Consider the following 108,440-nt stretch of genomic DNA (forward strand, 5'->3'; position numbering starts at 1 on the left):
CCCCGTGTCCAGACGGGCCACCACCGCGTCCAGCGCCTCCGCGAACACCGGGAAACGCTCGTACAACTCCCGGCCCATCCCCGCACGCTGCGAACCCTGGCCCGAGAAGAGCAGGGCGAGGCGGCGTTCCGAGGCGCGGTCGCGGACGGTCTCCAGGGGTTCGCCCCCGGAGGTGACCAGGTGGACGGCACGGTGGGCGAAGGCCCCTCGGCCGGTGGCCAGGCTGTAGGCGGTGTCGAGCGCGGGGACCTCGGGCCGGGCCTGTGTGAAGGTGGTCAGCCGCGCGGTCTGGGCCGCCAGGGCGTCCTCCGAGCGGGCCGAGACCAGCCAGGGCACGACGGACGGCTCGGTGACCGGTTCCGGGGTCTCGGCGGTGGCCGGTTCGGGCTGCTCCAGGATGACGTGCGCGTTGGTGCCGCTCACGCCGAAGGCGGAGACGCCCGCCCGGCGCGCACGGCCCGTCTCGGGCCAGGCGCGGTGCTCGCGGAGCAGTTCCACGGTGCCGTCGGACCAGTCGACGTGCGAGGACGGCGCGTCGACGTGCAGGGTGCGCGGCAGTTCGCCGTGGCCCAGGGCGAGGACGGTCTTGATGACACCGGCGGCGCCCGCGGCGGCCTGGGTGTGGCCCAGGTTGGACTTGACGGTGCCGAGCAGCAGCGGCTGCGCCGGGTCGCGGCCCTCGCCGTAGGCGGCGATCAGGGCGTGGGCCTCGATCGGGTCGCCCAGGGTGGTGCCGGTGCCGTGCGCCTCGACGGCGTCGACCTCCGCCGGGGTGAGGTGCGCGTCGGCCAGCGCCTGGCGGATGACGCGCTGCTGGGCGCGGCCGTTAGGCGCGGTGAGGCCGTTGGAGGCGCCGTCCTGGTTGACGGCGGAGCCGCGCAGCACGGCGAGGACGGGGTGGCCGTGGCGACGGGCGTCGGAGAGCCGCTCCAGGACGAGGACGCCGGCGCCCTCGCCCCAGGCGGTGCCGTCCGCGGCGTCGGCGAACGCCTTGCAGCGGCCGTCGCCGGCCAGGCCGCCCTGCGCGGTGAACTCCACGAAGGCGTCCGGGCTCGCCATCACCGAGACGCCGCCGGCGAGGGCCAGGGTGCACTCGCCGGAGCGCAGCGCCCCGGCGGCCATGTGCAGGGCCACCAGTGCCGAGGAGCAGGCGGTGTCGACGGTGACCGCCGGGCCCTCCAGGCCCAGGGTGTAGGACAGGCGGCCGGACATCACGCTGGCGGTGGTGCCGGTCGCGGCGTGGCCGCGCACGTCGGTGGTGCCGCGCCGCAGCACGGTGGCGTAGTCCTGGCCGTTGGTGCCGACGAAGACGCCGGTGGCGCTGGAGCGCAGGCCCTGCGGGTCGATGCCGGCCCGCTCCAGGGCCTCCCAGGAGGTCTCCAGCAGCAGGCGCTGCTGCGGGTCCATCGCGAGGGCCTCGCGCGGGGAGATGCCGAAGAACGAGGCGTCGAAGAGTCCGGCGCCCTGGAGGAAGCCGCCCTCCAGGGTGGCGGAGCCGCCACGGGCCAGCGAGTCCAGGTCCCAGCCGCGGTCGGCCGGGAAGCCGGAGACGGCGTCGCGGCCCTCGCCGAGGAGCTGCCAGAGCTCCTCGGGCGACTCGACACCGCCGGGGAACCGGCAGCCCATGCCGACCACGACGACCGGGTCGGTCTCCGTGGCGCGGGGAGCCTCGCCGGCCGCGTTCCCGCCCGCCGCCGGCTCGGGCAGGTCGCCCAGGATCTCGGTCAGGAGGTGAGCGGCCAGGTCGCGGGCGGTCGGGTGGTCGTAGACGAGGGTGGCGGGCAGCCGCAGGCCGGTGGTGGCGCCCAGGGTGTTGCGCAGTTCGACGGTGGTGAGGGAGTCGAAGCCGAGGTCGGTGAAGGCCTGGTCGGCCTCGACGGCGTCCGGGTCGGGGTGACCGAGGACGGCGGCGACCTGGGCGCGCAGGAAGTCCAGCACGTACCGCTCGCGGGCGGGGCCGGTCAGGGCGGCGACCTGGCGGCGCAGCGCCGGTTCGGTGTCGCCGTGGGCGGTGGCCGCGCCGCCGGTGGCGCGTACCTCGGGCAGGTCGCCGACGAGGGCGCGGTGCGGGGCGAAGACGGTGGCGTAGCGCGGCCAGTCGATGTCGGCGACGAGGAGCGCGGTGTCGCGGTGGCCGACGGCGGCGTCGAGGGCGGCGAGGGCGTCCTCGGGGCTCATCGGGGTGAAGCCGCCACGGCGGACCCGGTCCTCTACGCCGGTGCCCTCGCCGGCCATGCCGGTGCCGGACCAGGGGCCCCAGGCCACCGAGGTGGCGGGCAGGCCCTGTTCGCGCCGGTGTTCGGCGAGGGCGTCGAGGTAGGCGTTGGCGGCGGCGTAGTTGGCCTGTCCGGCGGCGCCGAGGGTGCCGGCGGTCGAGGAGAACAGGACGAAGTCGGTGAGGCCGAGGTCGCGGGTCAGCTCGTGCAGGTGGGCGGCGGAGCGGGCCTTGGCGTCGAGGACGGCGGCGAACCGCTCCGGGGTGAGGGTGTCCAGGAGGCCGTCGTCGAGGACGCCCGCCGCGTGCACCACGGTGGTGAGGGGGCGGTCGGCGGGCACCTCGGCCAGGAGCGCGGCGAGCGCCTCCCGGTCGGCGGTGTCGCAGGCGGCCAGGGTGACCTCGGCGCCCAGTTCCCGCAGCTCGGCGGCGAGTTCGGCGGCGCCGGGGGCGTCCGCGCCGCGCCGGCTGGTCAGCAGCAGGTGCGGCGTGCCGCGCCCGGCCAGGAGCCGGGCGACGTGGGCGCCGAGGGCGCCGGTGCCGCCGGTGATCAGGACGGTGCCCTCGGGGGCGAACGGACGCGCCGGTTCCTGGGGCGCCGGGTGGTGGGCGATCCGCCGCGCGTAGGTGGCGGAGGCGCGGACGGCGAGCTGGTTCTCCGTGCCGGGCACGGCCAGGAGGTGCGCCAGCCGGCGGGCGACGCGGGTGTCGAACTGCTCGGGCAGGTCGACCAGGGCGATGCGGCGCCCGGGGTTCTCCAGGGCGGCGACCCGGCCGAGCCCCCACACACCCGCCTGCCCGGGACGGGTCAGCCGGTCGGCGCGTCCGGTGCTCACGGCCTGCCGGGTGATGATCCACAGGGGCGCGGTGATCCCGGCGTCGTCCAGGGCGTTCAGGGCGGCGGCCGTCGGCGCCACGGCACCGGTCCCTGCCACGTCGTCGGCGGTGGCGGCGGTGTCGAGGGCCGGCAGGGCGAGGACGCCGGTGAAGCCCTCCTCGGGGCGCGGCAGCCGGCGCAGGGTGTCGGCGAGCGCGGCACGGTCGGGGGCCGCGAGGTCGACGGTGACCTCGGCGGTGTCCAGGCCGAGGGTGTCCAGGAGCGCGGCGGTCTCGGGCGCGGCCGTACCGGTGGGACGCAGGACCAGCCAGGTGCCCTCGGGCCGTCCGGTGGGGGCGCCGTCGAGCGGCTTCCACACGATCCGGTGGCGGCGGCCGTCGGCGGCGGCCTGTGCGGTGCGGCGGCGGCGCCACGAGGACAGGGCCGGCACCAGGGCGGACAGCGTGTCGTCGTCCAGGCCGAGGTCGGCACCGAGCGTGGGCAGGTCGGCCCGCTCGACGGCCGACCAGAACGCGGCGTCGGCGCCGGTGTCGGCGGGGCCCGCGGCCGTGGCCGGGGTGAAGGTGGTGTCGGGCCAGTAGCGGCTGCGCTGGAAGGCGTAGGTGGGCAGGTCGACGCGGCGGGCGCCGGTGCCCTCGAAGGCGCCGGTCCAGTCGACGGCGGTGCCGTGGACGTGCAGCCGGGCGAGGGCGGCGGTGAGGGACGGCACCTCGTCGCGGTCGCGGCGCAGCGCGGGGACGACGGTGACGGGCCGGGCGGCGGCGTCGGCCGGGTCGGCGTCGAGGACGTCGCGGGCGGCGGCGGAGAGGGTGCCGTCGGGACCGAGTTCCAGGCAGGAGGTGACGCCCTGGCGGGCGAGGGTGCGTACGGCGTCGGCGAACCGGACGGTGGCACGGACCTGGCCGACCCAGTACTCGGGCGAACGCAGTTCCTCGGGGGTGGCGGGGGCGCCGGTGACGGTGGAGACCACCGGCACGAGCGGCGTCTCGTAGGTGAGGCCGCGGGCGACGCGGGCGAAGTCGTCGAGCATGGCGTCCATGCGCGGCGAGTGGAAGGCGTGGCTGACCTTCAGCGCGCGGGTGCGGCGGCCGTCCTCGGCGAGGCGGGCGGCGACGGCGGCGACCGGCTCCTCGTCACCGGCGATCACCACGGCGCGCGGGCCGTTGACCGCGGCGAGGGAGATCCGGTCCTCGCCTCCCTCCAGGAGGGGCAGTACCTCTTCCTCGCTCGCCTCGACGGCGACCATGGCGCCGCCCGCCGGAAGGGCGGCCATGAGGCGGCCACGGGCCGCGACGAGGGCGCAGGCGTCGTCGAGGGAGAAGACCCCCGCCACGTGGGCGGCGGCGATCTCACCGACGGAGTGGCCGGCGACCTGGTCGGGGCGTACCCCCCAGGACTCGACGAGCCGGTACAGCGCCACTTCGAGGGCGAACAGGGCGGGTTGCGTGTACGCCGTGTCGTCCAGGAGCGCGGCCTCGGCGGTGCCCTCCTCGGCGAAGAGCACCTCGCGCAGCGGGCGGTCCAGTTCCTGGTCGAAGCGGGTGAGGACCGCGTCCAGGGCTTCGGCGAAGACCGGGTGACGCTCGTACAGGTCCCGTCCCATGGCCGGGCGCTGGCTGCCCTGGCCGGTGAAGAGGAAGGCGAGCCCTCCTCGTGCGGGGGCGCCGGTGAGCAGCGAGGCGTCGGGGGTGCCCTCGCGCAGCGCGGTGAGCGCCCGCAGCAGGCCGTCCCGGTCGCCGGTGAGGACGGCGGCGCGGTGCTCCAGGACGCCACGGGTGGTGGCCAGCGAGTGGGCCAGGTCCACCAGCGGTACGTCCGGACGGCCGGCGAGGTGTCCGGCGAGCCGCTCGGCCTGCTCGCGCAGGGCGGCCCGGGTCCGGGCGGAGAGCACGACGGGGACGCCCGGGGGCAGGGTGGCCGGGTCGCCGGCGGGGGCCGGGGACGCGGAGGGCTCGGTCGCGGGCTCCTCGGGCGCCTGCTCGACGATGGTGTGGACGTTGGTGCCGGAGAGGCCGAAGGAGGAGACGGCGGCCCGGTGCGGGCGTCCGGTCTCGGGCCACGGCACGGTCTCGGTGGCCAGGTCGATGGCGCCGGAGCCCCAGTCGACGTGGCTGGAGGGGGTGTCGACGTGCAGGGTGCGCGGGACGATGCCGTGCCGCATCGCCATGACCACCTTCATGACACCGGCGATGCCGGAGGCCATCTGGGTGTGGCCGATGTTGGACTTCACCGAGCCGAGCAGCAGCGGCCGGTCCCCGGGCCGGTCCTGGCCGTACGTCGCCAGCAGGGCCTGGGCCTCGATGGGGTCGCCGAGGGCGGTGCCGGTGCCGTGGCCCTCGACCACGTCCACCTCGCCCGGGGTGAGCCGGGCGTTGGCGAGGGCCTGGCGGATGACGCGCGCCTGGGAGGGGCCGTTGGGGGCGGTGAGGCCGTTGGAGGCGCCGTCCTGGTTGACGGCGGAGCCCCGGATGACGGCGAGGACGGGGTGGCCGTTGCGGCGCGCGTCGGACAGCCGCTCGACGAGGACCAGGCCGACGCCCTCGGCCAGGCTCATGCCGTCGGCGCCCTCGGCGTACGCCTTGCAGCGGCCGTCGGGGGCCATCGCGCGCTGGCGGCTGAAGCCGGTGAACGCCTGCGGGGTGGCCATGACGCTGACGCCGCCCGCCAGGGCGAGGGTGGACTCGCCGTTGCGCAGCGACTGGCAGGCCAGGTGGAGCGCGACCAGGGAGGAGGAGCAGGCGGTGTCCAGGGTGACGGCCGGGCCCTCCAGGCCGAAGGTGTAGGCGAGCCGGCCGGACATCACGCTGGAGATGGTGCCGGTGATCAGGTGGCCCTCGGCGCCCTCGGAGCCGGCGCCGCCCGCGGTGTAGTCCTGGTAGCTGGCGCCGATGAAGGTGCCGGTCATGCTTCCGCGCAGGGTCGCGGGGTCGATGCCCGCGCGCTCGATCGCCTCCCAGCCGGTCTCCAGCAGCAGGCGCTGCTGGGGGTCCATCGCCAGTGCCTCACGCGGGGAGATCCCGAAGAAGCCGGCGTCGAAGTCGGCGACGTCGTGGAGGAATCCGCCCTGCGTGGAGTAGGTGGTGCCGGGCCGGTCGGGGTCCGGGTCGTAGAGGGCGTCGGCGTCCCAGCCCCGGTCGGCGGGGAAGCCGGTGATGGCGTCGGCGCCGGCCGCGATCAGCTCCCACAGGGCCTCGGGCGAGGTGACGCCGCCCGGGTAGCGGCAGCTCATCGCGACGACGGCGATCGGCTCGTCGTCGGTGGCGGCCGTGGTGCGGACCGGGCCGTCGGAGTCGGCGGCGGGACCGCCGGCCAGGCCCCGCAGGTGGCCCACGAGGGTGAGCGGGTCCGGGTAGTCGAACACGAGGGTGCTCGGCAGGGTCAGGCCGGTGACGGAAGCCAGCCGGTTGCGCAGGTCGACCGCGGTGAGCGAGTCGAACCCGATGTCACGGAAGGCGCGACGCTCCGACAGCACCTCCGGGGAGGCGTGGCCGAGGACGGTGGCCGCCTCCGAGCGGACGAGTTCCAGCAGGAGGCGGTCCTGCTCGCCGGCGGGCAGGGAGCGCAGGCGGTGGATGAACTCTCCGGCCTCGCCGGCGCGGGCCTCCTGCTGCTCGGTGAGGCGGCGGACCTCGGGCACGTTCTCGAAGAGCTCGGTGGGCCGCGAGGAGGTGAAGACGGGGTGGTAGCGGTCCCAGTCGACGTCGGCGACGGCGACGGCGCCCTGGTCCCCGTCGAGGACCTGCCGGAGCCCGGCGAGGGCGAGGCGCGGGTCCATGAACTCCAGGCCGCTGCGGCGGATCTGGCCGGGGTCGACCCGGCCGAGCTTCATGTCGTCGGCCCAGATGCCCCAGGAGACGGCGGTGCCGTGGGCGCCTCGGGCGCACCGGTGCTCGGCGAGCGCGTTGACGTGGGCGTTGGCGGCGACGTACGCGGCGTGCCGGCCACTCCCCCACATACCGGCGGTGGACGAGTAGAGGACGAAGGCGTCGAGCTGGTCGTCGTCGAGGAGTTCGTCGAGGTGGGCGGCGCCCGCGGTCTTGGCGTGGACGACCTTGGCGAACGCGTCGAGGCTGGTCTCCTCGATGGACTGGAGCTCGATGACGGCGGCGGTGTGGAAGACGCTGCGGACGGTGCGGCCCTCGGCGGTGAGGCCGTCGAGGAGCGCGGCGACCGCCTCGCGGTCGGTGACGTCGCAGGCGGCGACGGTCACCCGGCAGCCGCGTTCGCCGAGTTCGGCGGCGAGTTCGGCGGCGCCGGGGGCGTCCGCGCCGCGGCGGCTGGTGAGGACCAGGTCGCGGGCGCCCTGGTCGGCGAGCCAGCGGGCCAGGTGCGGGCCGAGCGTTCCGGTGCCGCCGGTGACCAGGACGGTGCCGCGCGGGCTCCAGCGGCCGGTGCCGGTGGGCGCCGGGGCCGGGGAGACACGGCGGGCCAGGACGCCGGAGGCGCGGACCGCCAGCTGGTCCTCGCCGGTGGTACCGGACAGGACGGCGGCGAGGCGTTCGCCCGCCCGGCGGTCCAGGGTCTCGGGCAGGTCGACGGTGCCGCCCCACCGGTCCGGGTGTTCCAGGGCCGCGGTCCAGCCGAAGCCCTGGACGAGGGCCTGGGCGGGCCGGGTGAGGCGGTCGGCGCGCCCGGTGGAGACGGCGCCGCGGGTCAGCGCCCACAGGGGTGCCTCGATCCCGGCGTCGCCGAGGGCCTGCGTCAGCGTGACGCTGAGGGCGAGACCGGTGGTGAGGACCGGGTGGGCGGCGCCGGTGGACTCGTCGTCGGCCAGCAGGGAGACCACCGCGGCCGGCTCGGGCAGGTCGCGCAGCCGCTCCGTGAGAGCCGCCCGGTCGGCGTCGACCCCGGTCAGCGCGAGGGGCACGGTCCGCGCGCCGTGCGCGGTCAGCTGCTCCGCCACGGCGGCGGCGTACTCGGGGTCGGTGCCCTCCGCGGTGGCGAGCAGCCAGGTGCCGTCCAGGGTCGCGGAGGGGAGCGCGCCGAGCGGCTTCCAGGTGGCGCGGTAGCGCCAGGACCCGACGGTGGAACGGTCGCGCCTGCCACGGCGCCAGGTGGAGAGGGCGGGCAGCAGCGGGGCGAGCGCCTCCCGGTCGAGTTCCAGCCGGGAGGCGAGGGACTCCGCGTCCTCCTGCTCGACCTCGGCCCAGAACTCGGCGTCGGCGGGGTCGCCGTCGCCGGAGCCCTGCGGGCGGGCGGAGACGGCCCACAGGTGCTCACGCTGGAAGGCGTAGGTGGGCAGGGGTGTCCTGCGGGCGCCGGTGTCCGCGTAGACCGCGTTCCAGTCGGCCCGGCCGCCGCGTACCCACTGTTCGGCGAGGGAGGTGAGGAAGCGCGCGGTGCCGCCCTGTTCGCGGCGCAGGGTGCCGACGGCGGCGGCCGGGCGGCCGGCCTCCTCGGCGGTGGCCTGGACGGCCATGGTCAGCACGGGGTGCGGGCTGATCTCGACGAAGAGCGTGTGTTCGGTGTCGAGCAGGGCGCGCACGCCGTCCTCGAAGCGGACGGTCTGCCGCAGGTTGCGGTACCAGTAGGCGGCGTCCATGCCGGTGGTGTCGAGCGTGGCGCCGGTGACCGTGGAGTGGAACGGGACCCGGGCGGCGCGCGGTGCCACCGGGGCGAGCAGGTCGAGGAGTTCGGCCTCGATCCGCTCCACCTGTGCCGTGTGGGAGGCGTAGTCCACGGCGATCCGGCGGGCCCGCAGGTCGCGGGCGGCGAACTCCGCCTGGAGGGCGTCCAGTGCCTCGGGCGTACCGGCGAGGACGACGGAGCGCGGGCCGTTGACGGCGGCGACGGAGACCGCGCCCGCGTGGGGGGTCAGGTACTGCTTGGCCTCGACGGCGGAGACCTGGACGGACATCATGCCGCCGGCCCCGGCCAGGACCCGGCGGATCGCCTGGGAGCGCAGGGCGACGACGCGGGCGCCGTCGTCGAGGGTGAGGGCGCCGGAGACGACGGCGGCGGCGATCTCGCCCTGGGAGTGGCCGATCACCGCGTCGGGGGTGACGCCGTGGGCCCGCCACAGCTCCGCGAGGGAGACCATCACGGCCCAGGTCGCGGGCTGCACGACGTCGACCCGGTCCAGGGTCGGCGCGCCGTCGGCCTGGCGGACGACGTCGACGAGGTCCCAGTCGGTGTACGGGGCCAGGGCGGCCGCGCAGGCGTGGAACCGCTCGGCGAACACCGGTGACGTGTCGAGGAGTTCGGCACCCATGCCGGCCCACTGGGAGCCCTGGCCGGGGAAGACGAAGACGGTGCGGCCGTCGGTGTCGGCGGTGCCGTGGACCACCTGGCCGGTGGACTCGCCGGCGCCGAACGCGGCGAGCGCGTCGGTGAGTTCGCCGGTGTCCGCGCCGAGGGCGACGGCGCGGTGCTCCAGGACGGAGCGTGCGGTGATCAGGGTGTGGCCGACGTCGGCGGGGTGCGGTGCCGCGCCGGAGGTGACGTGGGCGGCGAGGTTGGCGGCCTGCTCGCGCAGGGCGGAGGGGGCGGCGGCCGAGAGGATCCACGGCAGGGTGCCGCCCGTGGGCTGGGCGGGTCCGGCGGCGGGGGCGGGCTCCTCGGCGGGGGCCGCCTGTTCCAGGATGGCGTGCGCGTTGGTGCCGCTGATGCCGAAGGAGGAGACGGCGGCGCGCAGCGGGCGGTCGTCCCGGGCCCAGCCGGTGTTCTCGGTGACGAGGCGGACCGTGCCGCCGGACCAGTCGATGTGGCTGGAGGGCTCCGTGGCGTGCAGGGTGCGCGGCAGGGTGCCGTGGCGCATCGCCATGACCATCTTGATGATGCCCGCGACGCCGGCGGCCGACTGGGTGTGGCCGATGTTGGACTTCACCGAGCCGAGCAGCAGCGGGTTCTCGGGGTCGCGGTCCCTGCCGTAGGTGGCGTGCAGGGCCTGGGCCTCGATGGGGTCGCCGAGGGCGGTGCCGGTGCCGTGTGCCTCGACCGCGTCGATGTCGTCGGTGGTGAGGCCGGAGGCGGCCAGCGCCTGGCGGATCACGCGGACCTGGGAGGGGCCGTTGGGGGCGGTCAGACCGTTGGAGGCGCCGTCCTGGTTGATGGCGGAGCCGCGGACGACGGCGAGGACCTCGTGGCCGTTGCGGCGGGCGTCGGAGAGCCGCTCCAGGACGAGGATGCCGACGCCCTCGGCGAGGGTCATGCCGTCGGCGCTCTCGGAGAAGGCCTTGCAGCGGCCGTCCCGGGCGAGGGCCCGTTGCCGGCTGAAGGCGATGAACGGCATCGGGTTGGTCATGACGGTGGCGCCGCCCGCCAGGGCGAGGGTGGTCTCGCCGTTGCGCAGCGACTGGCAGGCCAGGTGGAGCGCCACCAGCGACGAGGAACAGGCGGTGTCGACGGTGACGGCCGGGCCCTCCAGGCCGAAGGAGTAGGCGAGGCGGCCGGAGAGCACGCTGGGGCTGGAGCCCGTGACGGCGTGGCCCGCGGACCCGTCGTCCATGGAGACGCCGTAGTCCTGGTAGGTGGAGCCGATGAAGGTGCCGGTGGGTGTGGAGTGCACGGCGGCCGGGTCGATGCCCGCGTGCTCGAACGCCTCCCAGGTGGTTTCCAGCAGGAGGCGCTGCTGCGGGTCCATGGAGACGGCCTCGCGCGGCGAGATGCCGAAGAACCCGGCGTCGAACTCGCCCGCGTCGTGCAGGAATCCGCCCTGCGTGGAGTAGGTGGTGCCGGGCCGGTCGGGGTCCGGGTCGTACAGCGCGTCGCCGTCCCAGCCCCGGTTGACGGGGAACTCCGAGATCGCGTCGGTGTTGTCGGCGACGAGCTGCCAGAAGGCGTCGGCGGAGCGGGCGCCGCCGGGGAAGCGGCAGCTCATGCCGATGATGGCGATGGGCTCGTCGGTGACGGCGGGGCCGGTCGCCACGGGGGCGGTCTCGACCGTGCCGAGGAGTTCGGCACGCAGGTGGCGCGCGAGGGCGAGCGGGTTGGGGTAGTCGAAGACCAGGGTGCTCGGCAGCGCGAGTCCGGTGAGGTGGGCGAGGCGCTTGCGCAGTTCGACGGCGGTCAGCGAGTCGAACCCGGCGTCACGGAACGCCTTCTTGACCGGCACCCCCTCGGCGGAGGTGTGCCCGAGCACCACGGCGGCCTCGGCCCGCACGAGGTCGACGAGCAGCCGCTCCTGTTCCTGCTCGGTGAGGCCGCCGAGGCGCTCCGCCAGCCCGGAGACGGCGCCGGTGCTCCCGGGAGCACCGAGGGCCGCGACGGTGTCGACGGTGTCGAAGAGGCGGCTGGACCGGGCGGCGGTGAAGACCGGGTGGTACTGCTCCCAGTCGACGTCGGCGACGGTCACGGTGGTCTCGCCGCGTACGACGGCGCGGCGCAGCTCCGTCATGGCGGTGGCGGGGTTCAGCAGCCGCAGGCCGGCGCGTTCCAGGTTCTCCGAGACGGTCCGGTGGGCGCTGGCCATGCCGACCTCGGCCCAGGGGCCCCAGGCGACGGAGGTGGCGGCGAGGCCGCGCGAGCGGCGGTTCTCGGCGAGCGCGTCGAGGTAGGCGTTGGCGGCGGCGTAGGCGCTCTGGCCCGCGCTCCCCCAGACGCCGGCGACGGAGGAGACCAGGACGAGGAAGTCGAGGTCGTGGCCGTCGAGGAGGGCGTCGAGGTGGGCGGCGCCGAGGGTCTTGGCGGCCATGGCGGCGGCGACCTGGTCGAGCGGGGTGTCGGCGAGCGGCGCGGCCTGGCCGACGCCGGCGGCGTGCACGACGCCGGTGAGGGGGGCGTCCTCGGGCACCGCGGCGAGGACGGCGGCGAGGGCGTCGCGGTCGGCGCTGTCGCAGGCGGTGAGGGTGACGCGGGCGCCCAGTTCCTCCAGTTCGGCGCGGAGTTCGGCGGCGCCGGGGGCGTCGGGGCCGCGGCGGCCGGTGAGGACGAGGTGGGCGGCGCCGGAGCGGGCGAGCCAGCGCGCGGCCTCGGCGCCGAGGCCGCCGGTGCCGCCGGTGACCAGGACGGTGCCGGAGGCGGTGAACTCGTCCTCGCGGGGCAGGGCGTCGCCGGGGTGCCGGACGACGCGGCGGGCCAGGGTGCCGCCCGCGCGGACGGCGAGCTGGTCCTCGCCGTCGCGGGTGGCGAGGAGGCTGACCAGCCGCTGGGTGGCCGGGGCGTCGAGGACCTCCGGCAGGTCGACCAGTCCGCTCCACTGCTCGGGGCGTTCCAGGGCGGCGACCCGGCCCAGGCCCCAGGCGGCGGCGCGGGCGGGGTGGGTGAGCGGGTCGCCGGGGCCGGTGGAGACGGCGCCGCGGGTGACCGTCCACAGCGGGGCGGTGACGGCGGCGTCGCCGAGGGCCTGGGCGAGGACCACGCCGAGGGCGAAGCCGGCCGGGAGTCCGCCGGCCGGTGCGTCGGGGCCGGTGGCCTCGGGGCGGGCGGCGTCGGCGAGCGGCAGCAGCGACAGGATGCCGCGGACACCGGTGGCACCTTCGGCCGTGGCGTTCTCGACGGCGGCGCGCAGGGTGGTGGTGAGGAGATCGCGGTCGAGGTGGGAGGCGTCGAGCACCAGGCGCTCGACGACGGCGCCGTGGCCGCGCAGGGCGGCGAGGACGGTGTCGGCCGCGCCGTCGTCCTCGGTGGTGACGGCCAGCCAGGTCCCGTCGAGCACCGGGGCGCTCTCGGTACCGGCGGGCTGCCAGGCGATCCGGTAGCGGGCCGCGTCGAGGACGGCGCGTTCCTGACGGGCGCGGCGCCAGGAGCTCAGCGACGGCAGCAGCGCGTAGAGGGAGGCGTGTTCCTCGTCGCGCAGACCGAGGAGCCCGGCGAGCCCGGTGGCGTCGCCGCGTTCGACGGCGGTCCACAGCTCGGCGTCGGCCGGGTCGCCGGAGCCGTCACCGGTGCGGCGCACGGTCGGCGCGGTGGTGTCCGGCCAGTAGGTCTCGTGCTGGAAGGCGTACGTGGGCAGCTCGACGGTGCCGGCGCCGGCCGGGTGGACCGCGCCCCAGTCGACGCGGACGCCGCGGACGTGGAGCCGGGCGAGGGCGGTGAGGACGGACTCGTCCTCCGGCCGACCGGTGCGCAGCGTCGGGACGGCGTCGGCCTCGGTGTCGTCACCGAGGGTGTCCTGGGCGGCGGCGCACAGGGAGCCGCCGGGGCCCAGTTCGAGGTAGGTGGTGGCGCCGGCCTCGTGGGCGGCGCGCACGGCGTCGGCGAAGCGGACGGTGGAGCGCAGGTGGCGGACCCAGTAGTCGGCGGTCCGCAGGTCGTCGCCCTCGGCGAGGCGGCCCGTGAGGTCGCAGGCCACGGGGACGGTGGGCTCGTGGTACGTCAGGCCCTCGGCGACCTCGCGGAAGGCGTCCAGCACGGCGTCCATGCGGGGCGAGTGGAAGGCGTGGCTGACCCGCAGCCGGCGGGTGGCGCGGCCGAGGCCGGCGAAGTGCGCGGCGATGGCCGCGGTGGCCTCCTCCTCGCCGGAGACGACGATGGCCGACGGCCCGTTGACGGCGGCGAGGGCGGCCACGTCCTCCTGCCCCTGGAGCAGGGGCAGGACCTCGTCCTCGGACGCCTGGAGCGACCACATGGCGCCGCCCTCGGGCAGGGCCTGCATCAGGCGGGCGCGGGCGGCGACCAGCGCGCAGGCGTCGTCCAGGGAGAGGACGCCGGCGGCGTGGGCGGCGCCGATGCCGCCGACGGAGTGGCCGAGGAGCACGCCGGGGCGCACGCCCCAGGACCGCACCAGCCGGTACAGCGCGGTCTCCAGGGCGAACAGGGCGGGCTGGGTCCAGCCGGTCTCGTACAGGGCGGCGGCGCCCGGGGTGCCCTCCTCGGCGAACATGACGTCCTTGAGGGAGCCGTGCGGGGTGCCGGCGGGAGCGTCGACGAGGAGCGGGTCCAGGCGCGCGACGACCTCGTCCAGAGCCTCGGCGAAGACCGGGTGACGCTCGTACAGTTCGCGGCCGGTGCCGGGGCGCTGGCTGCCCTGGCCGGTGAAGAGCAGGGCGGTGCGGCCGGTGCCACCGGTCTCGCCGAGGACGAGCGCCGGGTCGGGCCGGTCGGCGGCGAGGGCGGCCAGGGCACGGCGGGCGTCGTCGGCGGTACCGACGACCACGGCGCGCTGCTCGAAGGCCGGGCGGGTGGTGGCCAGCGAGTGGGTGAGGTCGGCGGGGGCCTCGTCGGGGCGCGCGTCGAGGTGAGCGAGCAGCCGGGCGGCCTGGGCGCGCAGCGCGGGCCGGGTGCGACCGGAGAGGGTCCAGGGCAGGACGGTGGCTTCGGCGGGCGCGGTGCCGGTGGACCCGGCGGGGGCGGACTCGCCCTGTTCCAGGACGACGTGGGCGTTGGTGCCGCTGATGCCGAAGGAGGAGACACCGGCGCGGCGGGGGCGGCCGGTCTCGGGCCACGCCTCCGGCTCCTGGAGGATGCGGACGTCGCCGGTCTCCCAGTCGACGTGGCGGGAGGGGCTGCCGGCGTGCAGGGTGCGGGGAAGTTCGCCGTGGCGCATCGCCATGACCATCTTGATGATGCCCGCCACACCGGCGGCGGCCTGGGTGTGGCCGATGTTGGACTTCACCGAGCCGAGCAGCAACGGCCGGTCCCCGGGCCGGTCCTGGCCGTACGTGGCGAGGAGGGCCTGGGCCTCGATGGGGTCGCCGAGGGCGGTGCCGGTGCCGTGTGCCTCGACCGCGTCGACGTCGGCGGTGGTGAGGCCGGCCGTGTCCAGGGCCTGGCGGATGACGCGCTGCTGGGAGGGGCCGTTGGGGGCGGTCAGGCCGTTGGAGGCACCGTCCTGGTTGACGGCGGACCCCCGGACCACGGCGAGGACGCGGTGCCGTGACGCCGCCGGCCAGGGCGAGCGAGCACTCGCCCGAGCGCAGGGCCTGCATCGCCCAGTGCATGGCGACCAGGGAGGAGGAGCAGGCGGTGTCGACGGTGACCGCCGGGCCCTCCAGGCCCAGGGCGTAGGAGACACGGCCGGAGGCGATGCTGGGGGCGGTCCCGCTGCCCTGGTGGCCCTCGAAACGCTCGTCGGCGAGGGTCGCCGAGTAGTCGCTGTACATGACGCCGGCGAAGACACCGGTACGGCTGCCGCGCAGGCCCACCGGGTCGATACCGGCGTGCTCGACGGCCGTCCAGGACGCCTCCAGCAGCAGTCGCTGCTGGGAGTCGGTGGCGAGCGCCTCACGGGGGCTCATGCCGAAGAAGCCCGCGTCGAACTCGCCCGCGTCGTGCAGGAATCCGCCGTAGCGGGTGTACGAGGTGCCGGGGTGGTCCGGGTCCGGGTGGTAGAGGGAGTCGAGGTCCCAGCCTCGGTTGACGGGCAGGCCGCCGATCGCGTCGGTGCCCTCGGTGACCAGGCGCCACAGGTCGTCGGGCGAGCCGACGCCGCCGGGGTAGCGGCAGCTCATGCCGACGATGACGATCGGGTCGTCGGCGGTGGCGGGCGTCCGCGGGGCGGGGGCGGGGGCCTCGGCCTCGGGGGCGTCGGTCAGTTCGGCCAGGAGGTGGCCGGCCAGGGCCGCGACGGTCGGGTAGTCGAAGATGACGGTGGCGGAGGTGCGCAGGCCGGTGGCGGCGGCCAGCCCGTTCCGCAGCTCGACAGCGGTCAGGGAGTCGAACCCGAGCTCCTGGAAGGGGCGTTCGGGGTCGATGTCGGCGGCGGAGGCGTGGCCGAGGACGGCGGCCGTCCGGTCGCGCACCAGGTCGACGACGGCCTCCGTGCGGGCCTGTTCGTCCAGCCGGGCGAGCCGCTGGGCGAGGCCGAGGGCGGCCTCGGAACCGGTGCGCACCGTGCGGCGGGCACGGGTGCGGACCAGGCCGCGCAGGAGCGGGGGCACCTCGCCCCGGCCACGCAGGGCGGCCAGGTCGAGGCGGACGGGCAGGACGGCGGCGCGGGGCAGGGCGAGGGCGGCGTCGAAGAGGGCCAGGCCCTGTTCGACGGTGAGCGGCGGCGTTCCGGAGCGGGACATGCGCTCCAGGTCCCGCTCGGAGAGTTCGCCGGTCATGCCGCCGTCGACGGGCACCCAGGGGCCCCAGCCGAGGGAGAGGCCGGGCAGCCCGGCGTCGCGACGCAGGCGGGCGACGGCGTCCAGGAAGGCGTTACCGGCCGCGTAGTTGGCCTGGCCCGGGGCGCCGGTGGTGCCGGCGAGGGAGGAGAACACCACGAAGGCGGCGAGGTCGAGGTCGCGGGTGGCCCGGTGCAGATGCCAGACGGCGTCGGCCTTGGGCCGCAGGACGGCGGCGAGCCGCTCCTCGGTGAGGGATTCGACCAGTCCGTCGTCGAGGGTGCCGGCGGTGTGCACGACGGCGGTGACGGGGTGGGCGGCCGGTACGGCGGCGAACAGCCGGTCCACGGCTTCCGGGTCGGCGACGTCGCAGGCGGCGAGAGTGACCTCGGCGCCCAGCGCGCCGAGGTCGGCGGCGAGTCCGGCGGCGCCGGGGGCGTCGGGGCCGCGCCGGCCGGCGAGCACCAGGTGGCGTACGCCGCGCTCGGTGACGAGGTGGCGGGCGAGGGCGGCGCCGAGGCCGCCGGTGCCGCCGGTGACGACAACGGTCCCCTCGGGGTTCCAGGCGGCGGCGGTGGTCTCGCCGTCGGGGCGGACGCGGGCGAGCCGGGCGGCGAACACGGTGTCGCCCCGCAGCGCGGTCTGCGGTTCCTCGGCGGCGAGGGCCGCGACGAGCCCGGCGGGGTCGGTCCCGGCGACGGGGTCGAGGTCGAGCAGGCCGAAGCGGTGGGGGTGTTCGGCCTGGGCGGAGCGGACCAGGCCCCAGACGGCGGCGGCGGCCGGGTCGGTGAGCGGCCCTTCGCCGACGGCGACGGCGCCCCGGGTGACGAACACCAGGCGCGCCCCGGGCCGGGTGTCCTCGGCGAGCCAACGCTGGATGTGCCCGAGGACGCGGGCGGTGCTCGCGTGGACCTCGGCGGGTACGGCCTCGGGGTCGCCGCCGCCGACGGGGACGAGCACCAGGGCCGGCGTGTCGGGTCCGGCGGCCTCGGTGAGCGGGCCGACGGTGACCCCGGCGGCGGTGAGGGCGGCGCCGAGCCGGAGGGGGTCGGGGCCGAGCAGACCGACGGTGCCGGGGGTTTCGGGGGCGTCGGCGCCGTGGAGGCGGGTCCAGTCGAGGTGGAAGAGGGCGTCGCGCTCCAGCACGCCGGCGGCGGCCCGGCGCGCGTCGGGGGCGGAGCGCAGCACGAGGGAGCCGACCGAGGCGACGGGTGCCCCGGTGGTGTCCGCGACGGTGAGGGTGACGGCGTCGTCGCCCGCGGGGGTGATGCGGACGCGGGCCTCGGTGGCGCCGGCCGCGTGGAGGGTGACGTCCTGCCAGGCGAACGGCAGGCCGCCGCGGGCGTCCTCGCCGAGCGGGGCGAGGGCGGTGGCGTGCAGGGCCGCGTCCAGCAGCGCCGGGTGCAGGCCGAACGAAGAGGCGTCGCCCGCGGGTCCCGCGTCGAGAGCCACCTCGGCGAAGGTCTCCTCGCCCCGGCGCCAGACGGCGCGCAGGCCGCGGAAGGCGGGGCCGTAGGCGAAGCCGGACTCGGCCAGCCCCTCGTAGAAGCCGTCGAGGCCGACACTCTCGGCGCCGGCGGGCGGCCAGACCGCCGCGTCGAACTCCTCGCCGTGGTGGGCGCCGGAGGCCAGGGTGCCGGCGGCGTGCTGGGTCCAGGGCCGGTCGTCGTCGCCGTCGGGGCGGGAGTACAGGGTCAGGGCGCGGCGGCCGGTCTCGTCGGGGCTGCCGATCCAGACCTGGACCTGGACGCCGCCGTCCTCGGGCAGGGCGAGCGGGGCGGCGAGGGTGAGTTCCTCGACGCGGTCGCAGCCGACCTCGTCGCCGGCGCGGACGGCGAGTTCGAGGAAGGCGGTGCCGGCCAGCAGCACGGTGCCGCGCACCGTGTGGTCGGCGAGCCAGGGATGGGTGCGCACCGAGAGGCGGCCGGTGAGGAGCAGGCCGTCGGAGTTGGCGAGGGTGACGGCGGCGGCGAGCAGCGGGTGGTGGGCGGCGCCGAGCCCCGCGGAGCGCATGTCGCCGGTGAGCCCCGTGACGCCCTTGGGCCAGAAGCGGCGGTGCTGGAAGGCGTAGGTCGGCAGGTCGGTGTGGCCGGCGCCGGTCCCCTCGAACCAGCGGTCCCAGCGCACCGGGACGCCGCGCAGGTGGAGTCCGGTGGCGGTCTCGGTGAGGGTGGCGGCCTCGGGGCGGTCCTTGCGGAGCGCGGGCAGCACGGCGGCGCGCTCGTGCCCGGCGGCGTCCAGGACGGTCCGGGTGAGGGCGGCGAGGGTGGCGTCGGGGCCCAGTTCGAGGAAGAGCCCGGTGCCGTGGCCGGCGAGCCAGGAGACTCCGTCGGCGAAGCGCACGGCGTGGCGGACGTGATCGGTCCAGTAGCCGGCGGAGGTGAGCTGCTCGACGGTGGCGGGGGCGCCGGTGAGGTTGGAGACGACCGGGACGGTGGGGGCCTGCGGGGAGAGTCCGGCGACGACCGCGCGGAACTCCTCCAGCATCGGGTCCATGAGCGGCGAGTGGAACGCGTGGGAGACCCGCAGCCTGCGGGTGCGGCGCCCGAGGGCCGCGACGCGGGCGGTGATGGACTCGACGGCGTCCTCGGCTCCGGAGACGACGACCGCGGCCGGGCCGTTGACGGCGGCGACGGAGACCTGTCCGGCGTGTTCGGCGACGAGCGGCGCGACCTCGTCCTCGGTGGCCTCCAGGGAGACCATGGCGCCGCCCTCGTCCAGCGCCTGCATGAGGCGGCCACGGGCGGTGACCAGGGTGCAGGCGTCGGCGAGGGTGAACACCCCGGCGACGTGGGCGGCGGCTATCTCGCCGACGGAGTGTCCGGTGAGGTGGTCGGGGGTGACGCCCCAGGACTCGACGAGCCGGTACAGGGCCACTTCGAGGGCGAACAGGGCGGGCTGCGCGTACTCGGTGCGGTCGAGGAGCGCGGCCTCCTCGCTGCCCTCCTCGGCGAGGATCAGGGGCTTCAGCGGGCGGTCGAGCCCCGCGTCGAGGTGCTCCAGGATCTCGTCGAGGGCGCGGGCGAAGACGGGGAAGCGGGCGTGAAGGTCGCGGCCCATGCCGGGACGCTGGGAGCCCTGGCCCGAGAAGAGCACGGCGAGCTTGGTACGGCCACGCAGCTGGTGGGTGGTGAGACCCGGGGCGTCCGCACCGGCGGCGAGCGCGGTGAGGACGGCGACGGCGGTGTCCCGGTCGGCGGTGGTGAAGGCCGCGCGGTGCTCCAGGGCGGAGCGGGTGGTGGCGAGCGCGTGGGAGACGTCCAGGGCCGACGGCGCCGGCCGGGCGGCGAGGTGGTCGAGGAGCCGGGCGGCCTGGGCGCGCAGGGCCTCGGGGGTACGGCCGGAGAGCAGCCAGGGCAGCGCCCCGGCGTCGACGGCCGGGGCGGCCTCGTCGTCGGCGGCCGGCTCCTGGGGAGCCTCCTCGATGATGGTGTGCGCGTTGGTGCCGGAGAGGCCGAAGGAGGAGATGCCCGCGCGACGCGGTGCGTTCTCGCGGGCCGGCCAGGGGGCGGGCTCCGTCAGCAGGCGGACGGAGCCCTCGCTCCAGTCGACGTGGGTGGAGGGCTGGTCGACGTGGAGGGTGCGCGGCAGCAGGCCGTGGCGCATCGCCATGACCATCTTGATGACGCCCGCGACACCCGCCGCGGCCTGGGTGTGGCTGATGTTGGACTTGACCGAGCCGAGCAGCAGGGGGCTGCCGGCCTCGCGGCCCTGGCCGTAGGTGGCCAGCAGCGCCTGGGCCTCGACGGGGTCGCCGAGGACCGTGCCGGTGCCGTGCGCCTCGACGGCGTCGACGTCGGCGGCGGTGAGCCGGGCGTTGACCAGGGCGGACTCGATGACGCGCTGCTGGGAGGGGCCGTTGGGGGCGGTCAGGCCGTTGGAGGCACCGTCCTGGTTGACGGCGGACCCCCGGACCACGGCGAGGACGCGGTGACACCGGCGGCCAGGGCCAGGGAGCACTCCCCCGCGCGCAGCGACTGGGCGGCCAGGTGCAGGGCCACCAGGGAGGAGGAGCAGGCGGTGTCGACGGTCACGGCCGGTCCGACGGCACCGAAGAAGTAGGAGAGCCGACCGGAGAGGATGCTGGTGGCGTTGCCGGTGAGCTGGAAGCCCTGGACGTCGTCGTCGGGGCCGACCCGGTAGTCCTGGGGCATGGCGCCGACGAACATGCCGGTGCGGCTGCCGCGTACGCCCGCGGGGTCGATGCCGGCCCGTTCGAAGGCCTCCCAGCCGGTCTCCAGGAGCAGGCGCTGCTGCGGGTCCATGGACAGCGCCTCGCGGGGCGAGATGCCGAAGAAGTCCGGGTCGAAGGCGGGCGCGTCGTGCAGGAAACCGCCGGCGAAGTCGGCGGGGCCCTCGCCGAGGGCGGCCTCCCAGCCACGGTCCTCGGGCATGCCGGTGATGCCGTCCTCGCCGGCGACCAGCATCTTCCACAGGTCCTCGGGGCTGCTCACCCCGCCGGGGTAGCGGCAGCTCATGCCGACGATCGCGATGGGCTCGGTGGCCGCCGCCTCCAGCTCGGTCACCCGCTGCCGGGAGCGCTTCAGATCGGCGCTCGCCCGCTTCAGGTAGTCCCGGAGCTTCTGTTCCTTGTCCATATCAACGCAACCCATCTGGATGAAGACCGGCGGACGGCTGGCGGTCCGGCGTGGACACCGGGCGCCCGGGACGGCCGGAGGGGGCCGGGCCGGGCGGGGTGTCCCGAGGAGGGGAAAGGGCGGGGGGCGGGGCCTGGGCGGCCTGCCGGGCGCGGTGTCTCACGTGCCTGCGGGGGCGGCCCGGGCGCCGCTCCGCGGACCGGAGGACCAGGGCGGCTCTCCGGCACGCGGGCGGGCGGGCGGCGCCACCGCCGCTCCCTGGGAGCACACGCCGAGCACGCGTGCCGTGCCCTCAGTTCCGCTGACCATGGGGCCCAGTCTGCGGCGGGTGGGGCTTTGGAAATCCCTAGTGTGTGCGCGGGTGACGGGGCCGCAGGTTCGCAGGTCACGAGCGGCCCCGCCCCGGTCCCCGGACGGAGCCGGCCTACCAGCTGCCGGTGGCCAGGAGCTGGCTGTAGTCCCGCTCCCGCGATGCCTGGCGCAGGTCGGACTCGACCATCATGCGCATCAGCTGCTCGAAGTCGACCTCGGGCTCCCAGCCCAGTTCGCGCCGGGCGTTGCCCGAGTCGGCGCAGAGGGTCTCGACCTCGGCGGGGCGCACCAGGCCGGGGTCGACGACGACGTGCTCCTGCCAGTCGAGGCCGACGTGCTCGAAGGCGATCCGGGCCGCGTCGCGGACCTGGTGCATCGCCCCGGTCCCCACCACGTAGTCACCGGCCTGCTCCTGCTGGAGCATCAGGTGCATGGCGCGGACGTAGTCACCCGCGAAGCCCCAGTCGCGCTCGGCGTCGAGGTTGCCGAGGTGCAGCTTGTCCATCTGGCCCAGTTTGATCTGGGCGACGGCCAGCGAGATCTTGCGGGTGACGAACTCGGCGCCACGGCGCGGCGACTCGTGGTTGAACAGGATCCCGGAGACCCCGTACATCCCGTACGACTCGCGGTAGTTCTGGGTGATGTAGTGGCCGAAGGCCTTGGCCACGCCGTACGGGCTGCGGGGGTGGAAGGAGGTGGTCTCCCGCTGCGGGCTCTCCGCCACCTTGCCGTACATCTCGGAGGAGGACGCCTGGTAGAAGCGGATCTGGCCGCGGGGCGAGCCGCCGGAGGACTTGGTGAGGCCGGAGACGATGCGGACCGCCTCCAGCATGCGCAGCACGCCGGTGCCGTTGACCTCCGTGACCAGTTCGGGCTGTTGCCAGGACATCGGCACGAAGGAGATGGCGCCCAGGTTGTAGACCTCGTCGGGCTGGACCAGGTCGACCGCCGAGACCAGGCTGCCCTGGTCCATCAGGTCGCCGTCCACGAAGGACAGCTCCGGGATCAGCTTGGCGATCCGGTCCTTGCGGGGGTTGGCCTGGCCCCGGCAGAGCCCCCAGACCTGGTACCCCTGGTCGAGGAGGTGTTCGGCCAGGTACGAACCGTCCTGTCCGGTGATTCCGGTGATGAGTGCACGCTTGGACATCTTTCCTCTTTCCACCGCCACGGTGAGGACCGGTCGGGCGGGTGTCCGCGCCGGCGGGGGCGGACTGATGGACCCCCCATGCGTACTGACACGCTCCGGCGGAGGGCAGAGCCTTGCCCCCCGCCGGAGCACGAGACGCACGGCTGCGCTCACGAGCCGTCCTCGTCGCGGACATGCAAGCACGGGCAGAGCTAAGGGATTTGCGAGTCTTCACGGCCGCGTCCCGCGCACGGGCCGACGGAAATCACCGCATAACGCGGCACACCCGCCGGGTTCAGCCGGCGCCGTCGGCCTGGCGGCGGGAGCGCTGGTCCTTCTCGTGGGCGAGCAGTTTCGCGTCGCCCTGGAGGCGGGCGGCGCCCTTGCGGAGGGCGGGGAGCAGCTGCATGAGGGCGTCGCCCGGGCAGTTGGTCTCGTAGGCGTCGATGTGGCCGAAGACGGCCGGCATGGTGACGGTGGTGTTCTTGGCGAACCGGCTGTCGCTGTTCCTGGAGAGCAGGTGGGTGTTGGCGACCGGGTCGGCCTGGGTGAGGGCCAGCTTCCAGGCGATGAGTTTCTCGATGGAGCGGCGCATCGGCTCGGGCACGGGGGTGCCGGCCGTGAAGGTGCCGATCGCGGCGATCCCGGTCGTGCCGGTGTTCAGCCCGACGGTGTGGGCGCCGATCACGGCGCGGTCCGCGCCGCCGAGGCGGCCCTCGAAGATGGTGCCGCAGGTGTCGACGAGGAAGTTGTAGCCGATGTCCCCCCACGCCTTGTTCACGGCGTGCGCCTCGTAGACCTCGCGGACGAGGTCGGGGCTGTCCGCGCAGTCGTAGCCGTTGGGGTGGCCGGTGTGGTGGATGACGACGGCGCGGACGCTGTCGGCGTAGTGGGGCTTCTGGTCGAGCAGCTTGGGGTCGGCGCCCCACTGCGCACGCGTGACGATGGGCGGCTTCAGCGTCCCGGCCCACACGAGGGGGCTGGTCGGGGCCGCGGGGGTCCGGGTGCCCTGGGCCGGGCCGACACCGAACGGGGGGACGCCGGCGAGGGGCAGCGCGAGAAGGACGGCAGCGGCCACCGCTCCGGAGCCCGCTGCCACCCAACGCACGCGATACCCGCGCCGGCCAGCACCTCGCACATCGCTCATGTCTCCCCCAGCCTGCGCCCCCGGGACCCCGGCCGCCTCTCCGGCTACTCCGGATGAACCGGGGGCGCGCAGGTCAGGGGGCGATGCCCACGCCGTCGATCCGGCTCCACGCCCGTTCCTGGGCGGCGGTCATGGCGGGCCAGCCCAGACCGCCGGGGCGGGGGCGGACCCGGGAGGCGTACGGCGCGGGGTGGTGGCCGGGGTCGTAGAAGCACCCGGTGCCGTAGGTGGCGTCGAAGGCCGGGCAGGAGGCGGCGACCGTGCGCGGGGTGGGGGCACGCCCGGTGCGGGCCCAGGTGTCGAGTGCGGCGAGGGAGGTGGCGTACTCGGCGTCGCTCAGGCCGCTGTGCTCGCTCTCCTTCGTGAACGTCTGGACCAGGTTTCCGGCGCGGCCGGCGCCGTGGAGGGTGGCGCGGTAGGCGGACTCGTGTTCCACGAAGGCCGTCGGGTCGTCGATGGCGTGCAGGGTGAGGACGGGGAGGGAGACCTTGCCGGTGAGGTCGCTGTCCCAGGAGAGGTCGCGGCGGGCGGTGGGGTCGGGGGCGAACCGTTCGACGCCCGCGTTGAGGGCCTTGTCGTCGTGGGAGCCGGTGTAGCGGACGCCCTGGTTGCCGAAGGGGTTGCGGCCGTCGAGCCGGCTGGTGACGAGGTCGCGGAAGGTGAAGGTGGCGAATCGCAGGTGTGCTTCGAGGCTCCGTTCGGGGATGCGGGTGACGGCCAGGATGTCGTCGAGGTTGCGCTGTTGCAGGGCGGTGCGGTCGGCGGGGGCCGAGGTGAGGCCGGTGCACTCGTCGAGGCGGGCGCGGAGTCCGGCCGAGGTCAGGGTGGAGCCGGCGCGCAGGCCCTTCCACAGGGGGTACTGGGGCTCGGTGGGACGGGGGTGGTTGCGGCAGTAGTACTGGTAGACGACGCGCAGGTCTACGCGGTGGTCGTAGCCGCGTGAGCCGCCGCCGAGGACGCCGTTGGTCAGGAGGACGCCGTCGTAGGCGCCGGGCTTGGTGCCGTAGGTCTCGGCGGTCTTCGCGGCGACGTTGCCGCCCCAGGACTGGCCGTGGAGGTAGGTGCGCCCGGGCCGGCCGAAGTGCTCGGTGAACAGGCGGCGGACGTTCTCGGTGTCGGCGGCGGCCATGCGGGTGCCGTAGCCGCCCCGGCGGTAGGCGGAGCCGGCCCAGGCGTACCCCTCCTCGACCATCACGGCGAAGCGTTCCAGGTCGCCGGTGCTGCGCTCGGGGTCGGAGGTGTCGCCGAGGTCGGGGCCGCCGTGGGCGTGGACGACGAGTGAGCCGTTCCAGTCGGCCGGTACGGCCATGGTCCAGGGGGCGCCGTTGTCGTCCTGGCCCGTCCAGCAGCGTGCGGTGGAGGCGAGCCGGGGCGGGCACTCGGCGGCCGTGGGCGGCGCCGGGGTGCCGCTCGCGTGGCTCACGGGGGCGTTGCCGAGGCTGCCGAGGAAGAGGGCGGCGAGGCCGGCGGTGAGCACGGCGTGCCCGTACCGGCGGCGGGCGGACCGGCCGGGGGTACGGGTGCGGTGGTCGGGGGTGGTCAAGGGAGCGGCTCCTGTACGTGCTCTGCTGCTGCGCGATGTCGCGCTGTGAGCCGGGATGTTAGGAAGCCGCCGGGGCCGGGGACACCCCGCCGGTCATTGCGTTCATAGTGTTTGCCGCTTCGCCGGGGCACAGCCTCGGGAAGGGCTGTCCAGGGACCAACGGCCCCCTCCGGCAGGGCCCTTGGGGCATATCACCGCAATGCCATACTGACCTGCGGTTTCACCCGGCGGGGACCGGCGGACGGGTGTGTGTCCGCCGGCGGCCCTGTCCTTTCCGCCCCCACATCCGTCAAGGAGCCCAGCCATGCCCCGGTCCACCCAGCTCGCGGGGAGCACCAGCACGGAGAACGGCGCGTACCACGCGCTTCTCGCCCGCCACGACGCGATGCGGCTGCGCCGCCGGATGCTGTCGCCGGAGGGCGGGGCGGGGGTGCGGGGGGCGGCCGGGGAGGCGTACGACGGGGCGGCCGACCAGCGGGTCATCCGGGCTCATCTGGGGCTGGTGGGCCCCTTCGAGGAGCTGATCACCCAGCTGTACGAGGTGCTGTTCACGCGGCATCCGGCGCTGCGGGGTCTCTTCCCCGGTGAGATGGCCTTCCAGGAGGCCCATCTGGCCCAGGCGTTCCGGTACCTGCTGGACCGTCTGGACCGGCCGGAGGAGATCGCGGAGACGTTCTCCCGGCTGGGCCGCGACCACCGGAAGCTGGGGGTGCGTCCGGCGCAGTACGCGGCCTTCGAGGAGGCGCTGCGTACGGCGTTGCGCGTGCGGACCGGTGGGCGCGGGGAGGCGGGGCTGGAGGAGGCGTGGGTGCGGATGGTGCGGTTCGGTGTGACGGCCATGGTGCGGGGAGCGGAGGCCGCCCTGCACGAACCGCCCTTCTGGCGCGCGACAGTGACGGGGCATCAGCTCGTCGGCGACGATCTCGCGGTGCTCCGGGTGGTGCCGCACGAGACCTTCCGGTACGAGGCCGGGCAGTACACCGATCTGGAGTCGTCGTTGCTGCCGCACACCTGGCGTCCGTACTACCTGGCGGGTGAGCCGGACGCCGCTGGTGCGGTGGAGCTGCACGTCCGGTGCACCGGACCGGGCGGGGTGAGTGAGGCCCTGGTGCACCGCACGGCCGTCGGGGACGAGGTGCGGCTCGGCCCGCCGAAGGGGAACCTGACGCTCGGCGAGGAGCCCGCCGGGGATCTGCGGCTGGTCGCCTGGGACACCGGGTGGGCCGCCATGAAGGCGCTGCTCCAGGAGGTGGACCGCCGGGTGCGGACCTCACCCGGTCACGGGGTGCGGCGGGTGCGGCTGTTCCTGGGCGCCCCGGACGTGGCCGGTCTGTACGACACGGAGTACCTGGCCGGGCTGGAGCGCCGCCGCCCGTGGCTGTCGGTGGTGCCGGTGACGGGCGCGGCGCCGGGCGGGGAGGGGTACGGGCGGCTGGCCGCCGCGGTGACCCGCGCCGCCGCTCCCCCGGGCGGCCGGGTGCTGGTCTCGGGGCCGCCCGCGATGGTCCGGGCCGTGGGGGCCTCGCTCGCGCGGGCCGGGGTGGCGGGCGAGGACGTCCGGCACGATCTGCTGCCGACCGGGGCGGAGTCCGGGCACGCCGCGACGGGAGCGGTGCCCGCCTGACGGGCGGGTGAGCCTCCCCCGGCCTCCCCGCCCCGGCTCCCTCACTCCTCGGTGGGCAGCCAGGTGCCGTGCAGGCCGAGGGGGACGCGGACGGGGATGCGGACGCGGGCGACGGGGCCTTGCGCGGGGTCGTCGCCCGGCAGGACGAGGAGCCAGCTGGTGTCGTCGGTGCGGTCGGTGGCGAAGGTGAGCCAGTGGCCGTCGGTGGCGTCGTGGGTGCCGGGGGTGGGGGCGAAGACGGGCTCGCCGACGGAGAGGTCACCGGCCGGCCAGAGGCGGGCGGCGGCGTGGCCGTCCTCGATGTCGTACCAGCACAGGGCGTCGTACTCGCCGGTGAGCAGGCCGGGGGTGCGGCCGCTGGCGGCGGCGGTGGCGAGGCGGTGGTGGGGGCGGCCGGTGCCGCGGTCGTCGATGCGGGGCAGTTCCACGCGGGTGTCGTCGAGCTGGGTGCGGCGGACCGTGCCGGTGGCCGGGTCGACGAGGGCGCGGGTCAGGCCGCTGTGCGCGCCGTGCCCGGCCGGGGCGGGTTCGGGGCTGCGGCCCAGCGAGAGGGCGGGCCACTGGACGTAGTCGAGGACGACACGGCCGTCCGGGGTGTCGTAGGCGTTGACGGTGTGCCACAGCCAGAACGCCTCGTCGTCGGCCCAGCGGACGGGGCCGCCGTCGCGCGGGATCAGGGCGATGCGGGTGCCCCGGTCGGGGCGCCAGGCGAGGAAGGAGCCGCCTTTCATGGCGGCGTACAGGTCGAAGAGGGCCGGGGCGCAGACGAGGACGAGGTAGCGGTCGGTGAGCGCCATGTCATGGATCATCCGGGGTTCCACGGCGCCGTCGACGGGAGTGGGGCCGCGGCGGACCGCGCCGTCGGGCCCGATGACCGACCAGGTCAGGTAAGGGGGTTCCAGGGCGTAGCAGAAGACCGCCAGCTCACCGGTGGCCGGGTCGGTCTTGGGGTGGGCGGTGATCCCGGCGGGGAGGTGGCCGTCGAAGGTCTCCTCGCCGCGGGTGTCCAGCTCCGGACTCATGCGGTACGGGCAGTCGGACTCGGCAAGGGCGAGGAGGCGTCCGGCGTGGTGGACGACGTTGATGTCGGGCAGGGGTTTGAAGCTGCCCGCCAGTGCCTCGCCGACCTGGTCGGCGCCGGGGGTGATCAGGGACTGGAGGCCGCCCCAGAGGGCGTGTCCGGCTCTCTCCTCGGCGCGCATGGCGGGGGTCCGGACGAAGCGGTTGCGGTAGCGGGCTCTGCCCTGGGAGAGCCACACCCCGTGGATCATGCCGTCGCCGTCGATCGGGTAGAGGTAGCTGCCGACCGGGGTGAAGCGGGGGTTGGGGCCGTTGCGCAGGTAGACGCCGTCGAGGCTGTCGGGGAGGGTGCCGGTGACCCGCAGCTCCGTCTCGTCGACCTCCTCGGTGACGGGGGCGAACCGGCCGTTGAGGTGCGGGACGCGGGCGGGGTCGAAGGGCGTTCCTTGCGAAGTCATACGGGCCTCCCGGGCGGGAGCGGGTCCGGCGCCGTCGGCCCGCCCCGCCACGCGCCGGGGTGGTGCGCGCCGCGGGCGGGCCTTCGCCGGGCGGGGCTACTTCTCGTCGTAGTCCTCGGGTCTCACGTCGGCGTCCTGGAGCGCCTCGCCCATGGTGCGGCCCTCGCTGCGTGCCTCGTCGTGGCGGCCGCGCCGGGGCTGCTTCCGCTCGATGTTCCCTCCGGTGGCCGGGGCGGTCCTGCCGGTCTTCCGGCGGTTCTCCTCTGGCACGCTCATCAGGCGCTCTCCTCGCGTCAGGGCAGATGCCGGCCACCGCCGTCCTGCGGCCGCCGGATACGTCCATCGTGCGGGAGGCGGGGCGACTCCGCACGGGATGGCGGGGGCCGTCACCAGGCGCGGTCGAGGAGGGAACCGACGAGGGCGTCCAGGTCGCGGGCGGCCGCCGGGGCGGGCCGGGTCGCCGCGAGGCAGGCGCGGGCCGCCTCCAGATGCGTGCTCGCCTCGGCGCGGGTGGCGGCGCGGCCGCCGGCCTCGTCGACGAGGGCGGCGGCGTGGGCGGCCCGCGCGCCCTCCAGGGGCTCGGCGGAGTCCAGGAGGGCGGCCAGTTCGCGGCGGGCGGGCCCGGCTCCGGCCAGCGCGGCGAGAAGGGGAAAGGTCTTCTTGCGCTGGCGCAGGTCGCTGTGGACGGGCTTGCCGGTGAGCGCGGGGTCGCCCCAGATGCCGAGCAGGTCGTCCACGGCCTGGAAGGCGATGCCGAGGTGGCGCCCGGCCCGGTCCAGCGCGGTGACCGTCGCCCCGGGCGCGCCGCCCAGTTCGGCGCCGAGGGCGGCGGCGCAGCCCAGCAGGACGCCGGTCTTCTGCTCGGCCATGGCGCGGTACGCCGCGAGGCCGGGGGCGTCGGGGCCCGTCCAGGGCAGTTCCTCGAACCGCAGGTCGTCGGCCTGGCCCCGGACGAGGGCGGTCAGGGTGCGGCTCAGGTGGCGGACGGCTGCCGGTGCCCGCTCCCCCGGGGCCTCGGCGAGGGTCTGCACGGCGAGGGCGTGCAGGGCGTCGCCGGCCAGGACGGCGGGGCCGACGCCGTACGCGCGCCAGACGGCGGGCCGGCGGCGGCGCAGCGGGTCGCCGTCCATGATGTCGTCGTGCAGCAGGGAGAAGGTGTGCACCAGTTCCACGGCGACCGCCGCGGGCAGGGCCGTGGTGCCGCTCGCGCCGACGGCTTCGGCGGAGAGGACGGCGAGGGCCTGCCGCAGCCCCTTGCCGCCCGATCCGGTGGGGTCGGGGGCGCCGCCGGGGTCGCGCCAGCCGAGGGCGTAGGCGGCCATCCGCCCGGTCCACGGGTCGAGCTGTCCGACGGCGTCGACGAGGGCGGGGTGGGTCAGCGCCCGGCAGCGTGCGAGGACGGCGCCGGCGCGGGCGGTGTCGGCCGGGGGCCGGGTGAAGGGGTGGCCGGGGGTGGTGAGGGCGGCTTCGGGGGCGAGGGGCGCGGTCCGGGCGGCGCGGCTCATCGCAGGCCCGCCACGTCGGTGGCGCGCAGCGCCTCGGTGCGGTAGGCGTCGGGCGGGGTCGCGGCCGCCGTCCCGGGGCCGGGCAGGGGGCCCACGCCCAGTTCGGCTGCCGCCTTGTCCACCATCTCGCGGGCGTGGTGGAGGCCGATACGGTTGAACTGGTCGCGCAGGGTGGCGAGTTCGGCGGCGGTCTCGGCGCTGTCGCGGCCCAGCCGAGCGCGCGCCTTGGCCAGTCCGAGGCGGGAGAGAGCGGTGCCCCGGGGTTCGGTCATGTCGCGGAACTCGGCGAGCGCCCGGGTGTACAGGTCGCGGGCCTCCTCGTAGCGGCCGGCGCGGTAGAGGACGTTGCCGCGCATCTTGTGGTTGAAGGCGAGCGCGCCGCGCAGGTCCATCGCCTGGCAGGCGGCCTCGGCGCGGGTGAGGAGCGCGAGGGCCTGTGCCACGTCGCCGTCGCGTACGGAGACCACGTCGGCCATGCCGCGCAGGGCCCAGGCCCAGCCCCGGTGGTCCTCGGCGCGCTCGGCGATCTCCGCGGCCTCCGCGAAGAGGGCGTGGGCGCGGTCGTAGGCGCCGGTGTTGCGGTGCATCTGGGCGATGCCTTCCAGGGCCCAGACGGTGTGACGGGCCTCGCCGCGCCGGCGGGCCTCGGCCAGCAGTTGTTCGTGGAGTTCCTCGACGGCCGCGTAGTCGCCCTGGATGCGTCCGGTCTCGGCGAGTCCGGCGAGCGAGTAGCCGCGGACGACGATGTCGCCGCCGCGCTCGCCCCACTCGGCGGCGAGGGCCAGCAGCCGGTAGGCGAGGCGGAAGGCGCCGCGCTGGCGGGCGAGGGTGCCGCCGCTCCACAGGGCCCAGGCCATGGATCCGGCGTGGCCCGCCGCGCGGGCCGTGCGGTAGCCGGCCTTCCACGCCCGGTCGGCCTCGTCGGTCCTGCCGAGGCGCCGGCTGGCCTCCGCGACGGCCAGGTGGCAGCGGGCGGTCTCCTTGAGGTCCCCGGCCGCCTCGGCGGCGCGCAACTCCTCGATGCCGCGGGCCAGCACGTCGGTCAGGGACGCGTTCACCGACAGGGCGCCGAGCGCCCCCTGGTACTCGGGCGCCGACGCCTTCCCCGCGTCGCCCGCCTCCGGGGTCGCCACCTGCTCCGCCAGACCTGCCATCAGGTCCACCTCCGGTCCACTCGCTGCCGATCTTGACACTGGCCAAGACGCCTGCGGGCGTGGGCGGTTCCGGCGACGGAGCGATCTCCTCCGCCGTGGGGGCGGGGGTGTCCTCCTCAAGTGCTACGCGGGTGGTCCGGGTGGCACCGGAGGCGTACGGGGCGGGGGCGGAGGTACTCCGGCGCCGCTCACCCGGTGGCACCATCCGGCCGTGCCGCCGTGGGGCCCGCGTGGTCGACTGGCCGGAATACGGCGGCGTGGCGCGCGTCCCGGTGCGGTGAGGAGGGCGGGTATGGACGGGGCCGGGCGGATCGCGGTGGTGACGGGGGCCGCACGCGGCGTGGGGGCGGCGACGGCGCGGCGGCTGGCGGAACGCGGGCTCAGGGTGGCGCTGCTCGGGCGGGAGCTGGCGACGCTGGAGGCGGTGGCGCGGTCGCTGCCCACCGACTCCTGCTCGCTGGAGGTCGACGTGACCGACGAGGCGGCCCTGCGGGGCGCCGCCCGCAGCGTGGCGGAGCGGATGGGACCGGCCTCGGTGGTGGTCGCCAACGCGGGCATCGCGGCGGCGGGTCCCTTCGCCACCACGGAGGCCGCGCTGTGGGACCGGGTGGTCGCCGTCAATCTCCTGGGCAGCGCGGCCACCGCCCGCGCCTTCCTGCCGCAGCTCCTACGGACCCGGGGGTACCTGCTCCAGGTGGCGTCGACGGCGGCGTTCGGGTCGGCGCCGCTGATGAGCGCGTACTGCGCGTCGAAGGCCGGCGTCGAGTCGTACGCGCAGGCGCTGCGGACGGAGATGGAGCCCGAGGGGGTGGGGGTGGGGATCGCCTATCTGCACTGGACGGGCACCGGGATGATCGAGGGGCTGGAGGCCCATCCCGTGCTGCGGGAGCTGCGGGCGCACCAGCCGGGTCCGGGGAGCAGGGTGCACTCGCCCGAGCAGGTCGCCGGGTGGCTGGTGCGGGGGATCGAGCGGCGGGCGGCGAGCGTGTACGCGCCGTGGTGGCTGCGGCTGGTCCAGCCCGTGCGGCCGGTGCTGCCGATGGTCGTCTCGCGTGTCTCCCGGCGGAGTCTGCGGGGGCTGCCGGCGGAGGAGCTGCGGGAGATGACCGGGGTGCTCGGGCCGGGCGGCCGGGCCGACTGGGAGGCGCGGGGGCCGGTGGGGCCGGTGGTTCCGGTCCGGCCGCCGCAGAGTTGAGCGGACACACCGGGGCCCGGTCCATACTCCAGGGTGTGAACGCGGCCCCGGGACGTGCCCGGAGCGCCGGCGGCAGGGGCGAAGGGGTGGGCCGGTGACGACGGGTGACCTTGCGGAACCGGCGGAACCCGCGCGGCGCGGCAGGGGACGGCGCGTGGCGGGGATCGTGGTGGCGGTGCTGGCCGGGCTCGTGGTGCTGGCGCTCGCCGCGACGGCGGTGCTGAGCGTGCGGATCGACGGCGACAGCATGGAGCCGACCCTGCACGACGGCGAACGGGTGCTGCCGCTGCCGGTGGCGTCGGGCGAGGTCGGCCGCTTCGACGTGGTCCTGATGCGCACTCCGGGGCGGGACGTCCTGCTGGTCAAGCGGGTGGTGGCGCTCCCCGGCGACCAGGTGCGGATCGCGCCGGGGCCCCAGCAGGGCCACCAGCGGGTGCTGGTCCGGCGGGCGGGCGCCGGGCGGTGGTACGAGTTCACGGTGCCGGGCGCGGCCGACGCCGGTCTGGTGACCCCGTGCTGCGCCGCCGACGGCAGGCGTTCGGCGGCCCCGGCGGCGCGGACGGTGCCGAAGGGCAAGTTCTTCTTCCTCGGCGACCACGCCGACCGCTCGGACGACGCGCGGACCTACGGCTGGGCCGACCTGGACGCCGTCTCCGGCCGGGTGTGGATGCGGACGTGGCCGCTCTCGTCGGCCGGGGCGGTCGACGCCGGGGTGCGGCTGCGCCCCTCGCGCGAGGTGTGAGCGCGCCAGGTCAGCGGAGGGGCCCGGCGATCCGGGCGACGCATTCGGCGATACGCCGGGCCGACTCCTGCGGGGTGGTGTCGGCCTGCATGACGTGGCTGGCGGTGAGGCGGACGGCCGCCTCGACGGCGAGGCCGCGCGAGGCGGGGTCGATGCCGGGCCAGGTCTCGGCGACGTAGGCGTCGGCGGCGCCCTCGGCGGTGACGAAGGCCGCCTCGGAGCTGGTGGTGAGGTAGCGCAGGAGGCCGCTGTCGACGCCGCCGGTGAGCATGGCGCGGACCAGGGGGTTGCGGGCGGCCAGGGTGAGGGTGAACTCCACGGCCTCGGCGACCGCCGCGCGCAGGTCGTCGCGGTGCTGGTCGAGGCGCTGCTCGATACCGAGCATGCACCGCTCCACCTCGCGCTGGAACAGGGCCTCGCCCACGGCGTCCTTGGAACCGAGTTCGTTGTAGACGGTCTGTCTGCTGACGCCGACGGCGACGGCGAGCTGCGACATCCGCAGCCGCTCGAACCCCTTCTCGGCGACCAGTTCGTACGCGGCGTCCAGCAGCCGCTCGCGCAACAGGGACCGCACCGTCTCCCGAAACCTCACCATCAGCCGATCCTACGACTCCCTCCGGCGCACTGCGGCTTCCCCGAACTACCAGACGTACGCGGGCCGTTCGCGATCAAGGCGAGGGCGGCGGCCGCCGGAACCATCCCGTGCAGCGGTATTGACACCTACTGACAAGGTGTCCAATTCTCAGACACGTAGCGCACGAATGTCATGTGCCGTGCACACCGGGGCGCGCCGGGCCTTTCCGCGTCTCCCCCGCCACGGCCACAGCCCGGTCCGCGCGGAGCGCGGCTGACGGACGGAGAGCACATGCGAGACACATCCGGGGGCGTCACCCGCTGGCGCAGATCGGTGGTCCTGGCCGCGCCGGCGGGTCTGGCGGTGGCGGGGATGGCGGCGGCGATGCTCCAGGGCGCGCTGGCGGCCAACCTCTCCCTGACCAACGTCCCGTTCACGCTGTCCTCGAAGACGGTCGCCGCGCCGGGCGGGATCGCGGCCGCGCTGACCACGGTGGACACCGGGAAGAACACCACGGCGACCTCCGTGGGCATCCCGAAGGCCGGGCTCGACGGCATCTGCGTGCACGCCGCGCAGAAGATCGGGCTGCCGGTCGTCGGCGACCTCGGCACCTGGTCGCTGAACATCTCCTCACCGGAGGCGAAGACGCCGCTCACCACCGGTGAACTGGCGTCCGGCAAGGGGCTCCAGGCCAACAAGCTGGTGCTCGACGCGCAGGCGGTGAAGGCCGCCCAGGCGAAGCTGAACGCCTCCGAGTCGAGCCCCAACGTCATCGGCGCGGCGGCCGACAGCCCCAACATGCGCGGGGCCGGGATCAAGGACGGCGTCCCCGGCCAGTTCGGCCTGGACGCCACCGGCGGTCTCACCGACATCCGCCGGCTGCACGCCGACGCCAACGGCGCGACCCTCTCCGGCACCATCACCCTGCCCGACCTCACCATCGGCCTGGCGCACGGCGACAAGAGCTGCTGAACCGCGCACCGCCACCCTCCCGCATCCCGGCTCAGGTACTGCGAGGTCATCCATGGCACCCGAAACCCCGCCCACGGCGAAGTCGCCCGCCCCGGCGGCCCGCGCCCGCACCGCCTTCCGCACCTGGCGGCGGTCACGGCCGTTCTGGGGTGCGCTGTGGACGGGGCTCGGCGGCTTCGTCATCCTCTTCCTCCCGCTGGCGCCGCTCGGCCGCATCCTCCAGGTGGGGATCGGCGGGGTGGCGGGGATGGCGGCGGGCGCGCTGCTGATGGCGATGGCCCTGCTGATCCTGCTGATGCCGGGACAGCGGTACGCGGCGGGGATCGTGGCCGTCGTCGTCGGCGTGGCCTCGTTCCCGCTGACCAATCTCGGCGGGCTGGTGATCGGCATGGTCCTCGCCGTGCTGGGCGGGTCGATGGCCTTCGGGTGGCTGCCGGAACGTCCCGAACGCAGGGCGGGGCGGGGCCTGTCGCCCCGTCGCCGACGGCCCGGTGGCAAGACGGCCGAGCCCGCCGCCTGACGGCCCCTTCCCCCTCCCCCGCCGGGCGACCGCTCCCGGCCGGACACCCGCGACCGACTGGAGCCTCACCATGAAACTCAGCGACCCCTGGCGCTCCACCGCCTCCCGTCTCGGCCGTCTCCGTGCGGCGGGGGCGCGGCAGGCCGCCGCCTGGAACGAGCGGATGCTGGCCGAGGACGCGGACGAGACCCGGCGCGGTACCCGCTGGGGCCGCAGCACGCTGGCGGCCCTCCCGGCGGTGGTCGCCATCGGCGCCCTCGGCAGCGCGCTGGCGGGCGGGGCGCTCGCCGCCGGGTTCAACGTCACCCACCAGCCGTTCACCCTGACCTCCAACGGCGTGGCCGGCGACGGGTTCGGGCTGATCGTCAACACGCCGGCGCTCGGCGGCCCGGACGGCAAGACCCGCACCGACACCGGGATGACGCGGGTCGGCTTCTCCGAGGCGCGGCTGGCGGGCCTGTGCGGCGTGGTCCACCAGAGCTTCGCGGGGCTCCCGTACAGCCTGCTGCTGACGGCGGGCCAGGAGGTGAAGGGCGGCTCGGACGGCGGTTTCACGCCCGACATCGCGGCGAAGAACCTGTACCTCCAGGCGACCGGGCTCCAGTCGCGCGGCGCGACCCGGCTGGAGAACACCGTCATCGGCCAGCCCGCCGACCAGGTCGAGGTGGCGGGCGAGCCGCTGGCCGGGGCACAGCCGGGCGGCTTCGGGCTGGGCTCGGCGGGCGGCAAGGGCGGGGCCTCCATCTCGCTGCGGGGCCTGGACGCCCGGGCGCACGCGGCGGAGATCGCCGGGTCGATGGAGCTGCCCGGCCTGAATCTGCGCGTCGTCCCGGGATCGGCGAAGTCGTGCTGAGCCGGGCGGTGGCGGACACGGCCGCCACGGAGCGCGTCCGCGCACAGGACGGCGCGGCGGAGTCCGGGACCCGGGGCGCCCGGCTGCGGGCCGGGCTGCGGCAGGGCCGGGCGTGGTTCCGGGCGTTCCGGCGGACCCGGCCCTTCTGGGGCGGGGTGTGGCTGGTGGCGGGCGGGTGGACGGTGCTAAAGTTCTCCCTGGCGCCGATGCAGTTGGTGGTGAGCACCGGGTTCGACGGGATCGCCGGATACCTGCTGGGCGGCGGGATGATCCTGAGCGGCCTGGTCCCGCTGGCCGCGCCGCAGCAGCGGTACACCTTCGGCATCATCGGGGCGGTCCTCGCGGTGGTCTCGCTGGTCGCCTCCAACCTGGGCGGCTTCCTGCTCGGGATGGTGCTGGGGGTGCTGGGCGGTTCGATGATGGTCGGCTGGGGACCCAAGCGCCCCGCCCGCGCGGAACGCCGCCCCGCCGCCGGTTCCGGTCCCGATTCCGGTGCCGGTTCCAGGGAGGCGGCGTGAGACGCCCGCGCCTCAAACGGGCGCTGTGGGTGGCGACGGTGCTGACCGTGGTGGCCGGGTCGGCGGTGGGTCCGGGCCGGGTCGCCGAGGCGGCCGGGTCGCTGTGGCGGGCGGAGCCGGCGCCGCCCGGCAGTGACGCGCCGTTCCTCCCCTCGCCGCAGCCGCTGCGCGTCACCATCGACGAGATGGTGGCCAAGTCGATGCGGGTGAAGAACGACGTGACCATCCGGCTCGCCGACGGCACCACCCGGGTGACGACCCGTTACACCTTCAGCCAGCTGGTGGTGAAGGACCACATGAAGGTGGTCCACCCCGGCAGTGACGGCGGGCCCGAGGTGACCATCGACGTACCCGACCAGGGGACGCTCGGCGGCTACGACGGGCTGTTCCAGCCGCAGGAGACGGTGATGTGGGGCGACATCCACCAGGTCTGCCTCAACGTGGTGGTCCGCATCTGCGGTGTGCAGGGCCTGCTCAACGCCTTCGGTTCGGTGATCCCGCTGACCGCCGGGGCCTCGGACTTCGACGGGACGATCTACGCCATCCGCGCCACCGGCAACCGCCCGGGCCTCGGCAGCACCGACAACCCGGTGCACCTGCCCGGTTCGATCTCGGTGGCACCGTGAGCGGCGGCACGCGGGCCGGGCGGCGCGAGGGTCGGACGCACTGGCGCCGGACGCCGCTGCTGGCCGCCCCCGCGACCGCCGCCGCGGGGGCGCTGCTGTGGCAGCTGGGGACGGGCGCGCTGGCCGTGGACTTCCGCGCGCAGGAGAAGCCGCTCCAGCTGACGACGAGCAGCCTGTACGGGACGGCGTACGCGGCGGCCACCGTGGACCAGCCGGTGACCAGGGCGGACGGGTCGGCCGGGAGCGTGCCGGTGCTGCGCATGGGGTTCCGGGAGGGCCGGGTGAACGGCCTCTGCCTGAGCCGGCAGCGGGAGGTGCTCGGGGTGCCGTACTCGATCGTGCTGGAGCTGGGGGACGACGACCCGGCGACGTGGGAGGTGCGGACCGGGGAGACCGTCATCGACCTGGTCTCGGCCGACGGGGTGCTCGACCTGGACGGCGTCGTCGACATCAATGTGAACGGGTCGGCGGCGGGGGCGGACGGGAAGGGCCCCTCGGGTGGTCTCGGCAGCGGGCCGGACCGGTTCGGGCTGCGGGCCGACTACGCCAAGTTCCACTCCATCGACGCCCGGACGCAGGACATCCAGATCCCGGGCTTCCTCACCACGCCGGGACTGGCGATCCGGGTCGAGCCGGGCACGGTGCGCTGCCCGGAGCCGAAGCCGCCGCGCGGGACGCCGGTGGGGTGACCGGCCTGCTCAGGCGGCGTGCCGCCGGGCCGGCGCGGCCTCGGCGGCGGCGGCCGGCGCCGGTTCGTCCACCGGATCGGGGACCAGCCTCAGATGCCGTCCCCGGCGCCGGGGCGGGCCGAGCATCAGCTCCTCGTACCAGCCGAGCGCGAGCAGGGCGCCGAGCAGGACGGGCGGCAGCAGAACGGCGACGAGGGCCACGGTGACTCCCTGGCGATGGGGGGAGGGGTACGGGGGCGGGTATCCCCTCGCCGGGGTTTCGAACGCGACGGCGGGTGAAGAAGGCGTGCCGGTCAGGTCACAGGGAAGTCTCCCGGCCACCCCGGACGGTCGACGGTGGCCTGTTCTCGTCCCTGGCGTCATCCGGAAGATACCTTTCCGAAACCCTTGACGCCGCTCGTCCCCGCTTCTTACTGTCGCTGCGTACTTCACTGCCGCGGCTGTGACCGCGGTGTTTGGGCAGGCACAGACTCAGACCACCTGTCGGTGGTCTCGTCGTGCCTGTTTTTCTTGCTGCCGTGCCGCCGTCAGGTCTTTTTCGAAGGCGGATACATGGCACCACGTCCAAGCGTCAAAGGCGTCGCCGACGTTGTCGCGCTCATCGACTCGCTGAGCAGGATCGCCGGGCGGGCGCGCGTCATCTGGTTCCTGGTGTTCGGCGGGCTCTTCCTCGACGCGTACTCGAACGCAGCGCTGAGTGCCGGGCTCGGTCCGATGACGACGCAGATGGAGCTCAGCAGCACCCAGATATCGGTGCTCACGGCGACCGCGCCGGCCCTGGCGATCGTCTTCAATCCGGTGGGCGGCTGGCTGGCCACCCGGATCGGCCGGGTCCCCCCGCTGCTGCTCGCCAAGGTCTTCGCGGTGGCGGGCGCGCTGCTCGCCGCGTTCGCCGGGGACTTCTCCACGGTCTGGCTGGGCCGGGTGCTGGTGGGCGTCGCGTACGGCATCGACTTCGCGGTGGCGATGGCGCTGCTGGCCGAGTACACCCCGGCGAAGTTCGGCGGCCGGCTCAATCTGTGGCAGGCCGTCTGGTACACGGCGACCACCAGCAACCTGGCGCTCGCCCTGGTCTTCTTCCACCTCGACGTGGGCGCCGACATCTGGCGCTGGTCGGTCGGTTCGGCCGCCGTCGTCGCGCTGGCGCTGCTGGTGGGCCAGTGGCTGATGCTGAGCGAGAGCCCGACGTGGCTGGCGAGCAAGGGACGCCTGGAGGAGGCGGTCACCAACCTCGACCGAATCTACGGCATCAAGGCCGAGGCCGGGACGCCGGACGCGCGGACCCGGGCGGCCACCGCCGCCCCGGCCATCGGGATGCGCCAGGCGGGCGTGCTGTTCCGGGGCGAGTACTTGCCGCGCACCATCCTCTCCTCGGTGATCTCGCTGGGGCAGTCGATGCAGTACTTCGCGGTCGGCTGGTACCTGCCGGTGATCTCGCTGACGATCTTCGGGGAGAGCTTCGAGAAGGCCACCGTCGGCTCGATGGTCTTCAACGCCTTCGGCATCGCGGGCGGTCTCGCCTCGGCCTACTTCGGCCGCAAGCTCGGGCTGCGGCTCAGCTCGGCCGCCGGTTTCGCCGGGGTCTTCGTGGCGCTGCTGCTGATGGGGCTGACCTTCGGGCGGATCCCCACCGCCATGGCCTTCCTGCTGCCGGTCGCCTTCATCCTCTGCCACTCGGCGGGCCCCGGCGCCAACGGCAAGTCCATCGCGGCCCTCTCCTACAGCAGCGACGTGCGGGCACTGGGCACCGGCGTCACCGGCATGGTCGGCAGTTTCGGCAGCGTCGCCGGGCTGTACGTCTTCCCGCAGATCAAGGACTCGCTGGGGCTCGGCAACACCTTCCTGGTGCTGTCGGTGGTGCCGCTGCTCGGCCTGATCACGTGCCTCGCCATCAAGTGGGACCCGATGCGCAGCGAGGTCTCCGTCGACCAGGAGGGGCCCGCCGCGCCCGGCGCCGGCGGTTCCCACCCGGATGCCACGGCCGCCACGGCCGCGCGCTGACCCTCCCCTGCCCCGCCGCCGCACACGATGAGGCCGTCCCCCGGCCCCAGGGCGTGTCCGCAAAGTCCCGTACGGCGGCGAGGGGACCGTACCGCCGTCAAGCTCGCAAGGAAGGCCGCCATGACGCAGACGTCCAACGAAGGGGTCCGCCGGCGCGGAGTGCTGGCCATCGACGAGGGCACCACCGGGACCAGGGCCGGGGTGGTCCTCGACTCGGGCGCCGCCCACGAGGTGTTCTACCGGGCGATCAAGGTCGACCACCCGGACGATCTCTCGGTCGAACAGGACCCGCTGGAGATCTGGGACGCCACTCTGGAGGTGGCCCGCCGCGCCGTGCGCCGGGCCCACGAGGACGGCATCACCGTCACCTCGGTGGCGCTCTCCACCCAGCGGGCCACCGCGATGCTGTGGGACCGCGTGACCGGGCTGCCGCTGCTGCCGGCCGTGGTCTGGCAGGACCGGCGGTACGCGCAGGAGCTGACCGCCTACGAGGAGCGGTGGGACGCGGTGCTGCTGGCGCGGCAGGGCCGGCCGGTGGGGGCCCGCGCGCCGTTCCTGTGGGCGGCGCGGCAGATCGCGGAACACCCCGAGGTGGCGGCCGCGCACCGGGCCGGGCGGCTGGTCTTCGGCACCGTCGACACCTGGCTGATCTGGCGGCTGACCGGCGGCGCGGTGCACGCCACCACCCCGACCAACGCGGCCTCGGCCGGCGGCTACCTGCTGGAGCGGCACGCCTGGGACGAGGAGTGGATCGGCGCGCTGGGCTTCCCGCCGGAGCTGCTGCCCGAGCTGCGCTCCGACGACGCCGGGTTCGGCACCACCGACGCGGACGCCCTCGGTCTGCGGGTGCCGGTGGCCGCCTCCATGGGCGACCAGCACGCGGCGCTGGTCGCGCTCGGCGGGCTCGCCGCGGGCCAGGGCATGTGCGTCTACGGCACCGGCGCCTTCGTCGACGCGGCCACCGGCACCACCCCGGCCCTCCCGCGCCCCGACATCGCGGGCGTCCTCGCCCAGCCGGGCCGCCGGCAGGGCGAGGTGAGCCACTACAGCCTGGAGGCGTACACCTCGACGGCCGGTTCGGCGCTGCGCTGGCTCTGCGACGACCTGGGGCTGTTCGCCTCCCCGGCCGAGCTGGGCGAGGAGGCCGCGCGGGTGCCCACCCGGCCGGGCCGCACGCCGCGATTCGTCCCGGCGCTCGCGGGCGTCCGTACGCCCGCCTGGCGCCCGGAGGCGACCGCCGCGCTCAGCGGGCTGACGCTCGCCACCACCCGGGCCGACATCGCGCGGGCCGTCCTCGACGGGATCGCGCACTCGGTGTGCGACCTGATCGACGGGGTGGCCGCCACCATGGGCACCCCCTTCACCCGGCTGCGGGTCGGCGGCGGGGTCTCCTCCAGCGAGCCGCTGATGCGCATCCAGGCCGACCTGACCGGGCTGCCGCTGGAGCGGGTCGCCGACTCGGCCACCGCCAGCCTGCGCGGCACCGCCTACCTCGCCGGGGTCGCGCAGGGCCTGTGGGACTCGCTGGAGGAGGTGGTGGAGGCCCAGCCGCCCGGCGAGGTCTTCGAACCCGCCCTCGGGCCCTCCGCCCGCGAGGCCCAGCGCGCGGCGTGGCGGGCGACCCTCGCCGCGCACCTGGGGGAACCCGTGCCACCCCGCTGACCGGCGCGCGCCCGCGGCCCCTCCCCCGGCGTGCGGCGGGCGCGACGCCTCCCCTCTTTTCCGTGTACGCGCCCCGCGCGCACCCCCCACCGGTGGCCGGCACCCCGGCCGCCGTACCGCAAGACCAGGAGTTGATGTTGTGATCACCATGCCCGCCAGGAAGCCGCGGCGCGGCGCCGCGGCGACCCGCCGGACGCCGTTGCTGCTGGACCGTGCGGCGCTCAAGCGCGACCTCGCCGACGACACGTACGACGTGCTCGTCGTCGGCGGCGGGGTGACCGGCGCCTATGCCGTGCTGGACGCGGTCTCGCGGGGGCTGCGGGCCGCCCTCGTGGAGAAGGACGACTTCGCCTCGGGCACCTCCTCGAAGTCCTCGAAGATGGTGCACGGGGGGCTGCGCTACATCGAGCAGGGCAACGTCAACCTGGTGCGCCACTCGCTGCTGGAGCGGCACCGGTTCCGCCGCAACGCCCCGCACCTGGTGCACCGGCTGCCGTTCCTCTTCCCGGTCCTGGAGAAGGAAGGGGTCTTCGACGCCCGCCTCGCCAAGGGCTTCGAGGGCCTGCTGTGGACCTACGACCTGGTCGGCGGCTGGCGCATCGGCAAGCTGCACCAGCGGCTGACCGTCCCGGAGGTGCTCGCGCAGGCGCCGACGCTGCGCGCGGAGAACCTCAAGGGCGGCCTGATGTACTTCGACGCCCGCACCGACGACGCCCGCCTGGTCCTCACCCTGGTGCGGACGGCGGCGGCGCTGGGGGCGACCGTGCTCAACGGCGCCAAGGTCGACTCGCTGCTGACCCGTTCGGGCCGGGTGTGCGGCGCCCGGGTCGCCACCGGCGAGGGCGAGACGCTGGAGGTGCGGGCGCGCACGGTGGTCAACGCGACCGGGGTCTGGACCGACCAGGTCGACTCGATGGCCGACGAGGGCCACCGCCCGCAGGTCCGCCCGGCCAAGGGCGTGCACATCGTGGTGCCGTGGGAGAAGGTCCGCATCAACTGCACCGTCACCGTGCCGATACCCGGCCGGGCGCGGCGGGCGACCTGCACCCGCTGGGGCAACGCCGTGGTGCTCGGCACCACCGACGAGGACTACCAGGGCTCCGCCGACGACGTGCACTGCACCCGGCAGGAGATGGAGTTCCTGCTGGAGGGCGCCAACACCGCCTTCGAGGGGAAGCTCGGACCCCAGGACGTGGTCGGCTCCATCGGCGGGCTGCGCCCGCTGGTCGGCGGCAAGGAGGGCGCCACCCTCGACATGCGCCGCGACCACCACATCACCGTCGGCGCCTCCGGCATGGTCACCGTGACCGGCGGCAAGCTCACCACCAGCCGCCACATGGGCGAGCTGGTCGTCGACAAGGTGATGGCGCTCCTCGGCCGCAAGGGCCGCAGCCGCACGGCGAACCTGCCGCTGCTCGGCGGCGCCGGGTACGACGCGGAGGCCGTCGCCGCCTCCGGCGGCCTGGCCGCGCACCTCGGCGAGCGGTACGGCACCGAGGCCCGCTTCGTCGGCGACCTGATCGCCGAAGACCCCTCGCTGGCCGAACCGGTCGTCGCCGGCCAGCCCTACACCAAGGCCGAGGTCGTCTACGCGGCCCGCGCCGAACTGGCCCGCTCGGTCGACGACGTGCTGTCGCGCCGGACGCGGGCCCGGCTCTTCGCCCGGGACGCCTCCGCCGAGGCGGCCGCCGCCGTCGGCGCGATCCTCGGCCGCGAGCTGAACCTCACCGAGGCCGAGGTGGACCGCTCGGTCACCGCCTACCTCGACGCCGTCCAGTACGAGAAGTCCGTCCTCCTCGAAGGAGCAGCAGCATGATCAGCCGTCAGACCATCACCCACCCGTTCAACCGGGGCGACTACACCGTCGGCGCCCCCAGCCAGGCCAAGTGGGCCCGTCACACCCCCGTCGGCGACGGGCCGGCCGCGCTGCAGGGCGCGACGGTCACCGTGCCCGACCGTGTCCTCGCCGAGCTGCGGGAGGCCGCGGCGGCCGTGCACGTGGAGCGGGCCGAGGTGGTCGCCCGGACCCGGGACTGGTGGGCGGGTTCGATGATCGGGGAGACCGAGGGCCGCCCGGCCACCCCGGACGCGGTGGTCGTGGAGGCGGCCGACGCCGGCCAGGTCGCGGCCGTGCTGCGGATCTGCCACGCGGCCGGGGTGCCGGTGACGCCGTCGGCGGGCCGCTCCAACGTGACCGGGGCCGCGCTGCCGGTCTTCGGCGGCGTCGTCCTCGACGTCTGCCGGCTCGACCGCATCACCGGTTTCGACGCGGAGTCGAACGTGGTGGACGTGGAGGCCGGCATGTTCGGCGACCTCTTCGAGAAGCAGCTCCAGGAGGAGTACGGGGTGACGACGGGCCACTGGCCGTCGGCGTTCGCCGTCTCCACGGTCGGCGGCTGGATCGCCTGCCGGGGCGCGGGCCAGCTCTCCACCCGCTACGGCAAGATCGAGGACATGGTGGCCGGCGTCGACGTGGTGCACGCCGACGGCACCCGCGCCACCTACGGCGACTACGCCCGGGCGGCGGTCGGCCCCGACCTGCGCCAGCTCTTCGTCGGTTCGGAAGGCACCCTCGGCGTCATCGTCTCGGCCCGGCTCCGCGTCCACCCGCTGCCCGCCTACGCCAAGGCCGTCGCCTACGGCTTCCGCTCCTTCGCCGAGGGGCTGGACGCCTGCCGGGCGATCATGCAGCGCGGGGCGACCCCGGCGGTGCTGCGGCTCTACGACCGGCTGGAGTCGGGCACCCACTTCGGCCACCCGGAGACCAACCTGCTGCTCATCGCGGACGAGGGCGACCCGGCCCTGGTCGACGCGGGCCTCGCGGTGGCCTCCGAGGTGTGCGCGGCGAGCGGCACCGAGCTGGACGGCGAGGCGGTCTTCGCCCGCTGGCTCGACGAGCGGATGCTGGTCGGCAAGTCCTCGGACGGCTTCACCCCCGGCCCCGGCTTCGTCGCCGACACGCTGGAGATGGCGGCCTCCTGGGCGGCGCTGCCGGTCATCTACGACGAGGTGGTCGAGGCGATCGAGTCGGTGCCGGGCACCCTGGCCGCCTCCGCCCACCAGTCGCACGCCTACACCGACGGGGCGTGCGTCTACTTCTCGCTGCGGGGCGACGTGGAGCCGGCGGCGCGCCGCGACTGGTACCGCGCGGTGTGGGACGCGGCCAACGCGGTCCTCCTGCGGCACCGGGCGGCGCTCAGCCACCACCACGGCTGCGGTCTGCTGCGCGGCCCCTACCTGGCGGAATCTCTCGGCGCGGGCTTCGCCACCTTCGCCGCGGTGAAGGCGGCGCTGGACCCGGAGGGCATCCTCAACCCTGGCAAACTGGGCCTTCCCAGCCGATTCGGCACCTCGCCGCTGAGCTGAGCCAGCCGGCTCGGCACCGCCGCCACCGGGCTCTCCCGCCCCGGTGGCGGCGGCCCTCCTCGTCCCCGCAAGGCAGGCCATGTCCCCCTCCCCCCCCGTTCCGGTGCCCCGCTCGACCCCCGGCTCGTCGCGGCCCTCGCCGAGGTGCCCGTCGTCGCCTCGGTGGTGGGCACGCAGTTGCTGCGCCAGTTCCTGACCGCGCCGGCCAGGGTGTGCATCCTGGCGTCGTTCGCCGTGGGGCAGCTGCCCCAGGTGGTGCCTGCGCTGGGCCGGGCGGGCAAGACCGTCTTCGTCAACGTCGACTCCAGCCCGGGTCTGGCCCAGGGCCGGGGCGCGCTGGAGTTCCTGAAGAACATGGGCGCCCACGGCGTGGTGAGCACCCGGCTCTCGCTCATAGAGAAGGGCCGCCCGCTGGGGCTGCTGACGATGATGAAGGTCTTCGTCACCGACCGGTCCAACCTGCGCCGCAGCATGGACGCGATCGCCCGGGGCGGCCCCGACCTGGTCGAGGTCATGCCGGCGCCGATCGTGGCCCGGATGAGCCCGCAGGCGCAGCGCGCCATGTCGCCCTCGGTGGCCGCCGGTTTCGTGGAGTCCCCGGCGGACGTGGCCACCGCCCTGGCGCTCGGCTCGACCGCCGCCGCCACCTCCGATCCCCGCCTCTGGCACCTGCGCCGCGACCAGCTCCCGCCGGTCCCGGCCGCCGCCCTGAAGAGGCCCTCCGCATCCCAGGAGTGATCCCCCGTGAGTTTCACCGTAGTCGCCCGCTACCGCACGCTGCCCGGACGTGAGGACGCCGTCCTCTCCGTCCTGGACCAGGTGGCCGCCGCCTCCCGCCAGGAGCCGGGCTGCCTCGGCTACCGCGTCCACCAGGGCACCGAGGACCCGCGCGCCGTCGTCCTGTACGAGGAGTACGCCACCGAGGCGGACTTCACCGCGCACTGCGACACGCCCCACTTCCGGCAGCTGGTCCTCGGCGAGGTGGTTCCCCAGCTGGAGAGCCGCGACGTGGTGCGCTGCGCGCCGCGCCCGGAGGTGTCGGCATGAGGACCCGCGCCGTGGTCCTGCGGGAGGTCTCCACCCGCAGGCCGTACGAGCGGACGGCGCCGGTCGCCGTCGAGGAGCTGGAGCTGGGCGCGCCCCGCGAGGGGGAGCTGCGGGTGCGGATAGCCGCGGCCTCGCTCTGCCACTCGGACCTGTCGGTGGTCAACGGCGACCGGGTGCGACCGCTGCCGATGGCGCTGGGGCACGAGGCGGTCGGCGTCGTCGAGGAGACCGGGCCCGGGGTGCACCGGGTGGCGCCCGGCGACCATGTGGCGCTGGTCTTCGTACCGAGCTGCGGCTTCTGCGCGGCGTGCGCCGAGGGCCGCCCGGCCCTGTGCGCACGGGCCGCCGAGGCCAACGGCTCCGGGGGCCTGCTGCACGGCCCGCCGCTGCTCACCGACGCGGCCGGGCAGCCGGTCCACCATCAGCTGGGGGTCTCGGCGTTCTCCGAGTACGCGGTGGTCGCGCAGGAGTCGGTGGTGCCGATCCCGGCGGACGTGCCGTTCACCGTCGCCTCGATGTTCGGCTGCGCGGTGCTGACCGGCGCCGGGGCCGTCGTCAACACGGCCGCACTGCGTCCGGGCCAGAGCGCGGTCGTCTTCGGTCTGGGCGGTGTCGGGCTGGCGGCCGTGCTGGGGGCGCGGGCGGCGGGCGCCTCGGTCCGCGTCGCCGTCGACCCGGTCGCCGGGAAGCGCGAACTGGCCCTGCGGCTGGGCGCCACCCACGCCTTCACCCCCGAGGAGGCCCCGGAGGCGGTACGGGAGCTGACCGGCGGCGGGGCGGACGTGGCCGTGGAGGCGGTGGGCAGCCCTGGGGTGATGGCGGCGGCCCTGGCGGCGGTCGGCCGGGGCGGCAAGGCCGTCTCGGTGGGGCTGCCGGCGCCCGGCCGGTCGCTGGAGGTGCCGGCGCTGGCCTTCGCCGGTGAGGGCAAGAGCCTGCTCGGCTCGTACATGGGGGACGCGGTGCCGCGCCGCGACATCCCCCGCTTCCTGGGCCTGTGGCGGTCCGGGCTGATGCCGGTCGAGCTGCTGCACACCGGCACCGTGCCGCTCGGCGGCGTCAACGCCGCGCTGGAGGAGCTGGCCTCGGGCCGGGCCATCCGGCAGGTCCTCGACCCCTCGGGGATGCTCGCCGCCTGAGCCGGTCCCCGGCTGGCCGGGAGAGCCGGGGCGTGCTGTCCTCGACCTGGGGGCGGCACGACACGGAGGAGCTGGTCATGGGCGGGAGCCGGGACGGCCGAGGGGCGCTGTGGCGACCCGCACGGTGAGCCGTGCGGGTCCCGCCGCGCCGGAGACCGCGTGGGAGAGGTACGCGCGGCCCGCGCTCTGGTCGCAGTGGGCCCCGCACATCAGGCGGGTGGAGACGGACGCCGGCCGGATCGCGCCGGGGGTGCGCGGGCGGGTCTTCTCGTACGCCGGGGTGCGGGTCCGGTTCACCGTGGAGCGGGTGGACGAGGAGCAGCGGAGGTGGACGTGGCGCGTCGGGCTGGGGCCGCTGGTGCTCCGGCTCGGCCACGAGGTGACGGCCGCGCCCGGGGGCGGCAGCCGCACGCGGCTGACCGTCTCGGGCCCCCTGCCCGTCGTGGTGGTGTACCGGCCCGTGGCGGCGTGGGCGCTCGGGCGGCTGGTGGCCCCGGCGCCCTGAACGGTCCGCACCGCGCCCTTGGCACGGGCCGCCTCCCCTGTCAGCGTGTGCGCATGACGGATGCGGATGTCCTGGCCGTGACGGGTTCCGTGGCGGGTGGCGAACGCGAAGTGCTGGAGACCTTTCTCGACTACCAGCGCGGTGTCGTGCGGCGCAAGGCCGCCGGGCTGACGGAGGAGCAGGCGCGGCGTCGCCACGTCCCCTCGTCGACCACGATGGCCGGGCTGCTGAAGCACCTGGCGCTGGTCGAGGACAACTGGTTCGTACGGGTCCTGGGGCAGCAGCCCTCGGTCCTGCCCGACCCCGAGGTCTCGTTCGCCGTCGGCGAGGAGGAGACGGTCGCCGGTCTGATCGCGGCGTACGAGGCGGCCTGCGCCCGGTCACGGGAGAGCGCGGCCGGGTACCCGCTCGACCACGTGGTGCCGCACGCCTGGCTGGGCCAGGTGTCGCTGCGCTGGATTCTCACGCACATGATCGAGGAGACCGCCCGGCACGCGGGACACGCGGACATCCTCCGGGAACTCACCGACGGCACGACCGGGACCGTCGGATGACCCCGAACCGGCCCCACAACAGCGGCCGTTCGCCGCTCCGGAGCCCGGCGCCGGTCTATCGTGACCGCGTGATCACCCTTCCTCCCGACTTCGTCCGGACCACCGTGGCCCGCGAGGGCGACACCGGCGCCGCCTGGCTCGCCGGGCTGCCGGCGACCGTGGCGGAACTCCTGGAGCGCTGGGAGTGCGTGCCGGAGGGTGAGGTGCTGCACGGCGGGGTCGGCCTGGTGGTCCCGGTGCGGAGGGCGGCGGGTGGTGCGCCCGGCGTGATCAAGGTGTCGTTCCCGCACCCGGGCAACGTCCACGAACCGGACGCCTTCACCGTCTGGGGCGGGCACGGGGCGGTACTGCTCCACGAGCGGGACGACGCGCGGTACGCGATGCTGCTGGAACGCGCCGGAGCGTCGAGCCTCGCCGAGGTCGCCGACGGGGACGAGGTGGCCGAGGTCGCGGGGGTGCTGAGCCACCGGCTGGCCGTCCCGGCCCCGCCCGGCCTGCCCCTGTTGCGGGACCGCGCCGCCGGCTGGGAGGCGCGACTGCTCAAGGACGCGGCCGAGATGCCGCACGCGCTGCCCGGCCACACGCTGGACGCCGCCCTGGCGACCGTACGGGAGGCGGCACGGTACCGGCCGGCCACCATGGTCCACGGGGACCTGCACCCCCGGAACATCCTGCGCGCCGACCGCGAACCCTGGCTGGCCGTCGACCCGAAGGGCCTGGCGGGCGACCCGGCGTACGACGGCGGCACCCTGCTCAAGACGCGCACCCCGGTCCTGCTCTCCTCGGCCGACCCCCTCAAGGACGCCCACCGCACCCTCGCCGTCTTCGCGGAGGCCGCCGGCCTCGACCGCGACCGGGTGACACGCTGGGCTCAACTGCTGCACGTCGAGGCGTTGTTCTGGGGACGCCGCCATGGATTCCGGAGGGCGAGGGGCGGGCCTGAGCTGGACCGGCTGGCGGGGTTCGCGGAGTGGCTCGCGGAACGGCTGGTGGCGCGGACGGGGTCTACCTGCCCACCCCGTTGATCATGTTGGCGGTGGAGACCAGGGTGTGGTGGATGGTCGGGGCGGCGGAGGTTCCGGCGAGGAGGAAGCCGAGGAGGACGCAGATGATCGCGTGCGAGGTCTTCAGTCCGCCGCTGCGGATGAAGATCACCGCCAGGATCAGGAGCAGCAGCGCCACGGAAACGGTAATCGCCATCGGAAGTCTCCTCACCGCCACGCCGACTCCGTGGCTGTCGGCGGCCAGTGTGGCGCGCGGTGAGCGGCGGGCCGGTGAACGGCATGGCCGCCGTCCGGGTGACTGACGATCCGTGACCGGTCAGCGTACCGAGGGTGACTGTTCGGCCGGGGGCTTGGCGGTGGCCAAGCCGTCGTGGCGGGAGCCGAGTTCGGACCATTCGACGGTGCGGTCGCACCAGCGGTCGAGCAGCACCCGGTCGTGTCCGACGGCGAGCAGCGCGGCGCCGGTCTCGCGGCGGTACTCCTCGACGACGCCGACCAGGGCGGCGGTGGTGGAGGCGTCGAGCATGGCGGTCATCTCGTCGCAGACGAGGTAGCGCGGGCGGAGAATCAACGCGCGGGCGAGGCAGGCGCGTTGGAGCTGGCCGTCGCTGACCTCGTGGGGGCGGCGGCCGAGCAGGTCGCTTCCGAGGCCGACCGTGTCGGCCGTCTCGGCGGCCTTGTCGGCAGCGCCCTCCGGGCGGCCGGTGGCGCGCAGGGGTTCGGCGATGAGGTCGGCGAGGCGCAGGCGGGGGTCGGCGGACTGGCGGGGCTGCTGGAAGACGACGCCGAAGGCGGTGCGCTGTGCGCGTGGGGCGCGGTGGCGGTAACCCCGGGCCGGTTCGCCGTCGATGACGACGCGGCCGGAGTCGGGCCGGTGGAGCAGGGCGGCGACGCGGGCGAGGGTGGACTTGCCGCAGCCGCTGGGGCCGAGGAGGCCGACGGCCTCGCCGGGGGCGAGGGTGAGGGTGACGTCGCGGACGACGGGGGCGCGACGGTCGTATCCGGCGGTGAGGGAGAGGAGTTCAAGCACCGGGTGCCTCCGCGGCCTGGGGTGGGTGGACGAGGTCGGCGGGGGCCGTGTGGGGGTGGTGGCAGGCGAGTCCGCCGGTGAGGGGCGGCTGCGTCGCGCAGGCGGTGTCGGCGTGGGCGCAGCGGGCGGCGAAGGCGCAGCCCGCGGGCAGTGCGGCGAGTTCGGGCGGGCGCCCGGGGACGGGGCGGAAGGCCCGTTCGGGGAGGGCGTCGAGGAGACCGCGTGCGTAGGGGTGGCGGGGGCCCGGGGTGCCGAAGAAGGCGTCGGCTTCGGCGATCTCGACGAGGCGTCCGGCGTACATGACGGCGACCCGGTCGGCGATGCGGGCGGCGGCCGCCAGGTCGTGGGTGATCATCAGCAGGGCGCGGGTGGCGCCGGTGTGGCGGCGGAGTTCGTCGACGGTGCGGTCGACCAGGTCGCGGTCGAGGCCGGTGGTGGGTTCGTCGGCGAGGAGCAGCGGGGCGTCGCCGACGAGGGCGAGCGCGGTGGCGGCACGCTGGGCGAGGCCGCCGGAGAGTTCGTGGGGGTGCCGGTCGAGGTGGCCCGCGGGGAAGGAGACGCGGGCGGCGGCGGCCTCGGTGGCGGTGCGCAGGGCGTCGCGGCCCCGGGTGCCGGTGAGGCGGCGGACGGTCTCGGTGAGGTGGGCGCGGACGGTGCGGACCGGGGTGAGGTGGGCGGCGGGGCTCTGCGGGACGAGGCCGACGCGGCGGCCGCGTACGGTGCGGGCGAGGATGGCCTCGTCGGCGGCGATCAGGTCGGTGGCGGGGTCGTCGCCGGCCCCGGCGAGCAGGGCGGACCCGGCGGTCTCGGCGTTGCCGGGGAGCAGGCCGAGCAGGGCGGAGGCGAGGACGGACTTGCCGCAGCCGCTCTCCCCGACGAGGGCGAGGCACTCCCCCGCGGCGAGGTCGAAGGAGACGTCGGTGACGGCGCGGACGGGGGCGCTCTCGCGCATCCGGAACCGCACGGTGAGGCCGCGTACGGACAGGACGGTCACAGCATCAGCTCCGATCGGCGCCGGGGGTTGAGCCGTTCGCGCCAGGCTCCGGCGAGCCCGGCGATGGCGAGGGTCGGCACGATGATGAACAGGCCCGGGAAGAGCGTGGGCCACCAGTCACCGGCGAGCAGGGTGCCGCGGGCGCTCTGCACGAGGGTGCCGAGGCTGGCCTGGTGGGTGGGCAGGCCCAGCCCCAGGAAGGAGAGGGCCGATTCGTGCCAGATGGCGTGCGGGATCATCAGGACGGCGGCCAGTCCGGCCTGCGGGAGGACGCCGGGGATCAGGTGGCGGCGGGCGAGCCTGAGGCGGGAGGCGCCGCCGGAGACGGCGGCGTCGATGTAGGGGCGGGCGCGCAGGGAGAGGATCTCGGCGCGGACGATGCGGGCGGTGGAGACCCAGTGGGTGAGGCCGACGGAGACGACGACGGGCCACACCCCGGGGCGGAAGAGGGCGACAATGAAGATGCCCAGGAGGAGGTGGGGGACGGAGGAGAAGGCGTCGACGCAGCGCATGACGAGCCGGTCGGTCCAGCCGCCGAGGGCGCCGGCGGCCGCGCCGACGGCGGTGCCGAGGACGGTGGCGACGAGGGCGGCGACGACGCCGACGAGGAGGGAGACCCGTAGGCCGTAGACGCAGCGCAGGAGCAGGTCCCGGCCGACGTCGTCGGTGCCGAAGGGGTGGTCGAGGGAGGGCGGAAGGAGTTTCGCGCCGAGGTCGACGGCCTGTTCGTCGAGGCCCACCAGGGGCGGGACGAGGAGGACGGCGAGGACGAAGCCGGCGACGAGGGTGGCGCTGATCCGCAGTTTCCAGGTGCGGGCGGTGCGGGCGACGCGGCCGGGGGCGGTGGGCAGGGCAAGGTCAGCCATCGAAGCCCACTCTCGGGTCGGCGAGGCCGTACAGCAGGTCGGCGACGAGGTTACCGAGCAGGACGGCGGCGGTGGCGAGGACGGTGGTGGCGGCGAGCAGCGGGAAGTCGACGGCGGTGGCGGCCTGCACGGTGGCGGCGGCGATGCCGGGCCAGCTGAAGACGGTCTCCACCAGCAGGGCGCCGGTGATGAGTTCGGGGACGCGCGAGCCGATGAGGGTGAGGACGGGGAGCAGTCCGGAGCGCAGCGCGTGGCCGAGGAGCACGGTGTGCTCGGCCAGGCCCCGGGCGCGGGCGCCGCGTACCGGGTCCTCGTCGAGGGCGTCGCCGACGCCCTGGCGGACGTAGAGGGCGAACCACGGGAGCTGGGAGGCGGCCAGGACGGCGGCGGGCAGGATCACGTGCGTGGTGAGCTGCCCGGCGGTGACGGTGGTGCTGCCGGTGTCGGTGAGGCCGCCGGCCGGGAGCCAGCCGAGCTGGAGGGCGAAGAGCCAGACGGCGAGCAGGCCGAGCCAGAAGGTGGGCGCGGCCTCCAGGGTGTACGCGAGGGAGGTGACGGCCCGGTCGACGAGGGAGCCCCGGCGGCGGGCGGCGAGGACACCGAGGGTGGTGCCGGCGAGGACCGCCACGACGAAGGCGAGGGCGGCCAGCAGGACCGACCAGCCGATGCGTTCGGCGATGACGTCGGCGACGGGCTGGCGCATCACGGCGGAGTGGCCGAGGTCTCCGGTGAGCGCGCCGGTGATCCACTCCCACCAGCGGACGGCGAGCGGCTGGTCGACGCCGAGGTTGGCGCGGAGCTGGTCGAGGTTCTCCTGCGAGGCGGTGAGTCCGGCGGTCCCGGCGTACGCCTTGACGGGGTCGAACGGGGAGGCGTCGGCGACGGCGAAGACGGCGAAGGTGACGGCCAGCAGGACGGGCACGGCGAAGAGCAGCCGCCGCCCCGTCATGCGCGCCATGGGTATCCAGGGCAGGCCGGGCCGGGCCTTGTTCACTTGGCGGGCTTCCAGTCCTCGACGTTCCACCAGGGGCCGGAGGCGAGGCCGTGGTCGTGGGGTTCGACCTGGGTGGTGAGGGTGCCGAAGCGCTTGTCGACGACGTAGACGTGGTCGATGTGGGTGAGGAAGGTGTAGCCGGGGTTCTTCACCAGTTCGCGCTGGACGGTGTCGTAGGCGGCCTGGCGGTCGGTGTGCTCCCCGCTGCGGCGGCCCTTCTCCAGGGCCTTGTCGACGGCCGGGTTGTCGTAGTGGGCCATGTTGTTGAAGCCGTCCCCTGCGAGGGAGGACTTGAGCAGGGTGTACTGGTCGAAGTCGGGGTCGGCCGGGGAGCCGCCGCCGGCGAGGACGGCGTCCTTGGGCATGCGGGGCTGGATGACCTCCCAGGTGCCGGCCTGGACCTTGACCTCGACGCCGAGCTTCTTGGCGTCGGAGGCGTAGGAGAGGGCGTGGTCCTGGCGGAGCTTGTCGCCGGAGAGGTACCAGAGCGGGAAGGCGGCGCGGACGCCGTCCTTGGCGCGGACGCCGTCCTTGCCCTTCTTCCAGCCGGCCTCGTCGAGGAGATCGGCGGCGGCCTTCAGGTCGTGGGCGCGTTCGGTGCCTTCGGTGAACCAGGGGCTGTCGGTGGGGACGGGCCCGTAGGCGGGCTTTCCGGCGCCGTCGAGGATGGAGTCGACCATGGCCTCGCGGTCGACGGCGAGGTCGAGGGCGCGGCGGATGTCGGTGTCGCCGGTGACCTTGTTGCCGGTGGGCAGGGTGACGACGCGGTAGTCGAAGCTCTTGGCGGCGTAGGTGGCGGTGTTCCCGTCCTTGAACGCCTTGGCGAGGTTGGGCGGGAGGATGGCGCCGTCGAGGTCGCCGGAGCGCAGCCGGGTGGCGCGCACGTCGTCGTCCTTGATGATGGCCATGGTGAAGTTCTTGATCTTCGGCGCACCGCCCCAGTAGTCGGGGTTGGCCTTGAAGGTGAGCTTCTCGCCCTTGGACCAGCCGACCAGTTCGTAGGGGCCGGTGCCGATCGGCTTCGTGGTGAAGTCGCCGGTGTTGACGTCCTGTTCGCCGGCGATGTGGGCGGGGGCGATGGGCAGGACGGTGCGCTCGGCGAAGGGCGCGTAGGGGTACTTGAGGTGGAAGACGACGGTGTGGTCGCCCTTGGCCTCGACGCTCTCGACGGCGTCGAGTTCGGTGCGGCTGGCGTTGTTGGTCTTCGGGTCGAGGATCGTCTCGTAGGTGAAGACCACGTCGCGGGCGGTGAAGGGCTTGCCGTCGGTGAAGGTGACGCCCTCGCGGAGCTGGAAGGTGTAGGTGCGGCCGTCCTCGGAGATCTCGGGGAGCTCGGTGGCGAGGGCGGGCTGGAGGTCGAGCTTCTCGTCGTGGGTGAGGAGCCCGTCGAAGATCTTGGAGTTGCCGTCCTTGCCGTAGCCGAGGAGAGGGCTGAGGCTGTCCGGTTCGTAGGCGATGCCGACGACTGCGGTGCCGGTGGCGGAGCCCTTGGCGTCGGTGCCGCCACCGGGGGCGGAGCAGGAGGTGGCGGCGACGGTGAGGGCCGCGGTCGCCGCGAGGGTTCCGGCCAGACGTACGGGTCGGCGGTCGGTCCTGCTCGTCATGCGCATTCCACCCCAGGTCGTGGACCCTTTTGAAGATCCTCGGTTATTGCGTCCGATGCGCAATTATGCATGAGCGGCACGAGGACCGAAACGCCCGGCCCACCTGGGGTTTTCGGTGAGCCGGGCGGTACGCCGGGGGGCGGGGCGGGTGGTCGGTTCAGGGCGCGGGCAGCTCCGCGAGGCGGGCGACCTCCTGGCCGTGGCGCCCGGCGCCGCCGAAGGCGACGGAGTCGCCCTTGGCCCGCTTGAGGTAGAGGTGGACCGGGTGTTCCCAGGTCATGCCGATCCCGCCGTGGAGCTGCAACGCCTCCTCGGCGGCGCGGACCGCGACCGGCGAGGCGTACACCTGGGCGACGGCGACGGCGAGTTGCGCCTCGGCGGGGCCGCCCTCGCCGGTGGCGAGGAGGTCGGCGGCGGCGGTCGCGGCCGGGCGGATGCCCGCGACGTCCAGCCAGAGCTGGGCGAGGCGGTGCTTGAGCGCCTGGAAGGAGCCGAGCGGCCGGTTGAACTGGTGGCGGTCCTTCAGGTGCCGGACGGTCTCGGTCAGGCACCATTCGGCGAGGCCCAGCTGCTCGCTCGCCAGCAATCCGGCGCCGGAGAGCAGCCCGGCCCGTACGGCGGGGGCGGCGTCGGCGGCCGGGGCGAGCAGGGTGCCTCGGGCGCCGTCCAGCTGTACGGCGGCGAGCGGGCGGGTCAGGTCGAGGGCGGTGAGCGGGGTGACCGTCACACCCGGCGCGCCGGCCGGGACGGCGTACAGCCCCGAGTCGGCGGCGACCAGCAGCACGTCGGCCCCGGCGGCGTCGGCGACGGAGCGGACGGTGCCGTGCAGTCCGCCGCCGTCGGTGGTGACCTCGGGCAGCGGGTCGCCCGGGGCGGTGGTGAGCGGGACGGCGAGGACGGCGACGGTCGAACCGGCGGCCACCTCCGCGAGCAGGGCCGAGACCTCGGCGGTGCGCTCCGGGAGGGCGAGCAGCGTGGCCGGGGTGACGACGGCTCCGGTCAGGTAGGGCACGGACGCCACCGCGCGGCCCAGCTCCTCCACCACGACGGCGGCTTCCCGGTGGCCCGCGCCCTGGCCGCCGTCGGCCTCGGGGACGAGCAGCCCGGCCAGGCCCATGGAGCCGGTGAGGGTCTTCCACAGCTCGCGGTCGTACGGGGCGCCGCTCTCGGCGCGGGCCAGCACCCGGTCGGCGGCCGAGTGGGTGGTGAGCAGGGAACGGACGGCGGCCCGCAGGTCGTCCTCGGTCTCGGTGGCGAGCAGGGAGGGGGTGGCGCTCATCGGGCGAGGTCCTTCCAGGCGACGTCCTTGTCGGTACGCGGTTCGGTGGGCAGCCCGAGGACGCGTTCGGCGACGATGTTCAGCAGCACCTCGCTGGTCCCGCCCTCGATGCTGTTGCCCTTGGAGCGCAGGTAGCGGTAGCCGGGGCCGCGGCCGGTGAAGTCGACCAGTTCGGGGCGGCGCATGGTCCAGTCGTCGTACAACAGGCCCTCGTCGCCGAGGAGTTCCACCTCCAGGCCGCTGATCTGCTGATTGAGGCGGGCGAAGGAGAGCTTGAGGCCGCTGCCCTCGGGGCCCGGCTGGCCCACGGCGAGCTGCTGGCGCAGGCGTTCGCCGGTGAGGCGGGCCACCTCGGCGTCCACCCAGAGCGTGACGAGCCGCTGATGCAGGGCGTGGGTGCGCAGTTCCGGGCGCTCGCGCCAGGTGCGGGCGAGCGGCGCGATCATGCCGCTCTCGCGCCCGCCGGTACTGCCGCCGATGGAGACACGCTCGTTCATCAGCGTGGTGCGGGCGACCTGCCAGCCCTCGCCCACCTCGCCGAGGCGGTGGGCGTCGGGGATGCGGACATCGGTCAGGAAGACCTCGTTGAACTCGGCCTCGCCGGTGATCTGGCGCAGCGGCCGCACCTCGACGCCGGGGTCGGTCATGTCGCAGAGGAAGTAGGTGATGCCCCGGTGCTTGGGCTGCGCGGGGTCGGTACGGGCGATGAGGATGGCCCAGCGGGCGAGGTGGGCGCTGGAGGTCCACACCTTCTGGCCGGTCACGGTCCACACGCCGTCGTCACCGAGGACGGCGCGGGTGGAGAGCGCGGCGAGGTCGGAGCCGGCCCCCGGTTCACTGAAGAGCTGGCACCAGACCTCCTCGCCGAGCCAGAGCGGCCGCAGGAAGCGGCGCTTCTGCTCCTCGGTGCCGTAGGCCAGGATGGTCGGCGCGGCCATGCCCAGGCCGATGCCGATCCGCCGGGGGTCGTTGTCCGGGGCGCCGGCGGCGGCCAGTTCGGCGTCGACCGCCGACTGGAGGCTGCGGGCGGCGCCGAGGCCGCCGAGCCCCTCCGGGTAGTGGACCCAGGCCAGTCCCGCGTCGAAGCGGGCGGCGAGGAAGTCGGCCCGGGAGGTGGTGGCGGGCGGACGGTCGGCGAGCAGGGCGCGGGTACGGGCGCGGAGGTCGTCGGCGTCGGTCATGCGGCCGCTCCTTCCGGGAGGACGACGAGGCGTCCGGTGGTGGTGCCGTCGGCGACCCGCTGGACGGCGTCGGCGGCCTCGGCGAGCGGGACGCGGCCGCTGACCAGGGGCTTGACGGCGCCCTTGGCGGCGAGTTCGGTGAGGGCGGCGTGGCAGGCGCCGATGGAGGCGGGGTCCTTGACGGCGTACAGGCCCCAGTGGAGGCCGAGGATCGAGTAGTTCTTCACCAGGGCGTGGTTGAGGGCGGGGGCGGGGATGGTGCCGCTGGCGAAGCCGACGACGATGATCCGCCCTTCGAAGGCGACGCACTTGGCGGACTTGGTGTAGGCGTCGCCGCCGACCGGGTCGTAGACCACGTCGGCGCCCTTGCCGCCGGTGGCCTCCTTGACGGCGGCGACCAGGTCGTCCTCGCGGCGGTCGATGACCAGGTCGCAGCCGAGTTCCTGCGCGACGCGGGCCTTGTCGGCCCCGCCGACGACGCCGATGACGCGGGCGCCCGCGGCCTTGCCGAGCTGGACGGCGGCACTGCCGACGCCGCCCGCGGCGGCGTGCACCAGGAGGGTCTCGCCGGCCTGGAGGTGCGCCCTGCGGTGCAGCCCGAACCAGCCGGTCTGGTAGCCGATGTGCAGGGCGGCGGCCTCGGCGTCGTCGAGGGCGTCGGGGGCGGGCAGCAGCCCGGCCTCGTCGGCCAGGGCGTACTCGGCGAAGCCGCCGTGCGGCAGGGCGGTGGTGGCGAGCACCCGGCGCCCGTCCTCGGTCTCGCCGCAGATCTCCACACCCGGGGTGAAGGGGAGCGGCGGGCGGACCTGGTACTGGCCCCGGCAGAGCAGGGCGTCGGGGAAGTTGACGTCGGCGGCCCGGACCTTGAGGCGGACCTGGCCGGGGCCCGGCTCGGGGCGGGCGGTGTCGGCCAGGCTCATCACCTCGCGGGGCTCACCGTTCCGGTGCACTTGCCATGCCTGCATTGCGGGCCTCCACTGCGGTACGTGTCGCGGGTCTGGGTCCGGCACACCGGACTCCGCCGCATACTAAGCGGTCGCTTGGCCCAGGGGAACCGTTCTCGCCCATCGATCACCGGCCGGGACGCACCTCACCGCGCCGACTTCGGCCGCGCCCGCACGTGCATCCGCTCCCCCTGCGGGCCGAAGAGGCTGAGGACCTCGGCCGGGTGGTCGCCGATGGCACCGAACCAGTGCGGCAGGCGGGTGTCGAACTCGGCGGCCTCCCCCTCCCCCAGTTCGAAGTCGTGCTCGCCGAGGAGCAGCCGGAGCCGGCCGGAGATCACGTACAGCCACTCGTACCCCTCGTGGGTGCGCTGTTCCTCGACGGGGTCGCACCCCTCCCCCGGGCGCAGCACCCACTTGAACGCCTGGAGGCCGCCGGGGCGGCGGCTGAGCGGGATGACGGTGCGGTTGCCCTGTTCGATGGGTTCCAGGCGGACCCTCGGGTCGCCTGCCGGAGGGGCGCCGACCAGGCGGTCGAGGGGGACGTCGTGGGCGGCGGCGATGGGCAGCAGCAGCTCCAGGCTGGGACGCCGGTTGCCGGACTCCAGGCGGGAGAGCGTGCTGACGGAGATGCCGGTGGCGGCGGAGAGCCCGGCGAGGGTGGCGCCCCGCTCCTTGCGCAGGGCGCGCAGCCGCGGGCCGACCCCGGCGAGGACGGTGTCGGTGTCGGCCGGGGGCGGGGTGGGCTCGGGCAGGGCGGGGCGGTGCGCGCGGGGGCTCATGGAGCCATGGTGCCGTATCGGCAAGGGGACGTGCCGCTACGGCAAGCGGACCGGTGCCGCCCGGGGCTCAGCAGGGGAAGAGTTCGAAGGTGACGGCGGGCCGGCCGCCGAAGCGGTCGGCGGCCTGCCGGACACCCTCGGTCAGCAGGTTCCGGCAGTACTGCTCCGGGTCCTCCTCGGTGAGTGCCTCGACATAGGTGCGGTGGGCGAGCAGGGACCGGATGCCGCGTTCCAGACCGGGTTCCGCGTCCACGGCGTGGGTGGGCCGGTCGCTGCCGAAGACGGCGACCCAGCGGACGCCGTCCCACGGGACCAGGCCCTCGGCGCCCAGCTCGGGGAAGATCCACCGGTTGCCCGCGTCGGCGGCGGCGTCCAGCGCGGCGCGGCCGACGGCGACGTGGTCGGGGGTGTTGCGGTAGGTGCCGCCCCAGGTGTCGCGGTGGTTGAGGGTGATGACCAGTTCGGGGCGGTGGCGGCGGATCGCGGCGGCGATGTCGCGGCGCAGCGCGGGGCCGTACTCGATCACGCCGTCGCGGTGGCCGAGGAACTCCACGGAGCCCACGCCGACCACCTCGGCCGAGGCGCGCTGCTCCGCCTCGCGCAGCGGGCCGCTGATGGCGGGTTCGAGGCTGTCGATCCCGGCCTCGCCGCGCGTCGCCAGGACGTAGGCGACCTCCCGGCCGCCGTCGGTCCACTGGGCGACGGCGGCCGCGCAGCCGTACTCCAGGTCGTCGGGGTGGGCGACGACCGCGAGGGCGCGCTGCCAGTCCTCGGGCATCGGGGCGAGCTGTTCGGCCATGGGGCCAGCGTAGGACGGCGGGACGCCGGGCGCGCCTCGTCGGCGCCCGGGTTCAGGCCCGGTCGCGGGCGAGGGCGAGGAGGCGGTCCAGGACCCGGGGGCCGCCGGCGCGGACGCCGTCGTGCTCGAACTCGTTGGTGACCCAGGGCCGCAGGCCGCGGACGGCGGCGGCGGTGCGCAGCGAGTCGGCGGTGTCGACGTACATGTCGTCGTGGTAGACGGCGGCCGCGGCGGGGACCTCGTTGGCGGCGAGCCGCTCCGGGTCGTAGAGCGGGGTCCAGTCGGTGCGGGCGGCGAGGAGGCCGGCGGTCTCGCGCAGCGGGCTCAGGGCGGGGTCGGTGGTGAACTGCCAGGGGTGGATGGTCTCGCCGGTGAAGAGGACGGGTTCGTCCCCGGCGAGGGCGCGGGCCGCGTCGAAGCGCGGGAACTCGCCGCGCACCCGCTCGGCCGACCAGGCGGTGGGCCGCCCGTCCTGGGCGTAGATGGCCTCGTGGAGGAGGGCGTAGAGGGGGTTGGCGGCATACGAGAGGTGGGCGCGGACCTGTTCCTGGAAGGCGTCGGAGAGGGCGTGGCCGCCGGGGACGCGGACGAAGGCGTCCTCCAGGAGGAAGTGGAGCTGGTGGCTGCCGTCGCCGGAGCCGAGCAGGATGCCGAGCGACTGGAACGCCTCGGCGGTCAGCAGGTACCCGCCGGGGAGTTCCACCGGCCGCTCCAGCAGGTGGGCGGCGATGCGGCGGGCGCGCTCCACGTCCTGCGGGTAGCGGGCGTAGTGCGCCTCGTTCTTGCGGGTGACGCGGGGATAGGCCGCGCGGTAGACGTCGTCGGCGTGGGCGTCGAGGGAGGGGAGGCCGCCGGTGAACAGGGCGGTGGCGACGCCTTCGGGGGCGGTGGAGAGGTAGGTGGTGGTGCAGAAGCCGCCGAAGCTCTGGCCGAGGACCGTCCAGGGGGCGCCGCCGGTGAGGCCGGGGCGGATCGCCTCGCAGTCGCGGACGATCGAGTCGGCGCGGAAGTGGGTGAGGTAGTCGGCCTGCTCCTCGGGGCCGCCGCGCAGCGGGAGCGTCTGGCGGCTCGCCGGGGTGGAGGCGCCGGTGCCGCGCTGGTCGAGGAGGAGGACCCGGAACTCGGTGAGGGCGCGGCCGAGCCAGTGCGGGCGGCCGACGAGGCGGTGGGCGCCGAAGCCGGGGCCGCCCTGGAGGTAGAGGAGCCAGGGCAGCGGCATGCCCTCGCGTTCGGCGGCGACCACCTCGCGGCCGTACAGCTCGATCCGCTCGCCGTCGGGCTCGTCGTGGTCCAGGGGCACGCTGAAGCGGTGGTCGGTGAGGACGACGCCGGGCTGGCGGTAGGTGGCGGTACGGGTGTCGGTCACGTTCTCTCCCCTGGGGGTGGTGCGGTGGTGCGGGTGGTGCCCCGCGCCCAGTTCAGCACAGGGCCGCCGAGCGCCGCCGGACGGGTGCCACCGGGCGGCGGAGGCTCTGGGGCACGGCTAGCGTGAACACCATGATCCGCTTCGAGGACGTCTCCAAGCGCTACCCGGACGGGACCGTGGCGGTCGACGGGCTCTCCTTCGAGGTGGGCCGGGGTGAACTGGTGACGCTGGTGGGCCCGTCCGGGTGCGGCAAGACGACCACGATGATGATGGTCAACCGCCTCACCGAGCCGACCTCGGGCCGCGTCCTGGTCGACGGGGAGGACGTCATGGCCGTCGACCCGGTCCAGCTGCGCCGCCGTATCGGTTACGTCATCCAGCAGGTCGGCCTCTTCCCGCACCGCACGGTGCTGGACAACACGGCGACGGTGCCGACGCTGGCGGGGTGGAGGCGCGGCAGGGCGCGGGCCCGCGCGAAGGAGCTGCTGGAGCTGGTGGGGCTGGACCCGGCCGAGTTCGCGGACCGCTATCCGGCGCAGCTCTCCGGCGGCCAGCGGCAGCGGGTCGGGGTGGCCCGGGCGCTGGCCGCGGACCCGCCGGTGCTGCTGATGGACGAGCCGTTCGGCGCGGTCGACCCGGTGGTGCGCGAGCGGCTGCAGAACGAGTTCACCGCCATCCAGCGCGCGCTGGGCACCACCGTGCTGCTGGTCACCCACGACATCGAGGAGGCGGTCCGCCTCGGCGACCGCATCGCCGTCTACGGCCGGGGGCGCATCGAGCAGTACGACACCCCGGCGGCGGTGCTCGGCCACCCGGCGGACGGCTACGTCGCGGAGTTCGTCGGCGCCGACCGGGGCCTCAAGCGGCTCTCGGTCACCGCGATCGAGCCGGGCGACGTGGAGGAGCCCCCGGTGGCGCGGACCGACGAGGACGCGCGCCGCGCGGCGGCCCGGCTGCGGGAGCACGCGGCGCGGTGGGCGGTGGTGCTGGACCCGGAGGGGAACCTGCACGGCTGGGTGGGGCTGGACGAGCTGGCCTCGGCACGCGAGGGGCGGCCGGTGCGGGAGCTGGCCCGGCGGATGGGGGCGTGGGTGCCGGTGGGGGTGCCGCTGAAGCAGGCGTTCGGGGTGATGCTCCAGCACGACGCCGGGTGGGTGGCGGTGCTGGACGGGGACCGCTTCCTCGGCGTGCTGACCCCGGCCAAGCTCCACGAGGCGCTGCGCCGCTCGGTGGAGTCCGACGCGAAGGGCGTGCCCCGCGGCGAGGTGGACTTCGACTCGGTGACGGACGCCTGAGGCTCAGGAGCCGAGCAGCCCCTTCTCCTCCAGGTAGGCGCGGGCCACGTCCTCGGGCAGCCGCCGCCAGCTGTCGACCTGCCGGTTGAGGCCGGCGAGGTCGGCGGTGGTGAGGACCGGGGCGAGGGCGTCCAGGGCGCGGGCGACCCGCTCGCTCCCGGCGCGGGCGCGGTTGACGACGGGGACGACCGCGTCGGCGTTCTGGAGCTTCTTGTCGTCCTCCAGCAGGACCAGGCCGAAGGCGTCGAGGGTGGCGTCGGTCGTGGTGGTGAGCACCATCTGGTCCTGCCCGCTCTGCACCGCCCGCTTGGCCTGCGTGGTGCCGACGCCCTTGGGGTCGACGGCGGTGACGTCGATGCCGTACGTCTTCTCCAGCCCCGGCCGGCAGTACGGCCGGGAGACGCATTCGTCGCCCGCCGCGAGGCGGACCGGGAGGCCGGAGGCGCCGAGGTCGCTGAGGGTGCGCAGGGAGTGCTCGGCGGCGAACTCACGCGTGACGGCGAAGGCGTTCTGGTCGACGGCCTTGCCGGGGTCGAGGACGGTGAGGCCGCGCGGGGCGGCGAGGCGGCGCAGCGCCTTCATGGTGGTGGCCAGGTCGGGCGAGCCGACGGGTTCGGCGTCGGGTCCGTTCTCCTTGGCGTTGAGCCAGTCGGCGAAGGTGGCGGCGTACTCGGGGACGACGTCCACGCGGCCGCTCTCCAGCGCCGGTTCGTACAGCTCGCGGTTGGCGACGGTGATCAGCTCCGTCTCGTAGCCGGCGCGGCGCAGCAGCAGCGCGTACATCTGGGCGAGCAGGTCGGACTCGGTGAAGCCGGCGGAGCCGACGGTCAGGCGGGAGCTGTCGCCGGGCGGGGCGGTGACCTCGCCCTGGTCCTCCAGGCTGGGTCCGCCGGCGCAGGCGGCCAGGAGGGTCAGCAGCAGGGCGGCGAGGAGGGCGCGGGCGCGCATCAGGTGATCCCCCGGGCACGCTGCGGGGAGAGCCGTTCGGCGAGGACGAAGGCGCCTTCCACGGCGAGGGCGAGGGCGGCGACGAGGACGGCTCCGGCGACCACCTGCGGGGTGCTGGCGAGGTTGAACCCGGCGGTGATGATCCGGCCGAGGCCGCCGCCTCCGGCGAGCGCGGCGATGGTGGCGGTGGCGACGAGCTGGGTGGCGGCGATCCGGACGCCGGTCATGACCATGGGCAGGGCGAGGGGCAGTTCCACGCCGGTGAGCACCTGGCGTCCGGTCATCCCCATGCCCTTGGCGGCGCGGACGGTGTCGCGGTCGACGCCGCGCATCCCGACGTAGGCGTTGGTGAGCAGCGGCGGGACGGCGAAGAGGACGAGGGCGACGACGGTGGGGCCCTCGCTCCAGCGGCCGACCGGGGTGAGCAGGAGGAGGACGAGGACGGCGAAGGTGGGGACGGCGCGGCCGATGTTGGCGAGGTTGACGGCGAGGGCGCCGCCCTTGCCGAGGTGGCCGAGGACCAGGGCGACGGGCAGCGCGATCAGGCAGCTGACGGCGAGGCAGACCACGGTGAGGACGAGGTGTTCGGTGAGCCGCTGGGTGATGCCGCCGTCGCCCGACCAGTGGGCGGGGTCGGTGAGCCAGCGCCAGGCTTCGGTGAGGGTGTTCACGAGCCGGCCGCCCTGGTCCAGGGGGTGAGGAGCCGCTGCACGCCGAGGAGGAGCAGGTCGGCGGCGACGGCGATGACCACGCAGAGCACGGAGGCGGTGAGGACCTGCGCCTTGAAGTAGGTGTTCATCCCGGCGTAGATGAGGTTACCGAGGCCGCCGAAGCCGACGATGGCTCCGATCGTGACGAGGGAGACGGCGGAGACGGTGGCGATCCGCAGCCCCGCCATGGCGGCCGGGAGCGCCAGCGGCAGCTCGACGGTGAGCAGCAGCCGCACCGGCCCGTACCCCATGCCGCGCGCCGCCTGCCGGGTCTCCTCGGGCACGGCCCGCAGCCCGGCGAGGATGTTGCGGACCAGCAGCGTCAGCGAGTACAGGACGAGCCCGGCGACGACCAGCGAGGCGGAGAGGCCGTAGACCGGGAGGAGCAGCGAGAACATCGCCAGCGAGGGGATCGTGTAGAGGATCGTCGTCACGGCGAGGACGGGGCCGGCCGCCCAGCTCCAGCGGCGGGCGACGACGGCCAGCGGCACGGCGAGGGCCAGCGCGAGGGCGACGGGCACGGCGGTGAGCTGGAGGTGTTCGAGCACCGCGTCGAGGAGGATGTGGCGGCGGGTGCTCAGGTACTCGCCGCAGATCCAGGTGTTGCGGGCCAGGCAGTCGTCCGGCGCGGGCGGGCTCATCGGTCCATTGGAACGCCCGCGGCGGCGGGCGGCTCCCCGGGTTGGCCCGGGCGGGTGCAGGCCCCGCCCGGGCGTGCGTGCGAGGCCGCCGGGAGCCCGCGTCCGCCGGGGGCGCACTGGGCGGCGCGCGATGTGCCGGGGTGCGCTCGCCCGGGGGAGGGAGAGGGGCCCGACCTCCGGTTTTCCCGGCGCGGCAGGGGTACACCAGGGCGTGACCGGATGGCGTCGTTCGGCTGTCCGTGGGGCCTCAGGTATCGCCACCGGCGCGGCGTGGCATACCCCTCCCGTCCCCGGTGCGGCGTCGAGAAGGACACGCCTGATCCGCGTGAGCACATCCAGGACCGACAGAAGGGCCCGCCGCCGTGAGCACTGAAGCCGTACCCGCCGCACCCGACTCCGCCGAGGTACCCACCTGCCCGTTCGACTTCGCCCAGGGGCTCGACTTCGACCCGGCGCTGCTGGCGATGTTGCGGAGCGAGGAGCGGGTGGCCCGGGTCCGGATGCCGTACGGCGAGGGTGACGCCTGGCTGGTGACGCGGTACGAGGACGTACGTACCGTCACCACCGACCGCAGGTTCAGCCGCAACGCCGTCACCGGCAAGGACTTCCCCCGGATGACCCCGGAGCCGATCGTGCAGACGGGTGCCATCAACCTGATGGACCCGCCGGAGAGCAGCAGGCTGCGGCGGCTGGTGCGGCAGTCGTTCGCCCCGCGCCACCTGGAGCGGATGCGCGGCCGCACCCAGTCGGTGGTGGACGGGCTGCTGGACGCCATGGCGGAGAGCGGTTCGCCCACCGACCTCTTCGCCCACCTGGCGCTGCCGTTGCCGCTGGTGACGATCTGCGAGGTGCTGGACATCCCCGAGGCCGACCGGCACTGGCTGCGGGCGCACGCGATGACCATGATGAACATGAAGCCGGCCGGGAAGGAGGCCGCGGTCCGCGCCAAGGGCGAGCTGAGGGAGTACTTCGCGCGGCTCACCGCCGAGCGGCGCCGCTCCCCCGGCGCCGACATGATCAGCACTCTGGCCACCGCCCGCGAGGGCGGCGAGATGCTCGGTGAGGACGAGCTGACCGTGATGGCGATGGTGCTGCTCATCACCGGCCAGGACACCACCACCTACCAGCTCGGCAACATCTCCTACCTGCTGCTGACCCGCGACGACGTCCGCGAGCAGCTGCGTCGCGAGCCCGACTCGCTGCCGCGCGTCCTGGAGGAGCTGCTGCGCCACATCCCGTTCCGCAAGGGCGTGGGCATCCCGCGGATCGCCACCGAGGACGTGGAGCTGGGCGGCGCCCTGATCCGTGCCGGGGACACCGTGCACGTCTCGTACCTGACCGCCAACCGTGACGGTGAGAAGTTCGAGCGGCCCGACGAGATCGACCTGGACCGGCCCTCCGTCCCGCACATGACCTTCGGCTGGGGCTCGCACCACTGCCTCGGCTCGCCGCTGGCGGTGATGGAGCTGGAGATCGCCCTCTCCACGCTGCTGCGGCGCTTCCCCGACCTGGCGCTCGCCGTGGAGCCCGGCGAGGTCGAGTGGAACGCCACCTCCATCTGGCGCTACCCGCTCGCCCTGCCCGTCACCTGGTGACGCCCTTCCCCCCTCGCGCTCGCGCGGCCCCGCGCCTTCGCGCCCCCCAAGACGCGTTCGCGCGCCCTGAAGAGATGACGAGAATCCCATGGCCGTTCTCTGCCGTCCCGCCGTTGCCGTCCCGCCGCACGTCATCACCATGGAGGAGACCCTCGATCTGGCCCGCAGCACCCACGCGGGCCACGACCAGCTCGGCCTGGTGCTGCGGCTGATCCGCAACACCGGTGTCGCCACCCGGCACCTGGTCCAGCCCATCGGCGAGACCCTCGCCCACCCGGGCTTCGAGGCCCGCAACAAGGTCTACGAGCGCGAGGCCAAGGCCCGCGTCCCGCAGGTCGTCCACCAGGCGCTCGCCGAGGCGGAGCTGACCGCGCAGGACATCGACCTGATCGTCTACGTCTCGTGCACCGGCTTCATGATGCCCTCGATGACGGCCTGGATGATCAACTCGCTGGGCTTCCGCTCCGACACCCGCCAGCTCCCCATCGCCCAGCTGGGCTGCGCGGCGGGCGGCGCGGCCGTCAACCGGGCGCACGACTTCACCAGAGCCTATCCGGGCAGCAACGTCCTGATCGTGGCCTGCGAGTTCTGCTCCCTGCTCTACCAGCCCTCCGACCTGGGTGTCGGCTCGCTCCTGTCCAACGGGCTGTTCGGTGACGCGGTGGCCGCCGTCGTGGTGCGGGGCGAGGGGGGCACCGGGCTCAGCCTGGAGCGCAACGGCTCCCACCTGGTCCCCGACACCGAGGAGTGGATCTCGTACGCGGTGCGGGAGACGGGTTTCCACTTCCAGCTCGACAAGCGGGTGCCCGGCACCATGTCGATGCTGGCGCCCGCCCTGACCGCGCTCTCCGCGCAGCACTCGTGGAACGTCGGCGAGCTGGACTTCTACATCATCCACGCGGGCGGCCCCCGCATCCTCGACGACCTCTGCACCCACCTGGAGCTGCCGTCCGAGATGTTCGCGCAGAGCAGGGCGACCCTCACCGAACGTGGCAACATCGCCAGCTGCGTCGTCCTGGACGCCCTCGACCGTTACTTCGCCTCGGGCAAGGCCACCGAGGGCGCCCGGGGCATGCTCGCCGGCTTCGGGCCGGGCATCACCGCCGAGATCTCCCTGGGCACCTGGGCCACCGGTGAGGGCCGCCCGGCCGCCCTGACCGGCGCCGAGGCGCGCCGCCCGGCCTGAGCCCGGGCAGGGGGCACGGCCCGCGGTCAGGTTGGCGCCCTGAGCGACCTGGAACGCGAGGCCGTGCCCCCTCCCCCACCTGTTGCCCTCCACGCAGCACCGGACGCAACCCGCGCGGAGCAACCTCACCGCTGTTTCCTCAATGGCGACAGAGGGTGTCGGGTTTACGGCCGACCATGGACGTATGCGCGAAACCCCAGAAGAACTCGACACGCTCCAGTCCCTCCTGGACTCCTCCCTCTCCGGCTCGACCGCACACCTCCGCTCGATCGTCGAGGGCCGCACCATCACGGCGACGCAGCTCACCGGGGTCCTCACCGGCATGTGCACGCTCGCCCTCTCCACGGTGACCGCCAAGGGCGAACCGCGGATCAGCGGCGCCGACGGGCACTTCCTGCACGGCCGGTGGCACTTCGGCACGGCGCGCAACGCCGCCAAGGCCCGCCATCTCGCCGCCCGTCCGGCCGCCAGCGTCGCGCACATGCGCAGCGAGGACCTCGGCGTGTTCACCCACGGCACGGTGGAGGAGCTGAACCCCGAGAACACCGAGCCCACGGCCGACTGGCAGGAACTCCTTGCCTACCTAAGGGACTTCTACGGCGACGACACCTTCGACTGGAACCGCGAGGTCGTCTACTACCGGCTGAACCCGCACTGGATGACCGTCTACGCCCCCGACCTCGACAAGCTCACCGGCGCGTGACACCGGACCCGTCGACGAGGGACCGCACCCGCGCGTACGCGGGTGCGGGGCGGACCTGGACGTGGCCGCCCTCCGGACAGGTACGCCGTACAGGGGGACCGGCGATCCCTGGATCACCGCTGCCTTCATCGGCCCCCCGGCCTGCGACACCGTTGTGGGGAAGGCGGCGGACCGGTGGTCCGCCCGCACCTTGCCGGAAGGAACCACCATGACGCGCATCGCCCTGATCACCGGTGCCAACCGCGGCCTGGGCCGCAGCACCGCCCTGCACCTCGCCGAAGCCGGCACCGATCTGATCCTCACCTACCGTTCGCACGCCGAGGAGGCGGAGACCGTGGTGGCCGAGGCCCGGAAGCTGGGCCGCACGGCGGTCGCCCTGCGGCTGGACACCGCGGACACCGCCGCGTTCCCCGCCTTCACCGAGGAGGTCCGGGCGGCACTCGCCGGACGGTGGGGCCGCGACCACCTCGACATCCTCGTCAACAACGCCGGGCACGGGGTGCACGCGGCGTTCGAGGAGACCACCGAGGAGCAGTTCGACGGGCTGATGGATGTCCACGTCAAGGGGGTCTTCTTCCTCACGCAGGCGCTGCTGCCGCTGATCGGGAACGGCGGACACATCCTCAACGTCTCCACCGGCCTGACCCGCTTCATCGCCGCGCCCACCGCCGCGTACGCGGCGGCCAAGGGCGCCGTGGAGGTCCTCACCCGCTACCTCGCGAAGGAACTGGGGCCGCGCGGCATCGCGGTCAACGCGCTCGCACCGGGTGCCACCGGCACCGACTTCGGCGGCGGTGGCGTCCGTGACGATCAGGAGACGCGCGGCGTGCTGAGCGGCGTCACCGCCATGGGCCGCCCCGGTGAGCCCGAGGACATCGGCGCCGCGGCCGCCGCCCTGCTCGGCGAGGGCACCTCCTGGATCACCGGGCAGCGCATCGAGGCGTCGGGCGGCATGCTGCTCTGAGCCCTACTCGCACATCGCCGACGCCCCGACCTCGCGTACGGGGCACGAGGGAGACCGGAACCGTGGACCGAGCGCAACTCGCCGACTTCCTGCGCACCCGCCGGGAGGCCCTGCAACCGGAGGACGTGGGGATGCCCCGGGGGCCACGGCGCCGGACCCGCGGCCTGCGCCGGGAGGAGGCGGCGGCGCTGAGCGGCATGTCCACCGACTACTACAGCCGGCTGGAGCAGCGGCGCGGGCCGCAGCCGTCGGAACCGATGCTCGCGGCCATCGCACGGGGCCTGCGCCTCTCGCTCGCCGAACGCGACCACCTCTTCCGCATCGCCGGGCACAACACCCCCTCGCGCCCCGGCGATCTGCGCTCGGACCACATCACGCCCGGCCTGATGCGCATCCTCGGACGACTGGACGACACCCCCGCGCAGGTCGTCAGCGACGTGGCGGAGACCCTCGCCCAGACCCCCATGGCCGCGGCGCTCCTCGGTGACCAGACACAGTTCACCGGCCCCGAACGCAGCCTCACCTACCGGTGGTTCACCGAGCCCGCCGCCCGGCTGCTGTATCCGCAGGAGGACCACCCGCTGCACAGCCGCTACTTCACCTCGGGCCTGCGCGCCGCCTACTCCCGGCAGGGAGCGGGCGGTCGCGCCGAGGAACTGCGCGACCTCCTCCTGGACCGCAGCGAGGAGTTCGCCTCGCTGTGGAGCGCCCACGAGATCGACGTGCCCCGCGTCGACCCGAAGCGCTTGCGCCATCCGGAACTGGGCGTACTCACCCTCCAGTGCCAGGTGCTGCTGGACCCCGAACAGAACCAGACACTCCTGGTGTACACGGCCGCCCCGGGGTCGGAGGACGACGAGAAGCTGCGGCTGCTGCCGGTACTGGGGACACGCCCCGTGGGCACCTGACCGGTCCTGCCGCGGCTGCCCGCCGGGCCGCGCCTCCGCGTCGGAGACCTCGCCCGCGCCGAGGGGCGGCCGGCCCCCTCAGAACGCCCCCCGGTCGGCGAGGCCGGTCACCACGTCGCGGACCGCGTGCAGCGCGGGGTTGTCGTCGCCCGCCCGCCAGGCCGCGACGAGTTCGACCGGCTCTCCCTCGACCCCGACCACCGGGCGCAGCACGACGCCGTCCAGTTTGAGCGCCTCCGCCGCCCGGGGTACCAGGGCGAGCCCCAGTTCCGCGCGGACCAGCGCGAGGATCGTGTGCACCTGGCTGAGGTAATGCACGTAGCGCGGAACGACCTCCGCCCGGCGGAAGACCCCGACCAGCACCTCGTAGAAGTAGCGGGCCTCGGCGGGTGAGTACATGACGAACGGTTCTCCGTCGAGGTCGCTGATGTGAGGAACGCGGTCCGGTGCGGCGAGCGGGTGGCCGGCGGGCACCGCGACCAGCAGGGCCTCGCGGTGGAGCGGGTGGTGGGCGATCCCGGTGCCGGGTACCGGCGGGCGGACCAGCCCGAGGTCCAGCTCTCCGGAGCGCAGCTCCTCCAGCTGCGCCCCGGAGACGCGCTCGCGCAGCACCAGTCCGACGCCGGGCAGCTCGGCGTGGACGGCCCCCACGATGCCGTCGAGGACGGAGTGCGCCGCCGACGCGGTGAAGCCGAGTGCCACGGTCCCGACCTCGCCTTCCAGCGTCCGCCGCACCGACAGCGCCGCCTGCTCCGACAGCCCGAGGATGCGCCGGGCATCGCCGAGGAATGCCTGTCCCGCCGCGGTGAGCCGGACGGACCGTCCGGCCCGGTCGAACAACTCGACACCCAGCTCACGCTCCAGGAGCTGGATGCGCCGGGACAGCGGCGGCTGGGTCATCGACAGCCGCTCCGCCGCCCGTCCGTAGTGCAGCGTCTCGGCGACGGCCACGAAGCTTTCCAGCTGACTCAAGGTGAACATCGATCCATTATGCGCATCGATCGATACGTAAGAAGTGTTGGACGTGCATCAGTTTCGTTCTTATGGTCATCGAAATCGCTGTTCTGCACGTCTGCGGAAGGAAACGCTCATGCCCACCCACACCCCGACCGAGCTTGCCGAACGCCTCGGCTCCGGGCTGCTGTCGTTTCCCGTCACCCACTTCACGCCCGACCTGGCGTTCGACGAGACCGCCTACCGGGACAACATCGCCCGCATGAGCAAGTACGACATCGCCGCCCTGTTCGCGGCCGGCGGGACCGGGGAGTTCTTCTCCCTGACCCCGCAGGAGGTCGGCACCGTGCTGCGGGCCGCCGTGGAGAGCGCCCCCTCCGGCACGCCCATCCTCGCCCCGGCCGGGCACGGCACCGCCCAGGCGGTCGCCATGGCGCGCGACGCCGAGGCGGTCGGCGCCGACGGTGTCCTGCTCTTCCCGCCGTACCTGACCGAGGCGTCCGCCGACGGCCTGACCGCCCATGTGCGGGCGGTCTGCGAGGCGACCTCGCTGGGCGTGGTCCTCTACAGCCGCGCCAACGCCGTCTACACCGCCGACACGGTGGCCGCGCTCGCCGACGCCTGCCCCAACCTGATCGGCCTCAAGGACGGGGTCGGTGACCTGGAGCGGATCACCCAGATCCGGTCGCGACTCGCGGACCGCCTGGTGTACATAGGCGGCCTGCCGACCGCGGAGACGTTCGCGCTGCCCTACCTGGAACTGGGTGCCACGACCTACAGCTCCGCCATCTTCAACTTCCTCCCCGACTTCGCCCTGGCCTTCTACGACGCGGTCCGGGCACGGGACCGGGCGAAGGTGCAGGAGATGCTCGACCGCGTGGTACTCCCCTACACCGCGATCCGCGACCGCAAGCCGGGCTACGCGGTCAGCATCGTGAAGGCCGGCATGGATCTGACCGGACACCCCGCCGGCCCGGTACGGCCGCCCCTGACCGACCTGGACGACACCGAGCGCGCACTGCTCGCCAGGGTCATCGAGGCCTCGCGCCTCGCCGTCGTCTGACACGCGTCCCCCGCCAAGGAAAGGAGCCACCCGTGTCCACTCTTCCCCCGGCAGCCCCCACCGGCGCGATGGTCATCGGGGCCCGCCCCGTCGTCGGTGCGGGCGACGAGATCCGGTCCGTCGACCCCCGCACCGGGGAGCCCCTCGAACCCGGCTACCGGACCGCGTCCGCCGAGCAGGCCGACCAGGCCTGCCGACTGGCGCGGGAAGCCGCGACCACCTACCGGACGACCGCCCCGGAACAGCGCGCCGCCTTCCTCGACCGCGTCGCGGACCTGCTCGACGAGGAGCGGGACGCGCTGGTGGAACGAGCCCACGCGGAGACCGCGCTGCCCCTCGCCCGGCTCACCGGCGAGGTCGGGCGCACCAGCGGACAGTTGCGCCTGTTCGCCGCGGAGCTGCGGGCAGGCGTGTGGCAGGGGGCCCGTGTCGACCGGGCGCAGCCGGACCGCCGTCCGCTGCCCCGCGCCGACATCCGGCAGCGCCGGACGGCCGTGGGTCCCGTCGTCGTCTTCGGCGCGAGCAACTTCCCGCTGGCCTTCTCCACCGCCGGGGGCGACACCGCCTCGGCACTGGCCGCCGGATGCCCGGTGATCGTCAAGGCACACCAGGCCCACCTGGGGACGGCCGAGCTGGTGGCACGCGTCGTCAGCCGGGCCGCCGCCGGGACCGGCATGCCCGAAGGAGTCTTCTCCCAGCTCGTCGGCAGCGGCACGGAGCTGGGGACCAGGCTGGTCCGCGACCCCCGGGTACGCGCCGTCGGTTTCACCGGTTCCCGCTCCGGCGGCCTGGCGATAGCGGCCGCGGCCGCCGCCCGGCCCGTGCCGATCCCCGTGTACGCGGAGATGAGCAGCATCAACCCGGTGCTGCTCCTGCCCGCCGCCCTCAAGGCCCGGGGCGCGGAACTGGGGGCCGCCTTCGCCGGGTCGCTCACCCTGGGGGCCGGGCAGTTCTGCACCAACCCGGGGCTCGTCCTCGCTGTGGACGGGCCCGGCCTGGACGCCTTCGCCACGGCCGCCGCCGAGGCCGTCGCGGCGGAACCCGGAGCCACGATGCTCACCCCCGGCATCGCCCGCCACTACGCCGCCGGTGGCGACGCCCTGGCGGGCCGGCAGGGTGTCGAGGAGACCGGTCGTGGCGGCCGGAGCGACAGCGCGGCCTGCGGCCGGGCCCGCCTGCTGAGCGTGGACGGCGCGCGCTTCACCGAGGATCCCGCCCTCCAGACGGAGGTCTTCGGCGCGACCTCGCTGATCGTCCGGTGCGCGGACCTCGACGAGCTGACGGCCTCCCTGCACGCGCTGGAAGGGCAGCTCACGGCCACCGTCCACGCCGACGACGCCGATCTGCCGCTCGCCGGGCGCCTGCTGCCGCTGCTGGAGGAGCTCGCCGGGCGCGTGCTCTTCAACGGCTGGCCCACCGGCGTCGAGGCCGGCCACGCGATGGTGCACGGCGGTCCCTTCCCCGCCACCACCGACCCGCGCAGCACGTCCGTGGGGACCCTCGCCATCGAGCGGTTCCTGAGGCCCGTCGCCTACCAGGACGTTCCCGACGCCCTGTTGCCCGAGGAGCTGCGCGACGCCAATCCCCTCGGCGTGTGGCGCCGCCTCGACGGCGTGCCCAGCCGGGCCCCGCTCACCGACGACCGCTGAGTCCGCTTGTCCCGGCCGGGAGTAACGCCTCCCGGCCGGGCCCGAACCGCCCGCGAATTCCTTCCAGTGTCGTGAGGACGAAATGACACCACGACGGCTTCCGCCGCTTCCCGACGGTCACGGCGACCGGACCGCGCGGCCGACGCGCGCCCTCTCCCCGCACCGTCCCACCGCCTTTCCGGCCGCTCCCGTGACGCTGCTGCCGCGTGACGCGCTCTGTGGGAGGTACCACCATGGCCACTCCTGATCTGCGTCACCCCGACCGGACCGCCGCCGACCGGCCGCTCCCGGCGGCGAAACCCTCCGGGCAGAAGACACCGGGCCGTACCTTCCCCCGTGAGTCGCTGGTGGCCGGCGTCAAAGCGGCCGTGGGGATCATCGGCCTCTTCATGGTGTGGGAACTGCTGGTCCTGGTCATCGACCCGGCGGACTATCTCTTCGTCGGCCCGCTCTCCGCCTTCGCCGAGCTGTTCGAGCGCCCCGGCTACTTCGCGGAGAACACCTTCGTCACGCTCCAGGAGGCGCTCGCCGGATTCGCGCTCGGCACGGCCCTCGGTGTGCTGTGCGGTGCCGCCCTGCACTACTCGGCCACCGCACGCAGTTTCCTCTATCCCGCGCTCATCGCGATCGACACCATCCCCAAGGTCGCGCTGGCCCCGCTGTTCATCGTGTGGTTCGGGTTCGGCTTCGAGTCGAAGGCGTTCGTCGCCATGGCCATCGCCTTCTTCCCCCTGGTGATCAACACCTACGACGGCCTGAGTTCGGTCCCCCACGAACTCCAGGAGCTGGCCCGCATCAACCGGGCCTCCCCCTGGAAGAAGATGGTGAAGATCGACTTCATCTACGCGATTCCCTCCATCTTCTCCGGAGCGAAGATCTCGATCTCCCTCGCGGTGGGCGGGGCGGTCGTCGGGGAGTTCATCGCCGGCTCGAAGGGGCTCGGGTACGTCATCCTCCTCGCCAACAGCCAGGTGGACCTGCCGTCGATGTTCGCGGCCTTCATCGTCCTCGCGGCCATCGCCCTGACCTTGTTCTTCCTCGTCGACTACGCGGGCCGGAAGCTGGCCCCGTGGAAGAACCACACCAAGTGACCACGGGATCGGAGGCTGGAAATGCGTAGAACCCTTCGCAGGGCCGTCGCTCTCGCCGGCGCGGCGGTGCTGGCCGGGCTGTCCGGATGCGCGGGCGGTGGCGGGAAGAACTCGATGTCCCTGATGCTCGACGTGGGGTACCTGCCGAAGCACGCGCCGTTCATCTCGGCCGCCAAACGCGGCTTCTTCAAGGCCGAGGGCATCGACCTCACGGTCATGCCGGGATCCGGTTCGACCAACACGGTCACCTCGGTGGTCGCGGGCAGGGTCGACGCGGGCTGGGCCGACTTCGGCGCCACCGTCACCAGCCAGGGCAGGGGCGCCAAGGTCAAGCAGGTCAACCTGCTCCAGGCCAGGTCCGCCTACGCGGTCGTCGCCCTCGCGGACTCCGGGATCAGGAACTGGGAGGACCTGCGCGGCAAGACGGTCGCCACCGAGGGCGGCGGCGCGATGACCGCGATGTGGCCGCTCGCGCTGAACAAGCTCGGCTTCGACAAGAGCGACGTGGACGTCATCCCGGCGTCCAGCGCCTCGAAGATCCCCGGCCTGCTGGCCGGCCAGTGGGACGCCAACCTGGCGCTGCATGTCTCCGACGAACCGGCCATCGACGCCCTCGGGCGGAAGGCCGCCGTCCTGAAGTGGTCCGATCTCGGCATCGACCTCTACGGCAACGGCATCGTCGTCTCCGACGAGAAGCTCAAGAACGACCCCGAGCAGGTCCGGAAGTTCAACCGGGCCATGCAGAAAGGTTTCCTCTGGGCCTGCCAGAACCCACGCAAGGCGGCCGAGGACTTCCGGACGGAGGTCTCCGGATACGAGACGAGCACCATCACCCTCGCCATCGACGCGCAGTGCGGCCTCAACTGGGGCAAGCGCGAGGCCGCCGACCGGTACGGCGTCATGGACGACACCGGAGTCCGCCAGGCCATCGACGTCGCCCGGAAGTTCCTCGGCCTGCCGCAGGAGAGCGGCCTGTCGCCCGAGGACGTGTACAGCAACTCCTACCTCGAGCCGCTGGGCTCCGACGAGACGATCAAGGCCCCGTGAAGGCCGGATGGGGAGTCACATGAACAACGAGTACGCCATCTCGGTCAACAACGTGGGGAAGACCTACCGCTCGCGAAGGGGCCAGGAGAACACCGTCCTCAGAGGACTCGACTTCCACGTCGAGCCCGGCCGGTTCGTGTCGATCGTCGGGCAGTCGGGCAGCGGCAAGACCACGCTGCTCAAGACGATCTCCGGCCTCCAGGAGCCCACCGAGGGCGAGATCCTCGTTCAGGGCCGCCCGATCCAGGAGGGGATCGAGGACATCGCGATGGTGTTCCAGAGCCCCGTGCTCCTGCCCTGGCGCAACAACCTCGACAACGTGCTCCTCCCACTGGAGTTCCGCGGCGCCCGGACCGACGAGGCCCGCGCGTACGCCATGGAACTGCTGGAGATGGTCGGGCTGGGCGGAAAGGCCAAGAACTACTCCTACGAGCTCAGTGGCGGCATGCAGCAGCGCGTCGCCATCTGCCGGGCCCTGGTCTCCCGCCCCAAACTGCTGCTCATGGACGAGCCCTTCGGCGCGCTCGACGCCATGACCCGGGACTCGATGAACTTCGAGATCCAGCGCATCTGGCAGAACACCGGATGCAGCGTCCTCTTCGTGACCCACAGCATCCCCGAGGCGGTCTGGCTCGGGGACCGGGTGGTGGTCGTCGGCGACCGCCCCGGCCGGATCATCGCCGACATCCCCATCGACCTGCCGCGGCCCCGGGGCAAGGAGCACCGGTACTCCGCGGACTTCTCCGACTACACCTCCGAGATCGAATCGCACATCGGCGTCGTGGCCGGCATCAGCTGACCACCCCCGCCAGGCACCCACGACCGTGAACCGTTGACGAAGGAGCACCATGCTGAGGATCACTGCTGACGCCACACGGGTGGAGAAGGAATTCGGCCTCGACGCGCGCAAGAGCCTGCTGTTCTCCGCGATCCGACTCGACTCCCACCCCTTCGTCGCTCCGCTGATCGCGGAGACCGGGACGGAGCACCTGCTGCTCGTGCGCCAGCAGGAACAGGGCAACGCCCTGTCCGCCGGCGTCCCGAAGGACCGGATGCGCTTCTACGCCCCCTGGGTCACGATCGACCCGCGCATCGTCGCCGACACCCCCGCCGCCGAGTCCCTCGCCGGCCTGGTGCGCGAACTCGCCGACGGCGGCCCGGTGGCCCTCGCCGCCGACGTCGTCCACGCCCACCAGCTCGCGCTGTCCGGTTCCGTCGAACTCGTCCTCGCCGACCAGGACCCGACACCGGTCGCCGCCTACGAGATCGATCCGGCCGAGGTGCTGGCCACCTTCGCACGGTGGCGTGAGACCGGCGTACGGACCGCGCGCCGGCTCATCGCGGACGTCGCCCACCTCTCGGGCCTCGCCGAGGAGTTCACCTCCGGCGAGGACAGCCGCTTCTCGGCGCTGAAGGAGCTCGCCGCGGACCGCTCCCTCGACTCGGTGCTGCTCGCGGCGACCCCCAACTTCACCGAGGCGACCGGACGCCCCCAGCCGGACGGCGCGGTCGCCCTGTGGCTCGACGGTCCCGAACGCCTCCTGGTGCTGCTCCCCGAGGGCGCCGACGGTCTGCCGGGCGCCCCCGTGGGCCGGTACCCCTCCGTGGGGGCGGCCGTCCGGGAACTGGCGTCCGGCACACGGACGGGCATCGAGGAGGAGTGGATCAGCGTCGGCCTGGCCCGCGAGCTCACGCGTGAGGGGGCGGAGCTGGTCCCCGTCTCGGCCGCCCTGGGCCACTGGCGGGATGTCCGCGACCACGAGGACCTGGCCTTCCAGGTGGTGGCCGCACGGGCCAGCGTCTTCGCCATCGAGGAGGCCCTGGCCTGGGCGGAGCAGGGGCTCGACGCCGGGCGCTCCTTCAGCGAGCTGGACATCAACGCGGTCTACCTCGACAAGATCGCCGAGTTCCGCACGGCCCACGAGATCCCGTTCGGCATCGAGCCGTACTTCACCAACCTGCACTCCTCCAACCGCATGCTCTTCCCCGGTCCCCCGGTCGACCACCCGGTCGACGAGGAGACGACCTGCGTGCAGCTCGACGCCGGGGTACGCGTCGTCTTCGACGGCGTCAACGTCGCCACCTCCGACATGGCCCGCTCGCTGCCGCGCACCGAGGCCGCGAAGGAGGCGTACCGCTTCTTCTTCGACGTGGTGCGCGAGGGGATCATCGGGCAGCTGCGCCCCGGCGCGGTGTGCGAGGACGTGCACGAGGGGACCTTGCGCTACCTCGCCCCGCACCTGGAGCGGATGGTCGCCATCGGCATGCTCGGCACGGACGTCGACTTCAACACGGAGTACCGCAAGCGCAACGTGGGCCACCTCATGGGCAAGCAGGAGTCCTTCGCCAATGAACTGCGGCCCGGCTACAAGCACGTGCTCCAGGTCGGTTCCTACGGTGCCGCGGAGATCCCGTGGCGTTACGGGAACGCGGCGATCGGCACCGAGGACCTCTGGTACATCGGCCGGGACCGCACCTACGTCCTCAGCAAGCGATGACAGACCTCTGGCCGGACCGAACAAGGAGACGCCATGACCACCGTGCGGGAACGCCTGAAGGCGCTGTCGATCGAACTGCCCGACCTCGGCCCTCCCAGGTACGCCTATGAGGCGACCTCGCGCTGGGGCGACGTCCTGTACGTCTCGGGCCAGATCTCCCGGACAGCGTCGGGCGAAGTGCTCCGGGGCCGGCTGGGAGAGGACGCCACACCGGCCGACGGGGTGCTCGCCGCACGCACCGCCGCGCTGAACCTCCTGGCCCGTATCGAGCAGTCGATCGGCCTCGAACAGGCCCGCGTCCTGAAGCTCAACGCATGGGCGGCGAGCGCACCGGCCTTCGTGGACCAGCCGACCGTGATCGACGGCGCCTCGCACCTGCTGATCGACGTGCTGGGCGACCACGGCCGACACGCCCGTACCGCCCTCGCGACCCACGCCCTGCCCCAAGGCGCGCTCGTGGAGCTCGACGCCACGATCGCCGTGCTCGGCTGAAGGCCCGCGCACCCGGGCCCCCGCTGCACACGGCGCCGCGCCACCTGCGGCTCACCGGGCACCCTCCGCAGTTCGTGCCCGACCCGACTCGGAGGGTGCCCGCCCACGGAACCTTGCCGCTCGCCCGGGACCCGCACCCGGCACGCGACGGCCCCGCCTCGGTTCGCAAGGTCAGAGTCGCGCCTTACGCGGGCAGCCCTTGAGCGGGGCCGGGCGGGATGTGGACGGTCATGATCAGGTGGCAGGTGTCGGTGCCCGCCGACCACGGTCCACCACCTCACCCAGAAGCAGCCTCGAGCCACCGTCTGAGGCCACCCCCCACGCAGCCGTTCCGAGCCGCGGCGTTCGTCGAACGCGTGGGCCTGCGTGGGCGTACTGAGGCAAGGCGGACCCACAGTCGTTCGCGTGATGCCGCCGGCGAACACCTGTGCTTCGGTTCAAGCCGTGATGGCGGTCGCGGATGTCCTGGTCAGGGCCGTGGAGAGGTCGTCTGCCAGGCGGAGGAGTTTCTCAGCCGCGGCCTCTTCCACCACGGGGCCGGGCTCGTCGTCCTTGGTGATGTGGCGGTCGAGGACGAACAGGCCGGGCAGGATGTGCGAGGCGGCCAGGGAGCTGAGGACGGGCCGCAGGGCGTAGTCGATCGCCAGGACGTGCGCCGTGCTCCCGCCGGTGGCGAGGGGGAGCACGGTCTTGCCGGTGAGCGCGTGCTGAGGGAGCGCGTCGAGGAAGGACTTGAGGAGTCCCGAGTAGGCCGCCTTGTAGACGGGCGTGCCGATCACCACTCCGTCGGCGTCCCGTACCAGGGCGGCGGCGCGGGCGATCTCCGGATGTCCGGTGTCGGCGGTGAGGAGCGCGGCGGCGGGCAGCGCGCGGACATCCAGGGAGGTCACCCGATGCCCGTGCAGGGCGAGGCGTTCCCTGACCGGGTGCAGGAGCCGGGCGGTACGGGAGGAAGCCGACGGGCTGCCCGAGACGGCGAGGACGGTGGCCATGACGACCTTTCGGTGGGAGGCGGGAGGTGCGCGGCTCGGCCGGGCCGGGTCACCAGGCGCTGGCCGCGACCGAGACGGCCGGGGCCATGCCGTCCCGGAGCCCTTCGAGGAAGGTGACGATCTCGGCGGCGACGGACCGGTGCTGGGCGTCGTTCAGCACGTCGTGGTGGGCGCCGCGCACGCGCGAGAGGCGGGCGCGGGGCAGCGAGCGGGCCTTGGCCAGCAGGGCCTGGTGGTCCGCGAGCGGGTCGGCGTCGCCGGCCAGGAGCAGGGTGGGGACCGGGATCTCGCTCTCCTCGGCCAGGGCGAGCACCGGGGCCGGCACCGGGGTCCCCAGGGCGCCCCGGCGGACCTGGCCGTCCTCGGTGAGGCGGCGGCGGTGCACCGGGCAGGCGGTGCGCAGGTCCAGTTCCTCCTCCCAGGTCGCCCGCTCCGGGGCGGCTCGCGAGGGGAGCCCCGCGAGGACGACGCCGTCCGGCTGCCAGGCGGCTCCGGTGCGGGCGAGGACGGCGGCCACCGCGGCGGCGCCGGCGTCGGAGCCGATCACCACCACGGGCCGGACCGCCGGGACTCCGTCCGGGGCGTCGGCGGCCTCCCCCAGCTCCTTGGCGAAACCGGTGAGGGACGGTGCCGGGTCCGCCGGATCGAGAAGCGGCGGGTCGACGACGCGGACGTGGTAGGCGTCGGCGGAGAGCCGCGCGCCGAGCCGGGCGTAGGTCTCGTGGGTCTCTCCGCGTCCGGGAACGACGAGGAGCGTCCCCCGGGTGGTCACTCCCTCGAGTGCGGGGTGGTCGGTGTATCGGCTCATCAAGGCTCCGCAGGTGGTCAGGTGGCCCGGGAGGGCTCGGTCGGGGGGCCGGGGCGGTGGGCTCCGGCCCCCGGCGGGACGGGACGGGTCGGCGAGGTCAGCCGTGCGTCCGGAGACGGGCCTCGGTGTGGCGGTTGGCCGGTATCGGCAGGCCGAGGTGGCCGCGCAGGGTGTCCGCCTCGTAGGCGGTGCGGAACAGGCCGCGGCGCTGGAGGAGGGGGACGACTCCGTCGACGAAGAGGTCGAGTTCCTCGGTGGTGCGGAAGGCGAGGTTGATCCCGTCGAAGGTGCCGGCGTCGAACCACCGCTCGATCGCGTCGGCGACGGTGTCCGGCGCTCCGACGAAGGGGGACGCGCGGAAGGCGTTGACCGACTCGGCGACCTGTCGCAGGGTCAGGCTCTCAGCCTTCGCCCGGTCGATGATCTTGGCGGCGGCGGTCCGGCCGCCCTTCTCCGCCAGGTGCGCGACGTTGGGGAAGGGCGCGTCGAGGTCGTGGACGCTGAAGTCGTGCGCGCCGAACGAGCGGCCGAGCAGGGCGAGGTTGCGGCCGAGGTCGTTGTCCTCCTCGAAGATCTCGCGTTCCCGCCGCCGTGCCTTCTCGTCGGTGGCGGCGACGACCGGCCCGCCGTGGATGAAGATCTTGATGTGCTCGGGGTCGCGGCCGTAGGCGGCGGTGCGCTTCTTGATGTCGGCGTAGTACTCCTGGGCCTGTTCCAGTGAGCCGCCCGGGGCGTAGATGCCCTCGGCGACGCGGGCGGCGAGGTCGCGGCCCTCCTCGGAGACCCCGGCCTGGAAGATGACGGGCTGCCCCTGGGGCGAGCGGGAGAGGTTGAGCGGGCCGGCGACCCGGAAGTGCTCACCGACGTGGTCGAGGGCGTGCAGCTTGTCCGGGTCGAGGAAGACGCCGCGCGCCACGTCGGCGGGGAAGGCGTCGTCCTCGTAGGAGTCCCAGAGCCCGCGGGCCACCTGGACGAACTCCAGGGCCCGGCCGTAGCGGGTGGCGTAGTCGAGGTGTTCGTCCAGGCCGTAGTTGCGGGAGGTGCCGGTGTCGAAGCTGGTGACGACGTTCCAGCCGGCGCGGCCGCCGCTGATGTGGTCGAGCGAGGCGAAGCGGCGGGCGAGATTGAAGGGCGAGTTGTAGGTCGAGCTGGCGGTGCCGACCAGACCGACGTGGCGGGTGTGGGTGGCGACCGCCGAGAGCAGGGTGAGGGGTTCCAGGCGGTTGAGGTAGTGGGCCGGGTAGGTGGCGTTGATGAACTGGCTGTCGACGATGAACAGCGCGTCGAAGAGGGCGTGTTCGGCAGCCTTGGCCTGGTGGATGTAGTAGTCGATGTCGATGCTGGCGTTCTTCGCGACGCGCGGGTCCTTCCAGAGTCCGTGCTGGCCGGGGCCGCCGACGCCGTAGGGGTGCAGGGCGAGGTGGAGCTTGCGGGACATGGCGGGGTCCTGTCTGTCCGGGGTTCAGTGGGAGAGGTCGGTCAACTGGGCGCGCAGTGCCTCGCGTCCGGCGCGGTCCGTGCGGGCGCCGTGCAGGGTGGGCGCCGAGCTGACGAGGAGGCGGGTGTAGGCGTGACGGGGCCGGTTGACCACGTCCGCGGAGGGGCCTGACTCGACCAGCTCGCCCTGGTACAGCACGGCCGTGCGGTCGGCGACACCGACGACCGAGCCGAGGTCGTGCGAGATGAGGACGAGGGCGGTGCCGCGGGCCCGCAGGTCCTTGAGGATCTCCAGGACCTGTACGCGGTTGGCGGAGTCCAGGGCGCTGACCGGCTCGTCGAGGATGACCAGGCGCGGCTCGGTGACCAGGGCCCGGGCGACGGCGACCCGCTGGCGCTGGCCGCCGGAGAGTTCGCCGGGCAGCCGGTCGAGCAGTTCGGCGGACAGGCGGACCTGGTCGAGGAAGGCCCGGGCCCGTTCGGCGGCCTCGGCGGCGGTGACGCCCTGGACGAGCAGGGGTTCGGTCAGGGACTCGGCGACGGTACGGTCGGGGTCGAGGCTGCGCAGCGGGTCCTGGAAGACGTACTGCACGACGCCGCTGCGGCGCAGGCGGCGCCACTGCCGCCGGCTGTGGCCGCGGGTCTCCTCGCCGTCGATGACGACCGACCCGGCGGCGGCCGGGACGAGGCCGAGGACGGCGCGGGCGAAGGTGGACTTGCCCGAGCCGGTCTCGCCGATCAGGCCGAGGGTCTCGCCGGGGCCGACGTCGAGGGAGACGCCCCGCAGGACCGGGGGGCGGCGGCGCCCGTAGCGCACCTCCAGGCCGGTCACCTCCAGGACCGGGCGCGGGGCGGTCCTGGCTTCCGCCGGCGGGGCCGGGGGCTGTTCGGCGCTCACCGTGCCGTCTCCTTCGGGGTGAGGAACTTCTCCAGTCCGTAGCTCTCGTGCTCGCTGATCAGCAGCCGTGTGTAGGCGTGGCGCGGGGCGTGGAGGACGGTGCGGGTCGGGCCCTGCTCGACGACCTCGCCCTGCCGCATGACGAGCACCTCGTCGCAGAGCTGGGCGACGACCGCCAGGTCGTGGGAGACGACGACGAGGGCCAGACCGGTGCGCTCGCGCAGGTCGGCGAGGAGATCGAGGATCTCGGCCTGCACGGTGACGTCGAGGGCGGTGGTGGCCTCGTCGGCGATCAGGACGCGAGGCTCGGCGGCGACGGCCGCGGCGATGAGGACGCGTTGCAGCATGCCGCCGGAGAGTTCGTGCGGGTACTGGCGGGCGACCACTTCGGCGTCCCGCAGCCGTACCGCCCGCAGCAGTTCCACCGCTTGCGCGCGGGCGGCCCGCCGCCGCAGTCCGAGCTTGACGCGGACCACTTCGGCGAGTTGGGCGCCGACCGGGATCGACGGGTTGAGGTAGGAGGCGGGGTCCTGGAAGACGGCGCTGATGGTGGAGCCGCGCAGGGCCGTCCACCGGCGCGTGGTCAGCCCGGCGACGTCGGTGCCGGCGATCTCGACGCTGCCCCCGGTCACCGCGAAGTGGTCGGGGAGGATGCCCAGCGCGGCACGGCAGGTCAGGGTCTTGCCGCTGCCGGACTCGCCGACGATGCCGACGGTCCGGCCCGGGGTGAGCGTGAAGCTCACCCCGTGGACGATCTCCCGGTCCTGGGCCAGGTCGCTGATGCGCAGGTCGCGTACGAGGAGGGCAGGGGGTGCGGTGGCGGACCCGGGTGCGGGCGCGGGGGCCGGCGCGAGGGCCGTGTTCCCCGTGGTGCTCCGGTGGGACGGGGCGGTCATGAGGCACCTCCGGTGGGAGCGGGTGCGGTCCTGGCGAGGTGGTGGGCGCGCGCCTTGCGGTCGTTGTCCAGCGCCCGGCCCGCCTGGCCATAGACGTCGCGGATGGCGTCGGCGAGCAGGTTGCAGGCCCAGACGGTGATCATGATGAGCAGCGCGGGCGCGAGGGGGCCCCACGGGCGCTGGTCGAGGTAGCCGAGGTCGGAGGCGAGCAGCCCACCCCAGGTGGGAGCGGGTGGCTGCACCCCGATGCCGAGGAAGGTGAGGCTGGAGACGATGACGAAGCCGGTGCCGACGGTCTGGGCGAGCGCAACGGCGATCGGCGGGAGCACCTTGCCCCACACGTGCTTGCGTACGGTCCAGCCGAGGGAGGCGCCGGAGATGAGCGCCGCCTCCACGTACGGTGCGCGGGCCACCGCGAGTGTCGCGGCCCGGGAGACCCGGTAGAAGAGCGGGGAGACCAGGACCCCGGTGACCAGCATGGCCTGGGTGAGGCCGTTGCCGAGCAGGGCGATCACGGCGACGGCGAAGAGGAGGAAGGGCAGGGCCACCAGGGTGTCGGTGAGCCGGAGGGTGACCCACTCGAAGGTCCGGCCCAGGTAGACGGAGAGGATGCCCGGCAGCGTGCCGACCACCAGCGCGGTGACGGCGACTTCGAGCGAGCCGAGCACGCTGACGCGGGAACCGTCGAGCAGCCGGCTCAGCACGTCCCGGCCGAGGTAGTCGGTGCCCAGCCAGTGCGCGCCGGAGGCGGTGGCCAGGGCGTTGTCGCTGCCGGCCAGCGGGTTCTGCGGGGCGAGCAGCGGGCCCAGCAGGGCGAGCAGCGCGATCACCAGGAGGACGGCGACGGCGATACGGCCGGAGGTGAGGGCGAGGACGCGGCGCACCATGGTTCACACTCCTCGCTGGGAGGCCGGTGTCACCCGGGCCAGCATCAGGTTGACGACGAGGTTGAAGGTGACGACCAGGACGATCGACACCACGAGGACGCCCTGCACCGCCGGCACGTCGCCGGTCTGCGCGGAGTCGTTGGCGAACCGGCCGAAGCCCTGGAGTCCGAAGATCCACTCGGTCACGACGGAGGCGCCGACCAGTGCGGGGAACTTCAGCCCCAGCGTGGCGAGGGCCGGGCCGATGCCGTTGCGCAGGACGTGGGTGAAGAAGACCCGGCGGGGGCTGAGGCCCCGTACGAGGGCGCCCGTCACGTAGTTCTCCCGGTAGGCGGCGATCAGGCTGGAACGCAGCTGGCGGGCGACGTCGGCGACGACGTCGAGGCTGAGGGCGAGCGCCGGGAGGGTGATGTGGGCGAGCCAGGGGCCGATGCCCTGCTCGGCGGGGGCGTACCCGGCCGAGGGGAAGAGGCCGAGCCCGACGGCGAAGACGGTGACCAGGAGGATGCCGACGACGAAGGCGGGCATCACCGAGATCACGGTGACGAAGCCGGTGACGGACCGGTCGAGCCAGGTGGCCGGGCGCAGGGCGGCCGCGGTGCCGAGGGCGAAGCCCGCCACCACGCCGATGAGCAGGGCGAACAGAGCGATCGACAGGCTCACCGAGAGGCCGAGGCCGATGAGGGTGGAGATGTCGGCGCCGTTGGTCCAGCTGGTGCCGAGGTCGCCGCGGAGCACCCCGGCGAACCAGTCCCCGTACTGGACGAGGAAGGGCCGGTCGAGGCCCCACTCGGCCTCGACCTGCGCGACGGCCTGCGGTGTGGCGCTCTCGCCGAGCTGGATGCGGGCCGGGCTGAGCCCGCTCAGGGAGCGCAGCGCGAAGGTCACGAAGGTCGCGACCAGGAAGACGGGCACGAAGACCGCGACGGAGCGGCCGACGATGGCCACCCCACGGGCCACCGTCCGCCCGGCCCTGGTCCCGGTGACTCCGCGGTGCCACCCGGGGGCGGGGGGCGCGGTCGTCGTCATGGGAAGTCCCTCCTCTCCGCGGGCTTCAGTTCCCGGCGATCTTCACGCCGGTCCAGTCGATGTGCGCCGGATTGGCGGGCAGTCCGGACACCGACTTGCTCTTGGCGATCAGGTTCGGCGAGGAGTACGTGAAAACGAGGGCCTGGCTCTTCAGCCCGGCACGGGTCGCCTCGCGCAGCACCTTCGGGTAGCCGGGCGCGTCCAGCGGTGTCCGGCGGACCTCGGCGACGGCGTCGGCAAACCCCTTGGGCTCGTAGGGCGAGCTGAGGTTGAGCGGGCCGTCCGGACCGAAGTGGGCGGTGAGGGTCTGCACGGCGGAGTCGCGGCCCGTGGTCGAGTAGAGGGAGAAGGCCAGGTCCTTGGCGAAGAACGGGGTGGCCCAGTTCTTGTCGATCCTGATGCCGACGGTGATCCCGACCTTGGCGAGCTGGGCCTGCACGATCTCTGCCTGCGGGTCCTCCTCCGGGATGACCAGGTCGAGCTTGATGTCGCCGGGCTCGTGTCCCGCCTCGCGCAGCAGCTTCCTGGCCTTGGCCGGGTCGTAGGGGTAGGCGTTCTCCGACTCGGGGTCGTAGGCGACGTACCCCTTGGGGAAGGGCTGGTCGGTGGTCTCCCCGTAGCCGAAGGTCAGTTTGTCGACGAATTCCTGGCGGTTGACGGCGTGCCGTACGGCGTCGACGACCCGGGCGTCGTCGAACGGTGCCTTGTTGATGTTGAGGCTGATGTTGGAGGCGTTGAAGCCGGGCTGGACGAAGACGTCGAGGCCGGCCTTCTTGGCGGCCTCGGCCTGGCTGGGCGCGATGTCGGCGAAGTTGTAGACGCCGGTCCGCAGGCCGGAGACGACGGTGGAGGCGTCCGGTGCCGAGGTCAGCTCGACGTCGTCGATGTGGATGTTCTCGGCGTCCCAGTAGTCCGGGTTCTTCTCCAGCACCGCCTTGGTGCCCGGGACGAGTTGCCTGAGGACGAAGGGGCCCGCGCCGACCGGCTTCTGATCGAGGGTCGCGGGCGAGGCGGCGGCCTTGGGGCTGGCTATCTGGAGGACGCGCTGGCCGAGCAGCTGGGGGATCTGGTAGTCGACCTGGTTGAGGTGGACGGTGGCGTTCAGCCCGTCCGCCTCGACCGACTCGATGGAGGTCAGGTCGCCGAAGAGCGCCGAGTTCTTCTGCTTCTGGGCGCGTTCGACGGCGGCCTTGACGGCGGCGCCGTCGACCGGCTCGCCGTCGCTGAACGTCAGTCCGGGGCGCAGGCGGAAGGTGACCTCGTCGCCCTTGTCGTTGTACTCCCAGCTCTCGGCGAGGTCGGGGACGGCGGCCCCCTTCTCGTCGGTGCGCGTCAACGATGCGTACACCAGGGCGAGTTCGCGGAACTGGGCGCCGCTCCCGGCCACCACCGGGTCCCAGTGCGAGGGGAAGTAGGTCGAGGTCCACTTGAGCGTGGAGCCGGCGCCCGAGGCGGCGGACGACCCGCCTCCGCAGCCGCTGAGGGTGAGGGTGAGGGAGAAGGCGGTGGCGAGAGCGGCCGCCACGACGGCGGCGCGCGGGCGGCGCGGGGCCGCGTGGGGGCGGGACACGGGAGGACGGGGGACGGCTGTTCCAGACATCTCGTTCCTTCTTCGGCATGGCGGAGCCCGCGACGGCGGGCCCGGGCGGGCCGGGAGAGGTGGCTCACGCCCCGTCCGGACGGAGCCGTGCGCGACCGCGGGTGCGGTTCGCGGTGGCGTACCACCCCGGCGGCACGCGCGGCGGCGCGTCCGTCGGGGCCGTCCGGAAGGAGGGCGGGGAAAGGGGGGTGCCGGGGAAGAGGGGCCGCTCGGGATCGGCGGGCCTGCTCGGCGGGAGCGGCGGGACGGGGGGCCGCCCGAGGGGCGGGCGTCGGCGGCCGTCCGGCCGGAAGGTGCTGTCGGTCAGCGACAGAGGGCGCTGGAGGTGCGCCGCAGGTCCACGTAGCGGCACACCACGCCGGGGTGCGTCGTGAGCATGGGAGCATCTTGTCGCCGGTGGCACCCGAAGTCAATCGACACCTTTTGGTGTCTCATTCGGTGGGACGGCACTCCGCCGCTGGTCAAGCGCGGTTCGCAGCACGGCCGTCGACCGTGCGGGCGACGGCTGGATGGCCGGGGGCCTCCTCGGGGCACAGCCACACCGGGCCGTTCCCCGTCGTCACCTGGACCGCCTCCGGCGGGGGCCAGGCGCCCTCCCCCAGGAGCCGGCGCTCGGGGTCGGTGAGGCTCCCGTACCTGCTCAGCGCGGCGGCCGGCGACGGCGGTGCGGGCGCGGCGTCGAGCACACCGGGGCACAGCTCCTCGGCCGCCGCGGTGTACTCCCCCAACTCCCGCCAGCCCGGCACCAGTCGGCGGGCGTCGCCGGAACGCAGCAGCAGGGTCGGCAGTGCGTACCGGTGGCCGCCGTCCGCGGTCTCCTTGGCGGTTCCCGGATGCGGGGAGCCGCCGGGTTCCGCCCACGCCTCGGGCAGCGGGCGCCGGGTCTCGGCGGCGTCGGCCCGCACCCGCTCCCGCACCTCGTCCGAGGCCGCGTCCGAGGCCAGTCGCACCGGGTCCAGCCCGGGCACGCCCCGGACCACGGACAGGGCCAGCGGCAGGGTGTCCGCGGGCTCGCCCAGGACGAAGACGGACTCCCGCAGGCGCCGCAGCACCCGCTCCGCCGTCCCCTCCCCCTGGAGTTCGGCCGCCTTGGCCACCAGCGAGGAGGGCCACGAGCAGGCCGCCACCCGCGCCAGCGACCGGGCGTGGGGCGCCCCGGTGTGCCGGCTGATCCCGGCGACGTGGCGCGCGTACCAGGCCGTCTCCGCCGCCGGGTCCGGGGGCGCGTCGTCCTCGTCGGTGAAGAGCAGACCGTAGACCCGGCGCCAGTTCGCCCGGCCCGCCAGCAGCGCGCGCAGCCGCCGGAAGGCGGGGTCGGAGCCCCAGGCCCAGGGGCACATCGGGTCGGTGTACTCGACGACCTCCAGGGCCGGCCGGGCCGGGGCCGCCCTCACGAGGCCCCCCGTCCGGCCGGCGTCCGCACCGCCTCGTCCGCGAGCAGCGAGGTCAGCGTGACCCCCTGGAGGATGCCGGCGGCCGCGGACTCCACACGGCGCCAGACCTCGGGCAGGCCCGCCCCGGCCCCCGGATAGGCGAGTCCGCTCACGGATTCGCCGCGCAGGGTGAGCAGTTCGCCGTCGATCGCGCGGGAGACGTCCAGCAGCGTGATCCGGTCGGCCGGCCGCCCCAGCCAGTACCCGCCCTCGCACCCGCGCTGGCTGCGCACCAGCCCGGCCTTGCGCAACTCCCCCACCACGGATTTCAGGAACCGGAACGGGATTCCCTGCGAGGAGGCGATCGACTCGCAGGTGAGCGGACGGGCGGGCTCGCGGGCGAGTTCCAGCAGGGCGCGCGTGGCGTAGTCAGCTTTCGCCGAGATATGCATGACGCTCATGATGCCGGAGACGCCCGGCGGCGGGCGAGGGACCGCAAGGAGGAGCCGGGCCGTTCGTTGCGGCGGTTTTGCCGCAGGTGAACGACAAAGGACACCTGTTGACGTCTTTTCCCGCGAGTCGTAGCGTGCCCGCCATGACAGACCCCTTGACCGTGCCCGGCGAAGGCTTCCACCCGGACTTCCGCGACGGCTCCGGCCACCCGGCGGCCCCGCTCCACACCCGACTGCACCACATCCGGGCCGAGTCCCTGGACACCGGCACCGCGCAGACCGAGGGGATGCGCCGGTTCGCGGCGGTCAGCGGCAGGACGGTCGGCTCCGAGAAGCTCTGGATGGGCCAGACCCACGTCGCCCCCGCCACCTCCTCCTCCGACCATCACCACGGGGAGTCCGAGACCGCCATCTACGTACAGAGCGGCCACCCGGAGTTCGTCTTCGTGGACGGCCACGGCGACCAGGCCGAGGAGGTGCGCCTGCGCACCTCCCCCGGCGACTACATCTTCGTGCCGCCCTACGTGCCGCACCGCGAGGAGAACCCCGACCCCGCCGAGGAGGCGGTGGTGGTGATCGCCCGCAGCACCCAGGAGGCGATCGTGGTCAACCTGCCCCACCTGTACGCCGTTTCCGAGGACGACTGACCCGCCGGCGGGCCCGGCCGGGGCCTCACTCCCCCCAGCAGGACCCGTACCGCCGGGCCAGCTCGCCCGCCTCCTCCTCCGTCAGCAGGCGGGCCGGCCGGTCGCCGAGCGCGAGCAGGAGGGCGGAGACCTCCTCGATCTCGACGGCGGCGTCCACCGCCGCCCGGACCGAGACACCGGAGACGACCGGGCCGTGGTTCTGGAGCAGGGCGGCCCGCAGCGGGAACGGCAGCCGTTCCAGCTCCTTGGCCTGGCCGGGGTCGCCGGGCGGCGCGTAGGGCAGGAGGGGCGTCTGGCCGACCCGCATCACGAAGTACGGGGTGAGCGGCGGGACGGCGCTCCGCCCGGACCACGGCGGCAGGCAGGAGAGCGCCGCGGCGTGCCGGGAGTGCAGGTGGACGACGGCCCGGGTCGCGGCGTCGCGCCGGTACAGGGCGGTGTGGAGCGGGAACTCCTTGGACGGCCGGGGGCCTTCGAGGTGGGTGCCGTCCCGGTCCAGGACGCTCAGGCTGTCCGGGTCGAGGCGGGAGAGGTCCGCCCCGGTCGGGGTGATGTACAGCAGGCCGCCGTCGCGGACGCTGAGGTTCCCGGAGCTGCCGGGGCTCAGGCCGAGGGCGGCGAGGTGTGCTCCGGCGGCCGCGAGGCCGGCTCGCACGTCGCTCATACGAGGGCGCTCCATGCTTCGGTGAAGATGTCGGTGCCGCCGAAGTTGCCGGACTTCAGGGCGAGGTCGATGTTCCGGCCGCCGCCGGTCCCGGTCTCGGCGCGGGCCCAGGTGACGCCCGGCGCGAGGGGCGCGCCGACGGCGAGGCCGCGCACCTCCAGTGCGGTGACCACCGCGCCGGAGGTCTCGCCCCCGGCCACCAGCAGGCGGCGGGCGCCGTCGTCGACGAGGGCGACGGCGAGGGCGGCGAGGGCCTCCTCGATCAGGGCGGAGGCGGGCGCCTCGCCCGGCGGGGTGGTGCGCTCCAGGTCGGCGAGGTCGTCGACGGCGTAGAAGAGCGGAGGGCGCGCCGGGTCCCGCCGCCACTGCTCGCGGGCGAAGGCGGCCAGACCGGCCACGGTGGCGGGGAGGTCGCGGCGCAGGGCGGCGACGTCCAGCTTGCGGTGCGGCAGGTGGGCGCGGCCGTGGGCCACCTGGGCCCGGGTGGTGGAGGAGGCGCTGCCCGACAGCACGGCGGCCGGGTCGCCGGGCGCGGAGGCGGGGGTGGCGCGGGCGGCGCCGGGGCGGGGGCCGGTCAGGCCGAGGGCGAGGCCGGCGGCGCCGGTGACCAGGCCGAGGTGTGCGGTGGCGGCGGAGACGGTGCGCAGGTCGTCGTCGGTCTCGGCGTCCACGACGAGGAGCGCCCCGCTCGCCTCGGGGGCGTCGACGGCCGCGCGCAGCTCCGCCGTGCCCGCGCGGACGGTGTCCAGGGGGATCTGCCGGACCGGGTGGCGGGTCTGCGGGCGCAGGAGGCGCGCGAGCGAGGCGTCCGTCATCGGGGTGAGCGGGTGGTGGCGCATCGGGCTCCGGTCGAGCGGCTCGCCGTGCACGTACAGGAGTCCGTCGCGGACGGTGCGGCCGGTGGCGGGGAAGGCGGGCACGACCACGGTGCGGTCGGCGTGGACCGCTTCCAGCAGGGCGTCGGCGACCGGGCCGATGTTGCCCCGGGGCGTGGAGTCGAAGGTGGAGCAGTATTTGAAGTAGTACCGGCGGCATCCCGCGGCGCGCAGGGCGCGCAGTGCGGCCAGCGAGTCGGCGACCGCCTCCTCCACCGGCGCGGTGCGCGACTTGAGGGCGACGACGACCGCGTCGGCCTCGGCGGACGCCTCCGGGTCCACTGCGTCGGCGCCGATGGCCACCCGCGTCCGGAAGCCCCGCGACACCAGCATGGTGGCCAGGTCCGTGGCGCCGGTGAAGTCGTCGGCGATGGCCCCGAGGGTCGGCATGGGACCTCCATGGTGTGGCGCGGCCGCGGCGGGTGACCCGCGTGGGCCGCTCAATGAGTTGATGTGTGAAAAAATGTTAACAGACTTTACGTCCCTGAGTTACCTTGATACATATTGTTAACCCGCTCCCGGGCTGAGCCGCCCCACGGCCGCCGGGAGCCGTCCCCTCGCTTCGCGGACCCCGCGCCCGCCTCGCGCACCATCGCCACGCGCACCCACTGAGGAGTGCCCATGAACTTCCTTCACCTGTTCGCCCCGGGCGGCGACCGGACCGTGCGGTACGCACTCTCCGGCGCCGGTGGCGGATTCGCCCGGACCCTCCTCGCACAGACCCTGCGCATCCCGCGCCTTCGTCCCGCCGTCCTCTGCGACCAGGACGTGGCGGGACTGCGCGCGATGCTGGTCGAGCTGGGGTACGACGCCTCGCAGCTCCGGATCTGCGGCGACGCCCGGGCGGTCCGCGACGCCGGGCAGGACGGCCACCTCGCCCTGGTCGCCGACGGCGACCTGCTGATCGCGGGCGACTGGGACATCCTCGTGGAGGCCACCGGCAGCCCCGCCGCCGGTTACGAGATGGCCCGCCAGGCCCTGACCGGCGGCCGCCACGTGGCCATGGTCAGCAAGGAGGTCGACTCGGTCGCCGGGCTCCACCTCGCCGAACTGGCCCGCACCCACAGCAGCGTCTACACCACCGCCGACGGTGACCAGCCCGCCAACCTCATCGGCCTGGTCAGCTGGGCCGAGACGCTCGGGCTGGAGATCGTCGCCATCGGCAAGTCCACCGAGTACGACCTCGTCCTGGACCCCGCCGCCGGCACCGTGACGCAGCTCGACACCACCGTCCCCGCGCCGGAACTCGCCGGCCTGCTCGACCTCGGCGACGACGTCCGCTCCACCCTGGCCGCCCGCGCCGCCGCCGTCGCCGCGCTCCCCACCGGCGCCACCGCCGACTACTGCGAGATGGCCGTCGTCGCCACCAGCACCGGCTTCCGCCCCGACACCGAGCGGCTCCACTACCCGGTCGCCCGCATCGCCGAACTCGCCGATGTCTACGCCCTGCGCGAGGACGGCGGTGTGCTGCGCCGCCCCGGCGCCGTCGACGTCTTCAGCGCCCTGCGGCTGCCCGGCGAGGCGTCCTTCGCCGGCGGCGTCTTCGTCGTCGTCCGCACCGGCGACCCCGTCACCTGGGAGACCCTGCGCGGCAAGGGCCACGTCGTCAGCCGCGACGGCAAGTACGCCGCCGTCTACCTGCCGTACCACCTGATGGGTGTCGAGACGCCCGTCAGCCTGCTCTCCGCCGTCCTGGACCAGCGGCCCTCCGGCGGCACCGACCCGCGCGGGCACGCCGTGCTGGCCGGCCGCGCCGAGCGCGACCTGCCCGCCGGCACCGTGCTGACGATGGGCGGCCACCACCACGACGTCACCGGCGTCCAGGCGGTCCTCCTCCGCGACGAGGACACCCCCGCCGGCACGGCCCCCCTGTACCTCGCCGCCCACGCCACCCTCGCCGCCGACGTCGCGGCGGGCGAGCTGATCACCGTCGGCCACCTCGCCGACGCCGACGCCGCCCTCCTCGACGCCTGGACCGCCGGGCGCGCCGCCCGCCCCGCCACCGGACCGGTGAACGGCTCATGAGCACCGACATCCAGCACCTGCTCCTCGGCCTCGCGGCCGTCGTCGTCCTGATCCTGCTGATCACCAAGGCCAAGCTCCACCCCTTCCTGGCGCTCGCCCTCTCCGCGATCGGCCTGGGCCTCGCCTCCGGGATAGGCCCGGGCGACACCGTCACGCACTTCCAGGACGGCTTCGGCGACGCCCTCAAGAGCGTCGGCCCCACCATCGGCCTCGGCACCCTGCTCGGCGGCATCCTGCTGGGCTCCGGCGGCGCCGACCGGATCGCCACGGTCTTCATCGGCGCCCGCCCGGTGAAGTGGATCCCCACGGCGATCACGGCCGCGGCCCTGCTCATCGGCATGCCGCACCTGTTCGACGTCAGCTTCGTGATGCTGGTCCCGCTGGTCTACGCGGTCGCCAAGCGCACCGGCACCCACCTGCTCTACGTCGGCCTGCCGATGGCCGCCGGCCTGTACATCTCGCACGGCCTGCTGCCCCCGCACCCCTCCCCCACCCTCGCCGTCTCCGCCTACGACGCGAGCACCGGCCTGACCATCCTCTACGGCCTGATCATCGGCATCCCGATCGCGGTCCTCACCGGCCCGGTGCTCACCCGGTACGCCAGCCGCTGGTTCGGGCCCGCGCCCGACCTCGACAAGGGCCCGGTCCCCGACGCCGGCCCGGCGCCCGAGAACCAGCGCCGCCCGGCCTCGTTCACCCTGGCCCTGATCACCGTGCTGCTGCCGCCGGTCCTCATGCTGATCGGCACGATCGGCACCTCCGCCACCCGCGAGGGCACCGCGCCGTACACCGTCTTCGAGGCGTGCGACTCCCCCGTGCTGTCCCTGCTGGTCGCCGTGCTCTTCGCCTTCTTCGCCCTGGGCGTGCGCTCCGGCTTCGGCCTCGGCCAGATCCAGAAGATGGCCGCCAAGGGGCTCGGCCCGGTCGGCGGCATCGTCCTCATCCTCGGCGCGGGCGGCGGCCTCAAGGCGATGCTGACCGCCACCGGCATCGACAAGATCATCTCCGACTACGCCGTGGACTGGGCGATCCCGCCGCTGGTCCTCGCCTGGCTGGTCGCCGCGCTGCTGCGGATCTGCCTCGGCTCGGCCACGGTGGCCACCGCCGCCGCCACCGGCATCGTCGCGCCCCTGGTCGGCGCGTACCCCGGACTCTCCCCCGAACTGCTGGTGCTGGCCACGGCGTCCGGCGCGGTCATGCTCTCGCACGTCAACGACTCGGGCTTCTGGCTCTTCAAGGAGTACTTCCAGCTCTCCGTGCCGCAGACCTTCCGCACCTGGACGCTGATGCTCTCGCTCCAGTCCCTGCTGAGCCTCGGCGGCGTGCTGCTCCTCAGCCTGTTCGTCGGCGGCTGACCGGTGCTCCCGCCGGGGTCCGGCACCCCGGCGGGAGCCCGGCACAACCGACGGGCGGTGCGAGCCGCCCCCGTGGCAGGAGGGAAGATACGACCATGACCGAAGACGCGCCTCCGCTCATCCCCGACCAGCGGCGGGAGAAGCTGCTCAAGCACCTGCGCCGCGACGGCGTCCTGAGCGTGCAGCAGATCACGCAGCTCTTCGGCGTCTCGCACATGACCGTCCGCCGCGACATCGCCGAACTGGAGCGCCAGGGGCTGGTCTTCACCGTCCCCGGCGGGGTGCGCATCGCCAGCCAGGTCCGCAGCGAGCCCAGCCACCAGGCGAAGACCCAGGTGGAGCAGCCGCAGAAGGAGGCCATGGCGAGCCGGGCCGCCTCCCTAGTGGAGGACGGCATGACGCTCTACCTGGACGCGGGCACCACCCTGCTCGCCGTGGTCCCGCACCTCGTCCGCCACGAGCGGCTCACGGTGGTCAGCAACGACTTCAGCACGGTGGACCGCCTGATGACCGAGGCCCCCCACCTGGAGATCATCCACGTCGGCGGCCAGGTCGAGGCGGCCAACCGCTCCACCGTCGGCCGGCTCGCCGCGGCGACCCTGCGCCACCTCGCCCTGGACATGGCCTTCATCAGCACCAGCTCCTGGGACCTGCTGCGCGGCGTCACCACCCCCTCCGACGCCAAGGTCGAGGTGAAGCGCGCCGCCCTGGACAGCTCCCGCAGCGCCGTCCTGGTCGCCGGCTCCTCCAAGTTCGGCACCTTCGGCAAGTACCGCGTCGCCCCCCTGGCCGACTTCGACGCCATCATCACCGACTCCGCCCTCACCGAGGCCGCCGCCGAGGGCATCCGGGACTCCGGCCCCGAACTCCACCTGGCCGGCCCCGCCTGACACGCCCCCGGACGCGCCGTTCGGGCCATCCGCCTACTCCGCGACCGAACGCGCCGTCATCGAGGCCGCGCTGCAGTGCCGCTCCACCTGGCCGAGCCCGCGCTGCACCTGTGCGTCAACCTCATCACCTGGCGCGAGGACATCGCCGAGGAGATCTCGGCACTAGGCTGATCCCGCGAAAGCCTCCCCCCCCCGACGCATTTTCAGACGGGTCCGGACCTCTCCACCCCCGCGCCGGCCTACAACGGCCGCGTCAACACCCGCATCCCCCAACTGGCCGACGGGCAGCACGGCTACGAGCTACCGCAGCGGCTCCACATCACCCAGGAGGACCGCAAGCCCGGCGGCGGTCGCGCCCTCCCCGGTCGCGGTGACGGCTCAGAAGTTGTTGAGGGCGGAGACGAGGCTGGCGACGGTGATGGTGTTGAAGACGAAGGCGATGACCGAGTTGGCCGCCACGGTCCTGCGCATCTCGTGGAAGGTCACCATCACGTCGGTCGTGCCGAGGGTGGTCATCACCGACAGCGCGAAGTACATGTAGTCCAGCCAGATGGTGGTGGACCGCCCCGGGAACTCCAGGGCCTCCTCCCCATCCACCAGGTTGTCCGCCTGGAAGGCCACGGCGAAGGAGACGGCGACGCAGATCCACGCGACGACGACCGTGGTGAGCGACAGCAGCGCGCGTGGAACCGGGCCGAAGGACGAGTCGATGTGCCCGGGCCGCCACACCATCACCACCACCAGCGCGGCGGCCGCGATGAAGATCGAGACTCCGGGCCCCGGTGCCGTGCCGAACACGTACCTCTGCAGCAGCGTGCCCCGGCTCGACCGCTGAGCCCAGGTGCGCACCCCCTCCGAGGACGCCCTCGCGAAGACGGACGCCGTGAGGAGGAGGTACGGGAAGAGATAGGCCACCAGGACGACCACGCACAGGTCCGCGCCCGCTAGCTCTGCGCCACTGGCCTTCAGCCCGATCAGGAGTGCCGCCGCCCCGGCGGCCACGAGCAGGGCCGCCGCCGATCTGCGGCGTTCGGAGAGCCACTTGTTCCCGCCCTGACCGGCGAGGAGGGAACCGCGCGGAGCCGGGTCAGCCACGGGACGCCCTCTCCCCGGCCCGTCGGCGGCCCCCGGCGAGGGCCGGGAGCTGCCACCGGTCCACCGGCGGGCCCGGCGCCACGGCGCCGGGGCGGTCGCGCGGCAGGCGCGGGCGTGCGGCCGCCCTCCGTTCCAGGTCGGTCGGCTCGGCTTCCATGGGCATCGGTCCCGGGGCAGGGGGCGGGGTGGCTGGCGCTCGGCTCCGAGCGTCGCGCGGCCGGTGCGCCCCGGCAGTGCGGGGTGGGCCGAACGGAGTCCCGGTCCGCCGGCGGCATCCGGCCGGGACCACGCGACAGCCGAGGGGCGCCCATACGGAAGGGAGGGAAAGATGACGGTATGGCCCTTCCTGGCGAAACTCCCGACGCTCTCGCTGAGGCGTTGCTGCACACTCTGGCGAGTCAGTCCTCGATGGGGTTGTTCATCTTCGACGACGGGCTCGACCTGGTCCGCCACCACGCCGGCCAGCTGCTGGCGGCCCTCGGGGAAGAGACGGGACCGGCGGACCGCGCCTTGTTCCGCGAACTGCTGGACGACGAGGCGTACGACCTGATGCGGCAGGTGCACCGCGATCAGGAGCCCCGCCACGGCTACGTGACCTGGCGGCACGAGGCGTACGGGGAACGCGAGCTGGCCTTCGCCGCGCTTCCCCTGCGTGATCCGGACGGCCGGCCGGAGGGGGTGGCCGCCGCGCTGGTCGACCTCACCGGGGAGATCGACGCGTTCAGCCGGTACGACACCCTGCATCGTGGCGACGCCATCGGCCGCTCGCTCGACGTGGCCCGGATCGCCCAGGAACTCGCCGACACCGCCGCCCTCCGGCTCGCCGACACCGTCACGGTGGACGTGCTGGACAGCGTCCTGCAGGGCAGGCTTCCGCACCCGGGACACGTGCGGGAGAACCTGCTCGTGCGGCGCGTCAGTGCGGGCGCGCCCGAGGGCGAGCGCTTCCCGGCCGCCTTCCCTCTCGGCGGTCGGCACGGCTTCCCCCACGCCGGTCCCTTCGCCCGGGCGCTGAGCGAGCGCCGGCCGCAGCTCGTCCGGGAGGCCGGCGAAAGCGACCCCTGGCTCGCGCTGGCGGTCGAGCGTGGCCTGACGCCTCGGGACACCCGCTCACTGATCGTGGTGCCGCTGATCGGCCGCGGCGCGCTGATGGGCCTCGTGACGTTCTACCGGGGCGCCGACAGCGCGCCGTTCTCCGAGAAGGACCTGTCGACGGCGGCCGCGCTCGTGCAGCGGGCGGGTGCCGTCGCCGACAACGCCCGGCTCTACACGGTGGAACGGGCGGCGGCCCAGCTGCTGCGCCGCAGCCTCGTCCCGGGCGCCCTGAAGAGTACGGCCACCGTGCAGAGCGCCGAGGGGTACGTCGCCGACGGCGGCCAGGCCTGGTGCGAGGTGATCGCCCTCTCCGGGGCGCGCACCGCGCTGGTCGTCGGGGACGTCACGGCAGGCGGTGTGCGCGGCGCCGCCCACATGGGCCAGTTGCGCGCCAGCCTCCTGGCCCTCGCCGAGGCCGATCTGGAACCGGGCGAGCTGCTGTCCCGCCTCGCCGCACTCACCTCACGCCTGTCCGCGCAGGACGAGGACGCCTCGGGCCAGGACGACCCCGCGTTCCCCGTGGCGACCTGCCTCTACCTGGTGTACGACCCCCTGGACGCCTCCTGCGTCGTGGCCTCCGCCGGGCACCCGGCTCCGCTCTACGGCGGGGTGGAGGGCGAGTTGAGCGCGGCGGCGATCGAGATCGGGCCGCCGCTCGGCGTCGAGTACCACGCCTACGAGACCGCCCGGTTCAGCCTCCCCGAACACGGAGAGCTGGCCCTGTACACCGACGGCCTGACCTCGGTCCGGCCCGGCGGCGGGGAGTCCGGCGCCGTCGCCCTGGCCCGGGCCCTGGCCTCCGCCCGAGGCTCGCTCGACGAACGGTGCGACCAGGTCCTCGACGCCCTCGCCCCGCAGCGCCCCACGGGCGACGCCGTTCTCCTCCTCGCCCACACGCACCCGCTGCCGTCGGGCGATGTCGCCACGTGGGAGTTGGACAGCGACCCCAAGGGTGTCTCCACCGCCCGCAAGGCCTGCAGCCGCCAGCTCGCCGAGTGGGGACTGAGCGACCTGTCCTTCACCACCGAACTGATGGTCAGCGAGCTGGTCACCAACGCGGTCCGCTACGGCAGGCCCCCGATCCGCCTCCGCCTCATCCGCGACCGCTCCCTCATCTGCGAGACCCACGACACCGGCAGTTGCGCCCCGCACGTCCGTCACGCGGCCGGCGGCGACGAGGGTGGCCGGGGCCTGTTCATGCTGAGCCAGCTGGCAGCCCGCTGGGGTGTGCGTTTCGACCCGGAGGGGACGACGGGGAAGACGGTGTGGGCGGAGCAGGAGATTCCGGAGTAGGGGCTGCGGGGGCGCGGTGGCGAACCGGCTGACCGTACGGCGACACTGAGCCACTCACGCCCCGACTCCGAGGAGCCACCCATGAGCCGCCGCCTGGCCGCGTACGCCCTGTGTCTGGAGAACGGCCGGGTTCTGCTCGCCCGTCACCGATCCGGCAACTGGTCGCTGCCCGGGGGCGGGGTCGAGGCCGGGGAGGACCCGTTCGACACGGTGACGCGGGAACTGACCGAGGAGACCGGGCTCCTCGGGGCGGTCGAGCGGCTGCTGGGGGTGGACTCGCGGCTGATTCCCTCGGCCGAGCGGACCGACCCGAGCGGCGGCGACCATCAGAACATCGGCATCTTCTACGAGGTGAGCGTCAGCGGTGGTCGTCTGCGGCCCGAGACGAACGGGGAGACGACCGCGTCGGTCTGGGTCCCGCTGCCCGAAGTGAGCGGCCTCCGGCGTTCCTCGCTGGTCGATGTCGGTCTGGAGCTGGTCCGGCACCGGCCCGCGACCGGCCACGTGCCGCCGGTCCCGGTCGACGGGCGGCTGCTCGACCACTGACGGCGGGAGGACCGGGCCCGGCCTCGCCACCGCTCACTTGCCGAGCCGCCTCGCCGCCGCCGCCCGCCGGGCGAAGACCTCGTCCTGGGAGTCGCGCATCTCCTGGAGGGCGCTCTTCCGCTCCCGGCGTGCGAGGCGGTCGAGGTACAGGTGGCCGCGGAGGTGGTCGGTCTCGTGCTGGAGGCAGCGGGCGAAGTAGCCGCGCCCCTCGATCACCAGGGGCCGGCCGTCCTTGTCGCGGCCCCGGACGACGGCGCGGTCCAGGCGGGGGACGACACGGTAGGGGCCGGGGACCGACAGGCAGCCCTCGGGTTCCTCCACCAGGCGGCGGTCGGTGGCGGGGACGTCGTCGAGTACCGGGTTGGCGAGGTGGCCGACGTGCCGTACCCCCCAGTCGTCCGTGATGTCCCACACGAACAGCCGGAGGTCCACGCCCACCTGGTTGGCGGCGAGCCCGGCCCCCGCCGCCGCCTGGTTGGTGGCGAACATGTCGTCCACCAGCGCGGCGAGTCCGGCCGTGCCGAACGCGTCCTCGGTCACCTCCCGGCAGGGGCGGTGCAGGATCTCCTCCCCCACCACGGTGATCCGGCGGACCGCACCGCGTTCCGCCTCCGGTACGACCGGCGGGCAGAACGGGACGGGCTCGCCCTGCACCCGCGTCCGCCGGTCGGGCCCCGTGCCCTCGTCCTGAACACTCACGAACCGTCCACCCCTTCGCGCGGTTTCCGTCTGCGTCGTCTGCGTCCTCTGCGCCAGGCCCCGGCCGCCCGGGGCCTGGCGGCTTGCCAGAGGCTTTGCAAAGTAGCAGACTTTGCAAAATGAGCGACGAAGACCGCCGAAGCGAGGTTCCTCAGGCGCCGCACGACCGGGCCCGCCGGCTTCTCCCCGACCATCCGGTGCGGGTGGCCCTGCTCGACCTGCTCGCCGAGCACTCCACCCTCACCTCGACCGAGGCCGCCGCCCGTCTGGGGCACAGCTCGGGACTGTGCTCGTTCCACCTGCGCCAGCTCGCCCGGTACGGCCTCATCGAGGAGGCGCCCCACCAGGGAGGCCGGGCCCGGCCGTGGCGGCTGCGCTGGGACGACCCGGCAGCCGGCGGCGAGGACGGGGACGCGGAGTTCACGGCGCTCAACCGTGGCCTGGAGGACGAGAGTTACCGGCACTGGCTGGCCCACCGGGACCAGGCTCCTCCGGAGTGGCGCCAGGACGAGTCCTTCAGCGCGGTACTCCACCTCACCCCGGCCGAGGCGGCCGAACTGGCCACCTCCGTCCGCCGCCTGTTCGCGGGCTACCGGGAACGTGAGGACCGCCCGGCCGCACGCCCCCCGGACAGCGTCGCCGTCGCAGCCGTCACCCGGCTGTTCCCGCTCCTCGGGGAGGACGGGGTACCGCCGCAGAGCTGAGGGCGGGGCGCGTACGGCGGGCCCGTGCCCGGCGTCCGCGAGGCCGGTGCCGGTCACCTGGCGATGTACGGCCGCCCCGGAGGCAGCCGGGCGGTACGGGGCCGGGTGGGGGCCGCAGGTCAGTAGGGTGGTGCGCATGTCGACCAGGCTGAGCTCCACCAAATCCCGTGCCGCGCTGCACACATCGGCGCGTACCTCCGCCCAGTTGCTGCTGGTGGCCGTCGCCGTCACCGCCGCGTTGTGGCTGGTGGGCCAGATGTGGTCCGTGGTGTGGCCGCTCGTGGTCGGCCTGCTGCTCACCACGCTCACCTGGCCCTTGGCCCGTTTCCTGCGCAACCACTCCTGGCCGCCCGCCCTCGCCGCCTCGGTCGTGACCGTGTTCGCGCTGGTGGTGGCGGCGGGCATCGTCGCGCTGATCGCGGTACCGGTGGCCTCCGAGTCCGGGACCCTGGCGGACGGAGTGATCGCCGGTGTCGAGCAGTTGCGCACCTGGGCGGCGGGGCCGCCGCTGAACATCGGCGACGCCGAGATCACCAAGGCGATGGACGCCGGTATCGAACGGCTCCAGAGCAGTCTCGGCGCGACGGTCTCCACGGTGGCGACCGGGCTGAGCACCGTGGTCCACGGGGTCGTCGTCGCCGTGATCGCCGTCTTCCTGATGTTCTTCTTCCTCAAGGACGGCCCGCGGTTCCTGCCGTGGCTGACCCGTCAGCTGCCGGGCCGGCTCGCCGTCGACATCCCCACCGTCGCCGAGCGCTGCTGGAACACGCTGGGGGCGTTCATCCGCTCGCAGGCGCTGGTCGGCCTGATCGACGCGGTCTTCATCGGCCTGGGCCTGTGGATCCTGGGCGTGCCGCTGGTGCTGCCGCTGTCGGTGCTGACCTTCGTGGGCGCGTTCGTGCCGATCGTCGGTGCGTTCTTCGCCGGGTTCGTGGCGGTCCTCATCGCGCTGGTCTCCAACGGCCTGACCGACGCCCTGATCGTGCTCGCCATCATCATCGTGGTGCAGCAGCTGGAGGGGAACGTCTTCCAGCCGATGATCCAGAGCCGTGGACTCGGCCTGCACGCGGCGGTGGTCCTCCTCGCCGTCACCCTCGGCGGCAGCCTGGCGGGCATCGTCGGCAGCCTGCTCGCCGTCCCGGCCGCCGCCCTGATCGGGGTGATCTGGCGCTACATCCGCGAACAGCTCGCCGAACCCCCGCACGAGCCGCGCCCCGACGAGCCGGAGGGCGCCACGGCCGCCTGACGGAGGGGGTGGGCGGGGGCGTTACGCCGGGGGCCGGGCCTGTACGGGCCCGGCCCCCTTCGCGTGTACGTACGGGCCCCGTCAGGGAGCGGGCGGCGCCTCGGGCAGGGGGATCTCGCGGACGATCCGGGCCGGGTTGCCCACCGCCACCACGTTGGCCGGCAGGTCCTTGGTGACGACGGCTCCGGCGCCGACCACGGTGTTCTCCCCGATGGTCACCCCGGGGCAGACGATGACGCCGCCGCCGAGCCACACGTTGTCGCCGATGGTGATCGGCTCCGCCGCCTCCCACTTGGCCCGCCGCGCGACCGGGTCGACCGGGTGGGTCGGGGTCAGCAGCTGGACGTGCGGGCCGAACTGGACGTCCTCGCCGATGGTGATGGGCGCGACGTCGAGGAAGACCGCGCCGAAGTTGACGAAGGTGCCGCGCCCGATGGTGATGTAGGTGCCGTAGTCCACCCGCAGCGGCGGCCGCACGTCCACGTCCTCGCCGACGCTGCCGAGCAGTTCGACGAGGAGGGTCCGGCGGGCCTCGGGGTCGTCGGACGGCGAGGCGTTGAACCGTTCGCTGATCTTCGCGGACCGCGCCGCGTCGGCCTGGATCTCGGGGTCGTCGGCTTGGTACAGCTCACCGGCGAGCATGCGTTCTTTCTGACTGGCCACTACGGTCCCTTCGCTGTGACAGTGACAGCCCCACTCTGCCCCTCCGGCGGCGTGGGGAGGTACTGCCGTGGCGGAAGCGGGCGTGCCGTCCACCGGGACGGGCGCGTACGGCGCCGGGGCGGCGGACCGCTCAGCCGCCGGACGCCGTGAGGTCGAGCGTCATGAAGGTGCTGAGGGGATCCGGGCGGTACGAGCCGAACGGCGGGCACGGGACGAAGCCGTGCTTCGCGTACAGGGCGCGGGCCGGGGCGAAGAAGGGGTCGGAGCCGGTCTCCAGGCTGAGCCGGCGGTGGCCGCGGAGCCGGGCCTCCGTGACGATGTGGGTGAGCAGAGCGGTGGCGATGCCGCCCCGGCGGCGGGCGGGGTCGGTCCGCATCGACTTCAGTTCGGCGTGCCCGGGACCGATCTCGGCCAGCGCGCCGCAGCCCAGCAGGGCGCCCTCCTCGTCGAGGACGGTCCAGAAGGCGATGCCCGGGCGGCGCAGGCCGTCGAGGTCCAGGGCGTGCTTGCTCTCCGGCGGGGAGATGGACCGCATCTGTGCCACGTGGGCGTCGAGGAAGGCGACCACGTCGGGCCCGAACGTGCTGTCCTCGGTGATCCTCATGCGGTGGGCCCCTCCCGGTGGCGTGCGGACCGGCGGCCGTCGCGGGTTCGCGGCACCTTGGTATCACGCGCCAGGTCCGCCCGGACGAGCCGCCCCGGGGGTCTGGCGGGGCAGGGGCCGCGCTCCGGGAATGGTGGCGCCACCTGGAGCGTTACCCGGTCTGAGAGGCCCTGGGCGCCGCGAGGGCGGCCGGGCGCATGTCGATGCCAGTCGGGAGCACAGCGTATGGACACCGGAACGCAGAAGGCCGTACTCGCCGGAGGCTGTTTCTGGGGCATGCAGGACCTCATCAGGAAGCAGCCGGGAGTCGTCTCGACCCGGGTCGGCTACACCGGCGGGGACACGCCGAACGCCACCTACCGCAACCACGGCGACCACGCCGAGGCGATCGAGATCCTGTACGACCCGGCGCGCACCAGCTACCGCGACCTGCTGGAGTTCTTCTTCCAGGTGCACGACCCGAGCACCCGCGACCAGCAGGGCAACGACATCGGCCGCAGCTACCGCTCGGCGATCTACTACGCCGACGAGGACCAGCTGCGCACGGCGCGCGACACCATCGCCGACGTGGACGCGAGCGGGCTGTGGCCGGGGCCGGTGGTGACCGAGGTGGAGCCGCTGGGCGACTTCTGGCAGGCCGAGCCGGAGCACCAGGACTACCTGGAGCGGTACCCGAACGGCTACACCTGCCACTTCCCCCGGCCGAACTGGAAGCTGCCGCGCCGGGCCGAGACCGCCTGAGCCACAGCACTCCTTCACCGGACCGAGGAGCCGTGGTCCCCGCGAGGGGCCCCGGCTCTTTCACGTGTGCGTGCCCGCGCACGCTCGCTTCGGTGCGGGTCAGGCAGTTGGCGTCGCCTCCCTGGAGAGCAGTCGGGTCAGCGCGCCGCCGGCGGAGGCCAGCTCCTGCCAGGTGCCCTCCTCCACGATCCGGCCGTCCTCCAGGACGGCGACGCGGTCGGCCCGGCGCACGGTCGCGGGCCGGTGGGCGATGACCAGCGTGGCGCGCCCGGGGGCCGTGGCGGCGAGGGCGGCGGCGAGTTCCGCGTCCCCGGTGTGGTCCAGGTGGGCCGTCGTCTCGTCCAGGACGAGTACGCGGGGAGCGGCGACCAGGGCCCGCGCCAGGGCCACCCGGGCCCGCTGCCCGCCGGAGAGGGTGGCACCCCGCTCCCCCACGGCCGTACCGAGACCGTCGGGGAGTCCGGCGGCGAGGACATCGACGCCGCAGGCCCGGACGGCGCGGTCCAGCACGTCCGGCGGGGCGTCGGGGGCGGCCAGCAGCAGGTTCACGGCGAGGGTGCCGTGGAAGAGGGGGGCTTCCTGGCCGACGACGGCGACGGCGCTGCGCAGTTCGGCGTCGGCCAGGTCCCGCAGGGCGACCGGTGGCCGTCCGTCCTCGGGGACCAGGGTGACGGTGCCTTCCTGGGGGTCCCAGTAGCGGGCCAGGAGGTGCGCGCAGGTGGATTTGCCCGCGCCGGAGGCGCCGACCAGGGCGACGGTCTCGCCCGGACGGACGGTGAGGTCCACCCCGTCCAGCACGGGTGTGGAGCCGTACCCGAAGCGCACGCCACGCAGGCGGAGGCCGAGGGGTCCCTCGGGCAGCGGGCGCGGTGTGCTCGGCTCGGGGGCGCCGGCGGGGGCTTCGGCGGCGGCGCGCACCCGGGCGGCGGCGGCCCGCAGGCTGCCGGCCTGCCCGAGCGAGGCGGCGGCGTCGGCGACAGGGGCGAGGGCGCCGAGCGCCAGGGCCATCGCGGCCGGGGTCCAGGCGCCGTGCAGGCGGCCCTCGACGGCGCTGTGGCCGGCGACGGCGACGACGCCGATCACGGCGGCCACCACCAGCAGGTCGCGGAGGGCGGCGGCACCGGCCTCCCAGGACTGCTCGGCCCGTTGCGCGCGGGCCAGCCGCCGCCCGTACGCGCGCAGGCGGGCGCGCCGGCGGTGCAGCGCGCCGAAGGCGAGGAGTTCGCGCAGCCCGTCGACGGTCTCCACGGTCTCGGCGGAGAGGTCGGCGAGGGCCGTGCGGGTGCGGGCTCCTCGTGCGGCGCGGCCACGTCCGTCGAGGACGGGCAGGGCGAGCAGGAGCGCGGCGGCGGGCAGGACGAGGGCGAGCAGCCAGGGTTCGCGGGTGCCCAGCAGGGCCGCCGAGGCGGTGAACACCGTGCCGGTGGCGAGGAGTTGGGCGAGAGCGTGGGCGTAGAAGAACTCCAGCGCCTCGACGTCGCCCAGCGCGGTGGAGGCGAGGTCGCCGCTGCGGCGTCCGGCGATGCGGGCGGGGGCGCTGCGGGCGATCCCGTCGAAGACGCGGACGCGCAGGAGGGCGAGGACCCGGTAGGCGAGGTCGTGGGAGAGGTCCATCTCACGCCAGGTGGCCAGGGCGCGCACGGCGACCAGGGCAAGGAGCAGCGCGGCGGTGGCGGTTGAGGGGGGCCGCCCGTCGATCACGGCCGTTCCGACGGTGTGGGCGGCGAGGGTGACGAGGGCGACGAGGGCCGCCTGGTCGACGAGGGCGGCCGCACAGGTACGGGCGGTCATGGCGCGGTGGGCGGCGAGCACGGGCAGCAGCGAGCGAAGGGCTTTGTGCGTGGGCGGGCCGGCCGGTGGCTCCTGCGGGGCGGGCGGGGTCATGCGGCCTCCTGCTGCATCGGGGTGACGGTGCGGCCCGCGGCGACCAGGCGGGCGTACAGGCCGCCGGCGGCGAGGAGTTGGGGGTGGTTCCCGGCGGCCTCGACGCGGCCGTGGTCGAGGACGACGATGTGGTCGGCGTGGCGAACGGCTTCGAGGCGGTGGGCGACGAGCAGGCAGGTGCGGCCCCGTCCGGCGGCCAGGAGTTCCCGGGTGATGCGGGCCTCGGCGCGTTCGTCCACGGCGCTGGTGGCCTCGTCGAGGAGGAGGACCGGGGCGTCGGCGAGCAGGGCGCGGGCCAGGGCGAGGCGCTGGCGCTGGCCGCCGGAGAGGGTGGCGCCGCGTTCGCCGATCACCGTGTCGTACCCGTCGGGCAGCCGGGTCAGCTCCTCGTGGATGCCGGCGGCGCGGGCGGCCTCGTGGAGCTGGGACGGGGTGGCGGCGGGGCGGGCGAGGCGGAGGTTGTCGGCGACGGTGGCGCGGAAGAGGTAGGTGTCCTGGGAGACCACGGCGATACCCCGGCGGAGCGCGTCCAACCGGTACGCGGCGGTGTCCAGGCCGCCGACGGTGATCCGGCCGGCGTCGGGGTCGCGCTGGCGGAGCAGGAGGCTCAGCAGGGTGGACTTTCCGGCGCCGGAGGGGCCGACCAGGGCGGTGACGCGTCCGGCCGGGGCGGTGAAGGCGACGCCCGTGAGGGCGGGGCGGGTCCGGCCCGGGTGGGTGAAGTGGGCGTTCTCGAACCGTACTTCGGGGGGTGTGGCCCATTCTGCGGGGGCGGTGCCCTCGTCGGGGACCCCGCCCTCGGTGTGGCGCAGCGCGGCGATGCCGTCGACGGCCGACAGCCCCAGGTGCCCGGCGTGCCACTCGCGGGAGAGGTCGCGGACCGGGCGGAAGCACTCGGAGGCCAGCATCAGCAGCAGGTAGGTGCCGGTCGCGGTGGTGCTCCCGGTGGTGGCTGCGGCGCAGGCGACGAGGACGGCGGCGACGGTGCCGCCCTGCACGGCGAGGTCGGTGAGGCCGGTGTCGGCGAGGGAGACCCGCATCTTGGCCACGGTGGCCCGGTGCAGCGCGGCCGATCGCCGCTCCAGCCGGGCCCGGGTGCGGCCGACGGCGCCTGCGGCGCGCAGGGTCGCCATCCCCTGGAGGGCCTCCAGGTGGTCGGCGGCGAGCGCCTCGTAGGAGTCCCAGTGCTCGCGGCCCCGGCGGGCGAGGAGCCGGTCCCAGAGGCGGGGCCCGGCGAGCGCCAGCAGGAGGGCGGGGGCGAGTGCGGCCACGGCCTGCGGCTCGACGAGGGCGACGGCGACCAGCAGCAGGGGCGGGAGGGCGCAGGTGACGATCAGGTGGGGCAGGTAGCGGGAGACGTACGCGTCCACGCCCTCGACGCCGTCGACGAGGGTGGCCCGGACCGCTCCCGCCCGGGCTCCGCTGAGCGCCCCCGGGCCGGTCCGGCCGAGGTGGGCGAGGAGGTCGTCGCGGAGGCGGACGCGGACCAGGGCTCCGGCGCGGACGGCCAGCAGCCGCTGGGCGCGGCTGAGCAGCGCGCGGGCCAGTACGACGACGGCCACGGCGGCGAGCAGCGCGGGCAGCCCGCCCGTCTCGCCCCGGGCGACGCGGGCGAGGACGAGGGCGAGCAGCACCGCCTGCCCGATGTGGGTGGCGCCGACCAGGGCGAGCAGGGCGGTGGCCCCGGCCAGTGGCAGGGCGGCGGGCCGGGCGGCGCGCCGCAGTTCGGGGGGCGGGATCATCGCGGGTACGTCTCTCCGGGCGGGGTGGGGTGGTCGGGGGCGGGCCGTGCGCGGCGGCTCATCGGGCGGCTCCCAGTGCCAGGCCGTGCAGGACCCAGTCGTGTCCCGGGGTGTCGCCCAGGGCGGCGCCGAGGTCCGCCTGTTGCCAGGAGCCGACGGGGCGGGCGTTGATTCCCTCGGCGGCGGCGTGGGCGTGGGCGGTGCCCGCGGCGAAGCCGGCGGCGAGGTGGTCGTGGCGGATCTGGGAGGCGGGGGCGTCCGAGGGGCAGCCGTGGGCGAGGAGTGCCGCTCCGGTGTCGGCGAGCCAGAGCTGGCCGGCGGCCCAGTGGGCGAGGCTGGGGCGGGCGTCGCCCCGGGCGAGGCGGTACGGGGTGGCTGTGTGGTGGCCGGGGGCGAGCAGGGCGGGGGCGGGGGTGGCGACGGCGGCGCACCAGGCGGGGCCGCCGGGCCAGGCGGTGGCGGCGGTGTGCAGCAGGCGGGCCACCGTCTCCCCGTCCGGCGGATGGCCCAGGGTGGCGGGGTCGGCGCTGCGGCGCTCCAGCAGGGCGCGTCCGGTGACGGTGGCGGGGCGGCGGACGGGGTGCCAGGCCGGTTCGGTCCCGGTGGCGGCGCCCAGCAGTTCCAGCAGGCGGCCGGTGCCGCAGGGCCGGGCCGGGGGCCGGGTGGGGGTGCGGGTGCGGTGCGGGAGCGGCAGGGCCGCCCAGCGGTCGAGGGCGGGGGCGGTGCGCTGGGTGCGGCGGGGCGTCACCTGGACGGCGGCGAGGGGGTGTTCGGTCTCGGTGCCGGGCCGTATCCGCTGCCAGCGGTCGGCCGGGGGCAGCCCGGCGGCGGCCGCGAGCGTGGCGGCGTCGGTGTCGAGGCTGACGCGGACGCCGGGTCCCTGCGGGGCGAGGGCGAGGGCGGCGGCCGTATGGCCGGTGTCGAGGAGCAGCAGGGGCCAGGCGCGGTGGCCGTAGTGGGCGGCGGTGTGTGCGGCGGTGACGGTGAGGACGGCGATCACGCCGGGGGCCGCTCCCCGGGGTGCCGGGCCGCGCCGGAACACCCGGTGGACCTCGGCGTCGTAGGCGTACCGCCCCGGGGGGAGGGTGCAGCCGGGGCCGATCAGGAGGTGGGCGCGGACCGGGTGGAGGGCGCCGGCGGAGGCGGCGGGCCGGAGTCGGCCACCGGTGCCGGGGCGGGCGCGCAGGGAGTGGCGCAGCAGGTGGTCGAGGTCGACGGGGCCGTCGGGGTCGGGGGCGGTGGCGGGGAGGGCGAGCGGGGTGCCGGTCCAGGGGTAGGGGCGGCGCG

Annotated in this window: 86 protein-coding genes and 2 pseudogenes; 41 read left to right on the plus strand and 47 right to left on the minus strand. The window is 74.6% G+C overall.

What is annotated here, in order from left to right; all coding sequences use genetic code 11:
- The 6 genes and pseudogenes from IF45_RS31530 to IF45_RS0122480 form a co-directional block, all read right to left on the minus strand.
- The coding region (locus IF45_RS31530) for a type I polyketide synthase (RefSeq protein ID WP_440862115.1) at window positions 1–14,946 on the minus strand (14,946 nt) is incomplete at its 3' end.
- Window positions 14,861–17,041 (minus strand): annotated as a pseudogene (locus IF45_RS34525) (type I polyketide synthase); the annotation flags it as partial. The pseudogene IF45_RS34525 and the gene IF45_RS31530, both read right to left, overlap by 86 nt.
- A gap of 39 nt (window positions 17,042–17,080) precedes the next feature.
- Window positions 17,081–20,592 (minus strand): annotated as a pseudogene (locus IF45_RS34530) (type I polyketide synthase); the annotation flags it as partial.
- A 409-nt stretch (window positions 20,593–21,001) separates the two neighbouring features.
- Window positions 21,002–22,036 carry a GDP-mannose 4,6-dehydratase gene (locus tag IF45_RS0122470; RefSeq protein WP_003946540.1) on the minus strand — a complete coding sequence of 345 codons (1,035 nt, stop codon included), beginning with the start codon at window positions 22,034–22,036 and terminating at the stop codon, window positions 21,002–21,004.
- 274 nt (window positions 22,037–22,310) lie between these two features.
- Window positions 22,311–23,162 (minus strand): peptidoglycan recognition protein family protein, encoded by an 852-nt coding sequence (locus tag IF45_RS0122475; protein WP_003946541.1) that lies wholly within the window; start codon window positions 23,160–23,162, stop codon window positions 22,311–22,313.
- Window positions 23,163–23,235: 73 nt separating this feature from the next.
- Window positions 23,236–24,705, minus strand: coding sequence for an alpha/beta hydrolase (locus tag IF45_RS0122480; RefSeq protein WP_030309176.1), 1,470 nt, complete (start codon window positions 24,703–24,705; stop codon window positions 23,236–23,238).
- A gap of 304 nt (window positions 24,706–25,009) precedes the next feature.
- On the opposite strand from IF45_RS0122480, the gene IF45_RS0122485 reads away from it, so the two are divergent.
- Window positions 25,010–26,329, plus strand: a complete 1,320-nt coding sequence (locus IF45_RS0122485; protein ID WP_030309178.1) for a globin domain-containing protein — start codon at window positions 25,010–25,012, stop codon at window positions 26,327–26,329.
- A 41-nt stretch (window positions 26,330–26,370) separates the two neighbouring features.
- Here the strand turns inward: IF45_RS0122485 and IF45_RS0122490 are convergent, their stop codons facing one another.
- From IF45_RS0122490 to IF45_RS0122505, 4 genes are all read right to left on the minus strand, one after another.
- Window positions 26,371–27,807, minus strand: a complete 1,437-nt coding sequence (locus IF45_RS0122490) for a carotenoid oxygenase family protein (RefSeq protein ID WP_030309180.1) — start codon at window positions 27,805–27,807, stop codon at window positions 26,371–26,373.
- Window positions 27,808–27,903: 96 nt separating this feature from the next.
- Window positions 27,904–28,083 carry a hypothetical protein gene (locus IF45_RS0122495; RefSeq protein ID WP_003946545.1) on the minus strand — a complete coding sequence of 60 codons (180 nt, stop codon included), beginning with the start codon at window positions 28,081–28,083 and terminating at the stop codon, window positions 27,904–27,906.
- A gap of 110 nt (window positions 28,084–28,193) precedes the next feature.
- Window positions 28,194–29,312 (minus strand): polyprenyl synthetase family protein, encoded by a 1,119-nt coding sequence (locus IF45_RS0122500; protein ID WP_030309182.1) that lies wholly within the window; start codon window positions 29,310–29,312, stop codon window positions 28,194–28,196.
- Window positions 29,309–30,466, minus strand: a complete 1,158-nt coding sequence (locus IF45_RS0122505) for a tetratricopeptide repeat protein (RefSeq protein WP_015508319.1) — start codon at window positions 30,464–30,466, stop codon at window positions 29,309–29,311. Before IF45_RS0122505 ends, IF45_RS0122500 begins: the two co-directional genes overlap by 4 nt.
- A gap of 292 nt (window positions 30,467–30,758) precedes the next feature.
- Here IF45_RS0122505 and IF45_RS0122510 point away from each other — a divergent pair, with 292 nt between their 5' ends.
- Both IF45_RS0122510 and lepB read left to right on the plus strand, forming a co-directional pair.
- On the plus strand, window positions 30,759–31,661 hold the full coding sequence (locus IF45_RS0122510; RefSeq protein WP_008414912.1) for an SDR family oxidoreductase: 903 nt from the start codon (window positions 30,759–30,761) through the stop codon (window positions 31,659–31,661).
- 154 nt (window positions 31,662–31,815) lie between these two features.
- Window positions 31,816–32,403 carry a signal peptidase I gene (gene lepB / locus IF45_RS0122515; protein WP_030309184.1) on the plus strand — a complete coding sequence of 196 codons (588 nt, stop codon included), beginning with the start codon at window positions 31,816–31,818 and terminating at the stop codon, window positions 32,401–32,403.
- Between the two features lie 10 nt (window positions 32,404–32,413).
- Here the strand turns inward: lepB and IF45_RS0122520 are convergent, their stop codons facing one another.
- Window positions 32,414–32,998 carry a TetR/AcrR family transcriptional regulator gene (locus tag IF45_RS0122520; RefSeq protein WP_008414908.1) on the minus strand — a complete coding sequence of 195 codons (585 nt, stop codon included), beginning with the start codon at window positions 32,996–32,998 and terminating at the stop codon, window positions 32,414–32,416.
- A gap of 270 nt (window positions 32,999–33,268) precedes the next feature.
- Between IF45_RS0122520 and IF45_RS0122525 the strand changes: the two genes are divergently transcribed.
- The 6 genes from IF45_RS0122525 to IF45_RS0122550 all read left to right on the plus strand — a co-directional run bounded on the left by IF45_RS0122525 (window position 33,269) and on the right by IF45_RS0122550 (window position 37,155).
- A complete protein-coding gene (locus IF45_RS0122525; protein ID WP_008414907.1) occupies window positions 33,269–33,949 on the plus strand; it encodes a DUF6230 family protein in 681 nt (226 codons plus the stop codon).
- 52 nt (window positions 33,950–34,001) lie between these two features.
- Window positions 34,002–34,469 carry a DUF6114 domain-containing protein gene (locus tag IF45_RS0122530; RefSeq protein WP_003946553.1) on the plus strand — a complete coding sequence of 156 codons (468 nt, stop codon included), beginning with the start codon at window positions 34,002–34,004 and terminating at the stop codon, window positions 34,467–34,469.
- 70 nt (window positions 34,470–34,539) lie between these two features.
- On the plus strand, window positions 34,540–35,322 hold the full coding sequence (locus tag IF45_RS0122535; RefSeq protein WP_030309185.1) for a DUF6230 family protein: 783 nt from the start codon (window positions 34,540–34,542) through the stop codon (window positions 35,320–35,322).
- Entirely contained in the window at window positions 35,316–35,840 is a 525-nt protein-coding gene (locus tag IF45_RS0122540; protein ID WP_030309186.1) for a DUF6114 domain-containing protein, read from the plus strand. Before IF45_RS0122535 ends, IF45_RS0122540 begins: the two co-directional genes overlap by 7 nt.
- The gene (locus IF45_RS0122545) at window positions 35,837–36,466 is read left to right on the plus strand and encodes a hypothetical protein (RefSeq protein WP_008414901.1); all 630 of its coding nucleotides are present in this window, start codon (window positions 35,837–35,839) and stop codon (window positions 36,464–36,466) included. Before IF45_RS0122540 ends, IF45_RS0122545 begins: the two co-directional genes overlap by 4 nt.
- Complete coding sequence (locus IF45_RS0122550; protein ID WP_030309188.1) at window positions 36,463–37,155, plus strand: DUF6230 family protein; 693 nt, start codon at window positions 36,463–36,465, stop codon at window positions 37,153–37,155. Before IF45_RS0122545 ends, IF45_RS0122550 begins: the two co-directional genes overlap by 4 nt.
- 9 nt (window positions 37,156–37,164) lie before the next feature.
- Here the strand turns inward: IF45_RS0122550 and IF45_RS0122555 are convergent, their stop codons facing one another.
- Complete coding sequence (locus tag IF45_RS0122555; protein WP_030309189.1) at window positions 37,165–37,356, minus strand: hypothetical protein; 192 nt, start codon at window positions 37,354–37,356, stop codon at window positions 37,165–37,167.
- A 351-nt stretch (window positions 37,357–37,707) separates the two neighbouring features.
- Between IF45_RS0122555 and IF45_RS0122560 the strand changes: the two genes are divergently transcribed.
- The 10 genes from IF45_RS0122560 to IF45_RS0122605 all read left to right on the plus strand — a co-directional run bounded on the left by IF45_RS0122560 (window position 37,708) and on the right by IF45_RS0122605 (window position 48,451).
- On the plus strand, window positions 37,708–39,156 hold the full coding sequence (locus IF45_RS0122560) for an MFS transporter (protein ID WP_030309191.1): 1,449 nt from the start codon (window positions 37,708–37,710) through the stop codon (window positions 39,154–39,156).
- A 120-nt stretch (window positions 39,157–39,276) separates the two neighbouring features.
- Window positions 39,277–40,818, plus strand: a complete 1,542-nt coding sequence (locus IF45_RS0122565) for an FGGY family carbohydrate kinase (protein ID WP_030309193.1) — start codon at window positions 39,277–39,279, stop codon at window positions 40,816–40,818.
- 139 nt (window positions 40,819–40,957) lie between these two features.
- A complete protein-coding gene (locus tag IF45_RS0122570; protein WP_010639334.1) occupies window positions 40,958–42,634 on the plus strand; it encodes a glycerol-3-phosphate dehydrogenase/oxidase in 1,677 nt (558 codons plus the stop codon).
- Window positions 42,631–44,184: an FAD-binding oxidoreductase gene (locus IF45_RS0122575; RefSeq protein ID WP_030309195.1), complete on the plus strand. Its 1,554-nt coding sequence runs from the start codon at window positions 42,631–42,633 to the stop codon at window positions 44,182–44,184. Before IF45_RS0122570 ends, IF45_RS0122575 begins: the two co-directional genes overlap by 4 nt.
- Before the next feature lie 144 nt (window positions 44,185–44,328).
- Window positions 44,329–44,922 carry a glycerol-3-phosphate responsive antiterminator gene (locus IF45_RS0122580; protein ID WP_242536822.1) on the plus strand — a complete coding sequence of 198 codons (594 nt, stop codon included), beginning with the start codon at window positions 44,329–44,331 and terminating at the stop codon, window positions 44,920–44,922.
- Window positions 44,923–44,928: 6 nt separating this feature from the next.
- Window positions 44,929–45,231, plus strand: coding sequence for a putative quinol monooxygenase (locus tag IF45_RS0122585; RefSeq protein WP_030309199.1), 303 nt, complete (start codon window positions 44,929–44,931; stop codon window positions 45,229–45,231).
- On the plus strand, window positions 45,228–46,367 hold the full coding sequence (locus IF45_RS0122590; RefSeq protein WP_030309200.1) for a zinc-binding dehydrogenase: 1,140 nt from the start codon (window positions 45,228–45,230) through the stop codon (window positions 46,365–46,367). Before IF45_RS0122585 ends, IF45_RS0122590 begins: the two co-directional genes overlap by 4 nt.
- A 109-nt stretch (window positions 46,368–46,476) precedes the next feature.
- The gene (locus tag IF45_RS0122595) at window positions 46,477–46,872 is read left to right on the plus strand and encodes an SRPBCC family protein (RefSeq protein WP_030309202.1); all 396 of its coding nucleotides are present in this window, start codon (window positions 46,477–46,479) and stop codon (window positions 46,870–46,872) included.
- A 53-nt stretch (window positions 46,873–46,925) separates the two neighbouring features.
- Window positions 46,926–47,426: a DinB family protein gene (locus IF45_RS0122600; RefSeq protein ID WP_051720722.1), complete on the plus strand. Its 501-nt coding sequence runs from the start codon at window positions 46,926–46,928 to the stop codon at window positions 47,424–47,426.
- A gap of 68 nt (window positions 47,427–47,494) precedes the next feature.
- Window positions 47,495–48,451 carry an aminoglycoside phosphotransferase family protein gene (locus tag IF45_RS0122605; protein WP_174905224.1) on the plus strand — a complete coding sequence of 319 codons (957 nt, stop codon included), beginning with the start codon at window positions 47,495–47,497 and terminating at the stop codon, window positions 48,449–48,451.
- On the opposite strand, the gene IF45_RS0122610 is transcribed toward IF45_RS0122605, so the two are convergent.
- From IF45_RS0122610 to IF45_RS0122665, 12 genes are all read right to left on the minus strand, one after another.
- Window positions 48,432–48,626: a hypothetical protein gene (locus IF45_RS0122610; RefSeq protein WP_008414879.1), complete on the minus strand. Its 195-nt coding sequence runs from the start codon at window positions 48,624–48,626 to the stop codon at window positions 48,432–48,434. The two genes, IF45_RS0122605 and IF45_RS0122610, sit on opposite strands and share 20 nt — an antisense overlap.
- A 120-nt stretch (window positions 48,627–48,746) precedes the next feature.
- Entirely contained in the window at window positions 48,747–49,460 is a 714-nt protein-coding gene (locus IF45_RS0122615) for an ABC transporter ATP-binding protein (protein WP_008414877.1), read from the minus strand.
- Window positions 49,453–50,454 carry an ABC transporter ATP-binding protein gene (locus IF45_RS0122620; protein WP_030309216.1) on the minus strand — a complete coding sequence of 334 codons (1,002 nt, stop codon included), beginning with the start codon at window positions 50,452–50,454 and terminating at the stop codon, window positions 49,453–49,455. Before IF45_RS0122620 ends, IF45_RS0122615 begins: the two co-directional genes overlap by 8 nt.
- Window positions 50,451–51,320 carry an ABC transporter permease gene (locus IF45_RS0122625; protein ID WP_003946570.1) on the minus strand — a complete coding sequence of 290 codons (870 nt, stop codon included), beginning with the start codon at window positions 51,318–51,320 and terminating at the stop codon, window positions 50,451–50,453. Before IF45_RS0122625 ends, IF45_RS0122620 begins: the two co-directional genes overlap by 4 nt.
- Window positions 51,313–52,278, minus strand: a complete 966-nt coding sequence (locus tag IF45_RS0122630; protein WP_030771273.1) for an ABC transporter permease — start codon at window positions 52,276–52,278, stop codon at window positions 51,313–51,315. Before IF45_RS0122630 ends, IF45_RS0122625 begins: the two co-directional genes overlap by 8 nt.
- A gap of 32 nt (window positions 52,279–52,310) precedes the next feature.
- Window positions 52,311–53,918, minus strand: a complete 1,608-nt coding sequence (locus IF45_RS0122635) for an ABC transporter substrate-binding protein (RefSeq protein WP_030309218.1) — start codon at window positions 53,916–53,918, stop codon at window positions 52,311–52,313.
- A gap of 157 nt (window positions 53,919–54,075) precedes the next feature.
- Window positions 54,076–55,197 (minus strand): acyl-CoA dehydrogenase family protein, encoded by a 1,122-nt coding sequence (locus IF45_RS0122640; protein ID WP_030309220.1) that lies wholly within the window; start codon window positions 55,195–55,197, stop codon window positions 54,076–54,078.
- Entirely contained in the window at window positions 55,194–56,378 is a 1,185-nt protein-coding gene (locus IF45_RS0122645; RefSeq protein WP_030309221.1) for an acyl-CoA dehydrogenase family protein, read from the minus strand. Before IF45_RS0122645 ends, IF45_RS0122640 begins: the two co-directional genes overlap by 4 nt.
- The gene (locus tag IF45_RS0122650) at window positions 56,375–57,343 is read right to left on the minus strand and encodes an NADPH:quinone oxidoreductase family protein (RefSeq protein ID WP_026235381.1); all 969 of its coding nucleotides are present in this window, start codon (window positions 57,341–57,343) and stop codon (window positions 56,375–56,377) included. The genes IF45_RS0122645 and IF45_RS0122650 overlap by 4 nt, the downstream gene beginning before the upstream one ends.
- A 125-nt stretch (window positions 57,344–57,468) precedes the next feature.
- Window positions 57,469–58,104, minus strand: a complete 636-nt coding sequence (locus tag IF45_RS0122655) for a helix-turn-helix domain-containing protein (protein WP_008414868.1) — start codon at window positions 58,102–58,104, stop codon at window positions 57,469–57,471.
- A gap of 67 nt (window positions 58,105–58,171) precedes the next feature.
- Complete coding sequence (locus IF45_RS0122660; protein ID WP_018470959.1) at window positions 58,172–58,903, minus strand: PIG-L deacetylase family protein; 732 nt, start codon at window positions 58,901–58,903, stop codon at window positions 58,172–58,174.
- A gap of 52 nt (window positions 58,904–58,955) precedes the next feature.
- A complete protein-coding gene (locus tag IF45_RS0122665) occupies window positions 58,956–60,269 on the minus strand; it encodes an alpha/beta fold hydrolase (RefSeq protein ID WP_030309222.1) in 1,314 nt (437 codons plus the stop codon).
- A 131-nt stretch (window positions 60,270–60,400) separates the two neighbouring features.
- Here IF45_RS0122665 and IF45_RS0122670 point away from each other — a divergent pair, with 131 nt between their 5' ends.
- On the plus strand, window positions 60,401–61,564 hold the full coding sequence (locus IF45_RS0122670; RefSeq protein WP_026048091.1) for a betaine/proline/choline family ABC transporter ATP-binding protein: 1,164 nt from the start codon (window positions 60,401–60,403) through the stop codon (window positions 61,562–61,564).
- A 3-nt stretch (window positions 61,565–61,567) separates the two neighbouring features.
- Here IF45_RS0122670 and IF45_RS0122675 read toward each other — a convergent pair whose 3' ends face one another.
- From IF45_RS0122675 to IF45_RS0122685, 3 genes are read right to left on the minus strand one after another with little or no spacing between them, the layout of a single operon-like run.
- Window positions 61,568–62,512: an ABC transporter substrate-binding protein gene (locus IF45_RS0122675; RefSeq protein ID WP_003946580.1), complete on the minus strand. Its 945-nt coding sequence runs from the start codon at window positions 62,510–62,512 to the stop codon at window positions 61,568–61,570.
- Window positions 62,512–63,183, minus strand: coding sequence for an ABC transporter permease (locus IF45_RS0122680; RefSeq protein WP_003946581.1), 672 nt, complete (start codon window positions 63,181–63,183; stop codon window positions 62,512–62,514). The genes IF45_RS0122675 and IF45_RS0122680 overlap by 1 nt, the downstream gene beginning before the upstream one ends.
- On the minus strand, window positions 63,180–63,863 hold the full coding sequence (locus IF45_RS0122685) for an ABC transporter permease (protein ID WP_008416387.1): 684 nt from the start codon (window positions 63,861–63,863) through the stop codon (window positions 63,180–63,182). The genes IF45_RS0122680 and IF45_RS0122685 overlap by 4 nt, the downstream gene beginning before the upstream one ends.
- Before the next feature lie 362 nt (window positions 63,864–64,225).
- Here IF45_RS0122685 and IF45_RS0122690 point away from each other — a divergent pair, with 362 nt between their 5' ends.
- The 5 genes from IF45_RS0122690 (at window position 64,226) to IF45_RS0122710 (ending at window position 69,219) form a co-directional block, all read left to right on the plus strand.
- A complete protein-coding gene (locus IF45_RS0122690) occupies window positions 64,226–65,458 on the plus strand; it encodes a cytochrome P450 (RefSeq protein WP_010639375.1) in 1,233 nt (410 codons plus the stop codon).
- An 88-nt stretch (window positions 65,459–65,546) separates the two neighbouring features.
- The gene (locus IF45_RS0122695) at window positions 65,547–66,644 is read left to right on the plus strand and encodes a type III polyketide synthase (protein ID WP_030309225.1); all 1,098 of its coding nucleotides are present in this window, start codon (window positions 65,547–65,549) and stop codon (window positions 66,642–66,644) included.
- A gap of 184 nt (window positions 66,645–66,828) precedes the next feature.
- Window positions 66,829–67,347 carry a pyridoxamine 5'-phosphate oxidase family protein gene (locus IF45_RS0122700; protein WP_030309226.1) on the plus strand — a complete coding sequence of 173 codons (519 nt, stop codon included), beginning with the start codon at window positions 66,829–66,831 and terminating at the stop codon, window positions 67,345–67,347.
- Between the two features lie 208 nt (window positions 67,348–67,555).
- Entirely contained in the window at window positions 67,556–68,311 is a 756-nt protein-coding gene (locus IF45_RS0122705; protein WP_030309228.1) for an SDR family NAD(P)-dependent oxidoreductase, read from the plus strand.
- Window positions 68,312–68,373: 62 nt separating this feature from the next.
- A complete protein-coding gene (locus tag IF45_RS0122710) occupies window positions 68,374–69,219 on the plus strand; it encodes a helix-turn-helix transcriptional regulator (protein WP_010639383.1) in 846 nt (281 codons plus the stop codon).
- A 78-nt stretch (window positions 69,220–69,297) separates the two neighbouring features.
- Here IF45_RS0122710 and IF45_RS0122715 read toward each other — a convergent pair whose 3' ends face one another.
- Window positions 69,298–70,200, minus strand: coding sequence for a LysR family transcriptional regulator (locus IF45_RS0122715; protein WP_008404229.1), 903 nt, complete (start codon window positions 70,198–70,200; stop codon window positions 69,298–69,300).
- 109 nt (window positions 70,201–70,309) lie between these two features.
- Here IF45_RS0122715 and kdgD point away from each other — a divergent pair, with 109 nt between their 5' ends.
- The 7 genes from kdgD to IF45_RS0122750 all read left to right on the plus strand — a co-directional run bounded on the left by kdgD (window position 70,310) and on the right by IF45_RS0122750 (window position 78,013).
- Window positions 70,310–71,236, plus strand: coding sequence for a 5-dehydro-4-deoxyglucarate dehydratase (gene kdgD / locus IF45_RS0122720; protein ID WP_030309230.1), 927 nt, complete (start codon window positions 70,310–70,312; stop codon window positions 71,234–71,236).
- Window positions 71,237–71,268: 32 nt separating this feature from the next.
- Entirely contained in the window at window positions 71,269–72,885 is a 1,617-nt protein-coding gene (locus IF45_RS0122725; protein ID WP_030309232.1) for an aldehyde dehydrogenase (NADP(+)), read from the plus strand.
- A 233-nt stretch (window positions 72,886–73,118) separates the two neighbouring features.
- Window positions 73,119–73,976, plus strand: coding sequence for an ABC transporter permease (locus tag IF45_RS0122730; RefSeq protein ID WP_008404223.1), 858 nt, complete (start codon window positions 73,119–73,121; stop codon window positions 73,974–73,976).
- Between the two features lie 21 nt (window positions 73,977–73,997).
- Window positions 73,998–75,023, plus strand: coding sequence for an ABC transporter substrate-binding protein (locus IF45_RS0122735; RefSeq protein WP_008404220.1), 1,026 nt, complete (start codon window positions 73,998–74,000; stop codon window positions 75,021–75,023).
- 19 nt (window positions 75,024–75,042) lie between these two features.
- A complete protein-coding gene (locus IF45_RS0122740) occupies window positions 75,043–75,822 on the plus strand; it encodes an ABC transporter ATP-binding protein (protein ID WP_008404219.1) in 780 nt (259 codons plus the stop codon).
- Between the two features lie 49 nt (window positions 75,823–75,871).
- Window positions 75,872–77,521, plus strand: coding sequence for a M24 family metallopeptidase (locus tag IF45_RS0122745; RefSeq protein ID WP_008404217.1), 1,650 nt, complete (start codon window positions 75,872–75,874; stop codon window positions 77,519–77,521).
- 33 nt (window positions 77,522–77,554) lie between these two features.
- A complete protein-coding gene (locus tag IF45_RS0122750; protein ID WP_010639400.1) occupies window positions 77,555–78,013 on the plus strand; it encodes a RidA family protein in 459 nt (152 codons plus the stop codon).
- A gap of 437 nt (window positions 78,014–78,450) precedes the next feature.
- Here the strand turns inward: IF45_RS0122750 and ssuE are convergent, their stop codons facing one another.
- The 10 genes from ssuE to IF45_RS0122800 form a co-directional block, all read right to left on the minus strand.
- Window positions 78,451–79,005 (minus strand): NADPH-dependent FMN reductase, encoded by a 555-nt coding sequence (gene ssuE / locus IF45_RS0122755; RefSeq protein WP_030309233.1) that lies wholly within the window; start codon window positions 79,003–79,005, stop codon window positions 78,451–78,453.
- 49 nt (window positions 79,006–79,054) lie between these two features.
- Window positions 79,055–79,813 (minus strand): alpha/beta hydrolase, encoded by a 759-nt coding sequence (locus tag IF45_RS0122760; protein ID WP_030309235.1) that lies wholly within the window; start codon window positions 79,811–79,813, stop codon window positions 79,055–79,057.
- A 97-nt stretch (window positions 79,814–79,910) separates the two neighbouring features.
- On the minus strand, window positions 79,911–81,251 hold the full coding sequence (locus IF45_RS0122765; RefSeq protein WP_003946590.1) for an LLM class flavin-dependent oxidoreductase: 1,341 nt from the start codon (window positions 81,249–81,251) through the stop codon (window positions 79,911–79,913).
- A gap of 24 nt (window positions 81,252–81,275) precedes the next feature.
- Window positions 81,276–82,148: an ABC transporter ATP-binding protein gene (locus IF45_RS0122770; protein WP_030309236.1), complete on the minus strand. Its 873-nt coding sequence runs from the start codon at window positions 82,146–82,148 to the stop codon at window positions 81,276–81,278.
- Window positions 82,145–83,044 (minus strand): ABC transporter ATP-binding protein, encoded by a 900-nt coding sequence (locus tag IF45_RS0122775; protein WP_030309246.1) that lies wholly within the window; start codon window positions 83,042–83,044, stop codon window positions 82,145–82,147. The genes IF45_RS0122770 and IF45_RS0122775 overlap by 4 nt, the downstream gene beginning before the upstream one ends.
- A complete protein-coding gene (locus tag IF45_RS0122780; RefSeq protein WP_030309248.1) occupies window positions 83,041–83,931 on the minus strand; it encodes an ABC transporter permease in 891 nt (296 codons plus the stop codon). The genes IF45_RS0122775 and IF45_RS0122780 overlap by 4 nt, the downstream gene beginning before the upstream one ends.
- A gap of 3 nt (window positions 83,932–83,934) precedes the next feature.
- Complete coding sequence (locus tag IF45_RS0122785) at window positions 83,935–84,960, minus strand: ABC transporter permease (RefSeq protein ID WP_030309249.1); 1,026 nt, start codon at window positions 84,958–84,960, stop codon at window positions 83,935–83,937.
- Window positions 84,961–84,985: 25 nt separating this feature from the next.
- Window positions 84,986–86,560 carry an ABC transporter substrate-binding protein gene (locus tag IF45_RS0122790; RefSeq protein WP_015508306.1) on the minus strand — a complete coding sequence of 525 codons (1,575 nt, stop codon included), beginning with the start codon at window positions 86,558–86,560 and terminating at the stop codon, window positions 84,986–84,988.
- 461 nt (window positions 86,561–87,021) lie between these two features.
- Window positions 87,022–87,954: a DsbA family oxidoreductase gene (locus tag IF45_RS0122795; RefSeq protein WP_003946596.1), complete on the minus strand. Its 933-nt coding sequence runs from the start codon at window positions 87,952–87,954 to the stop codon at window positions 87,022–87,024.
- Window positions 87,951–88,385 carry an RrF2 family transcriptional regulator gene (locus tag IF45_RS0122800; protein ID WP_015508305.1) on the minus strand — a complete coding sequence of 145 codons (435 nt, stop codon included), beginning with the start codon at window positions 88,383–88,385 and terminating at the stop codon, window positions 87,951–87,953. The genes IF45_RS0122795 and IF45_RS0122800 overlap by 4 nt, the downstream gene beginning before the upstream one ends.
- 143 nt (window positions 88,386–88,528) lie before the next feature.
- On the opposite strand from IF45_RS0122800, the gene IF45_RS0122805 reads away from it, so the two are divergent.
- On the plus strand, window positions 88,529–89,032 hold the full coding sequence (locus IF45_RS0122805; RefSeq protein ID WP_008412579.1) for a cupin domain-containing protein: 504 nt from the start codon (window positions 88,529–88,531) through the stop codon (window positions 89,030–89,032).
- A 25-nt stretch (window positions 89,033–89,057) separates the two neighbouring features.
- Here IF45_RS0122805 and IF45_RS0122810 read toward each other — a convergent pair whose 3' ends face one another.
- Complete coding sequence (locus tag IF45_RS0122810) at window positions 89,058–89,696, minus strand: class II aldolase/adducin family protein (RefSeq protein WP_030309251.1); 639 nt, start codon at window positions 89,694–89,696, stop codon at window positions 89,058–89,060.
- Window positions 89,693–90,961, minus strand: a complete 1,269-nt coding sequence (gene otnK / locus IF45_RS0122815) for a 3-oxo-tetronate kinase (RefSeq protein ID WP_030309252.1) — start codon at window positions 90,959–90,961, stop codon at window positions 89,693–89,695. Before otnK ends, IF45_RS0122810 begins: the two co-directional genes overlap by 4 nt.
- 231 nt (window positions 90,962–91,192) lie before the next feature.
- On the opposite strand from otnK, the gene IF45_RS0122820 reads away from it, so the two are divergent.
- From IF45_RS0122820 to IF45_RS0122830, 3 genes are all read left to right on the plus strand, one after another.
- The gene (locus IF45_RS0122820; RefSeq protein ID WP_030309254.1) at window positions 91,193–92,596 is read left to right on the plus strand and encodes a homoserine dehydrogenase; all 1,404 of its coding nucleotides are present in this window, start codon (window positions 91,193–91,195) and stop codon (window positions 92,594–92,596) included.
- Window positions 92,593–93,951, plus strand: coding sequence for a GntT/GntP/DsdX family permease (locus IF45_RS0122825; protein WP_003946602.1), 1,359 nt, complete (start codon window positions 92,593–92,595; stop codon window positions 93,949–93,951). Before IF45_RS0122820 ends, IF45_RS0122825 begins: the two co-directional genes overlap by 4 nt.
- A 95-nt stretch (window positions 93,952–94,046) precedes the next feature.
- On the plus strand, window positions 94,047–94,841 hold the full coding sequence (locus IF45_RS0122830; protein ID WP_030309256.1) for a DeoR/GlpR family DNA-binding transcription regulator: 795 nt from the start codon (window positions 94,047–94,049) through the stop codon (window positions 94,839–94,841).
- Between the two features lie 378 nt (window positions 94,842–95,219).
- On the opposite strand, the gene IF45_RS0122840 is transcribed toward IF45_RS0122830, so the two are convergent.
- Window positions 95,220–95,936, minus strand: a complete 717-nt coding sequence (locus IF45_RS0122840; protein ID WP_030309257.1) for a DUF1345 domain-containing protein — start codon at window positions 95,934–95,936, stop codon at window positions 95,220–95,222.
- A 408-nt stretch (window positions 95,937–96,344) separates the two neighbouring features.
- Here IF45_RS0122840 and IF45_RS0122850 point away from each other — a divergent pair, with 408 nt between their 5' ends.
- Window positions 96,345–98,324, plus strand: coding sequence for a SpoIIE family protein phosphatase (locus tag IF45_RS0122850; protein ID WP_030309258.1), 1,980 nt, complete (start codon window positions 96,345–96,347; stop codon window positions 98,322–98,324).
- Window positions 98,325–98,405: 81 nt separating this feature from the next.
- Entirely contained in the window at window positions 98,406–98,870 is a 465-nt protein-coding gene (locus IF45_RS0122855; protein ID WP_030309260.1) for an NUDIX hydrolase, read from the plus strand.
- Between the two features lie 33 nt (window positions 98,871–98,903).
- Here the strand turns inward: IF45_RS0122855 and def are convergent, their stop codons facing one another.
- On the minus strand, window positions 98,904–99,524 hold the full coding sequence (gene def, locus IF45_RS0122860; protein ID WP_030309262.1) for a peptide deformylase: 621 nt from the start codon (window positions 99,522–99,524) through the stop codon (window positions 98,904–98,906).
- Between the two features lie 164 nt (window positions 99,525–99,688).
- Here def and IF45_RS0122865 point away from each other — a divergent pair, with 164 nt between their 5' ends.
- Both IF45_RS0122865 and IF45_RS0122870 read left to right on the plus strand, forming a co-directional pair.
- The gene (locus tag IF45_RS0122865; RefSeq protein ID WP_030309264.1) at window positions 99,689–100,273 is read left to right on the plus strand and encodes a helix-turn-helix domain-containing protein; all 585 of its coding nucleotides are present in this window, start codon (window positions 99,689–99,691) and stop codon (window positions 100,271–100,273) included.
- Window positions 100,274–100,409: 136 nt separating this feature from the next.
- The gene (locus tag IF45_RS0122870) at window positions 100,410–101,519 is read left to right on the plus strand and encodes an AI-2E family transporter (protein ID WP_003946610.1); all 1,110 of its coding nucleotides are present in this window, start codon (window positions 100,410–100,412) and stop codon (window positions 101,517–101,519) included.
- An 81-nt stretch (window positions 101,520–101,600) separates the two neighbouring features.
- Here IF45_RS0122870 and IF45_RS0122875 read toward each other — a convergent pair whose 3' ends face one another.
- Window positions 101,601–102,161 (minus strand): sugar O-acetyltransferase, encoded by a 561-nt coding sequence (locus IF45_RS0122875; protein WP_010639430.1) that lies wholly within the window; start codon window positions 102,159–102,161, stop codon window positions 101,601–101,603.
- Window positions 102,162–102,312: 151 nt separating this feature from the next.
- Complete coding sequence (locus IF45_RS0122880) at window positions 102,313–102,786, minus strand: GNAT family N-acetyltransferase (RefSeq protein WP_003946612.1); 474 nt, start codon at window positions 102,784–102,786, stop codon at window positions 102,313–102,315.
- Window positions 102,787–103,011: 225 nt separating this feature from the next.
- Between IF45_RS0122880 and msrA the strand changes: the two genes are divergently transcribed.
- The gene (gene msrA, locus IF45_RS0122885) at window positions 103,012–103,527 is read left to right on the plus strand and encodes a peptide-methionine (S)-S-oxide reductase MsrA (protein WP_003946613.1); all 516 of its coding nucleotides are present in this window, start codon (window positions 103,012–103,014) and stop codon (window positions 103,525–103,527) included.
- 99 nt (window positions 103,528–103,626) lie between these two features.
- On the opposite strand, the gene IF45_RS0122890 is transcribed toward msrA, so the two are convergent.
- The 3 genes from IF45_RS0122890 to IF45_RS0122900 form a co-directional block, all read right to left on the minus strand.
- Window positions 103,627–105,411, minus strand: coding sequence for an ATP-binding cassette domain-containing protein (locus IF45_RS0122890; protein WP_030309266.1), 1,785 nt, complete (start codon window positions 105,409–105,411; stop codon window positions 103,627–103,629).
- The gene (locus IF45_RS0122895; protein WP_030309269.1) at window positions 105,408–107,153 is read right to left on the minus strand and encodes an ABC transporter ATP-binding protein/permease; all 1,746 of its coding nucleotides are present in this window, start codon (window positions 107,151–107,153) and stop codon (window positions 105,408–105,410) included. Before IF45_RS0122895 ends, IF45_RS0122890 begins: the two co-directional genes overlap by 4 nt.
- A gap of 58 nt (window positions 107,154–107,211) precedes the next feature.
- Window positions 107,212–108,440: nitroreductase family protein (locus IF45_RS0122900; RefSeq protein WP_037638409.1), on the minus strand; the 1,229-nt coding region annotated here is incomplete at its 5' end.

Source organism: Streptomyces albidoflavus, from assembly GCF_000719955.1.
Lineage (GTDB): Bacteria > Actinomycetota > Actinomycetes > Streptomycetales > Streptomycetaceae > Streptomyces > Streptomyces albidoflavus.

Coding starts and splice junctions, on each gene's coding strand:
- IF45_RS0122470 (WP_003946540.1), bottom strand. CDS start 22,036: ATGTCCAAGCGTGCACTCATCACCGGAATCACCGGACAGGACGGTTCG.
- IF45_RS0122475 (WP_003946541.1), bottom strand. CDS start 23,162: ATGAGCGATGTGCGAGGTGCTGGCCGGCGCGGGTATCGCGTGCGTTGG.
- IF45_RS0122485 (WP_030309178.1), top strand. CDS start 25,010: ATGCCCCGGTCCACCCAGCTCGCGGGGAGCACCAGCACGGAGAACGGC.
- IF45_RS0122490 (WP_030309180.1), bottom strand. CDS start 27,807: ATGACTTCGCAAGGAACGCCCTTCGACCCCGCCCGCGTCCCGCACCTC.
- IF45_RS0122495 (WP_003946545.1), bottom strand. CDS start 28,083: ATGAGCGTGCCAGAGGAGAACCGCCGGAAGACCGGCAGGACCGCCCCG.
- IF45_RS0122500 (WP_030309182.1), bottom strand. CDS start 29,312: ATGAGCCGCGCCGCCCGGACCGCGCCCCTCGCCCCCGAAGCCGCCCTC.
- IF45_RS0122505 (WP_015508319.1), bottom strand. CDS start 30,466: ATGGCAGGTCTGGCGGAGCAGGTGGCGACCCCGGAGGCGGGCGACGCG.
- IF45_RS0122510 (WP_008414912.1), top strand. CDS start 30,759: ATGGACGGGGCCGGGCGGATCGCGGTGGTGACGGGGGCCGCACGCGGC.
- IF45_RS0122520 (WP_008414908.1), bottom strand. CDS start 32,998: ATGGTGAGGTTTCGGGAGACGGTGCGGTCCCTGTTGCGCGAGCGGCTG.
- IF45_RS0122525 (WP_008414907.1), top strand. CDS start 33,269: ATGCGAGACACATCCGGGGGCGTCACCCGCTGGCGCAGATCGGTGGTC.
- IF45_RS0122530 (WP_003946553.1), top strand. CDS start 34,002: ATGGCACCCGAAACCCCGCCCACGGCGAAGTCGCCCGCCCCGGCGGCC.
- IF45_RS0122535 (WP_030309185.1), top strand. CDS start 34,540: ATGAAACTCAGCGACCCCTGGCGCTCCACCGCCTCCCGTCTCGGCCGT.
- IF45_RS0122560 (WP_030309191.1), top strand. CDS start 37,708: ATGGCACCACGTCCAAGCGTCAAAGGCGTCGCCGACGTTGTCGCGCTC.
- IF45_RS0122565 (WP_030309193.1), top strand. CDS start 39,277: ATGACGCAGACGTCCAACGAAGGGGTCCGCCGGCGCGGAGTGCTGGCC.
- IF45_RS0122575 (WP_030309195.1), top strand. CDS start 42,631: ATGATCAGCCGTCAGACCATCACCCACCCGTTCAACCGGGGCGACTAC.
- IF45_RS0122590 (WP_030309200.1), top strand. CDS start 45,228: ATGAGGACCCGCGCCGTGGTCCTGCGGGAGGTCTCCACCCGCAGGCCG.
- IF45_RS0122600 (WP_051720722.1), top strand. CDS start 46,926: ATGACGGATGCGGATGTCCTGGCCGTGACGGGTTCCGTGGCGGGTGGC.
- IF45_RS0122610 (WP_008414879.1), bottom strand. CDS start 48,626: ATGGCGATTACCGTTTCCGTGGCGCTGCTGCTCCTGATCCTGGCGGTG.
- IF45_RS0122625 (WP_003946570.1), bottom strand. CDS start 51,320: ATGGCTGACCTTGCCCTGCCCACCGCCCCCGGCCGCGTCGCCCGCACC.
- IF45_RS0122630 (WP_030771273.1), bottom strand. CDS start 52,278: ATGGCGCGCATGACGGGGCGGCGGCTGCTCTTCGCCGTGCCCGTCCTG.
- IF45_RS0122635 (WP_030309218.1), bottom strand. CDS start 53,918: ATGACGAGCAGGACCGACCGCCGACCCGTACGTCTGGCCGGAACCCTC.
- IF45_RS0122640 (WP_030309220.1), bottom strand. CDS start 55,197: ATGAGCGCCACCCCCTCCCTGCTCGCCACCGAGACCGAGGACGACCTG.
- IF45_RS0122645 (WP_030309221.1), bottom strand. CDS start 56,378: ATGACCGACGCCGACGACCTCCGCGCCCGTACCCGCGCCCTGCTCGCC.
- IF45_RS0122650 (WP_026235381.1), bottom strand. CDS start 57,343: ATGCAGGCATGGCAAGTGCACCGGAACGGTGAGCCCCGCGAGGTGATG.
- IF45_RS0122655 (WP_008414868.1), bottom strand. CDS start 58,104: ATGAGCCCCCGCGCGCACCGCCCCGCCCTGCCCGAGCCCACCCCGCCC.
- IF45_RS0122660 (WP_018470959.1), bottom strand. CDS start 58,903: ATGGCCGAACAGCTCGCCCCGATGCCCGAGGACTGGCAGCGCGCCCTC.
- IF45_RS0122670 (WP_026048091.1), top strand. CDS start 60,401: ATGATCCGCTTCGAGGACGTCTCCAAGCGCTACCCGGACGGGACCGTG.
- IF45_RS0122675 (WP_003946580.1), bottom strand. CDS start 62,512: ATGCGCGCCCGCGCCCTCCTCGCCGCCCTGCTGCTGACCCTCCTGGCC.
- IF45_RS0122685 (WP_008416387.1), bottom strand. CDS start 63,863: ATGAGCCCGCCCGCGCCGGACGACTGCCTGGCCCGCAACACCTGGATC.
- IF45_RS0122695 (WP_030309225.1), top strand. CDS start 65,547: ATGGCCGTTCTCTGCCGTCCCGCCGTTGCCGTCCCGCCGCACGTCATC.
- IF45_RS0122700 (WP_030309226.1), top strand. CDS start 66,829: ATGCGCGAAACCCCAGAAGAACTCGACACGCTCCAGTCCCTCCTGGAC.
- IF45_RS0122705 (WP_030309228.1), top strand. CDS start 67,556: ATGACGCGCATCGCCCTGATCACCGGTGCCAACCGCGGCCTGGGCCGC.
- IF45_RS0122715 (WP_008404229.1), bottom strand. CDS start 70,200: ATGTTCACCTTGAGTCAGCTGGAAAGCTTCGTGGCCGTCGCCGAGACG.
- kdgD (WP_030309230.1), top strand. CDS start 70,310: ATGCCCACCCACACCCCGACCGAGCTTGCCGAACGCCTCGGCTCCGGG.
- IF45_RS0122730 (WP_008404223.1), top strand. CDS start 73,119: ATGGCCACTCCTGATCTGCGTCACCCCGACCGGACCGCCGCCGACCGG.
- IF45_RS0122735 (WP_008404220.1), top strand. CDS start 73,998: ATGCGTAGAACCCTTCGCAGGGCCGTCGCTCTCGCCGGCGCGGCGGTG.
- IF45_RS0122740 (WP_008404219.1), top strand. CDS start 75,043: ATGAACAACGAGTACGCCATCTCGGTCAACAACGTGGGGAAGACCTAC.
- IF45_RS0122745 (WP_008404217.1), top strand. CDS start 75,872: ATGCTGAGGATCACTGCTGACGCCACACGGGTGGAGAAGGAATTCGGC.
- IF45_RS0122750 (WP_010639400.1), top strand. CDS start 77,555: ATGACCACCGTGCGGGAACGCCTGAAGGCGCTGTCGATCGAACTGCCC.
- ssuE (WP_030309233.1), bottom strand. CDS start 79,005: ATGGCCACCGTCCTCGCCGTCTCGGGCAGCCCGTCGGCTTCCTCCCGT.
- IF45_RS0122760 (WP_030309235.1), bottom strand. CDS start 79,813: ATGAGCCGATACACCGACCACCCCGCACTCGAGGGAGTGACCACCCGG.
- IF45_RS0122765 (WP_003946590.1), bottom strand. CDS start 81,251: ATGTCCCGCAAGCTCCACCTCGCCCTGCACCCCTACGGCGTCGGCGGC.
- IF45_RS0122775 (WP_030309246.1), bottom strand. CDS start 83,044: ATGACCGCCCCGTCCCACCGGAGCACCACGGGGAACACGGCCCTCGCG.
- IF45_RS0122780 (WP_030309248.1), bottom strand. CDS start 83,931: ATGGTGCGCCGCGTCCTCGCCCTCACCTCCGGCCGTATCGCCGTCGCC.
- IF45_RS0122785 (WP_030309249.1), bottom strand. CDS start 84,960: ATGACGACGACCGCGCCCCCCGCCCCCGGGTGGCACCGCGGAGTCACC.
- IF45_RS0122790 (WP_015508306.1), bottom strand. CDS start 86,560: ATGTCTGGAACAGCCGTCCCCCGTCCTCCCGTGTCCCGCCCCCACGCG.
- IF45_RS0122800 (WP_015508305.1), bottom strand. CDS start 88,385: ATGCATATCTCGGCGAAAGCTGACTACGCCACGCGCGCCCTGCTGGAA.
- IF45_RS0122805 (WP_008412579.1), top strand. CDS start 88,529: ATGACAGACCCCTTGACCGTGCCCGGCGAAGGCTTCCACCCGGACTTC.
- IF45_RS0122810 (WP_030309251.1), bottom strand. CDS start 89,696: ATGAGCGACGTGCGAGCCGGCCTCGCGGCCGCCGGAGCACACCTCGCC.
- otnK (WP_030309252.1), bottom strand. CDS start 90,961: ATGCCGACCCTCGGGGCCATCGCCGACGACTTCACCGGCGCCACGGAC.
- IF45_RS0122820 (WP_030309254.1), top strand. CDS start 91,193: ATGAACTTCCTTCACCTGTTCGCCCCGGGCGGCGACCGGACCGTGCGG.
- IF45_RS0122825 (WP_003946602.1), top strand. CDS start 92,593: ATGAGCACCGACATCCAGCACCTGCTCCTCGGCCTCGCGGCCGTCGTC.
- IF45_RS0122830 (WP_030309256.1), top strand. CDS start 94,047: ATGACCGAAGACGCGCCTCCGCTCATCCCCGACCAGCGGCGGGAGAAG.
- IF45_RS0122850 (WP_030309258.1), top strand. CDS start 96,345: ATGGGGTTGTTCATCTTCGACGACGGGCTCGACCTGGTCCGCCACCAC.
- IF45_RS0122855 (WP_030309260.1), top strand. CDS start 98,406: ATGAGCCGCCGCCTGGCCGCGTACGCCCTGTGTCTGGAGAACGGCCGG.
- IF45_RS0122865 (WP_030309264.1), top strand. CDS start 99,689: ATGAGCGACGAAGACCGCCGAAGCGAGGTTCCTCAGGCGCCGCACGAC.
- IF45_RS0122870 (WP_003946610.1), top strand. CDS start 100,410: ATGTCGACCAGGCTGAGCTCCACCAAATCCCGTGCCGCGCTGCACACA.
- IF45_RS0122875 (WP_010639430.1), bottom strand. CDS start 102,161: ATGCTCGCCGGTGAGCTGTACCAAGCCGACGACCCCGAGATCCAGGCC.
- IF45_RS0122880 (WP_003946612.1), bottom strand. CDS start 102,786: ATGAGGATCACCGAGGACAGCACGTTCGGGCCCGACGTGGTCGCCTTC.
- msrA (WP_003946613.1), top strand. CDS start 103,012: ATGGACACCGGAACGCAGAAGGCCGTACTCGCCGGAGGCTGTTTCTGG.
- IF45_RS0122890 (WP_030309266.1), bottom strand. CDS start 105,411: ATGACCCCGCCCGCCCCGCAGGAGCCACCGGCCGGCCCGCCCACGCAC.
- IF45_RS0122895 (WP_030309269.1), bottom strand. CDS start 107,153: ATGATCCCGCCCCCCGAACTGCGGCGCGCCGCCCGGCCCGCCGCCCTG.